Origin of the sequence: Gemmatirosa kalamazoonensis (genome assembly GCF_000522985.1) — a bacterium.
GTDB classification, from domain to species: Bacteria; Gemmatimonadota; Gemmatimonadetes; order Gemmatimonadales; family Gemmatimonadaceae; genus Gemmatirosa; species Gemmatirosa kalamazoonensis.
Genome location: NZ_CP007128.1, coordinates 4,016,885 through 4,132,227, shown reverse-complemented (window position 1 = coordinate 4,132,227; position 115,343 = coordinate 4,016,885). Strand labels below are relative to the sequence as shown.

98 protein-coding genes and 1 pseudogene (2 of these 99 running past the window's edge) are annotated in these 115,343 nt (G+C 72.1%); 91 read left to right on the top strand and 8 right to left on the bottom strand.

The window, feature by feature from the left end:
- From J421_RS18015 to J421_RS17855, 34 genes and pseudogenes are all read left to right on the top strand, one after another.
- Positions 1-659 carry the 3' portion of a DNA-directed RNA polymerase subunit alpha gene (locus tag J421_RS18015; protein WP_025412570.1) on the top strand. It extends 418 nt beyond the left edge of the window, so the window shows 659 of its 1,077 coding nt (coding positions 419-1,077); the start codon falls outside the window, past its left edge; the stop codon is at positions 657-659.
- 3 nt (positions 660-662) lie between these two features.
- Positions 663-1,019, top strand: a complete 357-nt coding sequence (rplQ, locus tag J421_RS18010; RefSeq protein ID WP_025412569.1) for a 50S ribosomal protein L17 — start codon at positions 663-665, stop codon at positions 1,017-1,019.
- Positions 1,020-1,030: 11 nt separating this feature from the next.
- The gene (gene rpmB, locus J421_RS18005) at positions 1,031-1,252 is read left to right on the top strand and encodes a 50S ribosomal protein L28 (protein WP_025412568.1); all 222 of its coding nucleotides are present in this window, start codon (positions 1,031-1,033) and stop codon (positions 1,250-1,252) included.
- An 88-nt stretch (positions 1,253-1,340) separates the two neighbouring features.
- Positions 1,341-2,330: a GDP-mannose 4,6-dehydratase gene (gene gmd, locus J421_RS18000; protein ID WP_025412567.1), complete on the top strand. Its 990-nt coding sequence runs from the start codon at positions 1,341-1,343 to the stop codon at positions 2,328-2,330.
- The gene (locus tag J421_RS17995) at positions 2,330-3,262 is read left to right on the top strand and encodes a GDP-mannose 4,6-dehydratase (RefSeq protein ID WP_025412566.1); all 933 of its coding nucleotides are present in this window, start codon (positions 2,330-2,332) and stop codon (positions 3,260-3,262) included. Before gmd ends, J421_RS17995 begins: the two co-directional genes overlap by 1 nt.
- Entirely contained in the window at positions 3,246-6,539 is a 3,294-nt protein-coding gene (carB, locus tag J421_RS17990; RefSeq protein ID WP_025412565.1) for a carbamoyl-phosphate synthase large subunit, read from the top strand. Before J421_RS17995 ends, carB begins: the two co-directional genes overlap by 17 nt.
- 31 nt (positions 6,540-6,570) lie before the next feature.
- On the top strand, positions 6,571-7,683 hold the full coding sequence (locus J421_RS17985) for a DegT/DnrJ/EryC1/StrS family aminotransferase (RefSeq protein WP_025412564.1): 1,113 nt from the start codon (positions 6,571-6,573) through the stop codon (positions 7,681-7,683).
- A 22-nt stretch (positions 7,684-7,705) separates the two neighbouring features.
- Positions 7,706-9,097 carry a nucleotide sugar dehydrogenase gene (locus J421_RS17980; protein ID WP_025412563.1) on the top strand — a complete coding sequence of 464 codons (1,392 nt, stop codon included), beginning with the start codon at positions 7,706-7,708 and terminating at the stop codon, positions 9,095-9,097.
- 128 nt (positions 9,098-9,225) lie between these two features.
- Positions 9,226-10,065 carry an outer membrane protein assembly factor BamD gene (locus J421_RS17975; protein ID WP_104022774.1) on the top strand — a complete coding sequence of 280 codons (840 nt, stop codon included), beginning with the start codon at positions 9,226-9,228 and terminating at the stop codon, positions 10,063-10,065.
- Positions 9,986-10,684, top strand: a complete 699-nt coding sequence (gene nadD / locus J421_RS17970) for a nicotinate-nucleotide adenylyltransferase (protein ID WP_104022773.1) — start codon at positions 9,986-9,988, stop codon at positions 10,682-10,684. The genes J421_RS17975 and nadD overlap by 80 nt, the downstream gene beginning before the upstream one ends.
- 8 nt (positions 10,685-10,692) lie before the next feature.
- Positions 10,693-13,593, top strand: a pseudogene (secA, locus tag J421_RS17965) (preprotein translocase subunit SecA); the annotation flags it as partial.
- The gene (locus J421_RS34785) at positions 13,591-14,121 is read left to right on the top strand and encodes an SEC-C metal-binding domain-containing protein (protein WP_425485841.1); all 531 of its coding nucleotides are present in this window, start codon (positions 13,591-13,593) and stop codon (positions 14,119-14,121) included. The pseudogene secA and the gene J421_RS34785, both read left to right, overlap by 3 nt.
- A 113-nt stretch (positions 14,122-14,234) precedes the next feature.
- On the top strand, positions 14,235-16,031 hold the full coding sequence (locus J421_RS17960; RefSeq protein ID WP_025412559.1) for an ABC transporter ATP-binding protein: 1,797 nt from the start codon (positions 14,235-14,237) through the stop codon (positions 16,029-16,031).
- Between the two features lie 174 nt (positions 16,032-16,205).
- Complete coding sequence (radC, locus tag J421_RS17955; protein ID WP_025412558.1) at positions 16,206-16,964, top strand: RadC family protein; 759 nt, start codon at positions 16,206-16,208, stop codon at positions 16,962-16,964.
- Between the two features lie 4 nt (positions 16,965-16,968).
- Positions 16,969-19,149: a RelA/SpoT family protein gene (locus tag J421_RS17950; RefSeq protein WP_025412557.1), complete on the top strand. Its 2,181-nt coding sequence runs from the start codon at positions 16,969-16,971 to the stop codon at positions 19,147-19,149.
- Between the two features lie 112 nt (positions 19,150-19,261).
- Positions 19,262-20,527 (top strand): MFS transporter, encoded by a 1,266-nt coding sequence (locus J421_RS17945; RefSeq protein ID WP_025412556.1) that lies wholly within the window; start codon positions 19,262-19,264, stop codon positions 20,525-20,527.
- 145 nt (positions 20,528-20,672) lie between these two features.
- Positions 20,673-22,784, top strand: coding sequence for an excinuclease ABC subunit UvrB (gene uvrB / locus J421_RS17940; RefSeq protein WP_025412555.1), 2,112 nt, complete (start codon positions 20,673-20,675; stop codon positions 22,782-22,784).
- Positions 22,785-22,791: 7 nt separating this feature from the next.
- Entirely contained in the window at positions 22,792-23,271 is a 480-nt protein-coding gene (gene tsaE, locus J421_RS17935) for a tRNA (adenosine(37)-N6)-threonylcarbamoyltransferase complex ATPase subunit type 1 TsaE (protein WP_025412554.1), read from the top strand.
- Positions 23,268-23,969, top strand: a complete 702-nt coding sequence (gene tsaB / locus J421_RS17930) for a tRNA (adenosine(37)-N6)-threonylcarbamoyltransferase complex dimerization subunit type 1 TsaB (protein WP_104022772.1) — start codon at positions 23,268-23,270, stop codon at positions 23,967-23,969. Before tsaE ends, tsaB begins: the two co-directional genes overlap by 4 nt.
- On the top strand, positions 23,969-24,511 hold the full coding sequence (rimI, locus tag J421_RS17925; protein ID WP_025412552.1) for a ribosomal protein S18-alanine N-acetyltransferase: 543 nt from the start codon (positions 23,969-23,971) through the stop codon (positions 24,509-24,511). The genes tsaB and rimI overlap by 1 nt, the downstream gene beginning before the upstream one ends.
- A 102-nt stretch (positions 24,512-24,613) precedes the next feature.
- The gene (locus J421_RS17920; protein ID WP_025412551.1) at positions 24,614-25,141 is read left to right on the top strand and encodes a single-stranded DNA-binding protein; all 528 of its coding nucleotides are present in this window, start codon (positions 24,614-24,616) and stop codon (positions 25,139-25,141) included.
- A gap of 160 nt (positions 25,142-25,301) precedes the next feature.
- Positions 25,302-26,108, top strand: a complete 807-nt coding sequence (locus tag J421_RS17915) for a hypothetical protein (RefSeq protein WP_025412550.1) — start codon at positions 25,302-25,304, stop codon at positions 26,106-26,108.
- Positions 26,109-26,331: 223 nt separating this feature from the next.
- The gene (locus tag J421_RS17910; RefSeq protein WP_025412549.1) at positions 26,332-27,300 is read left to right on the top strand and encodes an NAD-dependent epimerase/dehydratase family protein; all 969 of its coding nucleotides are present in this window, start codon (positions 26,332-26,334) and stop codon (positions 27,298-27,300) included.
- Positions 27,297-28,118 (top strand): MotA/TolQ/ExbB proton channel family protein, encoded by an 822-nt coding sequence (locus J421_RS17905; protein WP_104022771.1) that lies wholly within the window; start codon positions 27,297-27,299, stop codon positions 28,116-28,118. Before J421_RS17910 ends, J421_RS17905 begins: the two co-directional genes overlap by 4 nt.
- The gene (locus tag J421_RS17900; protein WP_104022770.1) at positions 28,118-28,525 is read left to right on the top strand and encodes an ExbD/TolR family protein; all 408 of its coding nucleotides are present in this window, start codon (positions 28,118-28,120) and stop codon (positions 28,523-28,525) included. Before J421_RS17905 ends, J421_RS17900 begins: the two co-directional genes overlap by 1 nt.
- Positions 28,522-29,400, top strand: coding sequence for a TonB C-terminal domain-containing protein (locus J421_RS17895; RefSeq protein WP_025412546.1), 879 nt, complete (start codon positions 28,522-28,524; stop codon positions 29,398-29,400). Before J421_RS17900 ends, J421_RS17895 begins: the two co-directional genes overlap by 4 nt.
- Positions 29,401-30,717: a PD40 domain-containing protein gene (locus J421_RS17890; RefSeq protein ID WP_025412545.1), complete on the top strand. Its 1,317-nt coding sequence runs from the start codon at positions 29,401-29,403 to the stop codon at positions 30,715-30,717.
- Positions 30,718-30,841: 124 nt separating this feature from the next.
- Entirely contained in the window at positions 30,842-31,420 is a 579-nt protein-coding gene (gene pal, locus J421_RS17885; RefSeq protein ID WP_025412544.1) for a peptidoglycan-associated lipoprotein Pal, read from the top strand.
- A gap of 2 nt (positions 31,421-31,422) precedes the next feature.
- A complete protein-coding gene (locus J421_RS17880; RefSeq protein ID WP_104022768.1) occupies positions 31,423-32,229 on the top strand; it encodes a tetratricopeptide repeat protein in 807 nt (268 codons plus the stop codon).
- Between the two features lie 16 nt (positions 32,230-32,245).
- On the top strand, positions 32,246-33,043 hold the full coding sequence (gene tatC, locus J421_RS17875; RefSeq protein ID WP_025412542.1) for a twin-arginine translocase subunit TatC: 798 nt from the start codon (positions 32,246-32,248) through the stop codon (positions 33,041-33,043).
- On the top strand, positions 33,040-36,081 hold the full coding sequence (locus J421_RS17870) for an LPS-assembly protein LptD (protein WP_025412541.1): 3,042 nt from the start codon (positions 33,040-33,042) through the stop codon (positions 36,079-36,081). Before tatC ends, J421_RS17870 begins: the two co-directional genes overlap by 4 nt.
- Before the next feature lie 219 nt (positions 36,082-36,300).
- Positions 36,301-37,836 carry a histidine ammonia-lyase gene (gene hutH, locus J421_RS17865; RefSeq protein ID WP_025412540.1) on the top strand — a complete coding sequence of 512 codons (1,536 nt, stop codon included), beginning with the start codon at positions 36,301-36,303 and terminating at the stop codon, positions 37,834-37,836.
- Positions 37,833-39,539 (top strand): urocanate hydratase, encoded by a 1,707-nt coding sequence (gene hutU / locus J421_RS17860; protein WP_025412539.1) that lies wholly within the window; start codon positions 37,833-37,835, stop codon positions 39,537-39,539. Before hutH ends, hutU begins: the two co-directional genes overlap by 4 nt.
- Positions 39,540-39,620: 81 nt before the next feature.
- Positions 39,621-40,607, top strand: a complete 987-nt coding sequence (locus tag J421_RS17855; protein WP_148306378.1) for a radical SAM protein — start codon at positions 39,621-39,623, stop codon at positions 40,605-40,607.
- A gap of 11 nt (positions 40,608-40,618) precedes the next feature.
- On the opposite strand, the gene J421_RS17850 is transcribed toward J421_RS17855, so the two are convergent.
- Complete coding sequence (locus tag J421_RS17850) at positions 40,619-40,924, bottom strand: hypothetical protein (RefSeq protein ID WP_104022767.1); 306 nt, start codon at positions 40,922-40,924, stop codon at positions 40,619-40,621.
- Here J421_RS17850 and hutI point away from each other — a divergent pair.
- The 5 genes from hutI to J421_RS17825 are packed head-to-tail and all read left to right on the top strand — an operon-like array spanning position 40,882 to position 45,534.
- Positions 40,882-42,021 carry an imidazolonepropionase gene (hutI, locus tag J421_RS17845; protein WP_104022766.1) on the top strand — a complete coding sequence of 380 codons (1,140 nt, stop codon included), beginning with the start codon at positions 40,882-40,884 and terminating at the stop codon, positions 42,019-42,021. The genes J421_RS17850 and hutI overlap by 43 nt on opposite strands.
- A complete protein-coding gene (locus J421_RS17840; protein WP_025412537.1) occupies positions 42,021-43,949 on the top strand; it encodes a tetratricopeptide repeat protein in 1,929 nt (642 codons plus the stop codon). The genes hutI and J421_RS17840 overlap by 1 nt, the downstream gene beginning before the upstream one ends.
- The gene (locus tag J421_RS17835; RefSeq protein ID WP_104022765.1) at positions 43,946-44,953 is read left to right on the top strand and encodes a polyprenyl synthetase family protein; all 1,008 of its coding nucleotides are present in this window, start codon (positions 43,946-43,948) and stop codon (positions 44,951-44,953) included. Before J421_RS17840 ends, J421_RS17835 begins: the two co-directional genes overlap by 4 nt.
- Positions 44,954-44,958: 5 nt before the next feature.
- On the top strand, positions 44,959-45,240 hold the full coding sequence (locus tag J421_RS17830) for a DUF4321 domain-containing protein (RefSeq protein ID WP_236646322.1): 282 nt from the start codon (positions 44,959-44,961) through the stop codon (positions 45,238-45,240).
- A gap of 9 nt (positions 45,241-45,249) precedes the next feature.
- Positions 45,250-45,534, top strand: a complete 285-nt coding sequence (locus J421_RS17825; RefSeq protein ID WP_025412534.1) for a Sec-independent protein translocase subunit TatA/TatB — start codon at positions 45,250-45,252, stop codon at positions 45,532-45,534.
- Positions 45,535-45,611: 77 nt separating this feature from the next.
- Here J421_RS17825 and J421_RS17820 read toward each other — a convergent pair whose 3' ends face one another.
- Positions 45,612-47,432: a SurA N-terminal domain-containing protein gene (locus J421_RS17820; RefSeq protein ID WP_148306377.1), complete on the bottom strand. Its 1,821-nt coding sequence runs from the start codon at positions 47,430-47,432 to the stop codon at positions 45,612-45,614.
- A gap of 240 nt (positions 47,433-47,672) precedes the next feature.
- Between J421_RS17820 and J421_RS17815 the strand changes: the two genes are divergently transcribed.
- The 21 genes from J421_RS17815 to J421_RS17715 all read left to right on the top strand — a co-directional run bounded on the left by J421_RS17815 (position 47,673) and on the right by J421_RS17715 (position 71,361).
- Positions 47,673-49,103 carry a tetratricopeptide repeat protein gene (locus J421_RS17815; protein WP_025412532.1) on the top strand — a complete coding sequence of 477 codons (1,431 nt, stop codon included), beginning with the start codon at positions 47,673-47,675 and terminating at the stop codon, positions 49,101-49,103.
- Positions 49,100-49,567, top strand: a complete 468-nt coding sequence (gene aroQ / locus J421_RS17810; RefSeq protein ID WP_025412531.1) for a type II 3-dehydroquinate dehydratase — start codon at positions 49,100-49,102, stop codon at positions 49,565-49,567. The genes J421_RS17815 and aroQ overlap by 4 nt, the downstream gene beginning before the upstream one ends.
- 5 nt (positions 49,568-49,572) lie before the next feature.
- A complete protein-coding gene (locus J421_RS17805; protein WP_158508829.1) occupies positions 49,573-50,664 on the top strand; it encodes a M24 family metallopeptidase in 1,092 nt (363 codons plus the stop codon).
- A 25-nt stretch (positions 50,665-50,689) separates the two neighbouring features.
- On the top strand, positions 50,690-51,205 hold the full coding sequence (gene accB / locus J421_RS17800; protein WP_201773038.1) for an acetyl-CoA carboxylase biotin carboxyl carrier protein: 516 nt from the start codon (positions 50,690-50,692) through the stop codon (positions 51,203-51,205).
- The gene (gene accC, locus J421_RS17795) at positions 51,205-52,599 is read left to right on the top strand and encodes an acetyl-CoA carboxylase biotin carboxylase subunit (protein WP_025412528.1); all 1,395 of its coding nucleotides are present in this window, start codon (positions 51,205-51,207) and stop codon (positions 52,597-52,599) included. Before accB ends, accC begins: the two co-directional genes overlap by 1 nt.
- Positions 52,600-53,346, top strand: coding sequence for a 2-phosphosulfolactate phosphatase (locus tag J421_RS17790; protein ID WP_025412527.1), 747 nt, complete (start codon positions 52,600-52,602; stop codon positions 53,344-53,346).
- Between the two features lie 3 nt (positions 53,347-53,349).
- Positions 53,350-55,824 carry an FtsK/SpoIIIE family DNA translocase gene (locus J421_RS17785; protein ID WP_025412526.1) on the top strand — a complete coding sequence of 825 codons (2,475 nt, stop codon included), beginning with the start codon at positions 53,350-53,352 and terminating at the stop codon, positions 55,822-55,824.
- 312 nt (positions 55,825-56,136) lie between these two features.
- Positions 56,137-58,884 carry a TonB-dependent receptor gene (locus J421_RS17780; protein WP_025412525.1) on the top strand — a complete coding sequence of 916 codons (2,748 nt, stop codon included), beginning with the start codon at positions 56,137-56,139 and terminating at the stop codon, positions 58,882-58,884.
- A gap of 119 nt (positions 58,885-59,003) precedes the next feature.
- Positions 59,004-59,801 (top strand): glycerophosphodiester phosphodiesterase family protein, encoded by a 798-nt coding sequence (locus J421_RS32845; RefSeq protein WP_158508828.1) that lies wholly within the window; start codon positions 59,004-59,006, stop codon positions 59,799-59,801.
- A 133-nt stretch (positions 59,802-59,934) separates the two neighbouring features.
- Complete coding sequence (locus tag J421_RS17770) at positions 59,935-60,309, top strand: YraN family protein (RefSeq protein WP_025412523.1); 375 nt, start codon at positions 59,935-59,937, stop codon at positions 60,307-60,309.
- A 124-nt stretch (positions 60,310-60,433) separates the two neighbouring features.
- On the top strand, positions 60,434-61,471 hold the full coding sequence (gene recA / locus J421_RS17765) for a recombinase RecA (protein ID WP_104022763.1): 1,038 nt from the start codon (positions 60,434-60,436) through the stop codon (positions 61,469-61,471).
- 163 nt (positions 61,472-61,634) lie between these two features.
- Positions 61,635-62,324 (top strand): regulatory protein RecX, encoded by a 690-nt coding sequence (locus J421_RS17760; RefSeq protein WP_025412521.1) that lies wholly within the window; start codon positions 61,635-61,637, stop codon positions 62,322-62,324.
- Between the two features lie 51 nt (positions 62,325-62,375).
- A complete protein-coding gene (locus J421_RS17755; RefSeq protein ID WP_104022762.1) occupies positions 62,376-63,398 on the top strand; it encodes a polysaccharide deacetylase family protein in 1,023 nt (340 codons plus the stop codon).
- The gene (locus J421_RS32840) at positions 63,376-64,176 is read left to right on the top strand and encodes a formyl transferase (RefSeq protein WP_025412520.1); all 801 of its coding nucleotides are present in this window, start codon (positions 63,376-63,378) and stop codon (positions 64,174-64,176) included. Before J421_RS17755 ends, J421_RS32840 begins: the two co-directional genes overlap by 23 nt.
- Before the next feature lie 169 nt (positions 64,177-64,345).
- The gene (locus J421_RS17745; protein ID WP_025412519.1) at positions 64,346-65,176 is read left to right on the top strand and encodes a hypothetical protein; all 831 of its coding nucleotides are present in this window, start codon (positions 64,346-64,348) and stop codon (positions 65,174-65,176) included.
- Between the two features lie 29 nt (positions 65,177-65,205).
- Positions 65,206-67,923 (top strand): alanine--tRNA ligase, encoded by a 2,718-nt coding sequence (gene alaS, locus J421_RS17740; RefSeq protein WP_025412518.1) that lies wholly within the window; start codon positions 65,206-65,208, stop codon positions 67,921-67,923.
- Entirely contained in the window at positions 67,920-68,261 is a 342-nt protein-coding gene (locus J421_RS17735) for a hypothetical protein (RefSeq protein WP_025412517.1), read from the top strand. Before alaS ends, J421_RS17735 begins: the two co-directional genes overlap by 4 nt.
- A complete protein-coding gene (locus J421_RS17730) occupies positions 68,258-69,025 on the top strand; it encodes a tyrosine-protein phosphatase (protein WP_025412516.1) in 768 nt (255 codons plus the stop codon). The genes J421_RS17735 and J421_RS17730 overlap by 4 nt, the downstream gene beginning before the upstream one ends.
- A gap of 19 nt (positions 69,026-69,044) precedes the next feature.
- Complete coding sequence (locus J421_RS17725; protein ID WP_025412515.1) at positions 69,045-69,641, top strand: D-sedoheptulose-7-phosphate isomerase; 597 nt, start codon at positions 69,045-69,047, stop codon at positions 69,639-69,641.
- The gene (locus J421_RS17720; RefSeq protein WP_025412514.1) at positions 69,638-70,393 is read left to right on the top strand and encodes an SDR family NAD(P)-dependent oxidoreductase; all 756 of its coding nucleotides are present in this window, start codon (positions 69,638-69,640) and stop codon (positions 70,391-70,393) included. The genes J421_RS17725 and J421_RS17720 overlap by 4 nt, the downstream gene beginning before the upstream one ends.
- Positions 70,384-71,361, top strand: a complete 978-nt coding sequence (locus tag J421_RS17715; protein WP_025412513.1) for an asparaginase — start codon at positions 70,384-70,386, stop codon at positions 71,359-71,361. Before J421_RS17720 ends, J421_RS17715 begins: the two co-directional genes overlap by 10 nt.
- A 13-nt stretch (positions 71,362-71,374) precedes the next feature.
- Here the strand turns inward: J421_RS17715 and J421_RS17710 are convergent, their stop codons facing one another.
- Positions 71,375-71,818, bottom strand: coding sequence for a hypothetical protein (locus J421_RS17710; protein WP_025412512.1), 444 nt, complete (start codon positions 71,816-71,818; stop codon positions 71,375-71,377).
- A 74-nt stretch (positions 71,819-71,892) separates the two neighbouring features.
- On the opposite strand from J421_RS17710, the gene lhgO reads away from it, so the two are divergent.
- The 20 genes from lhgO to J421_RS17610 all read left to right on the top strand — a co-directional run bounded on the left by lhgO (position 71,893) and on the right by J421_RS17610 (position 94,147).
- Positions 71,893-73,155 (top strand): L-2-hydroxyglutarate oxidase, encoded by a 1,263-nt coding sequence (gene lhgO / locus J421_RS17705; protein WP_104023159.1) that lies wholly within the window; start codon positions 71,893-71,895, stop codon positions 73,153-73,155.
- A complete protein-coding gene (locus J421_RS17700) occupies positions 73,152-74,003 on the top strand; it encodes a class I SAM-dependent methyltransferase (protein ID WP_104022761.1) in 852 nt (283 codons plus the stop codon). Before lhgO ends, J421_RS17700 begins: the two co-directional genes overlap by 4 nt.
- Positions 74,000-75,334, top strand: coding sequence for a CCA tRNA nucleotidyltransferase (locus tag J421_RS17695; RefSeq protein ID WP_158508827.1), 1,335 nt, complete (start codon positions 74,000-74,002; stop codon positions 75,332-75,334). The genes J421_RS17700 and J421_RS17695 overlap by 4 nt, the downstream gene beginning before the upstream one ends.
- 171 nt (positions 75,335-75,505) lie before the next feature.
- Positions 75,506-76,102 carry a dTDP-4-dehydrorhamnose 3,5-epimerase gene (gene rfbC / locus J421_RS17690; RefSeq protein WP_025412508.1) on the top strand — a complete coding sequence of 199 codons (597 nt, stop codon included), beginning with the start codon at positions 75,506-75,508 and terminating at the stop codon, positions 76,100-76,102.
- Entirely contained in the window at positions 76,099-77,040 is a 942-nt protein-coding gene (gene rfbD, locus J421_RS17685) for a dTDP-4-dehydrorhamnose reductase (RefSeq protein WP_201773037.1), read from the top strand. The genes rfbC and rfbD overlap by 4 nt, the downstream gene beginning before the upstream one ends.
- 5 nt (positions 77,041-77,045) lie before the next feature.
- A complete protein-coding gene (locus J421_RS17680; protein ID WP_025412506.1) occupies positions 77,046-77,579 on the top strand; it encodes a hypothetical protein in 534 nt (177 codons plus the stop codon).
- A gap of 12 nt (positions 77,580-77,591) precedes the next feature.
- Complete coding sequence (locus J421_RS17675; RefSeq protein ID WP_025412505.1) at positions 77,592-78,317, top strand: ZIP family metal transporter; 726 nt, start codon at positions 77,592-77,594, stop codon at positions 78,315-78,317.
- A gap of 115 nt (positions 78,318-78,432) precedes the next feature.
- Positions 78,433-79,743, top strand: coding sequence for a replication-associated recombination protein A (locus J421_RS17670; RefSeq protein ID WP_104023158.1), 1,311 nt, complete (start codon positions 78,433-78,435; stop codon positions 79,741-79,743).
- Positions 79,740-80,225 (top strand): LEA/WHy family protein, encoded by a 486-nt coding sequence (locus tag J421_RS17665; RefSeq protein ID WP_104022759.1) that lies wholly within the window; start codon positions 79,740-79,742, stop codon positions 80,223-80,225. The genes J421_RS17670 and J421_RS17665 overlap by 4 nt, the downstream gene beginning before the upstream one ends.
- Before the next feature lie 90 nt (positions 80,226-80,315).
- Positions 80,316-81,581, top strand: a complete 1,266-nt coding sequence (hflX, locus tag J421_RS17660; protein ID WP_236646268.1) for a GTPase HflX — start codon at positions 80,316-80,318, stop codon at positions 81,579-81,581.
- 20 nt (positions 81,582-81,601) lie between these two features.
- Positions 81,602-83,068, top strand: a complete 1,467-nt coding sequence (locus J421_RS17655) for an aryl-sulfate sulfotransferase (protein ID WP_025412501.1) — start codon at positions 81,602-81,604, stop codon at positions 83,066-83,068.
- Positions 83,069-83,256: 188 nt separating this feature from the next.
- Entirely contained in the window at positions 83,257-85,203 is a 1,947-nt protein-coding gene (asnB, locus tag J421_RS17650; RefSeq protein ID WP_025412500.1) for an asparagine synthase (glutamine-hydrolyzing), read from the top strand.
- A 20-nt stretch (positions 85,204-85,223) separates the two neighbouring features.
- Positions 85,224-86,066 (top strand): class I SAM-dependent methyltransferase, encoded by an 843-nt coding sequence (locus J421_RS17645; RefSeq protein ID WP_025412499.1) that lies wholly within the window; start codon positions 85,224-85,226, stop codon positions 86,064-86,066.
- A gap of 25 nt (positions 86,067-86,091) precedes the next feature.
- Positions 86,092-87,546 (top strand): lipopolysaccharide biosynthesis protein, encoded by a 1,455-nt coding sequence (locus J421_RS17640; protein ID WP_025412498.1) that lies wholly within the window; start codon positions 86,092-86,094, stop codon positions 87,544-87,546.
- Positions 87,543-88,979 (top strand): hypothetical protein, encoded by a 1,437-nt coding sequence (locus J421_RS17635; RefSeq protein ID WP_025412497.1) that lies wholly within the window; start codon positions 87,543-87,545, stop codon positions 88,977-88,979. The genes J421_RS17640 and J421_RS17635 overlap by 4 nt, the downstream gene beginning before the upstream one ends.
- Before the next feature lie 6 nt (positions 88,980-88,985).
- Positions 88,986-89,852, top strand: coding sequence for a class I SAM-dependent methyltransferase (locus tag J421_RS17630; RefSeq protein ID WP_025412496.1), 867 nt, complete (start codon positions 88,986-88,988; stop codon positions 89,850-89,852).
- Positions 89,849-90,703: a class I SAM-dependent methyltransferase gene (locus tag J421_RS17625; protein WP_025412495.1), complete on the top strand. Its 855-nt coding sequence runs from the start codon at positions 89,849-89,851 to the stop codon at positions 90,701-90,703. Before J421_RS17630 ends, J421_RS17625 begins: the two co-directional genes overlap by 4 nt.
- Positions 90,700-91,833, top strand: coding sequence for a glycosyltransferase (locus J421_RS17620; protein WP_025412494.1), 1,134 nt, complete (start codon positions 90,700-90,702; stop codon positions 91,831-91,833). The genes J421_RS17625 and J421_RS17620 overlap by 4 nt, the downstream gene beginning before the upstream one ends.
- Positions 91,830-92,987, top strand: a complete 1,158-nt coding sequence (locus J421_RS17615; protein WP_104022757.1) for a glycosyltransferase — start codon at positions 91,830-91,832, stop codon at positions 92,985-92,987. The genes J421_RS17620 and J421_RS17615 overlap by 4 nt, the downstream gene beginning before the upstream one ends.
- Positions 92,984-94,147: a glycosyltransferase family 4 protein gene (locus J421_RS17610; RefSeq protein ID WP_148306376.1), complete on the top strand. Its 1,164-nt coding sequence runs from the start codon at positions 92,984-92,986 to the stop codon at positions 94,145-94,147. The genes J421_RS17615 and J421_RS17610 overlap by 4 nt, the downstream gene beginning before the upstream one ends.
- 3 nt (positions 94,148-94,150) lie before the next feature.
- On the opposite strand, the gene J421_RS17605 is transcribed toward J421_RS17610, so the two are convergent.
- Genes J421_RS17605 through J421_RS17595 form a run of 3 tightly spaced genes read right to left on the bottom strand, consistent with a single transcriptional unit; the run spans position 94,151 to position 96,586 of the window.
- A complete protein-coding gene (locus tag J421_RS17605; RefSeq protein ID WP_201773035.1) occupies positions 94,151-94,822 on the bottom strand; it encodes an acetyltransferase in 672 nt (223 codons plus the stop codon).
- 10 nt (positions 94,823-94,832) lie between these two features.
- The gene (locus J421_RS17600; protein ID WP_312845221.1) at positions 94,833-95,474 is read right to left on the bottom strand and encodes a sugar transferase; all 642 of its coding nucleotides are present in this window, start codon (positions 95,472-95,474) and stop codon (positions 94,833-94,835) included.
- Complete coding sequence (locus tag J421_RS17595; RefSeq protein ID WP_025412489.1) at positions 95,471-96,586, bottom strand: DegT/DnrJ/EryC1/StrS family aminotransferase; 1,116 nt, start codon at positions 96,584-96,586, stop codon at positions 95,471-95,473. The genes J421_RS17600 and J421_RS17595 overlap by 4 nt, the downstream gene beginning before the upstream one ends.
- A gap of 309 nt (positions 96,587-96,895) precedes the next feature.
- On the opposite strand from J421_RS17595, the gene J421_RS17590 reads away from it, so the two are divergent.
- The 10 genes from J421_RS17590 (at position 96,896) to J421_RS17545 (ending at position 111,756) form a co-directional block, all read left to right on the top strand.
- On the top strand, positions 96,896-97,951 hold the full coding sequence (locus tag J421_RS17590; RefSeq protein ID WP_025412488.1) for a GumC domain-containing protein: 1,056 nt from the start codon (positions 96,896-96,898) through the stop codon (positions 97,949-97,951).
- A gap of 330 nt (positions 97,952-98,281) precedes the next feature.
- Positions 98,282-100,258, top strand: a complete 1,977-nt coding sequence (locus J421_RS17585; RefSeq protein ID WP_025412487.1) for a polysaccharide biosynthesis protein — start codon at positions 98,282-98,284, stop codon at positions 100,256-100,258.
- Entirely contained in the window at positions 100,255-101,814 is a 1,560-nt protein-coding gene (locus J421_RS17580; protein WP_025412486.1) for an exopolysaccharide biosynthesis polyprenyl glycosylphosphotransferase, read from the top strand. Before J421_RS17585 ends, J421_RS17580 begins: the two co-directional genes overlap by 4 nt.
- Before the next feature lie 6 nt (positions 101,815-101,820).
- Complete coding sequence (locus J421_RS17575; RefSeq protein WP_201773034.1) at positions 101,821-103,008, top strand: glycosyltransferase; 1,188 nt, start codon at positions 101,821-101,823, stop codon at positions 103,006-103,008.
- A 75-nt stretch (positions 103,009-103,083) separates the two neighbouring features.
- Positions 103,084-103,680: a polysaccharide biosynthesis/export family protein gene (locus J421_RS17570; RefSeq protein ID WP_158508826.1), complete on the top strand. Its 597-nt coding sequence runs from the start codon at positions 103,084-103,086 to the stop codon at positions 103,678-103,680.
- A complete protein-coding gene (locus J421_RS17565; RefSeq protein WP_025412483.1) occupies positions 103,677-105,791 on the top strand; it encodes a GNVR domain-containing protein in 2,115 nt (704 codons plus the stop codon). The genes J421_RS17570 and J421_RS17565 overlap by 4 nt, the downstream gene beginning before the upstream one ends.
- Positions 105,781-107,121 (top strand): O-antigen ligase family protein, encoded by a 1,341-nt coding sequence (locus J421_RS17560; protein WP_025412482.1) that lies wholly within the window; start codon positions 105,781-105,783, stop codon positions 107,119-107,121. The genes J421_RS17565 and J421_RS17560 overlap by 11 nt, the downstream gene beginning before the upstream one ends.
- On the top strand, positions 107,118-108,275 hold the full coding sequence (locus tag J421_RS17555; RefSeq protein ID WP_025412481.1) for a glycosyltransferase family 4 protein: 1,158 nt from the start codon (positions 107,118-107,120) through the stop codon (positions 108,273-108,275). Before J421_RS17560 ends, J421_RS17555 begins: the two co-directional genes overlap by 4 nt.
- On the top strand, positions 108,272-110,194 hold the full coding sequence (locus J421_RS17550) for a sedoheptulose 7-phosphate cyclase (RefSeq protein WP_148306375.1): 1,923 nt from the start codon (positions 108,272-108,274) through the stop codon (positions 110,192-110,194). Before J421_RS17555 ends, J421_RS17550 begins: the two co-directional genes overlap by 4 nt.
- Positions 110,191-111,756 (top strand): flippase, encoded by a 1,566-nt coding sequence (locus J421_RS17545; RefSeq protein WP_148306374.1) that lies wholly within the window; start codon positions 110,191-110,193, stop codon positions 111,754-111,756. Before J421_RS17550 ends, J421_RS17545 begins: the two co-directional genes overlap by 4 nt.
- Here the strand turns inward: J421_RS17545 and J421_RS32135 are convergent.
- Both J421_RS32135 and J421_RS17535 read right to left on the bottom strand, forming a co-directional pair.
- The gene (locus J421_RS32135; protein WP_025412478.1) at positions 111,655-112,869 is read right to left on the bottom strand and encodes a glycosyltransferase family 4 protein; all 1,215 of its coding nucleotides are present in this window, start codon (positions 112,867-112,869) and stop codon (positions 111,655-111,657) included. The two genes, J421_RS17545 and J421_RS32135, sit on opposite strands and share 102 nt — an antisense overlap.
- A complete protein-coding gene (locus J421_RS17535) occupies positions 112,866-114,470 on the bottom strand; it encodes a capsule assembly Wzi family protein (protein WP_025412477.1) in 1,605 nt (534 codons plus the stop codon). Before J421_RS17535 ends, J421_RS32135 begins: the two co-directional genes overlap by 4 nt.
- 119 nt (positions 114,471-114,589) lie before the next feature.
- Here J421_RS17535 and J421_RS17530 point away from each other — a divergent pair, with 119 nt between their 5' ends.
- On the top strand, positions 114,590-115,343 hold the beginning of the coding sequence (locus J421_RS17530; RefSeq protein WP_025412476.1) for a hypothetical protein. The gene runs 881 nt beyond the window's last position; 754 of the gene's 1,635 nt are visible here — the first part of the coding sequence; the start codon lies at positions 114,590-114,592; its stop codon lies beyond the right edge, outside the window.

Below are 115,343 nucleotides of genomic sequence, written 5' to 3'. Positions count from 1 at the left end.
AGGACCGCGAGCTCAACATCGAGCTCTACGTGAACAAGGGGCGCGGCTACGTCGAGAGCGACCAGCATCCGGTCGATCGCGGCCTGCCGGTCGATCTCGTCCGCGTGGACTCGATCTACAACCCGGTGCGCCGCGCGAACTTCGCGGTGGCCGAGACGCGCGTCGGGCAGCGCACGGACTACGATCGGCTCACGCTGACCGTGGAGACGAACGGCACGATCACGCCGGAAGAGGCGGTGAGCTACGCCGCGGCGCTCGCGCAGACGCACTTCCAGTACTTCGCCGGCTTCGGCTCGCACGCCGCGGCCAGCGTGGCGGCGGGCGGCGACGGCAACGGCGCCGACGCGCTGCGGATGGGTGACCTGCTCCGCACGTCGATCGACGATCTCGAGCTCTCGGTGCGCAGCGTCAACTCGCTCAAGAACTCGAACATCCGCACGCTCGGCGATCTGGTGCGTCAGACGGAGAACCAGATCCTGCAGGTCAAGAACTTCGGCAAGAAGTCCCTCCAGGAGATCGCCGATCTCCTCGAGCGCGAGGGGCTGAACTTTGGCATGCGCTACGAGGAAGCGGGCGACGGCGGAGTGCGGATCACCGATTGGGGCACCGCACCGAGCCGCGCCGCCGCGAACGCGCCAGAAGACGACGACGAGGAGTAAACCATGCGTCACCGCAAGGCCGGGCGGCAGCTGCGCCGCACGAGCGAGCAGCGTCTCGCGCTGCTCCGCAACCTGGCGTCCTCGCTCATCGAGCAGGGCGCGATCGAGACGACCGAGGCGAAGGCCAAGGAGCTGCGCCCGTTCGTCGAGAAGCTGATCACCAAGGCGAAGTCGGGCACGCTGCACGCGCGCCGGCTCGCCGGGCGTCACGTGCAGAAGCGCGAGACGGCCGACAAGCTGTTCCGCGAGGTCGGGCCGAAGTTCGCCACGCGCCCGGGCGGCTACACGCGCATCCTGAAGCTGGGGCACCGCCGGGGCGACGGCGCGGACATGGCCCGCATCGAGCTCGTCGAGCGCTGAGGAGAAGCATCATGGCCATCAACCGGAGCCGCTGCTACGTCTGCGAGAAGGGCGTTGCGTACGGCAACAACGTCTCGCACGCGAACAACCGCACCCGCCGCACCTGGAAGCCGAACCTCCAGGTCGCGCGCATCGAGGCGGACGGCAAGATCATCAAGGTCAAGGTCTGCACGGGCTGCCTGAGCGCGGGGAAGGTGAAGCGCGCCCCGCGCGGCGGCGCCGTCACGGTGTGAACCGTCGCGCGGTGACCGGACGACCCTCGTCGTTGTTGAGGAAGGGAGCCCCGACGGGCTCCCTTTTTCGCGTACCTTTACTGCGCCCATGAAGACTGCGTTCATCACCGGGATCACCGGCCAGGACGGCTCGTACCTCGCCGAACTGCTGTTAGGCAAGGGGTATCGCGTCGTCGGCGTCGTGCGGCGCAGCTCGACGTCGTACTTCGAGCGCATCGGCCATCTGCTCGATCGCGTGGAGCTCGTGTCCGCCGACCTGCTGGACCAGACGTCGCTCGTCGATGCGGTCGACGCGGCGAAGCCGGACGAGATCTACAACCTCGCCGCGCAGAGCTTCGTGCAGACGTCGTGGACGCAGCCGGTGCTCACCGGCGAGTTCACGGCGTTGGGCGTCACGCGCATGCTCGAGGCGATGAAGAAGGCCGCGCCGAAGGCCCGCTTCTACCAGGCCAGCTCCAGCGAGCAGTTCGGCAAGGTGGTCGAGACGCCGCAGCGCGAGACGACGCCGTTCTACCCGCGCAGCCCGTACGGCGTGGCGAAGGTCTACGGCCACTGGATCACGGTGAACTACCGCGAGAGCTTCGGGCTGTTCGCGGCGAGCGGCATCCTGTTCAACCACGAGAGCGAGCGGCGCGGGCTCGAGTTCGTGACGCGCAAGATCAGCGACGGCGTGGCGCGCATCGCGTTCGGCCTCGACGACCGGCTGCCGTTAGGCAACCTCGACGCGCGGCGCGACTGGGGCTTCGCGGGCGACTACGTCGACGCGATGTGGCGCATGCTGCAGCAGGACGAGCCGGACGACTTCGTCGTCGGCACGGGCACGACGTGCTCGGTGCGCGACTTCTGCCAGCGCGCGTTCGACGTCGTGGGACTCGACTACCGCGAGTTCGTGACGCGCGACGAGCGGTTCTTCCGGCCGGCGGAGGTGGACCTGCTCGTCGCCGACCCGTCGAAGGCGGCCGAGAAGCTCGGCTGGACGCCGACGGTCACGTTCGAGCAGCTCGTGCAGCGCATGGTGGAAGCGGACGTCGCCCGCTACCGGCGGATGGGCCACACGCCGACGCGCGGCCGCGTCTAGTGCGGGCGCTGATCACCGGCGCCGCCGGGTTCGTCGGCCGCTGGCTCGCCCGCGAGCTCGTGGAGCGCGGGTGGGACGTCACCGGCGCGGCGCTCGAGCCGGCGGCGATCGACGGCGTCCGCTGGGTCACCGGCGACGTGCGCGACGGGGCGCATCTCGCCGACGCCCTCGACGCCGCGCGCCCGGACGCGGTCTTTCACCTCGCCGGCGTGACGTTCGTGCCGGCGGCCGGCGACGACCCGGGCGCCACCGCGGAGGTGAACGTCGTCGCCGCGGCGCGGCTCCTCGGCCTGCTGCGCGAGCGGAAGCGCGCGGGCGTGCTCGACCCGGTGGTGGTCGTCACGGGGAGCGCAGAGCAGTACGGCCGGCACGAGGAGGGGGAGATGCCCGTCGCCGAGCGCGCCGAGCAGCGCCCGCACTCGGTGTACGCGGCGACGAAAGTGGCGCAGGAAGCGATCGCGCTCGAGGCGTGGCGCTCGGCGGGAGTGCGCGTGATCGCGACGCGCAGCTTCAATCACAGCGGCCCCGGGCAGGCGCCGCACTTCCTGCTGCCGGCGCTCGTCCGCCGCGCGCGGACGCTGCGCGGCGGCGCGCTCCGGATGGGCAACCAGCGACCCGTCCGCGACTTCCTGCATGTGAGCGACGTCGTGGCCGCCTATATTTCGCTCGCCGAGCGCGGCTCCCCGGGGGAGGCGTACAACGTCGCGAGCGGTGTCGGCACGTCGGTCGGCGAGCTCGCGCGCCGCGTGCTGCAGCGCTGCGGGGTCGACGCCCCGATCGCGAGCGACCCCGCGCTCGTCCGCCCCGCCGACGTGCCCTGGCTCGTCGGCGATCCCTCGAAGCTCCGGGCCGCGACCGGCTGGTCGCCGCGCCGAACGCTCGACGACCTTCTCGACGACCTGATCGCGCACCACGATGCCACGTCGGACTGACCTGCACCGCATCCTCGTCATCGGCTCCGGCCCGATCGTCATCGGCCAAGCCGCGGAGTTCGACTACTCGGGGACGCAGGCGACGAAGGCGCTGCGCGAGGAGGGCTACGAGGTCGTGCTCGTGAACTCGAATCCGGCGACGATCATGACGGATCCCGAGTTCGCCGATCGCACCTACATCGAGCCGGTGACGCCGGAGTACGTCGAGCTGGTGATCGCGAAGGAGCGCCCCGACGCGATCCTGCCGACGATGGGCGGCCAGACCGCGCTCAACGTCGCCATGGCGCTCGCCGAGCGCGGCGTGCTGGAGAAGTACGGCTGCGAGCTGATCGGCGCGAACGCGCGCGCGATCAAGATGGCCGAGGACCGGCAGGAGTTCGACAAGGCGATGAAGCGCATCGGCCTGGAGACGCCGGCCGGCAAGATCGCCACGACGTGGGACGAGGCGCTCGAGATCGCGGAGTGGACGGGGTTCCCGGCGATCATCCGTCCGAGCTTCACGTTAGGCGGGTCGGGCGGCGGCATCGCGTACAACCGCGAAGAGTACGAGGCGATCGTGCGGCGCGGCCTCGATCTCTCGCCGGTGACGCAGGTGCTGATCGAGCGCTCGCTGCTCGGCTGGAAGGAGTTCGAGCTCGAGGTGATGCGCGACTCGGAGGACAACGTCGTCATCGTCTGCTCGATCGAGAACTTCGACCCGATGGGCGTGCACACCGGCGACTCGATCACCGTCGCGCCGGCGATGACGCTCACGGATCGCGAGTACCAGACGATGCGCGACGCGGCCGTCGCCATCATCCGCGAGATCGGCGTCGACGCGGGCGGGTGCAACATCCAGTTCGCGGTGAACCCGACGAACGGCGAGATGGTCGTGATCGAGATGAACCCGCGCGTGTCGCGCTCCTCGGCGCTCGCGTCGAAGGCGACGGGGTTCCCCATCGCGCGCATCGGCGCGAAGCTCGCCGTCGGCTACCGCCTGGACGAGATCCCGAACGACATCACGAAGACGACCCCCGCGTCGTTCGAGCCGGTGCTCGACTACGTCGTGGTGAAGTGTCCGCGGTTCGCGTTCGAGAAGTTCGCCACGGCGGATCCGCGGCTCACGACGCAGATGAAGAGCGTCGGCGAGAGCATGGCGATCGGGCGCACGTTCAAGGAGGCGTTCCAGAAGGCGCTGCGCGCGCTCGAGACAGGGCGCGCGGGCTGGGACATCGGCGCCACGCCGTCCGACGACCGGCTGCCCGACGACTCGATGGACGGGCTGCGCGGCATGCTGCGCCAGGCGACGCCGGAGCGGGTGTTCCAGCTGAAGCGCGCGCTGCTCGCCGGCATGAGCGTCGACGAGCTGCACGACCTCACGGCGATCGATCCGTGGTTCCTCGCGCAGCTCGGCGAGCTGGTGGCCGCGGAGCGGGCGTACGCGTCGGGCGGAGAGCCCAACGCGCGCGGCCTCCGCCGCATGAAGCGACTCGGCTTCTCCGACCGGCAGCTCGCCGCGCTGCGCGGAGAGGACGAGAAATCGGTGCGCGAGCGGCGTCACGCGCTCGGCGTGCGGCCGGCGTACAAGATGGTCGACACGTGCGCGGGCGAGTTTCCGTCGGCGACGCCGTACCTGTACAGCTCCTACGACGAGGAGGACGAGGCGCCGCGCAGCGGACGCAAGTCGGTCGTCATCCTCGGCTCGGGACCGAACCGGATCGGGCAGGGGGTCGAGTTCGACTACTGCTGCGTGCGCGCCGTGATCGCGCTGCGCGAGCGTGGGTACGAGACGATCATGATCAACTCGAACCCCGAGACCGTCTCGACCGACTTCGACACGTCGGACAAGCTGTACTTCGAGCCGCTGACGCTCGAGGACGTGCTGGAGATCGTGCATCGCGAGCAGCCGCTCGGCGTGATCGTGCAGCTCGGCGGCCAGACGCCGCTGAAGCTGACGCGGCCGCTGGAGGCGGCGGGCGTAACGATCCTCGGCACGTCGCCCGACGCGATCGACGTCGCCGAGGACCGCCGGCGGTTCGAGAAGATCGCGCGCGAGCTCGGGCTCGCGCAGCCGCCCAACGGCACGGCGACGAGCGTCGACGAGGCGGTGGAGGTCGCGGCACGCGTCGGGTATCCCGCGCTCGTGCGCCCGTCGTACGTGCTCGGCGGGCGCGCGATGGAGATCGTGTACGACGAACCGTCGCTGCGCGACTACTTCGTGCGCGCCGCGCGCGTGAGCGAGGACCGGCCGGTGCTCATCGATCGCTTCCTCGAGGACGCGTTCGAGGCGGACGTCGACGCGATCTGCGACGGCGAGCGCGTGGTGATCGGCGCCGTGATGCAGCACATCGAGGACGCGGGGATCCACTCCGGCGACTCGGCGTGCGTGCTGCCGCCGTACCTGCTGCGCGAGGAGGACGCCGACGTGATGCGCGCCCAGACGGAGGCGCTGGCGAAGGCGTTAGGCGTCGTGGGCCTCATCAACGTGCAGTTCGCCGTGAAGGACGGCGTCGTGTACGTGCTCGAGGTGAACCCGCGCGCGAGCCGCACGGTGCCGTTCGTGAGCAAGGCGATCGGCGTACCGCTCGCGTCGATCGCCGCACGCGTGATGCTCGGCGAGACGCTCGAGTCGATCGGCTACACCGAGGAGATCGTGCCGCCGTACGTGTCGGCGAAGGAAGCGGTGTTCCCGTTCAACAAGTTCCGCGAGTTCGATCCGATCCTCGGCCCGGAGATGCGCTCCACCGGCGAGGTGATGGGGATCGCCGACTCGTTCGGCGCCGCGTTCCTGAAGGCGGAGGTGGCGGCGGACAACGCGCTGCCGAGCACCGGCGCGGTGTTCATCACGGTGAACGATCGCGACAAGGTCGGGGTGACGCCGATCGCGCGCCGGCTGCACGAGATGGGCTTCCGCGTGTACGCCACCGAGGGCACCGCGCGGTATCTGCGCAAGCACGGCGTGCCCTGCGATCGCGTGTTCAAGCTGAACGGCGGCCGGCCGAACGGCTTCGACCTGCTCGTGAACAGCGAGGTGGGGCTGCTCATCAACACGCCGCTCGGCAAGCACGCGCAGGTCGCCGACTACACGCTGCGCCAGGCCGCCATCGCGCGCCGGGTGCCGTACACCACGACGCTCTCGGCGGCGAACGCCGCGTGCGACGCGATCCTCTCGCTGCGCTCGCGCGCGCCGCTCGTGCGCTCGCTGCAGGAGTGGCACGCCCAGCTCGGCGCGGCCGGCGAGGGCACCGGAGTGACCGACGCGGCCGATCCGCGAGTTATCTCGACGACCGCTCGTTGACCCGTTTTCCCCAGACTCGCAGCTTTCCTCGATGCCCGTTCCTCTTCTCGACCTGCGCGCGCAGCACGCCACCATCCGCGACGACGTCGTCAAGGCGATGATGGAGGTGGTCGACGCGCAGGCGTTCATCCTCGGCGAGCCGGTCGCGGCGCTCGAGCGCGAGGTCGCCGCCCTGTCGCACACGCGGCACGCCATCGGCTGCGCGAGCGGCACCGACGCCCTGCTGCTCGCGCTCCGGGCGATCGACACCGGTCCCGGCGACGAGGTGATCACGACGCCGTTCACGTTCTTCGCCACGGCGGGGACGATCCACAACGCGGGCGCGCGGCCGGTGTTCGTCGACATCGATCCGGCGACGTTCAACATCGCGCCGGCCGCGGTGGAGGCGGCGATCGGACCGAAGACGAAGGCGGTGATCCCGGTCGATCTGTTCGGCCAGATGGCGCCCATCGAGGAGCTGCTGCGCGTGTCCAAGGGGCTCCCGGTGATCGAGGACGCGGCGCAGTCGATCGGCGCGCGGCGCCAGATCGACGGCGAGTGGCGCATGGCCGGCGAGGCCGCGACGATCGGGACGTTCTCGTTCTTCCCGTCGAAGAACCTCGGGGGTTACGGCGACGGCGGAATGATCGTCACCCAGGATGACCGTGTCGCGACGCGGCTCTCGCGGCTGCGCGTGCACGGAGGCCTCAAGACCTACTTCCACGACGAAGTCGGATACAACAGCCGGCTCGACGCGCTGCAGGCCGCGGTGCTGCGGGCGAAGCTGCCGCACCTCGCGGGATGGAGCGAGGCGCGCCGGCGCAACGCGTCGTTCTACGACGAGGCGTTCGCCGACGTGGCCGAGATCCGCACGCCGTACGTGGATCCCGCGAACGAGTCGATCTACAACCAGTACACCATCCGCACGGACCGCCGCGACGCGCTGCAGGCGCACCTGAAGGAGCGCGGCATCGGCACGTCGATCTACTACCCGCTGCCGCTGCATCAGCAGCCGTGCTTCGCGTACCTCGGCTATCAGGCGGGCGCGTGCCCGGAAGCCGAGCGCGCGGCGAGCGAGGTGATCTCCCTCCCGATCTACCCCGAGCTGACGCGCGATCAGCTCGAGGAAGTCGCCTCGACGGTCCGCGCGTTCTACGGCCGCTGAGCCACGTCCCTCCGAGTCTCCGATGAAAGATCAGCTTCTGCAGAAGATCCACGACCGGAGCGCCGTGGTGGGCGTGGTCGGTCTCGGCTACGTCGGGCTACCGCTGGCGGTGGAGTTCGCGAAGGCCGGGTTCACGGTCGTCGGCTACGACATCAGCACGCGCGTCGTCGAGCTCCTGAACCAGGGCGAGAGCCACATCCAGGACGTCGCCGCGGCCGACGTCGCCGAGGCGGTGCGGTCCGGCCGCTTCACCGCGACGACCGACGAGGGGCGGCTCCGCGAGTGCGACGCGATCTCGATCGCGGTCCCCACCCCGCTCTCCAAGACGCGCGACCCGGACATGGCGTACGTGCTGGCCGCGGGCGACGCGATCCAGCGTCAGGCGCATCCGGGCATGGTGATCGTGCTCGAGAGCACGACCTATCCGGGCACGACGCGCGAGCTGTTCCAGCCGCGCATGGAGGCTGCCGGGCTCACCGTGGGCGAGGACGTCTTCCTCGCCTTCAGCCCCGAGCGCGTCGACCCGGGCAACCCGACGTGGCACACGAAGAACACGCCGAAGGTCCTCGGCGGCGTGACGCCGGCGTGCGTGGAGACCGCGACCGCGCTCTACGAGGCGTGCATCGAGCGCGTGGTGCCGGTCTCGAGCCCCGAGGCGGCGGAGCTGGTGAAGCTGCTCGAGAACACGTTCCGGGCGGTGAACATCGGGCTGGTGAACGAGATCGCGATCATCTGCGACAAGCTCGGCGTGGACGTCTGGGAAGTGATCGAGGCGGCGGCGACGAAGCCGTTCGGGTACATGAAGTTCACGCCGGGCCCGGGGATCGGCGGCCACTGCATCCCGCTCGACCCGCACTATCTCGCGTGGAAGATGCGGACGCTGAACTACAAGACGCGCTTCATCGACCTCGCGAGCGAGATCAACGCGGCGATGCCGGACTTCGTGGTGGAGAAGGTGGCGCGCGCGCTGAACGACGACCGCAAGGCGGTGAACGGGAGCCGCGTCCTCGTCCTCGGCATCGCGTACAAGAAGGACATCGACGACATGCGCGAGAGCCCGGCGTTCGACGTGATCCGGCTGCTGGAGCAGCGCGGCGCCGAGGTCGTGTACCACGATCCGTTCGTGCCGCACTTCCGGGAGCACGAGCACGAGGCGGGGTCGCGGCTGCGCCACTCGGTGCCGCTGACGGCGGACGAGCTGCACTCGGCGGACGCGGTGGTGATCGTGACCGACCACAGCCCGGCGGCGGTGGACTACCAGCTCGTGGTGGACGAGGCGAAGATCGTCGTCGACACCCGCAACGTGACGGCGAAGACCCGGAAGTCGGGGGCCCGCGTGGTCGCGCTCGCGTCCCACGATCACCTGTTCAACGAGGTGTCCGCGGCCCCTGCATTGCAGACGGCGGGTCACTAAGTTCCGGGTCGGGTAACCCCGGCCCGTTCGGGCCGGGCGTGCGAGGCGGGGCCGTGCGCTCCGCCTCGCGTCATTATCCGGCCGCCCCGTGCGAACCTCGGGTTGGGCCGCCGGGTACCAGAGCCGCCATGCTTCGTCTCACGTCCCTCACGACTGCCGGTCCAACCAGCCGACGGCGCCTCGGCGCGGTGCTGCTCGGTGCGCTCGCCCTCGCTGGCGCCGCCTGCGCGCCGCAGTTCAAGCCGCGGAGCTTCCCGACGACCCTCGCGCTCTTCCACGCGTCCGTGCGCGAGTACGACCGCCACCACTGGGACAACGCGCTCGCCGGCCTCGACCTCCTGTCGCAGCAGCTTCCGGCGCGCGACACGCTCCTCGCCGACGTCTACTGGTACCAGGGGCAGACGCACGACCGGAAGGAGGAGCACCTCCTGGCGGCGCAGGCCTACTCGCGCATCATCGACGCGTTCCCGGACGACTCGCTGGCCGACGACGCGCTCATGCGCACCGGCCAGGATTACGAGGAGCTGTGGAAGAAGCCGCGGCTCGACCCGCAGTACGGGCAGACCGCGCTCGCGACCTACCGGCAGCTGCTGTCGCTCTACCCGGACTCGAAGCTCGTGCCGGTGGCCGGGGCGCGGATCGCCGACCTGAACGCCCGGTTCGCGCAGAAGGACTACGACGCCGGCGACTACTACATGCGCCGGAAGTACTACGACTCCGCGATCATCTACTTCCGCGACGTCACCCGACTGTACCCGGGCACGCCGGCGGCGAAGCAGTCGTACCTCCGCATGGTCGAGGCATTCCGCGCGATCAACTACAAGGAGGACATCGCCGAGATCTGCACCGAGGCGCGGAAGTTCTATCCCACCGATGCCGACGTGACGCATGCGTGCGCCTCGGTGCCGAGCGTGGTGGCCGACTCCGCGCGCGCCGCGGCCGACTCGACGCGTCCGCGGATCCCCTGACCCGGCGGCGGGGCGTATGCGGGTGGGGGTCTTCGGCGGGACCTTCGATCCGCCGCACGTGGGGCATCTGCTCGTCGCCTCGGACGCCTGCGAGGCGCTCGCCCTCGATCGGATGGTGCTCGTCCCGGCGGGCACCCAGCCGCTGAAGGCAGGAGCGATCTCGGCCCCGGCGGACGCGCGGCTGGCGATGACCCGGCTCCTCGCGGACGGCGATCCTCGATTCGAGGTCGACCCAATCGAAATCGACCGGGGCGGGTTATCATTCATGGTTGACACGCTCGGGGCCCTCACCGGCCGGTGGAACGGCGCCGAGCTCTTCCTGCTCGTCGGGGCGGACGTGCTGGCGTCATTCGACCGGTGGCGAGACCCGGAGCGTGTCCGGCGGCTGGCGACGCTGGTTGTACTGACGCGGGCCGCCGACCCCACCGCTGCCGAGGCGGCGCACGCGACGGACGTCGATCACGCGCTGATCGGCGGCCCGCCGCAGCGCCTCCGCACGCGGCGCGTCGACGTCTCGTCCACCGAGATCCGGTCGCGCGTCCGGGCAGGATTATCGATTCGCGGATTCGTCCCCGAGAGCGTCGCCGACTTCATCGAGTCGGCGGGGCTGTACCGTTAGAGGAACCGATGCTCAAGTCCATCGTCAATCGCGTGTTCGGCACCCGCCACGACCGGGAGCGGCGGCGCGTGCAGCCGATCGTCGACGCGATCAACGAACAGTACGAGCGGCTCCAGTCGATCTCCGACGACGAGCTGCGCGGGCAGACCGCGAAGTTCCGCGAGATCCTGCGCGAGCGCACCGCGGACCTGGAGGCGCGTGCCGCCGAGCTGCGCGCGGCGAAGCGCGGTGCCGCGGATGCGGCGGAGCGCGAGCGGCTGGACAACGAGCTGTCGGGCGCCGACGGCCGCGGCGGCGTCGACGCCGAGCTGCGCGAGGCGATCGCCGACACGCTCGACGAGATCCTGCCGGAGGCGTTCGCCACGGTGCGCGAGGCGGCGCGCCGGCTCGTCGGCACGCAGGTGACCGTGACGGGCAACGAGCTGACGTGGGACATGGTCCACTACGACGTCCAGCTCATCGGCGGCATCCAGCTGCACCTCGGCAAGATCGCCGAGATGGCGACGGGCGAGGGCAAGACGCTCGTCGCGACGCTGCCGCTGTACCTGAACGCCCTCGCCGGCCGCGGCGCGCACCTCGTGACGGTGAACAACTACCTGGCCCGCCGCGACTCGCAGTGGATGGGCCACCTGTTCAGCTACCTCGGCCTAACGGTCGGCTGCATCGACGACACGGAGCCGGGCACGCCGCAGCGCCGCGCGGCGTACGAGGCCGACATCACGTACGGCACGAACAACGAGTTCGGCTTCGACTACCTGCGCGACAACATGGTGGTCTCGGTCGACCAGAAGGTGCAGCGGCCGCACTGGTATGCGATCGTCGACGAGGTGGACTCGGTCCTCATCGACGAGGCGCGCACGCCGCTCATCATCTCCGGCCCGGTCGGCAACGAGGTGGACGAGGCGTACGCGCTGCACAACGACAAGGTCGCGCGGCTCGTCCGCAAGCAGAACGAGCTCGCGAACACGCTCGTCGCCGAAGGCGAGCGCGCGATGGAGGCGAACGACACGGCGACCGCGGCGCTCATGTTCTACAAGGCGCAGCTAGGCTCGCCGAAGAACAAGCGCCTGATGAAGCAGCTCCAGGAGCCGGGCGTGAAGCAGCTCGTGCAGAAGATGGAGCTGGATCACATCGCGGACCGCAAGCTGCCCGCCACGAAGCAGCAGTACCGCGACCTCGAGGACGACCTGCTGTTCGTGCTCGACGAGAAGGGGCACACGGTCCACCTCACCGACCGTGGCGTCGACTACCTCGCGCCGAACAACCACGACGAGTTCGTGCTGCCGGACATCTCGACCGAGGTGCACCGGATCGAGCACGACCACGACTTGTCCGCGCAGGACAAGCTCGACGCGCGGCGCGCGATCGAGGTGGAGTACGCGCGCAAGAGCGAGTCGCTGCACATCATCCATCAGCTCCTGCGCGCGCACGCGATGTACGAGAAGGACGTGAACTACGTCGTGCAGGAGGGCCAGGTCCTCATCGTCGACGAGTTCACGGGCCGCACGATGCCCGGGCGCCGGTGGAGCGAGGGGCTGCACCAGGCCGTGGAGGCGAAGGAAGGGGTGCAGGTGAAGGGCGAGACGCAGACGCTCGCCACGATCACCATCCAGAACTACTTCCGCCTGTACGAGAAGCTCGCCGGCATGACCGGCACCGCGGAGACCGAGGAGAACGAGTTCCACGAGATCTACGGCCTCGAGGTCGCCGTGATCCCGACGAACCGCCCGATCGTCCGCGACGACCGGCAGGATCTCATCTACAAGACGCGCCGCGAGAAGTACAACGCGATCGTCGAGGAGACGAAGCGCTTGCACGGCCTCGGCTTCCCGGTGCTCGTCGGCACGACGAGCGTGGAAGCGTCGGAGACGCTCGCGCGCATGTTCCAGCGCGCGGGGCTCAAGCACAACGTGCTGAACGCGAAGTACCACCAGCGCGAGGCCGAGATCGTCGCCGGCGCGGGTCAGCCGGGCGCGATCACGATCGCGACGAACATGGCCGGCCGCGGCACGGACATCAAACTGTTCGGCAACGTGCGCGACGCGAAGCCAAGCGTGGTGAAGGATCTCGACGGCAAGGACATCGAGATCGAGGAGATCGGCGGCCTGCACATCATCGGCTCCGAGCGGCACGAGAGCCGCCGCATCGATCGCCAGCTCCGCGGCCGCGCGGGTCGTCAGGGCGATCCCGGTGCGTCGCAGTTCTTCCTGTCGCTGGAAGACGATCTGATGCGGCTGTTCGGCTCCGAGCGCATCGCCCGGCTCATGGACCGCATGGGCGCGGAGGAGGGCGAGGTCCTCACGCACCCGATGATCACGCGGTCGATCGAGGGCGCGCAGAAGCGCGTGGAGCTGCAGAACTTCCAGTCGCGCAAGCGGCTCCTCGAGTACGACGACGTGATGAACCAGCAGCGCGAGGTGATCTACTCGCTGCGCACGTTCGCGCTCGAGGGCGGCGAGGAGCTGAAGGGCGAGGCGCTGAAGATGGTCGAGAAGGCCGTCGCGCGGCGCATCGAGACGACGTGGGAGACGTTCGACGCCGAGGAGTGGGATCCCGCGCTGCTGCGCCAGGATCTGCTCATGCACTACCTGCTCACCGTCCCCGAGTTCGACGCCGACGCCGACGGCAACGAGCCGCCGAAGCCGGAGGCGCTCGGCACGGCGCAGGAGACGGGGCGTGAGGCCGGCCGCGCGGCGTTCGCGGCGAAGATCGCGCAGCTCGACGAGGTGCGCGACGACACCGGCGCCGGCTACGGCGGCCGCCTGCTCGCGCTCGTGATGCTGAACGTGATCGACGAGAAGTGGAAGGACCACCTCTACGATCTCGACCAGCTGCGCGCCGCGATCCACTACCGCTCGTGGGGGCAGAAGGATCCGCTGGTCGAGTACAAGGGGGAGGCGTACACGATGTTCGTCGACCTCATGAACGACGTCGCGAACACGTTCACGGAGCGCTTCCTGAAGGCGCAGCTCGTGTTCGAGCCGGCGCCGGAGTTCCCGGGCGACTTCGGTCCGGGCGGGGGTGGCGCGCCGGCGGTCGACGACGGGCCGTCGCGGCGCCGCCGGTACAACGCGTTAGGCATCCTCGAGGACATCCCCGAGGAGGAGCACGACGGCGCGTTCGCCGGCGCGAACGGACACGGGAGCGACGGCCAGCACGGTGACGGCGCCGACGGCGTCGTGGACGCGACGTACGAGCACGGCGCGCCGGGCGACGGCAACCAGGGCCACGTGACCGACGTGGGCCCGTCGGAGCCGCCGAAGTCGCACCCGGTGGCGCGCAAGGACCCGACGGTCGTCGGGGCGGGGAGCGTGCGCTCCCTGGCGACGCCCGCGGCGCCGCTCGTGGGCGACCTCTCGAACGTCGGCCGCAACGACCCGTGCCCGTGCGGCTCCGGGAAGAAGTTCAAGAAGTGCCACGGAGCGCACCTGAGCTGACGCCGGACCGCCGGACGCCTAACGCGAGGGCCGTCGCCGAGTAACGGCGGCGGCCCTCGGGTCGTCCGTGGGAGGCGCACGCCGCGCCCCGCGCCACTCCCCTCCCACGGTTCGTGTTTCACCGCAAGCACCTGTCGTCCGCCCGGCGGGCGGTCGCCCTGTTCGTGCGCCCGAACGCGCCACGCGTGCAGCTCACGCTCGTCGTGGCGCTCGCCGTCGCGGTGCTGTCCGCCACCGAGCCGCTGCTCCTGAAGGCCGTCGTCGACCGACTGACGGCCGCGCAGGTTCGCGGCACGCTCGGCGGCCTGGTCGCGTCGGTCACGCTGTTCGGCGCGGTGCTCGCGTGCCGCATCGCCGGCAACGCGCTGCAGACCAGCCGCACGTGGGCCGTGCGGCTCAACATCGAGTTCCAGCTCCGCTCGCGCGTCGCGGCGAAGCTCAGCGTGCTCTCGCCGCGCACGCAGGCGCAGATCGGCACCGGCGGGCTGCGACACGCCGTCGACGTGAGCGCACCGCATCTCGCGACGGCGTTCACCGACATCGCGTACGGGCTGACGCCGATCGTCGTCTACGTCGCGCTGTCGGCGTGGGGGATGGCGCGGCTGAACGGCGCGCTGACGGCGATGGTGCTGTGCGTGGTGCCGCTGCCGGCGATCGTCGCGACGCTCGCGGCGCGCCGGCAGACGCGCCGCGACCGCATGCATCAGCGCTTCTGGATGCGGCTCTGGTCGTGGTACGGCGAGGTGCTGCACGGCATGGCGACGGTGCGCGCGTTCGCGAACGAGCGCGCCGAGGAGCGGCGGTTCGTGCGCCGCGTGAAGTGGGCGTTCGGCAGCATCCAGCGCGGCATTCACCTCGACGCGCTCGTCACGTCCACGGCGGCGCTGTGCGAGCTGCTCGCGCGTCTCGCGGTGCTCGGCTACGGCGGCTTCCTCGTCGTCGACGGGCAGCTCTCGGTCGGCGCGCTGCTCGCGTTCCTCGGCTACATCGGCGGCGTGTTCGCGCCGGTGCAGACGATCATCGGGCTCTATCCCACGATCCGGAAAGCGGTCGTCGCGCTCGACGCGGTGTTCGCCGTGCTCGACGCGGAGGACGAGGCGCCGGACGTGCCCGACGCGCGGACGGCCCCGTCGCTGCGCGGCGAGGTGCGCTTCGAGGGCGTGCGGTTCGAGTATCACCCGGGGCGGCCGGCCATCGACGCGCTCGACCTCGTCGTCGCGCCGGGGCAGACGGTGGCGCTCGTCGGCCCGTCGGGGAGCGGGAAGTCGACGATGCTCCGCCTGCTGCAGCGACAGCATCATCCCGACGCGGGCCGTGTGCTGCTCGACGGCGTCGACGTGCGCGGGCTGCAGATCGCCAGCGTGCGCCGACAGCTCGGCGTGGTGCCGCAGGAGGTCGTGCTGTTCAGCGACTCCGTGGCGGCGAACATCGCGTACGGCCGGCCGAGCGCGACGCGTGCCGAGGTGGAGGCGGCCGCCCGCGCGGCGAACGCGCACGAGTTCATCGTGCAGCTCCCCGGGGGCTACGACCACAGGCTCGGCGAGGGCGGGCGCGGGCTCTCGGGTGGACAGCGGCAGCGGATCGCGATCGCGCGCGCGTTCCTCGTCGACCCCGCGGTGCTGCTGCTGGACGAGGCGACGGCGGCGCTCGACACGGAGAGCGAGCACGCGGTGCAGGGTGCGCTGCGCTCGCTGCGGGCCGGGCGCACGACGTTCATCGTGGCGCACCGGCTGAACACCGTGCGCGACGCCGACCGCATCGTCGTGCTGCGCGACGGCCGCATCGTCGGCGACGGCGCGCACGACACGCTCGTGGAGAGCTGTCCGACGTACGCCGCGCTCGTGCGCCATCAGCTCGCCGCGCCGACGAGCGACGCGCCCGACGAGGTGTCGCTCGTGCGCGTGGCCTGAGCGGCCTGCGCGGCGGCCGGCAATCGCCGGGCCCCGTGCGCGTCCGGCCGAGTGGGTGGCGGTCCCGGACGACCCGTACGCTCGGCTCGGCACGTCGGACCCGGGCACCCGCCCGGCCGGCGCCGACCGCCGGCGGCCGCCGATCCGCCGGCCGAGGGAGGGGAGGATCGACCGATGGAGACTCCGGTCGCGGTCCTGCGCGAGCACGCGCGTCCCGCACGACCCCGCACGTCTGGCTCGCGCGCGGCCGGCGGCTGTAGTATACGAGAGCTACCCCGCTCCGAGCGGCCGCGCGAGCGGCTCAAGGGGCTGGGACCGCAGGCGCTGAACGCGGCCGAGCTGCTCGCGATCGTGCTCGGCAGCGGCACCGGCACCTCCTCGGCCATCGCGGTGGCGCAGGCGGTGCTGGGGCGCGCGGAGGGCTCCCTGCGGCGGCTGGCGTTGCTGCCGGTGGCCGCGCTCACGGGAGTCCCGGGGGTCGGACCGGCACGCGCGGTCGCGATCCACGCGGCGCTCGAGCTCGGCCGGCGGCTGGCGGACGAGGGGCGCGATGAAGGGGCTCCGATCCGCTCGCCGCGGGACGTGTATCATGCGTACGTGGGACGGTTGCAGGATCTGCCGGTCGAGGAGTTTCACGTCGCCGTGCTCGACGCGCAGCACCGGCTCGAGCGGGACATCCTGGTGACGCGCGGCATCCTGAACTCCTCGCTCGTGCATCCGCGCGAGGTGTTCCGGGAAGCGATCGCCGAGCGTGCGGCGGCGATCGTGCTGGTGCACAATCACCCGAGCGGCGACCCGACGCCGTCGCCGGACGACCGGGCGGTGACGGAGCAGCTGGTCGCGGCCGGCCGCTTGCTGGACATCCCCGTGCACGACCACGTGATCGTCGGGCGCGGCCGGTTCGTGAGCTTCGCGGAAGCTGGACTACTGTGAGGGTATGTCGACCACGGTTCTGAGCGATTCGATCCCGGGGTGGGATCTCGGTGCGGACGCGGTGCACGAGCGCCTCGACCCGGAGCTGCTCGTGCGCGCGTACCGCTTCAGCGAGCGCGCGCACGAGGGGCAGACGCGCTCGTCCGGCGACCCGTACGTCACGCACTGCGTGGAGGTGGCGAAGACGCTCGCCGACCTGCAGCTCGACACCGTCACGGTGGCCGCCGGCCTGCTGCACGACGTCGTGGAGGACACGACGATCACGATCGCCGACGTGGAGCGCGAGTTCGGGAGCGAGATCGCGCTCATCGTCGACGGCGTGACGAAGATCGGCACGCTGCCGATGCACTCCACGCAGGAGCGGCAGGTCGAGAACTACCGCAAGCTGCTGGTGTCGGTCGCGAAGGACGCGCGGGTGATCATCATCAAGCTCGCGGACCGGCTGCACAACATGCGGACGCTCGACTACCTGCCGCCGGAGAAGCGCCGCCGGATCGCGCAGGAGACGCGCGACCTGTACGCACCGCTCGCCCACCGCTTCGGCATGGCGAAGATCCGGTGGGAGCTGGAGGACCTCGCGTTCAAGCACCTCGAGCCCGACGAGTACCGCTCGCTCGCGAAGCTCGTGGCGACGAAGCGCGGCGAGCGCGAGGCGCTCATCAACCAGCTCCGGGAGCCGCTCGAGCGGCAGCTGAAGGCGGCCGGCATCGACGTGCTCGACGTCGCCGGACGGCCGAAGCACCTGTGGTCGATCTACAAGAAGATGAAGCAGCGCGAGCGCGGGTACGAGGACATCTACGACCTCCTCGCGATCCGCGTGCTCGTGAACACCGTGCCCGAGTGCTACCACGCGTTAGGCGTCATCCACGAGTGGTGGACGCCGGTGCAGGAGCGCATCAAGGACTACATCGCGCAGCCGAAGTCGAACGGCTACCAGTCGCTCCACACGACGGTGTTCGGGCCGGGTCGGCAGCTGTTCGAGATCCAGATCCGCACGCGCGAGATGCACCGCACCGCGGACTACGGCATCGCGGCGCACTGGCGCTACAAGGAGGCGAGCAGCGACAAGGGGGACGAGCTGGAGCGGCACCTCGCCTGGTTCCGGCAGGTGCTGGAGCTGCAGCTCGACGCGAAGGATCCGGACGAGTTCCTCGAGTTCCTGAAGCTCGACCTGTACCAGGACGAGATCTTCGTCTTCACGCCGACCGGGGACGTCATCCAGCTCCCGAAGGGCGCGACGCCGATCGACTTCGCGTTCGCCGTGCACACCGAGGTCGGGCTGCACTGCGGCGGCGCGAAGATCAACGGGCGCATCGCGCCGCTCGCGCGGCAGCTGAAGAACTCCGAGACGGTCGAGATCATCACCTCGAGCACCGCGCGGCCGAGCCGCGACTGGCTCGCGCACGTGCGCACGAGCCGCGCGCGGCACAAGATCCGGCAGTGGCTGCGCATCGAGGAGCAGAAGACCGCGGCGAAGATCGGCCGCGAGATGCTCGAGAAGGAGACGAAGAAGCGGAAGCTCGCGAAGCCCGACGACGGCCAGCTGCTCGCCGTCGCGAAGCAGCTCAAGCTCGCCGACGCGAACCACCTGATCGCGTCGATCGGGCAGGGCGACGTGCCGGTGCTCCAGGTGCTGAAGGCGATCTACCCGGAGCTCGACCCGGCGCCCGACGCCGCGAAGCCGCCGAGCGCGTTCGAGCGGATCGTCGACAAGGTGCGCGGCGTGTCGAAGGGTGTGCGCATCCAGGGGGCGGACGGCCTCATGGTGCGCTACGCGCAGTGCTGCCAGCCGGTGCCCGGCGACCAGGTGGTGGGCTACGTGACGCGCGGCCGCGGGGTGAGCATCCACCGCGCCGACTGCCCGAACCTGCTCATGCTCGTGCACGAGCCGGAGCGGCGGCTGGAGATCGACTGGCAGGAGATGGAGGGCGAGCGCTTCACGGTGCGGCTCACGCTCGAGGGCTACGACCGCCGCGGCCTGTACGCCGACGTCGCCGGCGCGGTCACGTCGACGGGCACCGACATCCGCCACATGGAGCTGAAGACGGCGGAGGGGCGCGCGACCGGCTCGATCGTCGTCGAGGTGGAGAACCTCGTCCACCTGCAGAAGATCGTGCGCGCCGCGCGGCGCGTGAAAGGCATCACCGAGGTGGCGCGGCGCGAGCGGCTCGACGTGGAGGAATGAGACCGCGCACTCCGTAGTCGGTACTGCGTAGCGGTGTCCGGTTTTGCGTGCGCAGGACGTAGCTACGCAATGCGCACTACGCACTAGGCTCTCGGGAGGCCGCGTGGGAACGATGCTCACCCTCATCGTCATCGCGTTCGTCGACATGCTCGGCGTCGTGATGATCGTCCCGCTGCTTCCGTTCTACGCCACGCGCATGGGCGCGAGCGGCACCGTCGTCGGCATGCTCGTGGCCGCGTTCTCCGTCGCGCAGCTCCTCAGCGCGCCGACGTGGGGGCGCCTCTCCGACCGGCGCGGCCGGCGGCCCGCACTGCTGGCGGGGCTCGGCGTCTCGGCGCTGGGCTACCTCATGTTCGCCGGCGCGGACTCGATCGTCGTGCTGCTCGTGTCGCGCATCGTGCAGGGGTTCGGCGGCGGCACCGTCGGCGTGATCAACGCGGCGATCGCCGACGCGAGCACGTCGGCGGAGCGCACGAAGAGCATCGGCTGGCTCACGGCGTCGACGAGCCTCGGCGCGGTCGTGGGGCCGGTCATCGGCTCGGTGACGGCGCAGGAGTTCGGGCGTGCCGCGCCGGGGATCGTCGCCGCGGCCCTGTGCCTCGCGAACCTCGTGTACGCGCTGTTCGCCCTGCGCGAGACGAAGATCACGACGGCCGAGCACGAGGCGCGTCGCAAGGGCAGCCGGTCGTCGCGCGAGGTGCTGCGCGAGGTGCTGCGGCATCCGGCCGCATCCGCGTCGCGGCTGATCTGGATCTACACCGTCGGCATCGGCGCCTTCTACGGCATGATCGCCGTGTTCCCGCTGTACCTCGCGCGCGTGTTCGGCGTGACCGAGGCGACGATCGGCTACTTCGTCATGTTCTTCGGCGGCGTCGGCGTCGTCGTGCGGCTCGGCATCCTGGGCCGGCTCGTGACCTGGCTCGGCGAGTCGCGGCTGTGCCGCGTGGGCCTCGTGCTGCTCACGGTGGGGCTGGCGACGTTCCCGCTGCCGCGGCACCTCGCGCCGCTCGCGGTCCCGATGCTCCTGATGCCGCTCGGCACGGCCCTCACGTTTCCCGCGGTGACCGCGCTCCTGTCGCGCGTCGCGTCGCCGGCGGAGCGCGGCGTGTACCTCGGCGTGCAGCAGGCGCTCGGCGGCGTGGCGCGGGTGGCGCTGCCGGTGTGGACGGGGTTCGCGATCGACCGGTTCGGCGTCGGAAGCCCGTTCTGGTCCGGCGCGCTGCTCGCCGCGATCGGGCTCGCGCTCGCGGCGCGGCTCCCGCTGCGCCTGGAGACGTCGACGCACCGCGTCGTGTCTGATCAGGCCATGGCGGCCGCGGTGAGCGCGAGCGAGGCGGCGCTGCCGAGCGCCGGCGAGCCGGCGCGATCTCGGCGATGAGGCGATCGGGACCAGGCGAGTACCAATGGGGATCCCGGGATGCTTCAGGATCTGGGGATCCCCATTCGTACTCGCCTCACAGCTCGTCCCTCCCTCCATCGCCCTTCCCCGAACAGAATCCGGCAGGATCGATTACATTGTCGGGATGACCGATCGCGCCCAGTTCGATCTCCAGGCCCCGTTCAAGCCCGCCGGCGACCAGCCCCGCGCCATCGCGGAGCTGAGCAGGGGGCTGGAGCGCGGCGATCGCTTCCAGACGCTCCTCGGCGTCACCGGCTCCGGCAAGACGATGACGGTCGCGAACGTCATCAAGAACCACGGCCGGCCCACGCTCGTCCTGTCGCACAACAAGACGCTCGCGGCGCAGCTGTACGGGGAGCTGAAGAGCTTCTTCCCGCACAACGCGGTCGAGTACTTCATCTCGTACTACGACTACTACCAGCCCGAGGCCTACGTCCCGTCGAGCGACACGTACATCGAGAAGGACGCGTCGATCAACGAGGACATCGACCGGCTGCGGCTGCGCGCGACGTCGAGCCTCATGGAGCGCGACGACGTCGTGATCGTGTCGACGGTGAGCGCGATCTACGGCCTCGGCGACCCGGTGGAGTACCGCGAGCGGATGGTCACGCTCGCGCGCGGGCAGCGCATCGCGCGCGACGACATCCTGCGGCAGCTCGTCGGCATCCAGTACAACCGGAACGACGTCGCGTTCGAGCGCGGCACGTTCCGCGTGCGCGGCGACACGGTCGAGATCTTCCCCGCGTACGAGGAGCAGGGCGTGCGCGTGGAGATGTGGGGCGACGAGATCGAGCGCATCTCGAAGATCAACGTCGTCACCGGCGAGACGATCGCGACGCTCGAGAAGACGGCCGTCTATCCGGCGAAGCACTTCATCACGAACCGTCCGACGATCGAGCGCGCGGTGAAGGCCATCCGCGCCGAGCTGGACGAGCGGCTCGGCATGCTGCGCGCCGAGGGGAAGCTGCTCGAGGCGCAGCGGCTGGAGAGCCGCACGAACTTCGACATCGAGATGATGCTCGAGATCGGGACGTGCGCGGGGATCGAGAACTACTCGCGCCACCTGAGCGGCCGCACCGCCGGCGAGCGCCCGGCGTGCCTGTTCGACTACTTCCCGGACGACTTCCTCGTCGTCGTGGACGAGAGCCACGTGACGCTGCCGCAGATCCGCGGCATGTACAACGGCGACCGCGCGCGCAAGCTGACGCTCGTCGACTACGGCTTCCGGCTGCCGAGCGCGCTCGACAACCGGCCGCTCGTGTTCGACGAGTTCCTCGCGCTCACCCCGCGCATGATCGCCGTGAGCGCGACGCCGGGTGAGCTGGAGCTGCAGCTCAGCGAGGGCGCGGTGGTCGAGCAGGTCATCCGGCCGACGGGGCTCGTCGATCCCGAGATCGAGGTGCGGTCGGTGCGCGGGCAGGTGGACGATCTGCTCGGCGAGATCCGCATCCGCGAGCGGAAGGGGGAGCGCGTGCTCGTCACGACGCTCACCAAGCGCATGGCGGAGGACCTCACCGACTACCTCCAGCAGGTCGGCGTGCGCGTGCGCTACATGCACTCCGACATCGACGCGATCGAGCGCATGGAGATCGTGCGCGGCCTGCGGCTCGGCGAGTTCGACGTGCTCGTGGGGATCAACCTGCTGCGCGAAGGGCTCGACATGCCCGAGGTGTCGCTCGTCGCGATCCTCGACGCGGACCAGGAGGGCTTCCTGCGCAGCGACCGCTCGCTCATCCAGACCGTGGGCCGCGCCGCGCGCAACGTGAACGGCCGCGCGATCTTCTACGCCGACCGCATCACGGGCTCGATGCAGCGCTGCATGGAGGAGACGGCACGCCGCCGCGAGCTGCAGACGAAGCACAACGAGGAGCACGGCATCACGCCGTTCACGGTGGAGAAGAGCGTCGCCGACGTGCGCTTCGTGACGCGCGTGGCCGACGCCCGCACGGAGCACGAGGAGGAGGAAGCGAAGGGCGCGCGTCGCCGCGACGGGAAGAAGAAGGTGGCCGAGGGACCGGCGCCGTACGACCTCTCGGATCCGGCGGCGCTCATCGCGCGCCTGGAGGGCGAGATGAAGCAGGCCGCCGCGGCGCTGGACTTCGAGCAGGCGGCGCGCCTGCGCGACGAGCTGTTCGAGCTGCGCGCGCGGTTCGGCGACGCGGTGCCTAACGGGTCCGGCGACGGCGCGAAGGCGCGCCGCCCGGGCACCGTCGCCGACCTCCGCGCCGCACGGTGAGCCCGCGATGACCGACGGCCATCTCACCTCCGACGGCCACTTCGCGAAGCCGCTGCCGCCCGAGGCGACGCGCAGCCGCATCGCCGTCACGCGCGACGAGCTCGAGGCGTGGGGCACGTCGTTCGGCCGCGCGGCGCGGCCGCCCCTCGTCGTGACGCTGGCCGGAGAGCTCGGCGCCGGCAAGACGACGCTCGCGCAGGCGATCTGCCGCGGCTTCGGCGTCACCGACGAGGTCACGAGCCCGACGTACGCGCTCGTGCACGAGTACCGCGCGCCCAACGGCCGCGTGTACCACCTCGACCTGTACCGCCTGAAGCACGAGGACGAGCTGACGAACCTCGGCTGGGACGACCTGCTCGCCGCGGAAGACGCGCTCGTGCTCGTGGAGTGGCCGGAGCGCGCGGGCTCGCGGCTGCCCCCGCACGTGCCGATCGACCTGGAATACGCGCCCGGCGACGACGGGCGACGCGTGCTGCTCGCCGGATGACGACGCCGTTCACCAGCGGCACGACGTGGCTGGCGATCGACGCGTCCACGTACGCCGGAACCGTCGCCGTGCTGCGCGGTCGCGACGTCGTCGCGGCGCGCGAGGTCGCGATGCGCGGCGAGCGCGAGGAGCGGCTGATGCCGACCGTCGTCGACGCGCTGCACGCGGCCGGCGCGAGCCCGCGCGATCTCACCGGCCTCGTGTGCGGCGCGGGGCCCGGCAGCTTCACGAGCCTGCGCATCGCGGCGTCGATCGCGAAGGGGCTGGCGCAGGTCGCGGAGCGCCCGCTGTTCGCGGCACCGTCGCTCGCGCTCATGACGGGAGGACGTCGGACGGCGGGCCGGCACCTCGCGTCGCTCGACGCTTTGCGCGGCGAAGCGTACGCGGCGGTCGTCGCGCTCGACGATGCCGGCGACGTGGTCGGCTACGAGTACCTCGGGGTGGTGCACGCCGACGCGCTCGACGACCTCGCGCGGGCGCACCACGCGACGCCGCTGCGGGCCGGGGAGTCGACGGCGCCTCGGGCGGCGGCGGTCGCCGCGCTCGGGCGCCTGCTCGCGGAGCGAGGGCCGGTCGATCTCGACGCGTGGGAGCCGGACTACGGACGCAAGGCGGAGGCGCAGGTGAAGTGGGAGGCGGCGCACGGGCGCGAGCTGCCGTCGGTCGCCGTGGCGCTCGACGGCGGGGCAGGGAGCTGATGCCGCTCGGCACCCTCACCGTACGCCCCGCGGTGGAGCAGGACGTCGAGGCGGTGTCGCGCATGGAGCTCGTGTCGTTCACCGATCCGTGGTCGCGCAGCTCGTTCGTGTCGCTCCTCGGCCACCGACACGTGCTGTTCCTCGTCGCCGACTGGCGCGCCGGGCCGCCGCATCACGAGTCGTGGGGCACGCCGACCGAGGTGGCGGGGTACGTCGTCGCGTGGCTCGCCGCCGACGAGGCGGAGATCGCGAACCTCGCCGTCGCGCCCACGCTGCGCGGCCTGCGCATCGGCGCGCGGCTGCTGGACACCGCGCTGGGCGAGCTGATGGCGCGCGGCGCGTCGGCGGTGTATCTGGAGGTCAGGGAGTCGAACGCCGCGGCGCGCCGCCTGTACGCGTCGCGCGGGTTCGCGGAGGTGGGGCGACGGCGGAAGTACTATCGTCGCCCGCAGGAGGACGCGCTCGTGCTGCGCCGCGACCTGGTCGCGAGGGCGTCGCACGGCGCGTCTGTGCAGGACACACCGGTCGTGCGTTCTGGATGACCGGTGTGCGTCGGATCGACCGCTGGGCTCCGCTCGAATCCCGTAGCTTCGACTGGAGAGGTTTGGACTGGACTGGACTACTTAGCCTGTGAGGAGGGCACCATGAGCCGGAGCTTGAACAAGGTCACGTTGATCGGGAACCTCGGAAGCGATCCCGAGGTGCGCGCCACGCCGGGCGGCAATCGCGTCGCGCAGTTCTCCCTCGCCACGAGCCGCACCTGGAACGACCAGGCGGGCGTGCGACAGGAGAAGACGGAGTGGCACCGCTGCGTCGTGTGGAACACGAAGGCGTCGCAGCTCGCCGACATCGTCGAGCGCTACGTGAAGAAGGGCGACAAGATCTACGTCGAGGGGCGCATCGAGTACCGTCAGTGGCAGGACAAGGACGGCCAGACGCGCTACAGCACCGAGATCAACGTGCGCGAGCTCCTGCTGCTCGGTGGCCGTCGCGAGGGGCACGAGGGGGACACCGACGGCGGCAGCCCGGGCTACCAGGCGCCCCGTCGCCAGGCGCCGGCGCCCGCCGCCGCGGCCCGGCCCAGCAAACCGGCCGCGCAGGGTGGGGGGGGCGACGACTTCGAGGACTTCCCGGGCGCGCTCGAGGACAGCGACGACGACCTGCCGTTCTGAGCGCCCCCCCCGAGGCGCGGGGAACTTCCTGTGACCTGAGACGCGCCCTGAACGGCCGCGGCCGTTACTCGGCGGCGCGCCGAGCCGTCCCACTGTGGGAGCCGACGCTCCCGGTGTCCCTCCGGATGCCGGGAGCGTCGGCCAAATGGAGCCTCGATCCATGGCGAAGCCGTCTTCCTCGCTGGCCCTCGCCGGCCTCTCGCTCGTTCTGCTCGCCCGTCCCGCCGCCGCGCAGTCGGCCGAGGGAGCGCCCGCGCCCGCGCCGAGCCCCCGGGCCGCGGTGCTGTCGGCCGCCGAAGCGCGGGCCGTCGCGTGGTACGGCACGCCGTACGTCGCGGAAGCCGAGGCGCCCCACGGTGCGGGCGCCGTCGTCGACGGCGTGGACCTGACGCCCGACGGCTCGCGCGGCGTCACGCGTCGCTTCCAGCTGTTCGATCGACTGATCGTGACCGCCCCCGCCGGCCGTCAGGGCGCGGTGGGCGACTCGCTCCTCCTCGTGCGACGCGGCCCGGTGCTCGGCACGGGCCAGGTGCTGCTGCCGACCGGGATCGCCGTCGTCGACGGCATCGCCGGCTCGCTGCGCACCGCGCGGCTCGTACGCGTCTACGACGTGGTCGCCGCCGAGCAGGCCGTGCTGCCGCTGCCGGCGCTGCCGCCGGTGGATTCGACCCTGCGGTCCTCGGGCGGTCGCGAGACGTCGATCGTCTGGATCGACGGCGGGGCGGAGCTGCCGTCGCTGCAGCGGACCGTGGTGCTCGCCGGCGGCGCGGGGACGAGCCTGCGCGAGGGCGACCGGCTCGAGGTGGTGGGTGACGGCCGCCGCATCGCCGGCGGTCCGATGCTGCCAGGTACGCGTGCCGCGGTGCTGCGTGTGGTGCGGGTCACGCCGCAGGGCGCGTCGGCCCGGCTCGAGTCGCAGGCGCAGCCGGTGGTGAGCATCGGCATGGCCGCGCGAACCCTGCCCTGAACGGCGACCGTGTGACGGCGTCCGCATGAGCGGCGACCGGAAAGACGGCGACCGTGTGCCTGCGATCCATCGCAGTGCGCGCGGTCGCCGTTTCGTGCTCGCCGTTACACCTTCGCCGCGAACAGGTCGCCGTCGAAAGGTCCAAGTGGACGCCGGGAGGGTTTAGATTGCCCGTCCCCGACCCGCACGAGGGTCGGTCCGGGGCGTCTCACTCATCAGAACCATGGCCAAGAAAGCGCTCGTCACCGGTGGCGCGGGGTTCATCGGCTCGCACGTGGCCGACCTGCTCGTCGCCGAGGGCTATGAGGTCACCGTCATCGACAACCTGTCGAGCGGCCGGCGGGAGAACCTGAACCCCGCCGCCACGTTCCACGAGCTCGACATCGGCTCGCCCGAGACGGCGGCGCTCGTGCGCGAGGGCGGCTTCGACGTCGTCGCGCATCTCGCGGCGCAGATCGACGTGCGGAAGAGCGTGAACGACCCGGCGTTCGATGCGCGCCAGAACATCCTCGGGTCGCTCAACGTCCTCGAGGCGGCGAAGCAGAGCGGTCGCCCGCCACGCGTGATCTTCGCGTCGACCGGCGGCGCGCTGTACGGCGACTTCGTGACGCCGCCGGCCACGGAGACCGATCCGAAGGATCCCGAGTCGCCGTACGGCATCGCGAAGCTGAGCGTCGAGTACTACATGGCGTACTACGCGCGGCAGCACGGCATGGAGTGCTGCGCGATGCGGTTCGCGAACGTGTACGGGCCGCGCCAGGATCCGCACGGCGAGGCGGGGGTGGTCGCGATCTTCTGCAACCGCATCCTCGACGGCCGCGCCATGACGACGTTCGGCACCGGTGAGCAGACGCGCGACTACGTGTTCGTGAAGGACGTCGCGCGCGCGGTGTTCGCCGCGGCGACGAAGAGCTTGCCGGCGGTCGGCCCGCTCGACGCGCGCGCGTTCAACGTCGGCACGGGGATCGAGACATCGGTGAACGAGCTGGCCGCGCAGCTGAAGGCGGCGGCCGGGTCGGACACGGCGATCGAGCGCGCGCCCGCTCGCACGGGTGAGCTGCAGCGCAGCGCGCTCGTCATCGACAAGGCACGCCGCGAGCTCGGGTGGGCACCGCAGGTGTCGCTCGCCGACGGGCTGCGCGAGACGTACGAGTTCTTCGCCGCCCGGCGGCGGGCGCCCGCGACGGCATGATGGCGCGCCCGCTCGTCTGGCGCGGCGCGGCGTCGTTAGGCACCCGGCTCGCCCCGCTCGCCTCCCTGGTCGCCCTGCCGCTCGTCGCGCCGTCGGTCGGCGCGCAGCAGCTCTCGCAGCCCGCGCGCGCCGGGGTCCCCAGCACGCCGATGGAGCTCATCGCCGAGGGCTCCACGGCGACGAAGATCGTGCTCGCGCTGCTCGTCGTGCTGTCGCTCATCAGCTGGGGTGTGATGCTCGCGAAGTGGTTCGAGCTGCGCCGCGTCACGCGCTCGGGGCACGCGTTCCTGCGCGAGTTCGAGCACGCGCCGTCGCTCGACGCGGCGGAGACGGCGGCGAACCGCGCGATGGCGAGCCCGTTCACCGACGTGTTCCGCCGCGCGATGCTGTTCCTCTCCGAGACGCGTCCCGCGTTAGGCGGCACCACCGATCGCACGGCGCGCCTCAGCGGCTCGCAGGTCGAGGCGCTGCGGCTCGTGCTCGACGCCGAGACCAACGCGGAGCGCGATCGCCTGTCGCGCTTCATCCCGTGGCTCGCGACGATCGGCTCGGTCAGCCCGCTCATCGGTCTGTTCGGCACGGTGCTCGGCGTCATCTCCGCGTTCACCGGCATCGCGCAGAAGGGATCCGGCAACCTCGGCGCGGTGGCGCCGGGCGTCGCGGAGGCGCTCATCGCGACCGCCGCGGCGCTCGCGGTCGCCATTCCGGCGGTGTTCGGGTACAACATCTTCGCGAGCCGGCTGAACCGCGTCGACAGCGAGCTCGAAGGGTTCGGCTCGGAGCTCATCGCGATGCTCGTGCGCGAGGGGAGGATCTGATGCGTCGCCGGCGGGGGGGCATGGCGCTGAACGCCGAGATCAACGTGGTCAGCCTCATCGACGTGATGATGCTGCTCATGGTGATCTTCATGATCACGGCGCCGATGATGACCGGCGGCGTGGACGTGGCGCTGCCCTCCGCCGAGACGAAGGCGCTCGAGCCGAAGAGCGGCCTAACGGTGAGCGTGACGAAGGCCGGCGAGATCTACGTCGACGACGCGCGGATGACGTACGAGGAGTTCCGCGGCGCGTTCAAGGCGCTCGCCGACAAGCGCGGCGAGGGCGGCGTCTACCTGCGCGCCGACGCGGGCGTGCCGTACGGGCTCGTGGTGCGCGTGCTCGCCGCGATGCGCGCCAGCGGCGTGTCCGACGTGGGGCTCGTCGCGGAGCCGGAGGGCGGCGCGTGAGCGCGGCACCGGCGGAGCTCGGGCCGTCGCCCGCGCGGCAGCGCGCGCGCCGCGCGGCGTCGTGGCGCACGCCCGGGCCGGATGCCGCCGTGTCGAAGCGGCTCGCCGGCGGTATCGGCGTCTCCGCGCTGCTGCACGTGGCGGCGCTCGCCGCGCTCCTGCTTCACCGCGCCCCGCCGCGGCCGGCCGAGCCGCCGGTCTACCGTGTAGACCTCGTGGCCGCGCCGCCGGGGCCGCGGTCGATCGGCACGGTGACGCCGGAGCCACCGGCCGCCGCCCCGGCGCCCGCGCCCACGCCGCCGAAGGCGACGCCCGCGCCGACGCCGCCTCCGCGCGCCGAGGCCCCGCCGCCGAAGGCGAAGCCGCTGCCGACGCCCGTGAAGGCGAAGCCCGCGCCGGCGAAGGCGACCCCCGTCCCGCCGACGAAGGCGAACACGGCGAAGGCGGCCCCGAAGACGACGACGCCCCCGAAGGCGACGACGCCCGAGAAGAGCACCGCGAAGGGGACGCCGGGCCCGCGCGCCGGCGGTGGGCCGGAAGGCGGCAAGGGCGCGGACGTCGCGAACGTCCACGTGAAGGGGCTCGATTTCCCGTTCCCCGGGTATCTCGCGAACATCGTCCGCCAGGTCGCGCTCGTCTTCTCACCGCCGCGCGGGGGCGCGTACACCGCGGACGTGTCGTTCCTCATTCACCGGGACGGGTCCGTGACCGACGTGCGCTTCGTGCGGCGCTCGGGCAGCTACTCGTTCGACCTCGAGGCGCAGGGCGCGATCGAGGCGGTGTCGTCGAAGCGCGCGTTCGGGCCGCTGCCCGACGAGTTCCGCGGCGACGTGCTCCCGGTGACGTTCAGCTTCGATCCTCGCGTCATCCGGTAGATGCAGCGTCTCTCCGTACCGTCGACCCTCGCGGTGTTCGCCGCGCTCGCGCTCTCCGCGCTCGCGCTTCCCACGGCGGCCCGCGCGCAGGTCGACACGAATCCCCGGCCGGGCGTCAGCGTCCGGCTGAACTACGATGCCGGCACGCGGCCGGGCGTCATCGTGCTCCCGGTGCGCGGCGCCGGCGGCGACTCCATCCGGGCGATCATCCAGCGCGACCTCGATTACGGCGACCGTGTGAACGTCGTCACGGGGAGCGCGGCCGATGCGCCGATGACCGACGGGCGCATCAACTATGCGCTCGCCGCGAAGCTCGGCGCCGCCGCGGTGGTGCAGGGCACGCTCACGAACGCCGGGGCGCTGCACGTCGCCGTGCACGACGTGGCGCGCCAGCAGGTGCTCACGGTGCGCGACTTCCCGCTCGGCGCGTTCGCGGCGTCGGCGGCGTGGCGGCTGTCGGTGCACGCGGTGTCGGACCAGATCGAGCAGTGGCTCACGGGGGTGCGCGGCATCGCGGCGACGCGGCTCGCGTTCGAGCGTGACGGGCGCGTGTGGATCGTGGACAGCGACGGCGAGTACGCGCGGCCGATCTCCGAGCGGGGCGCGCTGTCGCCCGCGTGGCACCCGAGCGGCACCGCGGTCGTCTACGGCACGCTCGACGATGCGGGGCGGCAGCGCATCGTGGCGCAGAGCCTCGACGGCGGCGCGCGCGTGCTCGCGTCGTCGCCGGTGACGAACCTCACCCCCACCGTGTCGCCCGACGGGCAGACCGTCGTGTACGCGCACGGCGAGGAGGCGGGTGTCGACCTCTACGCGGTGCCGTTCGGTGGCGGCTCCCCGCGTCGACTCACGGTCGGGCGCGGCTCGATCAACGTGTCGCCGACGTTCAGCCCGGACGGTCGGCGTGTCGCGTTCACGTCGGGGCGTTCCGGGCACCCGGAGGTTTATATTACCGACGCCGACGGCGCCGACGTCGATTTGCTCACCTCGTACGACTTCGGTGACCAGAACTACCGGTCGGATCCGGACTGGTCGCCCGACGGACGGTTGGTGGCGTTCCAGTCGATGATCGGCGGCGTGTTCCAGGTGTTCACGATCTCGCTGCGTGACCGGAGCGTGAAGCGGCTGACGACCGAGGCGCGCAACGAGGCGCCATCGTGGGCGCCGGACTCGCGCCACGTAGTCATCATGTCGACGCGCACGGGCAGCCGGCAGCTGTTCGTGCTCGACACCGAGACGGGGCGCGCACGGCAGCTCACGCGCGGGGCGAGCACGCGCATGCCGGCATGGTCGCCGCCGCTCGTGCGCGCGCCCTAGGCCCCCCGCCTAACCGAGAACCCCGCCGAGCACGCCCGGCTCGCGCGGACCCCCCAGGGAGATCTTCGCAATGGCCAGCCTCGTTCGTTCGTTCGCGTCCACTCGCTCCGCCGTGCTATTCGTCGTGGCGGCCGCGTCCCTCGCCGCCTGCCACAAGAAGAAGCCGGCCCCCGCGCCGACGCCGACCACCACGACGTTCAACGAGGACAGCGCGCGTCGCGCGCAGGCCTACGCCGACTCGGTGCGTCGGGCGCAGGAGCGCGCGCGCTTCGTCGCCGATTCGATCGACCGCGCGAATCGCGACCGCGCGTCGCGGCTCGCGGCGGCGCGGACGGCGCTCACGGCCCCGATCTTCTTCGACTACGACATGGCGGAGATCCGCGACGACGCGCGCGCGACGCTCGAGTCGAAGCTCCCGATCCTGACGGCGAACCCGGACATCCGCCTGCGCATCGCGGGCCACACCGACAGCCGCGGCTCCGACGAGTACAACCTCGCCCTCGGCTCGCGCCGCGCGGCGTCGGTGAAGGCGTTCCTCTCCGAGCGCGGCGTCGACGGCTCGCGCATGGAGATCGTGAGCTTCGGCAAGGAGCGGCCGACGTGCACGGAGGAGGAGGAGTCGTGCTGGTCCCGCAACCGTCGCGCGGAGTTCGAGCTCACCGCCGGCGGCCAGAATCTCACGCTGCCTAACAGCGACCGGTGACGATGAACACCCCGCCGTACGCGCGCGCGCTCCGTCGAGTTGCGTCGCTCGCCGCGCTCCTCGCGTGCGGCGGGTGCTTCGCCACGCGCAACGATGTTCGTCTGCTGCAGACGGACATCGCCACGCTCCGCGCCGAGCGCGCCTATGGCGACTCGGCGCGTGCCGCGCAGATCGACCGCATCATCCGCCAGCTCACCATCACGAGCGACACGCTGCGCTACATCGCGACGCAGTCGGGCCGCTTCGAGGGCGACGCGCGCGAGTCGCTGCGTGAGCTGCGCGAGGCGGTCACGCAGGTGCAGGAGGTCACGGGGCAGCTGCAGCGCCGCCTGCAGGAGGTGCGCGCGGCGGTGGAGGCGCGCGCCGAGCCGGCGATCCCGCCCGCCACGCCCGGCGACACCACCGCCGGGACGGCCGGCGCGGCCCCCGGGCCGAACCAGCTCTACCAGCTCGCCCTCGACCAGTACCAGCGCGGCAGCTACGCGACGGCGCGCGCCGGCTTCGAGGATCTGCTGCGCCGCTACCCGACCGCGGACGTCGCCGCCGACGCGCAGTACTACGACGCGGAGTCGTTCGCCGCGGAGAAGAACACCGGCGCGGCCGACTCCGCGTACGCGGCGCTGGTGACGCGCTACCCGTCGTCGCCGCGCGCGGCGCAGGCGCTGTACAAGCGCGCGCGCATCAAGCAGAGCGCGGGGCGGACCTCCGAGGCGCGCACGCTGTACCAGGAGCTCGTGCGCAAGTATCCGAAGTCCGACGAGGCCGTGCTCGCGTGCGGCGCGATGCCCAGCGTCTGTCCGAAGCGCTGAGCGCAGGCGGAGGCGGATGGCGAAGTTCATGAAGGGCAGCGCCGAGATGCCGTTCCTCGATCACCTCGAGGAGCTGCGCTGGCGCATCCTGTACTCGCTCATCGCGTTCTGCGTCGGATTGTTCGTCGCCTTCGTGCTGCTGCAGAAGGTCGACGTCATCCGCTTCCTCGAGCGTCCGGTGCTGCCGTACCTGCACGGGCGCAAGCTCGTGTTCACGCATCCCGGCGATCCGTTCGGCATCGTGCTGAACGCCGCGTTCGCGCTCGGGGTCATCCTCGCGCTGCCGGTCATCGGCTACCAGGCGTGGGCGTTCTTCGCGCCGGCGCTGTACGCGCACGAGAAGAAGCTCGTCGTCCCCGTGCTGCTCGGGGCGGTCGGGCTGTTCCTCGCCGGCGTCGCGCTCTCGTTCTACGTCGTCCTGCCGTTCACGCTCGGCTTCCTGCTGAACTTCCAGACGGAAGCGCTGGAGCCGATGATCACGGCGAGCGAGTACTTCGGGTTCGCGATCAGCATGTCGCTCGCGTTCGGCGCGGTGTTCGAGCTGCCGATCCTGATCCTCGCGCTCACCGCGCTCGGCATCGTGACGCCGGCGTTCCTCTCGAAGTACCGCCGGCACGCGATCGTGCTGTGCGTGGTGGGCGCCGCGTTCATCACGCCGGGTGCCGACCCGACGTCGCTGTTCGCGCTGTCCGTGCCACTGTATCTGCTGTTCGAGCTGAGCGTGGTGCTGTCGAAGGCGATCTACGCCCGTCGCCAGCGTCGCGCGCTGGCCGATAACACCATCGGTACGCTCGACCAGCCGGGCGCCGCGTGAGTCGCCGCGTCGCCCTGGGCGCGCTCGCCCTCGTGCTCGTCGGCGCGTCGCTCGTCGGCGCGTCGCGGCTGCGCGCGCAGAACCCGGTTCCGGGACTGCCGCCGAGCGCCGTCCCGACGCTGCCCCCCGCGCGCCCCGACACGACGCGCGCTCGAGCGCCCGGCGACACCACCGGCGGGCCTCCGGGCGCGCCGGTGGAGCTCGTGAAGTGGGCGGCGACGGACTCCGTGTTCGAGGAGCTGCTGAAGCGCGAGGGCTACCGCGCCGTGCGCTATCAGGGCGACACGGTGCGCTTCCGCGCATCGGACCGCGTGCTCGTGCTCGAAGGGAAACCGGCCGCGGTACAGCGCGAGGACGTCACGCTCGTCGGGCACTCGGTCATCTACAACGACTCCACGCAGATCGTCACCGCCACCGCGGACACCGCGCGGCGCGACAGCGTGGTGATGCGGCAGCCGGAGCAGGCGGACCTCATCGTCCAGACGAGCATCGTCTACGACATCGCCTCGCAGAAGGGCACGATCCGCAACTTCCGCACGGCCGCGACGCAGGGCGAGACGTGGTACGTGAGCGGCGCGCGCGGCACCATGGTGAGCGACACGACGGTGCAGGGCGGCCGCATCTTCTTCGCGCACAACGGGTCGATCACGAGCTGCAACGACAGCATCCCGCACTACCACTTCCAGGCGAAGGACATCAAGTACGTCCAGAAGAATCTGCTCGTGGTGCGCCCCGCGGTGCTGTACATCGGCGACGTGCCGGTGCTGTGGCTGCCGTTCGTCTTCCAGGACACGCGCAGCGGGCGACGCAGCGGGCTGCTCACGCCGCGCTTCGGCATCGCGGAGCTGCTGCGCAACAGCCCGAGCTACAAGCGCTCGCTCGAGAATCTCGGCTACTACGTGAACATGGGGAAGTACGCCGACGCGCAGGCGTGGTTCGATTGGCGCAGCGGCTCGCGCGGCGACACGTTCGACCCCGGCTACGTGCAGTTCAACGCCGAGTCGCGCTACAAGATCATCGACCGGTTCCTGCAGGGGCGGCTCTCCGCGTCGTACAATGCGCGCCGCGACGGCACGCGCAACACCGCCATCTCGTTCGCCCACGAGCAGTCGTTCAACCAGAACCGGCACATCTCGGCGAACCTGAACTGGGTCCAGAACACCACGGTCCAGCGGCAGAACACGTACAACCCGAGCGCGGTGCTCGGCACCATCAGCTCGCAGCTGAACTACTCGGACAAGTTCGGGCCCGTATCGTTCAGCGCCGGCGGCTCGCGCAAGCAGTATCCCGGGCGGCCGCAGGTCGATCAGGACTTCCCGAACATCAACCTGTCGACCGGGACGCTGAGCCTCGCGCCGTGGCTCGACTGGACGCCGACGCTGTCGTTCTCGAACACGCAGAACTTCCGCATCGACCAGGGCACGCAGTTCGACTCCGTGTTCACGCTGAGCCCGAGCGGCTCGCTCGTCGCCAAGCCGGTGCGCGCGTCGCGCCGCAACACGAACCTCGGCTTCGAGACGCCGCTGAAGATCTTCGACTTCCAGTGGCAGAACTCCTTCCGCTTCACGGAGGACGTGCAGGACTTCCCGCAGACGCGCGTCGTCTACCGCGACATCCGCGACACGTCGACGAAGGAGACGCGCGTCTTCAACCAGACGTACACGTCGAACCTGTTCTACCAGACCGGGTTCTCGCTGCCGCGCTTCTTCCAGGGCACGTGGAACGTCAGCCCGACGGTGTCGATCCAGAACGTCGACCCGCAGTTCGGCCTCTTCGTGCGCACGGAGCGGACGGGCGGGCAGTGGGTGAACCAGGGTTTCCGCCTGTCGTACGGCATCAGCTCCTCGCCGACGTTCTACGCGTTCCCGCCGGGCTTCGGGCCCGTGGAGCGGTTCCGTCATTCCATCTCGCCGTCGTTCTCGCTCACGTACTCGCCGGCGAAGAGCGTGAGCGACGAGTTCCTCTCGGCCGTCGGCGCGACGCGGCAGGGCTATCTCGGCTCGCTGAAGCAGGCGCGCTTCGCGATGCAGCTCACGTCGAACATCGAGGCGAAGCTGCGCGGACGGAAGGGCGACACGACGAACGTGACGGGCAACAAGGTGCGGCTGCTGTCGGCGAACTTCACGGGGCTCAACTACGATTTCGTGATCGCCGACTCGGTCGGCAAGAGCCTGTTCAACCGCCGCGGCATCACCGACCAGACGTGGGGCTACACGCTGCAGTCGGATCTGCTGCCGGGGATGAGCTTCCGCACGAACTACTCGCTGTTCCTGGGCAACCCGCAGAGCGACACCGCGGTCTTCAAGCCGTACCTCACGAACATCGACGTCACGTTCTCGCTCGACCGCAACTCGGCGCTGTTCCGCACCATCGGGAAGCTGTTCGGCATCACGCCGTCGACGCCGGCCGGGAACTCCCCGTCGTCGGCCACCACGCCGACGGGCAATCCGCGCGGCGGCGATCCGTTCTTCTCGCAGCAGGCGGTCGCGCAGCAGGTGGCGGGCAGCGCGGCGCGCAACGCGCAGTTCGACATCCCGTCGGGCCAGGGATGGCAGGCGAGCTTCACGTTCACCTCCAGCCGGCAGCGCCCCGACATCCGCGGCAACCTGGTGACGATCGATCCCACGGTGCAGTGCCAGTCGTACCAGCAGGCCGGTGACGTCATCGGCTACGAGCTGTGCGTCGCGCGCGCGCAGACCGCGCCGCAGGCGGGAACGTCGCAGTTCGGCACGAGCACCTACGGCGGCGCGATCTTCCGGCAGCCGCCGGTGAAGTCGCTCCAGACCCAGACGTCGTTCCACCTCACGCAGAAGTGGGCCGCGTCGTGGAACACGTCGTACGATCTGGTGCGCAACAGCTTCGCGAGCAACGTCGTGAGCCTGCAGCGCGAGCTGCACGACTGGCGCGCGGTGTTCGCGTTCACGCAGTCGCCGAACGGCAACTTCGCGTTCAACTTCTTCGTCGCGCTGAAGGCGGAGCCCGACCTGAAGTTCGACTACAGCCGCAACACGTTCCGGTCGCCGAGCAGTCCGTTCTGAGGTGCGCCGTTCACGGCTCCACGTACGTGTTTCTGGAGGACTGAAGAAGGACTGAAGGAGGACTGAAGAAGGACCAACCCTTCTCGTTGGTGTCTCCTTCTTCAGTCCCTCTTCAGTCCTCCTTCAGTCCCACCACACCACGTACGTGGAGTCCAGGACGGCGCGACGGAGAGCGGAGTGGCCTTGCTCCCCGCGCGCCCCCTGTCGATCATTGTCCCAATGACGGGTTCGCAGGTCGACATCGATGGGACGTCGCTCACGCTCGACGCGGTGCGCGCGGTGGCGGACGGCGCGGCGACGGTGCGGCTCGCGCCGGAGGCGGCGGAGCGGATGCGGCGGTCGCGCGCCGTCGTCGACGGCGTCGTCGCGCGCAACGAGGTCGTGTACGGCGTCACGACCGGCTTCGGCAAGCTGTCGGAGGTCGCGATCCCGCCTGCGCGGCTGCTCGAGCTGCAGCGCAACCTCGTGCGCAGCCACGCGGCCGGCGTCGGTGCGCGGCTGCCGGAGCGCGAGGTGCGCGCGATGATGCTGCTGCGCGCCAACGTGCTCGCGCGCGGTCTGTCCGGCGCGCGGCCGGCGCTCGCCGAGCTGCTGGCGGGCATGCTGAACGACTTCCTGTATCCGCCGGTGCCGGAGCAGGGAAGCGTCGGCGCGAGCGGCGACCTGGCACCGCTGGCGCACCTCGCTCTGTCGCTGATCGGCGAGGGCACGCTCGTCACGCCCGACGGCGAGCGGCCGGCGGCCGACGCGCTGCGCGCCGCGGGGCTCGAGCCCGCGGTGCTCCAGCCGAAGGAAGGGATCGCGCTCATCAACGGCACGCAGGCGCACACCGCGGTCGCTGCGCTCGCGCTGCACGACGCGCTGCAGCTGTGGACGACGGCGCACGTCGCCGGCGCGATGAGCCTCGAGGCGCTCATGGGCACGCCCGTCGCGTTCGACGCGCGCATCCACGACGTGCGTGGGCAGCGCGGTCAGTGCGAGAGCGCCGCGCTCCTGCGCGCGCTGCTCGAGGACAGCGAGATCCGCGAGGCGCACCGGCACGGCGATCCGCGCGTGCAGGACGCCTATGCGCTCCGCTGCATGCCGCAGGTGCACGGTCCCGTGCGCGACGCGCTGCGGTTCGCCGAGGATCTCGTCGCGCGCGAGCTGAACGCCGCCACCGACAATCCGCTCGTGTTCGACGACGGCGCGATGCTGAGCGGCGGCAACTTCCACGGCCAGGCGGTCGCGATGGCGTGCGACGTCATGTCGATCGCGCTCACGAACCTGGCGACGATGTCGGAGCGGCGCATCGACCGCGTCGTGCACCCCGACTTCAACTATGGGCTTCCCGCATTCCTCGCGTCGGATCCCGGCGTGCACTCGGGGTTCATGATCGCGCAGGTCACCGCCGCGGCGCTCGCCAGCGAGTGCAAGGTGCTGTCGCATCCGGCGAGCGTGGACACCATCCCGACCGACGGCAACAAGGAGGACGTGGTGCCCATGGCGATGGGTGCCGCGGTGAAGCTGCGGCGCATCGTCGCGAACGTCCGGCGCGTGCTCGCCGTGGAGCTCATGTGCGCGGCACAGGGCATCGACCTGCGCGCGCCGCTGCGCCCCGCCGCCGCGCTCCGTGCCGCGCACGCCGCCGTGCGCGCGCGCGTGCCGCGGCTCGCCGAGGACCGCGTGCTCTCTCCCGACATCGAGGCGCTCGCCGGCGGCATCGCGGCGGACGCGTTCACGCCGCGCATCGCTGCGCAGGAGGTGACCTCGTGACGACCGTCGCCCCGACCTCGACACCCGCGACCGACCGCGCGTCCGCGCCGGCGTCGGGCCCGCGCCTCGTCCGCGCGCCGCGCGGCACCACGCTCTCGTGCCGCGGTTGGGAGCAGGAGGCGGCGATGCGCATGCTCATGAACAACCTCGACCCCGACGTCGCCGAGCGGCCGGACGACCTCGTGGTCTACGGCGGCACCGGACGCGCGGCGCGGAGCTGGGCCGCGTTCGACGCGATCGTCGACGCGCTGAAGTCGTTGGGCGACGACGAGACGCTCGTCGTGCAGAGTGGCAAGCCGGTCGCGGTGTTCCGCACGCACGACCAGGCGCCGCGCGTCATCCTCGCGAACTCCAACCTCGTGCCGCGCTTCGCGACGTGGGACGAGTTCCGCCGCCTGGAGGCGTTAGGCCTCACGATGTACGGGCAGATGACCGCGGGCTCGTGGATCTACATCGGCTCGCAGGGCATCGTGCAGGGCACGTACGAGACGTTCGCCGCCGTCGCTCGACAGCACTTCGGCGGCTCGCTCGCCGGCCGCCTCGTGGTCACCGCGGGGCTCGGCGGCATGGGCGGCGCGCAGCCGCTCGCGGCGACGATGAACGGCGCCGCGATCCTCGCCGTCGAGGTGGACGAGGCACGCGCCGACAAGCGGCTCGCCACGCGCTACTGCGACCGCAAGACGCACGACCTCGACGAGGCGTTAGGCTGGCTCGGCGCCGCGCAGCGCGCGGGCGAGGCGCTGTCGGTGGCGCTCATCGGGAACGCGGCGACGGTGTTGCCCGAGCTCGTGCGCCGCGGCGTCACGCCCGACGTCGTCACCGACCAGACGAGCGCGCACGACATGCTGCAGGGCTACGTGCCCGATGGCATGTCGCTCGCCGACGCGGCCGTGCTGCGCGCCGAGGATCCGGCGGCGTACGTGCGGCGCTCCACCGCGGCCGCGGCGCGGCACGTCGAGGCGATGCTGGAGATGCAGCGGCGCGGCGCGGTCGCGTTCGACTACGGCAACAACATCCGCACCGTCGCGTTCGACGCCGGCGTCGCGCGCGCGTTCGACATCCCCGGCTTCGTGCCGGCGTACGTGCGTCCGCTGTTCTGCGAGGGGAAGGGGCCGTTCCGCTGGGTCGCGCTGTCGGGCGATGCGCGCGACATCGCGCGCACCGACGAGCTGGTGCTGGAGCTGTTCCCGCACGACGCGGCGCTGAAGCGGTGGATCACGCTCGCGCGCGAGCGCATCCAGTTCCAGGGCCTGCCGGCACGCATCTGCTGGCTGGGGCAGGGCGACCGCGCGAAGTTCGGCGTCGCGCTGAACGACCTCGTCGCGCGCGGGGAGATCGGCCCCATCGTCATCGGCCGCGACCACCTCGACACGGGGAGCGTCGCGTCGCCGTTCCGCGAGACCGAGGGGATGAAGGACGGCTCCGATGCGATCGCCGACTGGGCCGTGCTGAACGCGCTGCTGAACACCGCGAGCGGCGCGTCGTGGGTGTCGTTCCATCACGGCGGCGGCGTCGGCATCGGCAACTCGCTGCACGCGGGGCAGGTGATCGTCGCCGACGGGACGCCGCGCATGCGTGCGCGCCTGGAGCGCGTGCTCACGAACGACCCCGGCATCGGCGTCGCGCGCCACGCGGACGCGGGCTACGAGAGCGCCATCGAGACGGCTCGGCGAAACGGAATCACACTTCCCATGACGCGTTAGCTCCACGCTCCACGCTCCACGCTCCACGCTGACTCGACCCGAGCGTGGAGTGTGGAGCGGAGCGCGGAGCGTCGGAGTCCGATGCTCTCAGCGAAGTTCAAGCCGTACCACGTTCCGCTCTTCCTCGCGAAGTACGCGTGGCTCAAGGCGCGCAAGCGTCCCGTGCTCGTGCACTTCGAGGTCACGCTGCGCTGCAACGCGCGCTGCGGATTCTGCGACTACTGGAAGACCGACGCGTCCGCGAAGGCCGATGAGCTGAAGAGCTTCGCCGACGCGGCGCGCCACTTCGATCCGATGCTCGTCACGTTCACCGGGGGCGAGCCGCTGCTGCGGCGCGACCTCGAGGATCTCGTGGCCGCGGTCGACCGCGCGGTGCGGCTGAAGTACGTCACGCTCATCACGCACGGCGGGATGCTCACCCCCGAGCGGGCGACGTCGCTGTGGGACGCGGGCATCAATCAGTTCAACATCTCGCTCGACTACCTCGACGAGCGTCACGACCGCGCGCGCGGCATCCCGGGGCTCGTGGAGAAGATCTTCCGCACCGTGCCGGCCATGCGCGCGCGCGGCATCGACAACGTGCGCTTCAACACGGTCATCAAGGACGACAACCTCGATCAGATCCTGCCGATCGTGCGGCGCGCGGAGTCGGTGGGGTGCGGCGTGAACTTCAGCGTCTACACCGACAGCAAGAACGGCAACCGCGCGCATCTCGTGCGCGGCGAGCAGCTGGCCGAGGTACAGGCGGTCGTCGACGAGCTGCTCGCGTTCAAGCGGCGGCGGCGTGGCGTGATCACGAACTCGGACTACTACCTCGAGCAGATCCCGCGCTACCTGCGCGGCGAGATGACCGAGCCGTGCCGCAGCGGACGCGACACGATCCACATCAGCCCCACGGGCCACGTCCGGCGCTGCCCCGACTTCCCGACCGACTTCCACTGGTCGGACTACCGCACGTACGAGCCGATCGACTGCAACGCGTGCTACTACGCGTGCCGCGGCGAGGCGCAGGCCCCCATCCGCATCGCGTCGCGCGTCGCCGATGTCATGGGGACGGCGGCGAGATGAGCGATTCCGTCTCACGCGGAGACGCGGAGAACGCGGAGCAATCCCAAAGCGATGGGCAGTTCTCCGCGGTCTCCGCGTCTCCGCGTGAGACGCTGTTCCTGAACGTCGGACAGCTCGCGACCTGCGCGGGCCCCGCGCGCGCCCGCCGCGGCGTTGAGCTGTCCGACGCCGGCGTCAGGCAGGGCGTCGGCGTCGCCGTCGTCGGAGAGCGCATCGCCGCGGTCGCGCCCGACGGCGAGCTGCGTCGCCTGCATCCCGACGCCCACGTCATCGACTGCGGCGGCCGGCTGCTCACGCCCGGACTCGTCGACTCGCACACGCACGCCATCTTCGGACGCGCGCGCGCTACGAGGAGCAGGAGCTGCGCGCCACCGGCGTGCCGTACCAGGAGATCGCCCGGCGCGGCGGCGGCATCCACAGCTCCGTGCGCGACCTCCGCGGTCGCTCCGAGGACGACCTGTTCGCGCTCGCCCGGCCGCGGCTCGAGCGCCTCGCCTCGTACGGCACGACCACCGTGGAGGTGAAGTCCGGCTACGGCCTGTCGCTCGACGACGAGCTGAAGACGCTGCGGGTGATCCGCCGCCTGGCCGAGCGGCTGCCGATGCGCATCGTCCCGACGTTTCTGGGGGCGCACGAGATCCCGCTCGAGTACCGGTCCCGGGACGGGGGGCGGGCCGAGTATGTGAGGCTGGTCACCGAGGCGATGCTGCCCGCGGTCGCCGCCGAGGGGCTGGCGCGATTTGCTGACGTTTTCTGTGAGCCGGGCGTCTATACGCTGGAGGAGAGCCGCGTGCTGCTCGAGGCCGCCCGCGCCCGCGGGTTGGGGCTCAAGCTGCACGCCGACGAGCTGGAGCCGTCGGGAGGGGCCGAGCTGGCCGCTGCCCTCGGCGCCGTCTCCGCCGACCACCTGGCGGCGGTGAGCGAGGCGGGCGTCCAGGCGCTCGCCGCGTCGGGGACCGTGGCGACCCTCCTCCCGGGAACGATGCTGTTCCTGGGACGTGCCCGGCAGGCGCCGGCGCGCGCGCTGGTGGAGGCCGGCGTCGCCGTCGCGCTTGCGACCGACTTCAACCCCGGGACGAGTCCGACCGTCAACTTCCCCCTCGTGCTCACGCTCGCCGTCAGCCAGCTCCGCCTGAACGCGTCCGAGGCGCTCGTCGCCGCGACCGTCAACGGCGCGGCGGCGCTCGGTCTCGCCGACCAGGTCGGCCAGATCGCGCCCGGCTTCTCCGCCGATCTCGCGCTGTTCGACGCCGAGGACGTGCGCGAGATCCCGTACTGGTACGGCGATCGGTTGTGCAGGGGAACGTGGGCGCGCGGCGTCGCTTGTCACCCGTACGAGCCACGGGTAGCTTGCGCCGCGTTCGCGCCCGAGGACGAGCGGACTGGTCCCCCCTCGGAGCCTTCCCCCCGCTGATGTCCAACCTCGCGAAGCTCTCCAAGCAGGCGGTTCAGCTCGAGCACGATCGGCAGTTCGACAAGGCGCTCGCGCTCTACGCCCGGCTGTTCGATGAGGCGGCCGCCGACGGGGAAGAGGTCGACGTGGCGCTGTTCAATCGCGCCGGCGACGTCGCCATGCGGCTCGGCGACTCGGCTCGCGCGGTGGGGTACTTCGAGCGCGCGATCGACGCGTACGCGACCGGCGGGCTGCTGAACAACGCCATCGCCGTCTCCAACAAGCTGCTGCGGCAGGCGCCCGACCACGCGCCGACGCACTACACGCTGGCCGTCCTTCACGCGAAGCAGGGCTTCCGCGGCGACGCGAAGTACCACTTCGTCGAGTACGCCGAGCGGATGCACCGCGCCGGCCGCGACGACGAGGCGCTGAAGGCGCTCACCGAGTTCGCCGCGCTGTGTCCCGCGGACGACGACGCGCGCACCGCGCTCGCGCGGCACCTCGCGAAGGGGAACCGCGGCACGGAGATCGGCGCCAAGCTGGAGGCGATGCTCCCCGTCGCGCCGGAGCCGGCCGAGGAAGCCGCTGCGAAGAGCCCGACGCCGCTGGGCGGCGTCGTCGTCGCGGCGGCGCCGTCCGACGACAACGGGCGCGACCTGGTCTTCCTCGACGTCTCGATGGACTCCATCGCGGCCCCGGTCGCCGCCGTGGCCGGCCTGGAGCTGACCGCCGTGTCGGCGGAGCTGCCGCCGTTCGAGCCGGAGCCGGCGCCGTCGGGCACCACCGAGGTCGAGCCGGGGCTGCTCGTGGAGACCGCGGGGCACGTGGACCTCGACGACGAGCCCTCGTGGGGCGTCGACCCGCTACCGCTGGTCGACGTCGAGGACGACGTGGACGTCCCGTCGTTCGGTGCGCTGCCGCTCCTCGACGACGAGGCGCCGCAGCCCATGGCGCTCGTCGCCGACGCGGCGCCCTCGTTCGACACGCTGGACGGCCTCGACACGCTCGAGAGCCTGGACACCTTCGACGGTCTCGAGACGCTGGACACGCCGGCGCCGACCGTCGCGCTGCCGTCGATCGAGACGCTCGACGAGGATCCGCTCGCGGATGAGCCGCCCGGCCACGCGCCGCTCGGCCACGAGCCGCTCGAGCTCGACGGGATCGCGATTCCCGAGATCGACGTGACGTCGCTGGAGATCGACACGATGGAGCTCGACGCGCCGGCGGACGAGCCGCTCGCGTTCGAGCCGATGCCTGCCGAGACGCTGGCGTTCGATGCGGTCGACGCGTTCGAGGCGGTCGACGCGTGCGAGGAGGAGCCCGTCACGCTGCAGGTCGAGCCCGAGCAGCCGGAGCCCGAGCCGTTCGTCGAGCCGCAGCCCGCGGCGACGCCGGTGCCGCGCGCCGAGTCGTTCATCGACCTCGGCGACTGGATCCGCGACGCGGAGCCGGCGCGCTCGACGCGCATCACCACCGAGGACGTCAAGCCGACCGGTGACGAGGCCGCGGACTTCGAGCGCATGCTCGGCGTCTTCAAGGCGGGCCTCGCCCGCAACGTCGACGCGAGCGACCACGCCAGCCACTACGACCTCGGCGTCGCGTTCCGGGAGATGGGGCTCATTGAGGAGGCGATCGGCGAGTTCCAGCGCGCGGCGCGGTCGCCGCAGGGTGCGCTCCGGGCGCGCGAGGCGCTCGGCCAGTGCTTCCTCGATCGCGGGTCGCCGGAGCTGGCCATCGGCGTGCTCGAGCGTGCGCTCGACGAGGCGACGGCCGGCGGCGACGGGAATGAGCTGGCGCTGCTCGGGGTCGTTTATCTTCTCGGGGAGGCGCACACGCGGCTGGGGCAGCACAAGCCGGCGCGCGCCTGCTTCCAGCGCGTCGTCACGGCGGACATCGAGTTCCGCGACGCCGCCCGACGCCTAACGCAACTGCCAGCCCCGACTCCATGACGCTGTCCGCGCGCTCCCGCGCCGACGTTGCCGCTGCGCTGAACGACATCCAGGCGCCCGTGCGCGACCGCCTCGGGGCGGTGTCGGCCGAGATCTGGCGCATCGTCGCCGCCGACCTGCCGCTCGCCGAGGAGGTCGGCGCTCACCTGATGGGCATGAAGGGGAAGATGTTCCGTCCCACGCTCCTTCTGCTCGCCAGCGCGGTCGACGACACGCCGGACGATGTGCGCGCGATTCCGCTCGCCGCGACGGTCGAGGTGCTGCACCTCGCCACGCTCGTGCACGACGACGCGGTGGACCACTCGGTGCTCCGCCGCGGGATGCCGACCGTGAACGCGCTCTACAGCCACCAGATCTCGGTCATCATGGGCGACTATCTGTACGCCCGCACGATGGCCGAGCTGGTGCGCGTCGGGGACTTCGAGGTCATGCGCGTCTTCGCGCGCTCGTCGACGGAGATGACGATCGGTGAGCTGCGACAGCTCTCCGCGTTCGACGCGCTGCGCTTCGACGAAGACGACTACTTCCGCCTGATTCGCGCGAAGACGGCGGCCCTGTTCCGCACCGCGACCGAGGTCGGCGCCCTCTGCGGCGCCGCGAGCCACCGTTCCGCGCTCGCGACGTTCGGCGAGCGGCTCGGCATGGCGTTCCAGATCGCCGACGACCTGCTCGACTACACCGAGGCGCAGGAGATGACCGGCAAGCCCACGGGGCTCGACCTGCGCGAGCACAAGGTCACGCTGCCCCTCATCGCGGCGCTGCGCGACATGCCCGCCGCCCCGCGCCAGCGGGTCGAGCAGCTGTTCTCCGAGCCCGCGCCGAACGATGCGCTCGTCGCCGATGTCGTGAGCATCGTGACCGAGCACGGGGGCCTCGAGTACGCGCGGCGCCGCGGCGAGCAGGTCACGCGCGAGGCCGAGGAGGCGCTCGCCTCACTCCCCGAGTCGGCGGCGCGGACCGCGCTGTTCGACGCGATCGGCTATGTCCTCGACCGGCGCTGGTGACGACGATGGCCTCTCGCGGAGCGTCTCGGCGTCGCCCTGGCTTCCACGCCATCGTGCTGGCGGCAGGGTTCGTGGTGGGCGGCCTGCTCACCCAGGCAGCGCGCATCTTTCTCCCCGCCGGTGGGGTTAAGCAATTCTTAACGACCGGCGTCACCCCGTCGATCGGACCGCTACAGCTGGACCTCATTATATTGAAGTTCGGAATCGGCCCGGTGGCGCTGGACGTGTCGCTGCTCAGCCTCTTGGGCGTCCTGATCGCCTACCTGATCGCCCGCTCGCTCTTCTAGGAGTCTGCCATGTTCAGCAACCTGGGCCTTCCCGAGATCCTCATCATCCTGCTCATCGTCCTGCTGCTGTTCGGGGCGAAGCGCATCCCGGAAGTCGCCGGTTCCCTCGGGAAAGGCATCAACGAGTTCAAGCGGAACATGACCGACGCGCAGCGCGCGATCACCGATCCGATCCGCGACGAGATGAACCGCTCCGTGCCGCCGGCAGATCAGGACCCCTCGCTCCGCCCGCCCGCGCCGAAGACGACGGCCGAGGAAGACCAGGCCCGGGCGCCGAAGCGACTCATCGGCTGACTCCCGCAGTCGCCGGGTAGCATGAGAAAGGCCCCCGCTTTCGCGGGGGCCTTTTCGATTCGCCGCGCTACCGGGGGTCAGGTCGCCGACTGGCGGCGCGCCGCGGCCTGCACGTCCTTGCGGTTGTCGACGATCTTCGCCGACTCGCGCAGCCCCGCCAGATACTCGCGAATCCGCTGCTGACGCAGCGCGTTGGTCACCTGGTCGCGCTGCTGCGCCTTCTGCGCCTGCCACGCGCCCTTGTCGGCGTCGACGCGGCGGTCGATGCGGAGCACGTAGACGCCGTCGCGCGACGGCACCGGGCCGCTCAGCGCGCCCTTCGGCAGCGCGAACGCGGCGCCGATCGCCTGGGTGAACTGGCCGAGCCCCGGCACGAGCGACGTGCGCGAGAAGACGGGTGTCTGCTCGGCCTTCGTGCCGTTCGCCGCGGCCGCCTGCTCGAGCGACGACGACGCGGCCTGCTGCGCGATCTTCTCGGCGCGCGGCACGAGCTGCTCCACCTTCTTGTCCTGCGCGATGCGGTGGCGGATCTCCTCCTTCACCTCGGAGAGCGGCTGCTGCCCGCCCTGCGTGAGCGAGTCGAGGCGCGCGAGGTAGTACGCATCGGGCGCGTCGTACAGGTCGCTCGTCTCGCCGACCTTCGCCCCGCCGAACGCCCACGCGCTCACGCTCGGCACCGGCTTGCCGAGCCAGCTCACCGGCTCACCCTCGAGCGCGACGACCGAGGCACGCGACAGCTTGTACTGCGCCACGGCCTGGTCGAACTTCTTCGGGTCTTCCTGCGACGCCGCGAGCTTCGCCACCGCGTCGGCCTCGCGATCCGTGCGCGCGGCGCTCGAGTCGCTCTGCCCGATCGGCACGAGGATGTGACGCACCGAGAGCGTGTCGCCCTTCTTCTCGTCGACGCGGATGAGGTGGTAGCCGAACGGCGAGAGCACCGGCTGCGAGACCTCGCCCGGCGTGAGCGCGTAGGCCGCCTTCTCGAACTCCGGGACGAAGCGACCCTTGCCGCCGCGGCCCAGGTCACCGCCCTGGCGCGCGGAGCCGGAATCCGACGACTCACGCTTCGCGACGTCCTCGAACTTCTGCCCCCCGACGATCTCCGCGCGCAGCTGCTCGGCGCGTGCGCGCGCGGCGGCGGTGTCGGCCGCGGTGACCGCGCGCGGGATGGTGAGCAGCGACAGCACGGCGCGGCCGGGCCGCTCGTACTGCTTCTTGTGGGCGTCGTAGTACGACGAGATCTCGTCGTCCGAGACCTTCACCGACGAGTCGGAGATGAGGTCCGTGCGGAGCGCGGCGTAGGTCACCTGCGCCGAGTCGTGCGAGTCGCGCCACATCGACCAGAGGCGCGCGTCCGACGGATAGACGTCGGACGTCACTTGCATGAACAGCTTCTGGCGCGGGATCTCCTGGCGGTAGTACGCCTCGAGATACTGCAGCAGGCCCCCCTCGCGCGCCGCCGGGTTGGCGAGGTAGCGACGGTACTTCGCCGGGTCGAACTGCCCCTCCGTCTGCAGCTCCGGGCTGCGCAGCAGCTCCGGCGGCGGCGACGTCTGCGCGAACTTGATGATCTCCTCGTCGGTGACCGTGATGCCGCGCTTCTTGTACTCCTGCTGCAGGAGCGCGTCGTTCACCATGTCGTCGAAGACTTCCTGGCGCAGACGGGCGTCCTCGTCCAGCGTGAGCGCGCGACCGAGCTGCTGGCTCGCCTGCTGGCTGCGGTTCTGCACCGCGCGCTCGTAGTCCGTGTAGAGGATCTCGGCGCCGTTCACCTTCGCGACGGCGGTCGTGGTGGTCACCGGGGCGCGACCGAGCAGACCGGACGCCTGCGCGAAGAGGAAGCCGCCGACGAACGTGATCGCGATGATGATCCAGACGTACTTGGCGGCGCTCCGCATCGATTGCAGCACGGCGCGTAACTCCTGGCGTGAGGCGGTGAAGCGAGGGGGGACGAACGAGGGACGCGCGGGAGCGCGTAGCCAAAAAACCTAGCCCGGAAACGCAGCTAAAATCAAGGGAGCAACCGACTTCTGCGCGGTGGCGCGGTTGACCTGTCCGCGGCGGCCCGAGTATTATCCCGGCTTCCACCCCGTCGGAGTCTGCGCCTGACTCTGCCGTCCGCCCGCCGAGGGACCTGAATGGCCGCTTCCGCTCGGATCGACGAGCTCCGGTCGAAGTTCGACGAGAATCCCCGGCGGTACTTCGCTCCGCTGGCCAACGAGTACCGGAAGGCCGGCGATCTCGGCACCGCGATCGCGCTCTGCCGCACCCAGCTGCGGTTGTTCCCGACGCACATGAGCGGTCACGTTGTGCTCGGCCAGGCGCTGTTCGAGGCCGGCGAGCTGGCCGAGGCGCGACAGGTCTTCGAGCGCGCGGTGGAGCTCGATCCCGAGAACCTCATCGCGCTCCGGCACCTCGGCGACATCGCCCACGTCACCGGCGACGCGGACGCGGCGCGGCGGTGGTACGGCCGGGTGCTCGACACGGACCCCTACAACGACCAGATCGCCGAGCTGCTCCAGTCGCTGAACCCGAGCAACCAGCCCGCCGTCACTCCGGCCCCGGTCGGGCAGGTCGCCGAGCTGACCGACGACGCGGGTTGGGAGCCGCCACAGGCGCTCGCGACGGAGCCGCCGGTGGAGCACGTCGTGCCGCCCGACGCGCCGGGTGAGCCGGAGCCGACCGATGGCCGGTTCATCGACCTGCTCGACGACGACTTCCAGTGGGCGCCGCCGGTCGCCGAGGACGAGCGCGACGAGGTGCGCGAGGAGTCGCGCGAGGAGGCTTCGGAGCGGCCGCCGTCGGAGCTCGTCGACGCCGGCGCGTTCGACCCGGTCGTCGGCCTCGACCTCGTTCCGACCCACGACGAGGCGCTCGACCGGCTCGAGCCCACCGTCGACCTGGAGGAGCCGCCCGCCGCGGACACGTCGATCGTCGCCGAGCGGCCGCCGGCACCACCGGCACCGGATCCGTGGATCCCCGAGGAGGGCGATGCCCACGACCTCGTGACGTCGGACGCGTTCGCGACCGAGACGATGGCCGAGCTGTGCCTGGAGCAGGGACACGACGAGGAGGCGCTCGCGATCTTCGAGCGGCTCGTCGCGCAGCGCCCGGACGACGCCGGGCTCGCGCGGCGCACGCGCGAGCTGCGTGACCGGCTGCACCCGTCGACGCCGGCCGGGGAGACCGCCGGTGCGTTTCTCCGCGGGCTCGCCGAGCGTGGCGGCCCGGAACCCGCGGCGGAGGCCGCGCCGGAGCCAGCGCGCGAACCCGAGCCCGAAGCGATGCCGGAGCCGATGCCCGAACCGATCCCCCAGCCGACCCCGCAGCCGAGTCCCGAGCCCGTCGCCGAGCGGGACGCGTGGGCCGCCAGTGCGTGGGCCGGCGCGCTGAGCGCGGACGCGTCGGCCGCGGAGCCGCTGCTTCCGGCTCGTGCTGCGGACCGGCCCGAGCCCGCCGCCGAGCCGGCGCCGCCGGCGCCTCCCGCGCCGGCGCCCGCGGCGCCCGAGTCCGAGGAGCACGACCTCGCCGAGTTCAACGCGTGGCTGCGGGGGCTTCGGGACTCGTGAACATCGTCGTCGTGAATGGCCCGAACCTGAACCTGCTGGGGCGGCGCGAGCCGCACCTCTACGGCCATACGACGCTCGCCGACGTCGAGGCGCGCCTGCTCGAGGTGGGCAGGGAGCTGGGCGCCTCGGTGCGGTGCGTGCAGCACAACGGCGAGGGCCAGCTGGTCGACGCGATCCAGGCGCTCGCCGGCGCCGCCGACGGCGCGGTAGTCAACGCGGGCGCGTACACGCACACCAGCATCGCGCTGCGCGACGCGCTCGTCGGCGTCGGCGTGCCGTTCGTCGAGGTGCACGTGACGAACGTTCACGCGCGCGAGGACTTCCGTCATCGCTCCATGCTCGCGTCGGCGGCGCTCGGCGTGTTGTGCGGGTTCGGCACCTACGGCTACGAGCTCGCGCTGCGCGGGCTGGTCGCGACGCTGCGCGCGCGAGCGCAGAGCGGTTCTCCTTCTACAGCGGGTTGACCAGCGTGACCGACCGACGATCCGAACGGCTCGCTGCGCTCGTCGACGATCTCGCGCGGCTGCACCTCGACGGCATCCTCGTCACGGGACTCTCCAACATCCGGTACCTCACCGGGTTCGCGGGCACGAGCGCGCTGCTGTTCGTCACCGGCCGCGGCGAGGTGCTGTTCGTCTCCGACTTCCGTTATCAGACGCAGGCGTCGGAGCAGGTGGGCGAGCTCGCGCACGTGGTCATCGAGCCGCAGAGCCTCTGGACGGGGCTGTGGCGCGAGCTCGCCCAGCTCACGCACGTACAGGTCGCCGGCTTCGAGAGCGGGCACCTGCTGCACCGCGACTTCCAGCGCCTGCTCGAGGGCGGCGCTCGATGGACGTGGCGGCCGACGATCGACGTGCTCGAGCGGCTGCGCGAGCGGAAGGCGGCGGAGGAGGTGTCGCTCATCCGCGACGCGGCCGCCGTGGCCGAGCGCGCGTTGCAGCAGACGCTCGCGCAGGTGCGACCGGGGATGACGGAGCTCGCCGTCGCCGGTGCGCTCGAGCGTGCGCTGCGCGACGAGGGGAGCGAGGGCTTCCCGTTCGAGACGATCGTCGCGAGTGGGCCGCGCGCCGCGCTGCCGCACGCGCGAGCGGCCGACCGCCTGCTCGCGCGCGGCGACTTCCTGCTCATCGACTTCGGCGCGATCGTCGGCGGCTACTGCTCGGACATCACGCGAACCGTGGTGCTCGGCGCGGCGGACGCGCGGCAGCGCGAGGTCTACGAGGTGGTGCGCGAGGCCAACGCGGTGGCCTGCACGCACGTCCGGGCGGGCATGCGCGGTCGGGATGCCGACGCGCTAGCGCGCGACTACATTGACGAGCGCGGGTTGGGCGAGGCGTTCGGGCACAGTCTGGGGCACGGTGTGGGCCTGGACGTGCACGAGGCGCCTCGCTTGGCACGTGGCGCGGAGTCGGCGCTGCCCGCGGGTGCCGTGGTGACGATCGAGCCCGGTGTCTACCTCCCCGGATGGGGCGGCGTGCGCATCGAGGACGACGTGCACCTCGCGCCCACCGGACCGGAGATCCTCACACGCTTTCCGCGGGACCTCATCGAGCTGTCGTGATCCACGCGCCCCTTCTTCCGCTCCCATGATCGATCTGCGCTACGTCAAGAAGCTCATCGAGATGCTCGACGGGTCGTCCGTCGATTCGATCGAGATCTCCTCGGACAAGGGGATGAAGCTCCGCATCTCGAAGACGCCGCAGCAGCGCGGCACGATGCAGGTCGCCGCGCCGGTGGCGATGCCGGCGATGCCGGCCATGCTCCCCGCGCCGGTCGCGCCGTCGATGCCGACGCCGGCCGATGGGATGAGCGCGATCGCGGAGAGCGCCGGCGCGCGCGGCGAGGCGCCGGCCTCGAAGCTCCTCGAGATCAAGTCGCCGATGGTCGGCACGTTCTACTCGGCGCCCGATCCGAACTCGCCGTCCTACGCGAGCGTCGGGCAGCGCGTCTCGAAGGGGCAGATCGTCTGCATCATCGAGGCGATGAAGATCATGAACGAGATCGAGAGCGAGTACGACGGCGTCGTGAAGGAGATCGTGGCCGACAACGCGCACCCGGTCGAATACGGGCAGGTGCTGTTCCGCATCGACCCGAACGGGTGATGTTCAAGAAAGTCCTGATCGCCAACCGCGGCGAGATCGCACTGCGCGTCATCCGCGCCTGCCGCGAGCTCGGCGTCCAGACCGTCGCCGTCTACTCGGAGGCGGACCGCGAGTCGCTGCACGTGCGCTTCGCCGACGACGACGTCTGCATCGGACCGCCCCCGTCGCGCGAGTCGTATCTCAACATCCCGCGCATCATCGCCGCGGCGGAGATCACCGGCGCCGACGCGATCCATCCCGGCTACGGCTTCCTCGCGGAGAACGCGGAGTTCGCGGAGACGTGCGCCGCGTCCGGCATCGCGTTCATCGGTCCGACGGCGGAGCAGATCCGCGTCATGGGCGACAAGGCCGCCGCGCGCAAGGCGATGGCCGCGGTGGGCGTCCCGGTCGTTCCCGGCACGCCGGGTCCCGTGGAGGAGGCCGAGGAAGCGTTAGGCTTCGCGCAGGAGATCGGTTTCCCGGTCATCATCAAGGCGGCGGCGGGCGGCGGCGGGAAGGGCATGCGCGTCGCGACGGAGCCCGACGACTTCGCGCGGTCGTTCCAGCTCGCGCGCTCCGAGGCGCTCTCCGCGTTCGGCAACGGCGACGTGTACGTCGAGAAGTACCTCACGCGTCCGCGGCACGTCGAGTTCCAGGTACTCGGCGACACGTTCGGCAACGTGATCCACCTCGGGGAGCGCGACTGCTCGGTGCAGCGTCGCCACCAGAAGCTCGTCGAGGAAGCGCCGTGCCCGGTGATGACGCCGGATCTGCGCGCGCGCATGGGCGAGGCGGCGGTGCGCGGCGCGAAGGCGATCGACTACGTCGGCGCGGGCACGATCGAGATGCTGCTGAACGCCGACGGGTCGTTCTACTTCATGGAGATGAACACGCGCATCCAGGTCGAGCATCCGGTGACGGAGATGCTGACCGGCGTCGATCTCGTGAAGGAGCAGATCCGCGTCGCGGCGGGACAGCCGCTGTCGGTCGACGGCATGCCGCCGCTGCGCGGCCACGTGATCGAGTGCCGCGTGAACGCCGAGGATCCGGTGCGCAACTTCCAGCCGTCGCCGGGGCGCATCGACGTGTTCCATCCGCCGGGCGGCCCGGGCGTCAGGCTCGACACGCACGTGTACGCCGGCTACACGGTGCCGCCGTTCTACGACTCGCTCATCGCGAAGCTCATCGTCCAGGGACGCGACCGCGAGGAGGCGCTCAAGCGCATGCAGATCGCGCTCGAGAGCCTCATCATCGAGGGCGTCACCACGACGTCGCCGTTCCTCGCGCGCGTGATGCAGCACCCGCAGTTCCAGGCCGGCGACGTCGACACGAAGTGGCTCGAGCGCGAGTTCGATCGCATCCGGTCCGAGCTGCAGCGCGGGGACGCCGCGCCGTCGGCGCGGGAGCCGAGCTAGGTGCGCCTCGACGTCGTGTTCGGGGCGGCATCGGTCACCCCGGCCGACGTCGCCGGTCGGGTCGTTGCCGTCATCGACGTGCTCCGCGCCTCGACGTCGATCGCCACCGCCCTCGACCACGGCGCCCGCTCGGTCGTTCCGCTGGAGAGCGCCGAGGAGGTCATCCGCCGCTCGAAGAGCTTCGAGCGGCGCGACGTGCGGCTCGCCGGGGAGCGGCGGATGCTCCCCGTGCCGGGCTTCGACCTCGGCAACTCGCCGCGCGAGTTCACCGCCGACGCGGTGGAGGGGCGGACGATCCTGATGTCGACGACGAACGGCACCCCCGCGCTCGTCGCCGCGCAGGGGGCGCGTGACATCGTGGTGGCCTCGTACGTCAATGTGTCGCCGGTGCTCGCATACCTGCGCTCTGCGGCGCGGGGCGGCGTGGACATCACGATCGTCTGCGCCGGGCGGGAGCGGTACTTCTCGCGCGAGGACGCGGCCTGCGCGGGGCGCTACGTCCGCGGCGTGATGCGCCGGCTGGCCGGGGTGCTGCTGAACGACGCGGCGCAGGTGTGCGCGCTGCTCGACCGGCACCACGGCGACCGGGTGGAGGACATGCTCGCCGAGTCGGAGCACGGCCGCGCGCTCGTGGCGGCCGGCTTCGGCGGCGACCTCCCGCTCTGTGCCGCGATCGACGCGCACCCCGTTGTGCCGGTCTACGTGGACCGTCAGATTGTGAAGCTCGGACCCGACTGGGAGCGTTAGCTCATGGGCGCACCCGCCCTCCCGGGAGTCCCGCCGGGGGGGCGTCACGACGCCCCTCCTCCCACCCGCGGCACCCTCCCTCCCGAACTGCCCCGCGAGACGGCGCTCAAGCGCGAGCTCTCCGCGGTTTCCCTCCTGATCGCCGCCTGCTTCCTGGCAGGGGCCGTCGTCGCACGACTGCTCCCGCCGTCGATCGCGCACGGCGCGTTCGGGTCGTTCGGCGACGTCGTCGGCGGCCCGCTGCTCGCCGGCTTCGGCTGGGCGGGCTCGCTGTTCGTGCCGATCGCCCCGGCCGTGCACGCGCTGCGGCTGTTCGGGCGTCTCGACAAGCGCTCCGACCGCGACTGGCTGCTGTTCCTCGGCGGCATGGTGCTGCTCGCGCCGATCGTCACCGCGCTCGCCACGCACGTGGGCCGCGAGGAGAGCCTCGCCGCCGGGCTGTGGGGCGGGTTCGTGGCGTTCTACGCGACGGAGCTGTTCGGCGCCGTCGGCGCGTGGCTCGTCGTGCTGCTCGCGCTCAGCGTGCTCACGGTGACGACGCTCGCCTGGAGCCCGCTACGCGCGCTCATCGCCGGCCCGCCGCCGCCGCCGCTCACGTACGAGGAGGTGCTCGGCCCGTCGCTCGTCGACGGCGCCGACGCCGCGGCGCTGCCTAACGGGAAGAAGCGCCGTCGCCGGAAGGACGCGTCGGAGGATCTCGCCGTCGTGCTGGAGCCGTCGCCGGAGGAGATGCCGGCGGTGGACCCGGTGCTCGCCATGGAGGCCGTCGCGGCGGCCGCGCCGGCGGCGCACCCTGCGCTCGACGCGGACGCGAAGGGCGACCGCAAGAAGAAGCGCGCGAAGGGCGACGAGTCGCTCGGCGCCGCCGATCGCGTGCAGGCCGAGATCACCGCGACCGAGCATCCGCCGGAAGGGACGATGCTCGAGCGGCCGCCGAAGCAGCTTCTCAGCGCGCCGCCGCCGAAGAACCCCGAGGTGAATCGCCGCGAGCTCGACGCCGCCGGCGTGAAGCTCATGGAGGCGCTGCGCACGTTCAAGATCGAGGGACAGCTCGTCGGCCGCACCGTGGGGCCGACCGTGACGCAGTTCGAGATCGAGCCGGCGCCCGGCGTGAAGGTGCGCCAGATCGCGTCGCTCGCCGACGACCTCGCGCTCGCCATGCGCGCGCCGAGCATCCGCATCGTCGCGCCGATCCCGGGGAAGGGCGCCGTCGGCATCGAGGTGCCCAACGCGTCGCGCGAGATGGTGGCGTTCCGCGAGATCGTCGACAGCAACGAGTTCGAGCACGCGAAGGCGGCGCTGCCGATCGCGCTCGGCAAGGATCTCGAGGGCAAGCCGGTCATCGCCGACCTCGCGAAGATGCCGCACCTGCTGATCGCCGGCGCGACGGGCGCCGGTAAATCGGTGTGCGTGAACACGATCATCACGAGTCTCATCTACCGGCACACGCCGCGCACGCTGCGCTTCCTGATGGTCGACCCGAAGATGGTCGAGCTGTCGGTGTACAACGACCTGCCGCACATGCGGCACAAGGTCATCACCGACAGCAAGGACGCGGCGGCGCTGCTGAAGTGGGCGCTCATCGAGATGGAGGAGCGCTACGCCCTGCTCGCGGCGAACGGCTGCCGCAACGTGCAGGACTTCAACCACCGCGTGCGCGACAAGGTCCCGCTGCTCAAGCCGAAGAACCCCGACGTCGCGTTCGAGGACCGCACGTACACGAAGGGCGAGCTGCCGTACATCGTCGTCGTCATCGACGAGATGGCGGACCTGATGATGACGGTGCAGGGCGAGGTGGAGACGCCGATCGCGCGGCTCGCGCAGAAGGCGCGCGCCATCGGCATCCACCTCATCATCGCCACGCAGCGCCCGAGCGTGAACGTCATCACGGGCCTCATCAAGGCGAACTTCCCGAGCCGCATCGCGTTCCGCGTCGCGTCGGGCGTCGACTCGAAGACGATCCTCGACGGCGTCGGCGCCGAGTCGCTGCTCGGCAACGGCGACATGCTGTTCATCCCGCCCGGCAAGAGCGAGCCGGCCCGTCTCCAGGGCGCGTTCCTCTCCAGCGAGGACACGGAGGCGCTCATGCACTGGTACCGCGACCAGAAGGCCGGCACGTCGGCCGAGGCGCGCGACCTCGCCGCGGCGGTCGACGCGGTGCTCGAGGAGGAGGACATCCTCGAGACGGTGAAGAAGCGCGAGGCGCTGCTGAACGGGAAGGACGGCGACGACTTCGACGACGAGAGCGACGAGAAGCGCGACGCGCTGTTCCGCGAGGCCGCGGAGCTGTTCGTGCACCAGCGCGAGGCGTCGACGTCGCTGCTGCAGCGCAGGTTCGAGGTCGGCTACGGCCGCGCCGCGCGCATCATCGACCAGCTCGAGGCGGCCGGTGTGTTAGGCGGCAAGAACGGCTCGAAGCCGCGCGAGGTCCTCATGGGCCTCGACGAGCTGGAGATGAAGTTCGGCCCCAAGGCGTGACGTGGGATTCCCGGCGTGGGAGTGCCCGTACGTCGCGCCACCCGCACGAGTTGACGGCGGCCGCCCGCGTGATAACGTAGGGCGGCCGACCTGTGCCGTATCCTCCCGCCACGCAGCGGAAAGTCACGTTCTCGCCACATCGCGCGACGGCGCCATCCCACGGGCCGGCCGTCCGCTCCCATCGCCTGGAGGTGCCTCGATGCCGTTCGTTCCATCCGTCGCCGAACGACGTTTCGCCCTGCTTCTCGCCACGGCGCTCGCCGCGACGCTCGGTACGCCGTCGCGCGCGCGCGCGCGCAGGACGCGCCGGGCGTGATCTCGGGCCGGGTGACCGAGGCGAGCGGCACGCCGATCTCCGCCGCGACCGTCACGGCGCTGGTGCTGCCGTCGCGCGGCGTCACCGGCACGACGATCACCGACTCGACCGGTCGGTATCGCATCGGCGGGCTGCGCGCGGGTGCGTACCGCGTACGCGTGGCGCGCATCGGGTACGCGCCGAAGGACGTCGACACGGTGCACGTGACAAGCGGCGGCACGCAGACGGTGAATGCGGTGCTGCAGCCCTCCGCGTCGCAGCTCGACCAGATCGTGACGACCGCGACGCGCGGCGCCGAGCCGGAGAAGATCCTCGAGTCGCCGAACCAGATCAGCGTCGTGACGACGGAGCGGATCGCCGAGCGGCCGTCGGCCACGGTGGTCGATCACCTGAAGGCGACGCCGGGCCTGTCGATCAGCACGGGCGGCATCGCGCAGGCGAACATCGTGTCGCGCGGCTTCAACAACGCGTTCTCGACGTCGATGCTCATGCTGCAGGACTACCGGTTCGCCGGCGTGCCCTCGCTGCGCGTCAACGTGCCGTTCCTGTTCACGGGCACGAACGAGGACATCGAGCGCATCGAGGTGCTGCAGGGCCCCGCCGCGGCGCTCTACGGGCCGAACTCCGGCAACGGGGTGCTGCACGTCATCACGAAGTCGCCGTTCCAGTCGCAGGGCACGACGCTCACCATCGATGGCGGCGAGCGGTCGCTCCTGCGCGGCTCCGGCCGGTATGCCGGCGTCGTGCCCGGCGACAAGGTCGCGTTCAAGCTGTCGGGCGAGTACTTCACGGCGCACGACTGGGAGTACCACGATCCGAACGAGCCGGCGCGGTTCAGCACGACCGACACCCGTGTGCCGACGTCGCGCCGCGGGCAGCCGGTGACGCGCGACTTCGATCTGCGGAAGTACAGCGGCGAGGCGCGCGTCGACATCCGGCCGGGCGAGAACACGGAGCTCATCACGACGGCCGGCTTGTCGAAGATCGGCCGCGGCATGGAGATCACGACGACGTTCGGCGCGGCGCAGGTGCGCGACTGGTCGTACTCGAACCTGCAGGAGCGCTTCCGCCACAAGAAGTTCTTCGCACAGGTCTTCTACAACAAGTCGAACAGCGGCAACGACAACGCGCTCGACGACAAGGGCACGTACTACCTTCGCACCGGCATCCCGGTCGTCGACAAGTCGAGCGTCCTCGTCGGCCAGCTGCAGCAGGGGCTCCAGCTCGGCCCCACGCGCATCGTGCTGGGCGGCGACTACATCGCCACGCGCCCGCAGACCGCCGGGTCGATCAACGGCCGCAACGAGAACGACGACGACATCAACGAGACGGGCGGCTACGTGCAGACGACGACCGCGCTCGGCTCGATGGTGGACTTCCTCGCGGCGGCGCGCGTCGACAACAACTCGCGCATCGAGGGCACGCAGGTCTCGCCGCGCGCGGCGCTCGTGTTCAAGCCGGCGCCGAACCAGAACTTCCGCGTGACGTTCAACCGCGCGTTCAACTCGCCCGCGGCGTTCTCGTTCTTCCTCGATCAGTACTCGGGTTCCACGCCCGCGCCGGGCATGCCGGTGCAGATCATCGGCAATCCCCCCAAGCAAGGATGGCAGTTCGCCCGTACCTGCGGCGGAGGCCTCGGTGGGCTGTGCATGCGGTCCCCGTACGTCAGCGGGTTGGTGCCCGCCTCGGCGGCGTCGACGTATGCCGGAATCGCGTCGCAGCTTGTCGCGATCGTCAACAGCATCCCGGCGAGCAGCTTCGGCGGCGACGCGCAGAAGGCCGCGCTGGTCGGCGCGCTGAGCGGGCCGGTCGGCGGGATCGTGCGCGCGCTGCGCCCGACCGACGCGCAGGTCGGGACGGTGCTCGTCGATCTCAATACGAGCACGCCGCTCAGCGGCCCGCCGCAGGACTACGCCCCGCTAGGCGCGAACTTCTCGAACACGTTCGAGATCGGCTACAAGGGGCTGCTCGGTCAGCGCGTGCACCTCGACGGCGCGTTCTGGATCCAGCGCCGCCCGGTGGACCCGACGACGCAGATCATCAATCCCGGCGTGCTGTTGAACGGACAGCAGCTCGGCACGTTCCTTGGCGCCGGCATCGCGCAGGGGCTCATCGCCGCCGGCCAGCCGGCCGCGGTCGCGCAGGGCACCGCCGCGCAGCTCGCACCGGCCATCGCGACGGTCCTCGGGCGCGTACCGGTGGGAGCCGCCGCGTTCACGAACTCACTCTACGACCAGCCGTACCTCGTCTTCTCGTACCAGAACGCGTCGGGCTACGTGAACGTGCACGGCGTGGACTTCGCCGGCGACGTGCTGCTCACCGACAAGCTCACGCTCGAGGGCACGTACTCCTGGCTGAACAAGAACGTGATCCCCGACGCGCCGGGCGCGACGGCCCAGAACCCGTTCACCGCGAACACGCCGAACCACCGCGCGACGGCCACGGTGCGCTACGCCGACGAGCCGAAGGGCTTCAGCGCCGAGGTGCGCGGGCGCTACATGAACGCGTTCCCGGTGAACTCGGGCGTGTTCAACTCGTACGGCATCAACACGCCGGTGCGCTATCCGTCGGTGCCGGTGAACGCGTTCCTCGACGCCGGCGTGTCATGGCGCGTGCCGAGCCCGCGCGGGCAGCTGCGCTGGTCGATCAACGCGCAGAACATCCTGGACAACAAGGTGCCCACGTTCGTCGGCGTGCCGGACATCGGTCGTCTGATCCTGACCAGAATTCAATACGCATTCTGAGCGCCGCCTCGCGGTGGCTGCTCACGCGGAGACGCGGAGGCCGCGGAGACCTGTCCATTCGAGGGCAGATCTCCGCGGCCTCCGCGTCTCCGCGTGAGGCGTCTCGAGCCGAGAGAACCGTGCATCCCTTGCTGACGCTCGACCGCCGCCCCGTCGTCGGGCATCGCGGCAACTCCGCGCACGCGCCGGAGAACACGCTGGAGTCTTTCGATCAGGCGGTCGCGTTGGGCGTCGACGCGCTGGAGTTCGACGTGCGGCTCACTGCGGACGGGCACGTGGTGGTGCACCACGACCCGACGGTGGAACGCACGACGGGCGGCGTCGGGGCGATCGCGTCGCTGACACTCGGCGCGGTCCGCGCGCTCGACGCCGGAGCGCGGTTCACGCCCGACGGGGGAGCGAGCTTCCCGTACCGCGAGCGCGACGTCCGCGTCCCGACGCTCGACGAGCTGCTCGGCCGCCATCCCGACACGCCGCTCCTCATCGAGATCAAGACGCCCGCCGCCTCCGAGCCCACGCGGCGGCTGGTGGAGCGGCACGGAGCCGAGGACCGGGTCGTCGTCGACGCGTTCGACGCGGCGTGCCTGACGCCGTTCGCCGGCTCGCGCATCGCCGTCGGCTCGTCGCGCAACGATGTGGCGCGCCTCATGGCCTGTGCGCTGAGCGGCTTCCCGGTGCGAGCGGTCCCGTACCGCGTGGTCTGTGTGCCGACCAGCTACTCCGGGCTCCGGCTGCCGATCGGACGGTTCACGCGGATCCTCGAGCGGCTCGGCGTGCCGGTCCACATCTGGACGGTGAACGATCCGGTCGAGGCGCGACGGCTGTGGTCGCTCGGCGTGCGAGGGATCATCTCCGACGATCCGGGGACGATGCTGCGGCTCCGGGCCGCGACCGGCGCGTCGGGGCCAACCTCCTGAGCTGAGCACCTCCCTCGACCTCTGGTCGCGAGGTGCTCTCTCCGGGGGAGCGTAGGACGGTACGCCGCGATTCGGATCCGCGCCGCAACGATTCGGCCCGCTGACGCGCCCGCCATGTCCCTATCCTCTGCCCATGACGGACGTGCGGCAGGGCACGGGGGCACTCGGCGAGCGGGTCGCGGCGCGGTGGCTGCTGCGCCACGGGTGGACGATCGTGGCGCACCGCTTCCGGAGCGGACACCGCGACCTCGACCTCGTCGCTCGGCGCGGCGCCGACGTCGCGTTCGTCGAGGTCAAAGCGCGCCGCGGACTCGGCTTCGGCGATCCGGTCGAGGCGGTCGGCTGGCGGAAGCGGCGAGAGCTCGTGCGGAGCGCCTGGGTGTGGATCGATCGATGCGGACGTCCCGGCGAGGCGTATCGGTTCGACGTGATCGGGGTATTGCTGACCCGGTCGGGCGCCCGGATCCGGCACGTCGAGCATGCCTTCGACGTCCCCGCGCGGTGCTGATTCCGGCTTGATTCCGGCACTCGATTTTCGTATTTTATTCGGGTTCCGGCGACCGACTGCCGCACTAGGTTGGCCGCGAGGTCCGGAGCGCTTTCACGACATTCAACGGGTGGACGAGAGAACCATGGCAACGTCGATCATCACAGACGACAAGAAGAAGGCGCTGAACCTCGCGATCTCGCAGATCGAGAAGAACTGCGGGAAGGGCTCCATCATGCGGATGGGGACCGACACGAAGGTGAAGGTCGAGGCGATCCCCACGGGCGCGATCAACCTCGACGCGGCGATCGGCGTGGGCGGCATCCCGCGCGGCCGGATCACCGAGATCTACGGCCCGGAGTCGTCGGGTAAGACGACGCTGTGTCTGCACGTCGTCGCGAACGCCCAGAAGGCGGGCGGCGTCGCGGCCTTCATCGACGCGGAGCACGCGCTCGACGTCGAGTACGCGCGCAAGCTCGGCGTGGACGTGGAGAACCTCCTCGTCTCGCAGCCGGACACCGGTGAGCAGGCGCTCGAGATCTGCGAGATCCTCGTGCGCTCGGGCGCCGTGGACGTCGTCGTCGTCGACTCCGTCGCCGCGCTCGTGCCGAAGGCCGAGATCGAGGGCGACATGGGCGACAGCCACGTCGGCCTCCAGGCGCGCCTCATGAGCCAGGCGCTGCGCAAGCTGACGGGCGCCATCGCGCGCTCGAAGACGTCGGTCGTCTTCATCAACCAGCTGCGCGAGAAGATCGGCGTCATGTTCGGCAACCCGGAGACGACGACGGGCGGCAAGGCGCTCAAGTTCTACGCGTCGCTGCGCCTCGACATCCGCCGCATCGGCCCGGTGAAGGACAAGGAGGACGTGGTGGGCTCGCACGTCCGCGTGAAGGTCGTGAAGAACAAGGTCGCGCCGCCGTTCAAGCAGGCCGAGTTCGACATCATGTACGCGGAGGGCATCAGCCACGCGTCGCTCGTCCTCGACATCGCGTCGGAGGCGGCGATCATCGACAAGTCGGGCGCCTGGTACAGCTACAATGGCCAGAAGATCGGCCAGGGTCGCGAGAACGCGAAGATGTACCTCAAGGACAACCCGACGCTGATGGCCGAGGTCGAGGAGAAGGTGAAGGGCGTGCTCGGCATCGGCGCCGGCGTCACCGAGATCGAGCCGACCGAGGACTGATCGGTCGCGGGCGTCGCCCGCTCAGCATGATCCGGTGGGACAGGGCCGAGGGGTGGTCGGCCGAGGAACGACGGGGCCCGGACTCCTCGTCGAACCCGGCAGGCCCCCCTCGGCTCTTGTCGTCACCGGGCGCCTGCCTAACGATGGAACGCAGGAGCAGCACATGGCGGTAGTCACGGCGATCGTGCCAAGCCCGCGCAAGGAAGGACGCTTCGACCTCGCGCTCGACGGCGCGGCCGCGGGGCGGATCTCGCTCGACATCGTCGAGCGCTTCGGCCTGCGCGTCGGCGTGGTGGTCGACGACGCGAAGCGCGCCGCGCTCGACGAGGCGATGGGCGAGCTCGTGACGTACGACCGCGCGCTCAATCTGCTCGCCGCACAGGCACGCTCGCGCCGTGACCTGCGGCGCCGGCTGTTGCAGAAAGGCGAGCCCGAGCCGCGCATCGACGCGGCGCTCGATCGCCTCGCCGCGGCGGGGCTGCTGAACGACGACGCGTTCGCGCGCCAGTTCACCCGCTCGCGCGTGCTCGGACGCGGCGCATCGAAGCGGCGCGTGCGCGACGAGCTGTTTCGGCGCGGCGTCGCCGGCGCGGCGGCCGACGAGGCGATCGCCGAAGTGTTCGAGGACGAGCAGGTGGACGAGAGCACGCTCGTCGAGACCGCCGCGCGCAAGAAGCTCCGCACGCTCGGTGGCCTCGACGCGCCGACTCGCCGGCGACGGCTCTACGCGTTCCTCGCGCGCAAGGGCTACGACGGAGAGCTGATCCGGAACGCGATGACGCGCGTGCTCGCGCCGGCGGACGCCGCGGAGCTGCGGGACGATCTCGCCGGCGTCGACGAGGGCACGGACTAGCGCGCCGCCGCGGCTTGCGAGCGGGGGGGAGGCACGCTCAGCATTCGGCGGATGCCGACGACCATGCCCGGCGCGCTCGTGCTCTCGCTCGACCTCGAGCTGCACTGGGGGGTGCGCGACCACGTGACGCTCGACGCGCCCTACGCGGCCAACCTGCGTGGGGCGCGCGACGCGATTCCCGCGATGCTCGACACGTTCGCCGCCTACGAGGCGGCGTGCACGTGGGCCACCGTGGGGATGCTGTTCGCCCGCTCGCGCGCGGAGCTCGAGGCCATGCACCCCGCGCGGCGCCCCAGATACGCGGACGCTCGGCTCGACCCGTATGGCGAGCCGGTGGGCGACGACGAGGCGCGCGACCCGATGCACTTCGCGCCGAGCCTCGTCGCGCGCATTGCCGGGACGCCGCGACAGGAGATCGCGACGCACACGTACTCGCACTACTACTGCCTGGAGCCCGGGCAGGACGAGGCCGCGTTCGCCGCGGACCTCGATGCGGCGGTCGCGAGCGCCGCGCTGCACGGCGTTCACCTGCGCTCGATCGTGTACCCGCGCAACCAGCGAAACGCGGCGTACGACCGGCTGCTGCGCGCCGCGGGAATCGTCGCCTATCGCGGGCAGCCGCGCGGGTGGGTGCACACGCCGCGGGGCGGGGGAGCGACGACGCTCCCGGTCCGCGCGCTGCGACTCGCCGAGGCGTACGCGCCGGCGGGTCCGTCGTACCTCGTGCGGTGGGACGAGGTGGCGCAGCCGTCGGGGCTGTGCGACGTGCGCGCGAGCTTCTTCGTGCGGCCGGTGCGCGAGGGAACCGCGATGCACGCGATCGAGCGCGCGCGCGCGTGTCTCGGCTGCGGCGCGCGATCGTGCGCGCGGCGCGCAAGCGGCGGATCGTGCACCTGTGGTGGCACCCGCACAACTTCGGCGTGCGGACCGAAGCGAACATCGCGATGCTGCGAGCGCTGCTCGACACGTTCGCCGAGTGCCGCGAGCGATACGGGATGGAGTCGCTGTCGATGGCCGAGGTGGCCGACCGGGCGATGGCGGCACACGTCGCGTGAGCGAGTCGTCGACCGTTAGGCAGGCCGGCGGGCGCGTGCTCGTGCTCGGGACGGCGTGCATGGCGACGAACGTCGTGTATCACGCGCTCAGCGCGCGCGTATCCGACGTCGTGGTCGCGATCGAGCCGCCGGTGCCGCGCCTCGATCTCGTGCGCCGGCGTGTGCGGCGACTCGGCCCGCTTCGCGTGATCGGCCAGCTCGCGTTCCAGCTCGGCGTGAGCCCGTGGCTCACGCGCCGCGGGGCGGGGCGGGTCGCGGAGATCCTGCGCGCGTCGGGGCTGCGCGACCAGCCGATTCCCCGCGACCGGGTGCGCGCGATCGCCTCGGTCAACTCGGACGCCGCGCGTGCGCTCATCGCGGAGACGGCGCCCGACGTGATCGTGTTGAGCGGGACGCGGATCGTGGGACGCGAGACCCTCCGGAGCACGCGCGCGCCGTTCGTGAACCTGCACGCCGGGATCACGCCGACGTATCGCGGCGTGCACGGCGCGTACTGGGCGCTCGCGGACGGCCGCCCGGACCTCGCGGGCGCGACGGTGCACTTCGTCGACGAGGGCATCGACACCGGGTCGGTGATCGCGCACGTGCCGGTGACGCCGGGGCCGGAGGACAGCTTCGCGACGTATCCGGCGCTGCAGCTCGCGGCCGGTGTGCCGCCACTCGTCGCCGCGGTGGAGGCGCTGCTCGCCGGGACGCGCCCCGAGGGCCCGACGGTCGAGGCGCCGCATGCGGCGCTTCGCTACCACCCGACGATCTGGGAATACCTCGGCGCTCGATTCGGGAGGCGTGCGCGGTAGCGAGCGGGGTAGGCAGGGAATGTTACCCAAATGTGGAAAACATCCCCTGCCGACCACCCGAGACCAGCGCACCGCGGCCAGCAGGCACCTCGGCCAGCGATTGCGGACGACGGTACCACGGGGCAGTCTGTCGATCACCGGCACAGGCCCTGCGGCCCCGAGCGTCCTGATGGGCTACACCTCTCCCTCACCCTACGCGCAGCTCCCGACCGCCACACGGCGGGAGCGGAACGGCCAGAACGCCGTCGAGCGGCTGGCGGTGGAAGTGGTGCGTCGCGAGATCGCCGCGATGCCCGCGTCGCTCGTCGTGCAGCTGGCGATGTGGCCGGACGAGATCGCCGCGTGGGCGCGGGAGCTCCACGCGTCCGAGTCGCTCGTCTACAACATGCTCGCCGCGCGGAAGCCGTACGCGCGCACGCGGCAGCAGCTCGCCGAGCGGCTCGACGTCGGCCTGGCGGTCGTCGACCACCTGATCGAGGCGCGGCGCGCGACCCCGTCGACGCGCCGCGGCCCCGCCGACGTCGAGCCCGCGCCGACCGATGACCCGACGCCCATCGACTGGACGCGCCCGCCGTACGCGCGGCGCCGCGACGGCACGAACCCGATCGAGCGCCGAGCCGTGCGCATCGTGGAGCTCGACGCGGCGTCGATGCCCGCGGCGACGGTCGTCGGCCTCGCGATCTGGCCCGAGTCCCTCTCCGCGTGGTCGCGCGCCGAGCGACTGAAGTCGTCGGTGGTGTGGGCGACGCTCGCCGGCTCGCCGAGCGTGCCCGTGCGCGATGCGCTCGCGCGTCGACTCGGTGTGTCGCTGCGCGAGCTCGACGCGCTCGTGACCGATGCACGCGCGGTGTCGGTCGCGCGGCGTCCGCCCGACGTGCGCGCTGCGGTCGCCGACGCGCTCCAGCCCGACCGCGCGGCCGACGACGCACCGCGCCGCGACCGACGGCGCACCGCGCGCCCGCCCGAGCGCGACGACGACCAGCTGGGGCTCGGCTTCTAGCCACCCGGGGTCGCTATATTCCGCGGATCATGCGTGCCTCAGAGATCCGCTCCCGCTTCCTCGCGTACTTCCAGCGCCACGATCACGTCGCGCGTCCGAGCGCGTCGCTCGTACCGGCCGACGACCCGACGCTGCTGTTCACGAACGCCGGGATGGTGCCGTTCAAGAAGATCTTCCTCGGCCTCGAGGACCCGCCCGACGGCAAGCGGCGCGCGACCACGGCGCAGAAGTGCGTGCGTGCCGGCGGCAAGCACAACGACCTGGAGCAGGTCGGCCACACCGCGCGGCACCACACGTTCTTCGAGATGCTCGGGAACTTCTCCTTCGGCGACTATTTCAAGCGCGACGCGATCGCGTTCGCCTGGGAGTTCGTGACGAAGGACCTCGGCATCGATCCGAAGGAGCTGCGCGTCTCCGTGTTCCATGAGGACGACGAGGCGCGCGCGCTGTGGCGCGAGATCGCGGGCCTGCCGGACACGCGCATCTACGGGCTGGGCGCGAAGGACAACTTCTGGCAGATGGCCGACACGGGGCCGTGCGGCCCGTGCACGGAGATCTACGTCGACCTCGCGCACCTCGCGAAGGATTGGAAGTTCCCCGAGGGCGCGACCGGCGAGTGGACCGATCTCTCGCGCGACGAGGTGTCGGTCGACGCGTTCGTGGAGGGCGCGGAGGCGGGACGGTTCCTCGAGATCTGGAACCTCGTCTTCATGCAGTTCGACCGGCAGCCGGACGGCACGCTCGTGCCGCTGCCGAAGCCGTCGGTCGACACGGGGGCGGGGCTCGAGCGCATCGCGGCCGTGCTGCAGGGCGTGACGAACAACTACCACACCGACGGCTTCGCGCCGCTCATCGCGAAGGTCGAGGAAGTCGTCGGGCGACCGTACACCGGTCGCGAGGCGGTGGACGCCGGGGAGGCGCCGTCGTACCGCGTCCTCGCCGACCACGCGCGCGCGGTCGCGTTCCTGCTCGCCGACGGGGTGTTCCCGTCGAACGAGGGTCGCGGCTACGTGCTGCGCCGCATCCTTCGCCGCGCCGTCCGGCACGCGTACCTGCTGGGCCGCACGTCGCAGCCCACGCTGTACCACGTCGTGCAGGCGGTGATCGACACGATGGGCGACGCGTACCCGGAGCTCCGGCAGCGCGCGCAGCACATCGTGACGACGACGCGCGCCGAGGAGGAGCGGTTCCTCGCGACGATCGAGGGCGGGCTCGCGCGATTCGAGGAGCTCGCCCCGGCGCGCACGACGCAGGAGCGCAACATCTCCGGCGAGGACGCGTTCCGCCTGTACGACACGTTCGGCTTCCCGATCGACCTCACGGAGCTGATGGCGCGCGAGCGCGACTACACGGTCGACATCCCCGGCTTCGAGGCGGCGCTCGAGCGTCAGCGCACGCAATCTCAGGAGGAGCGGAAGTCGCGCCACCTCGGCGTCGCCGCCGACGAGCTGTCGGACGTGAGCGCGTGGGACCGCGCACCGGAGGCCGCGGACGTCGGCGGCGCGTTCGTCGGCTACGACGGCGTCGAGATCGAGACGCTCGTCACCGCGGTGCGCCACCTGCCTAACGGACGCGTGGCGGTGATGCTGCGCGAGACGCCGTTCTATGCGGAGTCGGGCGGCCAGGTGTCGGACCGCGGCGAGATCGTCGGCGACGGCTGGCGCGTGGACGTGGACGAGGTGCGCAAGATCGATGGGCGGATCGCCGCGGTGGGCACGCTCACCGGCGCGCTGCAGTTCGGCCGCGTGACGGCTCGCGTGCCCTCGGATCGTCGACGCGACACGGAGCGCAACCACACGGCGACCCACCTGCTGCACGCCGCGCTGCGCCACCAGCTCGGCGAGCACGTGCACCAGGCGGGCTCGGTGGTGGAGCCGGACCGTCTGCGGTTCGACTTCACGCATCACGGCCCGGTGAAGCCGGAGCAGCTCGACGCGATCGAGATCGAGGTGAACCGCGGCGTGTGGGCGGCGGTGCCGCTGTCGATCGCGCAGAAGCCGTATCAGGAGGCGGTCGCCGGCGGCGCGATGGCGCTGTTCGGCGAGAAGTACGGCGACGTCGTGCGCGTCGTCGACATCCCGGGGCTGTCGACGGAGCTGTGCGGCGGCACGCACGTTCGCAACACGGCGGAGATCGGGCTGTTCCGCATCGTGTCCGAGACGGGCGTCGCGGCGGGCGTCCGGCGCATCACCGCGCTCACCGGCCCGAAGGCATACGAGCTGCTGCGGGAGCGCGAGCGAGAGCTCGCGCACGTGGCGGAGCTGGTGAAGGCGCCGCTCGACCAGGCGCCGCGCCGCGTCGCCGCGCTCGTCGAGGAGCGTCGGCAGCTCGAGCGGCGGCTCGAGGAGGCGATGAAGGGCGGGGGCGCGTCGCAGGTGCAAGCGCTCGTGAGCGGCGCGCAGACGATGGGCAACGCGCGGCTCGTGACCGCGGAGGTGTCGGTCGCCGACGTGAAGGCGCTGCAGGCGCTCGGCGACGCACTGCGCGAGGTGCTCGCCGACGGCGTCGCGGTGCTCGGCGCGCGGCTCGACGACGGCAAGGCGACGGTGCTCGCGGTGGTCGGCGACGGCCTGCGCGACCGCGGCGTGCGCGCCGACGACGTCGTGCGCCGCGTGGCGGCGGCGGCGGGTGGGCGCGGCGGCGGCAAGCCGCACATGGCGCAGGCGGGGATTCCCGACGCCGGCCGGCTCGGCGACGCGCTGCGCGAGGCCCCGGAGCTCGTTCGACCGCTGCTCGAGGCGGCGTGACGCAGGCGGTCGTACGCTGGGTCGCGGGGCGCACCCCCGCGGCGCCGCCCGCGCTGGCCGAGCACGTGGCGCGCGCGCTGGCCGCGGAGCGCGATTCGATGCCCGACGATCCGAGCGCGATCCCGCGGGCGTGCCTGCGCGCGGCCGAGCGCACGCTCGCGCGGGTGCTCGACGAGAACGAGAGCGCATCGGGCGCCGCACGCAACGTCGCCCTCGACCTGCTGACCGCCGACGCGCTGGTGACCTACGCGTTCGAAGCGGCGAGCGACGCGCCGGAGGGCCTCGCGGAGATCGCGCGCGAAGCGATGGCGACGCTGTCTCGCGTCGGCGCGACGTGATCGACCTGCACACGCATCTCCTCCCGGGCGTCGACGACGGTGCGGCCACGGAGGAGGCGTCGCTGCGCGTGCTGCGCCGATTCGCCGCCGACGGCGTGAGGCTGGTGGCGTGCACCCCGCACCTCCGCGCGTCGCGCGCCCACGCGGTGACGGCGGACGCGCTCGACGAGAAGCACGACGCGCTGCGCGCGGTCGCACCGCCGGAAGTGACGCTCGTGCGCGGCTGGGAGATCATGCTCGACGAGCCGGGCGTCGATCTCGCGCGTCCGCACCTCTCGTTAGGCGGCTCGAGCGCCGTGCTCGTCGAGTTTCCCGGCGCCGTTCCCGTGCACGCGGACCGCGAGCTGTTCCGCATCAGCATGAGCGGCGTGGTGCCGGTGCTGGCCCACCCGGAGCGCTACGTGGGGTGCACGCCGCAGAGCGCGCGTGCGTGGCGCGCCGCCGGTGCGGCGCTGCAGGTGGACGCCGTGATGCTGCTCGGTACCGGCACCCGCGCGCGGCTGGCGCGCGCGCTGCTCGCCGACGGGCTCGTGGACCTCGTGGCGAGCGACAACCACGGCGACGGGCGCTCGATGGCGCTCGCTCGCGACTGGCTCACGGCGCACGGCGGAGCGGAGCAGTCCGATCTGCTGCTGCGCGTGAACCCCGAGCGTCTGCTGCGCAACGAGCGCCCGGTGCCCGTGCCGCCGCTCCCGATCCCGACCGGCGCGCTGCGGCTGCTGCGCTTGTGGATCGCCGGCCGCGCCGACCGACCGAGCGCCTAACGACCCGAACGGAGACGAGATGGACGACCGCATCACCGGCGCGCTGCGCGAGCTGGCCGACACCGCCGCGCGCACCGCCGACCTGCTCGCCGACGACATCGCGCGCGCTGCGGACATGGTGCGCGACACCGTGCGCGGCGGCGGCACCCTGTTCTTCTGCGGCAACGGCGGCAGCGCCGCGGACGCGCAGCACATGGCCACCGAGTACGTCGTGCGCTACCGGCGCGATCGCGCGGCGTATCCGGCCGTCGCGCTCACGACCGACACCTCGCTGTTGACCGCCGCGGGGAACGACTTCGGCTTCGACCACGTGTTCTCGCGGCAGGTGGAGGCGCTGTGCCGCAGCGGCGACCTGCTCGTGATCCACTCGACGAGCGGCAACTCGCCGAACGTGCTGCTCGCCGCGCGCGCCGCGCGCGCGAAGGGCGTGCGCGTGCTCGCGTTCTCGGCGCGCGACGGCGGCGCGCTGCGGCCCCTGGCGGACCACAACGTGATCATCCCGACCGACCGCACCGACCGCGCGCAGGAGCTGCACCTGTGCATCGAGCACCTCATCTGCGACATGATCGAGGCGGACGAGCTGGCGTCGCGCCCGGTGGCGGGAGGCGTCGCGTGATCGATCTCCGGGGAAGGCGCGCCGTCGTGACGGGCGGCTCGCGCGGGATCGGCGCGGCGGTCGTGCGCGCGCTCGCGGCGTGCGGCGCGGACGTGCTGGTGGGCTACCGGGCACGCGGCGAGGACGCCGACGCGGTGGCGGCCGACGCGCGGTCGGTGGGCGTGCGGGCCGAGTCGTGCAGCGCGGATCTGTCGACGCGCGACGGCGTGCGAGGGCTGTTCGCGCGCGCGCGCGAGGCGTTAGGCGGCGTCGACATCCTCGTCGCGAACGCGGGCGTGTGGCCGAGCGAGGACGTGCCGGTGGAGCGGCTCGACGACGAGCGGTGGCTGCGCACGATGCGCGAGAACGTCGACTCGATGTTCTACTGCGCGCGCGAGGCGGCGCGGGTGATGGGCGACGGCGGCCGCATCGTCATGATCTCGAGCACCGCCGGCCAGCGCGGCGAGGCGTTCCACGCCGACTACGCGGCGTCGAAGGGCGCGATGATCTCGTTCGTGAAGTCGCTCGCCGTGGAGCTCGGGCCGCGCGGCATCACCGTGAACAGCGTCGCGCCCGGGTGGGTGGACACCGAGATGACCGCCGACGCGATGGCATCCGGTGGTCGCGAGCGCATCGCCGCGACGATTCCGGTCGGCCGCGTGGCATCGCCGGACGACATCGCGTTCCCCGTCGTGTGCCTGTGCGCGCCGCAGGCGCGGCACGTCACCGGCGAGATCCTCAACGTGAACGGCGGGAGCGTCCTGTGCGGGTGATCGCGGCGCTGTTCACCGGCGGCACCATCTCCATGCGCGTGGACGAGAGCGCGGGCGGCGCCGTGCCGTCGCTGTCGGCCGAGGAGATCCTCGAGGCGGCGCGCGGCATCGAGCGCGTGGCGCGGGTGCGACCGGAGCAGTGGGGGCGCTATCCGGGGCCGCACATGACGGTCGACCGGCAGTGGGCGCTCCGGAACCGTATCGCGGAGCTGCTCGCCGACCCGGAGATCCACGGCGTGGTCGCGACGCACGGCACCGACACGCTCGAGGAGACGGCGTACCTCGTCGCGCGGTCGGTCGCGTCGCGGAAGCCGATCGTGTTCACCGGCGCGATGCGCTCGGCGAGCGACCTCGGATGGGACGGGCCCGCGAACCTGCTCGACGCGGTGACGGTGGCCGCGGCGCCGGAGGCGGAAGGGATCGGGACGGTGGTCGTGATGGGCGGCCGGGTGTTCGCCGGGCTGGAGGACGCGAAGACGCACACGCACGACCTCTCGGCGTTCGAGTCGCCCGGGCTCGGGCCGCTCGGCGTGATCGACGAGGGGCGGGTGATCGTGCGGCGGCGGCTCGCCGGCACGGCGCCCGTGCTGTGCCCCGAGGCTCCCGCGGAGCCGGTCGACATCGTGACCGCGTGGGCCGGGTGCGACGCTCGGCTGCTCGACGCGTCGCGGGAGAGCGGAGCGCGGGGCGTGGTGCTCGCGGCGATGGGCCGCGGCAACGTGCCGCCGGCGATGGTGCCGGGCATCGAGCGCTGGATCGCGGACGGCAAGCCGGTCGTGATCGCGTCGCGCGCCGGCGAAGGGCGGGTCGGCCAGACCTACGCGTATCCGGGCGGCGGGCGGCGGCTCCACGAGCTGGGCGCCGTGTTCGCGGGCGCGCGCCGGCCGCAGCAGGCACGGATCGATCTCATGCTCGCTCTCGGCGCCGGGCTCGGCGCGCACGAGCTACGGGCGGTGTTCGAGGGGTGAGCCGAAGCCGCCGTCAGGCGTCGGCGAGCACGCCTGAGGCGATCGGCTGCTCCTGCCAGTGCGAGAAGCAGCGCCACCCGTACTCGCGCGCGGCCCACGCCTGGTCGGGGTAGCCGCCGGGGTCGAGCAGGCCGGCCTCACGGGCGCGCCAGCGGCAGTCCCAGACGAACTCCCAGCTCCGGGTCGCGTCGCCAGCCGTGGCGGTGACGACGCCGCGGAAGTCGCAGCACCCGGCGAATCCGTTCACGCGCACGGAGTCGACGCGCAGCGACGGCTCGTGGTGCAGCAGCTGGGCGACCACGCGGAGCACCTTCACCCGCGGCGCGTGCCCCTGCGCGACGACGCGCTCGGCCCGCTGGAACTCGGCGTACGCCAGGACGTCGGCCTTGAACTCCGGGTGCGCGTCGCACGCCGCGAGCAGCGTGTCGAGCGGGAGCGCGGGGGTGAACGGCGGCATGGATCGAATGTAGTGTATCTTCGGTCGCCCGGCATCGGTTGGGCGAACATCTGTTCCCGCATCCCGTCCCGCCCGTGACGACGTCCGCCGCCCGCACCACTCCGCTCCGTCCCGGCGCCTCGGTCGCCGTGATCGGGGCCGGGCTGGTGGGGCTCGCGACGGCGCTGAAGCTCGCGCGCGCACGCCCCGATCTGCGGATCGCGGTGCTGGAGAAGGAGCCGCGCGTGGCGAGCCACCAGAGCACGCACAACAGCGGCGTGCTGCACGCGGGGCTGTACTACACGCCCGGGTCGCGGAAGGCGCGGCTCGCCGTGGACGGCATCCGCCAGATGACCGCGTTCTGCCGCGAGCACGGCGTCCGCCACCAGATCTGCGGCAAGGTCGTGGTCGCAGTGGACGATGCGGAAATCCCGCGGCTGCGCGCGCTGCTCGACCGCGGCACGGCGAACGGGCTGCGGGGCCTGCGCTGGCTCTCGGCGGCGGAGCTGCGCGAGATCGAGCCGCACGCGGCGGGGGTCGCCGCCGTGCGCGTGCCGGAGGAGGGGATCGTCGACTACCGCGGCGTCGCGGATGCGATGCTCGGTGAGCTGCAAGCGCTCGGCGCGGAGGTCGTCACCGGCGCGGGCGTGCGGGCGCTCGCGCGGCGCGAGGGCGCGTGGCAGGTCGAGACCGCGCGGGGCGACCGACGCGCCGAGTTCCTCGTGAACTGCGCGGGGCTGCAGAGCGACCGCGTGGCGCGCATGGCCGGAGCGCGCACGGACGCGCGGGTGGTGCCGTTCCGCGGCGAGTACTTCGTGCTGCGTCCCGAGCGCGCGTCGCTCGTGAAGCACCTCATCTACCCGGTGCCCGATCCGAGCTTCCCGTTCCTCGGCGTGCACTTCACGCGCATGATCGACGGCCGGGTGGAGTGCGGGCCCAACGCGGTGCTCGCGCTCGCGCGCGAGGGCTACCGCAAGCGCGACGTGCGCGTGGGCGACGTCGCGGACGCGCTGACGTTTCCCGGGCTGTGGCGCTTCGTCGCGCGGTACCCGCGCGTGACGTGGTCGGAGCTGCGTCGCTCGGCGAGCAAACCGCTGTTCGCCGCGTCGCTCCGCCGGCTGCTGCCGGAGCTGCGCGAGGACGATCTGCTGCCCGGCGGGTCGGGCGTACGCGCGATGGCGATGTCGCGCGACGGCGCGCTGCTGCAGGATTTCGAGTTCGCGGCGACGGAGGGCGCGCTGCACGTGATCAACGCGCCGAGTCCCGCGGCGACCGCGTCGCTCGCCATCGGCGACGAGATCGTGCGCGAGCTGGGCTGCGCGCCCGCCGCGCTGCACACCACCCAGATGACCGGATGATCGTGTCGAACGTAGACGAACGCACGGTGGAAGGTTTCGGCGCGGAGTGGTCGGCGTTCACGTACGAGGAGGCCGACCGTGCCGAGCTGCAGGAGATGTTCGACGCGTACTTCCGGCTGTTCCCGTGGGACGAGCTGCCGCCTAACGCCGTGGGCGCCGACATCGGCTGCGGCACCGGGCGGTGGGCGCGGCTCGCCGCGCCGCGCGTGGGGAAGCTGCACTGCGTGGACGCGAGCGACGATGCGCTCGCCGTGGCGCGGCGCAATCTCGCCGGAGCGCCGAACGTCGAGTTCCACCACGCCTCGGTCGACGCGCTGCCGTTCGCGCCCGGATCGCTCGACTTCCTGTACTCGTTAGGCGTGCTGCATCACGTGCCCGACACGGCCGGGGCGATCCGCGCCTGCGCGCGCACGCTGAAGCCCGGTGCGCCGATGCTGCTGTACCTCTACTACCGCTTCGACAACCGGCCGGCGTGGTTCCGTGCGCTGTGGGGCGCGAGCGACGCGCTGCGGCGCGGCATCGCGCGCATGCCGTTCCGGCTGCGGCTCCTGACGTCGCAGGCGATCGCGTTCGGCGTGTACTGGCCGCTCGCGCGCACCGCGAAGCTGATCGAACGCACGACGGGCCGCGTGCCGGGGTCGTTCCCGCTCGCCGCGTATCGCGACCGCAGCATGTACGTGATGCGCACGGATGCGCTGGACCGCTTCGGGACGCGCCTGGAGCAGCGGTTCACGCGCGCCGAGATCCGCGACATGATGGCGCGCGCGGGGCTGGAGCGTGTGCGCATCGACGAGGACGGGCCGGTCTGCTGGTGCGCGGTCGGCTACCGTTCGGCCGACGCGGCGTGAGCGACCGCACGGCCCTGGACGCGGACGTTCCCGCGCGCCTCGCGCCGCCGCGCGGCGTGCTGGAGATCGCGCGCCGGCTGGAGAAGGCGGGGTTCGAGACGTGGTGCGTGGGCGGTGCGGTGCGGGACGCGCTGCTCGACCATCCCCAGCTCGACTGGGACCTCGCCACCGCGGCGACGCCGGACGAGATGCGGCGGCTGTTCCGCCGCACCGTCCCGAAGGGGGTCGAGTTCGGCACGTTAGGCATCTTCGACTCCGACGGCGAGATGCACGAGGTGACGACGTTCCGGCGCGACGTGCGCACGGACGGACGGCATGCCGTCGTGGAGTTCGGCGCGTCGCTCGACGACGATCTCGCGCGGCGCGACTTCACGATCAATGCGATCGCGTACTCGCCCGAGCGTCACGTGGTGCACGACCCGTTCGGCGGGCGGCACGACCTCGTGCGCGGCGTCGTGCGCGCGGTGGGCGACCCGGCGACGCGCATGCGCGAGGACCGGCTGCGCGCGCTGCGCGCGATCCGCTTCGCCGGCCGCTTCGGCTTCGCGATCGACGACGCGACGTGGGGCGCGATCGTCGACAGCGCACCGCACCTCGTGCGATTGTCGGCCGAGCGGGTGCGCGAGGAGCTGGAGAAGACGATGAAGCAGGTCGCGCGGCCGTCGCTCGCCCTCGAGCGATGGCGGGCGAGCGGCGCGCTCGGGGTGCTCGTGCCCGAGCTGGCCGACGCGCAGCCCGAGCGGTTCGCGACCGCCGACTGCCTGCCGATGCCGACGCTCGCCGCGCGCCCGCAGCGGCTCGATCTCCGGCTCGCGTCGTTGTGGCTCGACGCCGAGCCCCGCGCGGTGGACGAGGCGCTGCGGCGGCTGCGCGCATCGAACGCGAAGGTGCGCGCGACGACCGAGCTGGCCGACCGCTGGCGGCGGATCGGCGGCGCGGTGCGCGACGCGCTGCTCGCGGACACACCGCCGCGCGACGCCGACATCCGTCGATGGGCGGCGGCCACGGGCCGCACGCGCCTTCCCATGCTGCTGCGGCTCGCCGCCGCGCGCTTCGCGGCGGAGCGCCTGCTCGGCGAGGTCGCGCCGGAGCCGTCGTCGCTGCGGGCGCTGTACCGGCGCGCGGTGCGCATCGCGTACCGCGATCCCGTGGACGTCGCCGACCTCGCGGTGAGCGGCGGCGACCTGCTGTCCATTCCGGGGGTGCGCGGGCCGCTCGTGGGCGAGCTGCTGCGGCGCCTGCTGGAGCGCGTGGTGGAGGATCCGCGACTCAACACGCGCGACGCGCTGCTCGCGATCGCGCGCGAGTTGCTGTCGGAGCTCGGCGGCTAGGCGCAGAGCTTGCCCGGGACGCGCGCTCCGAGCTTTCGCGCCCGGCATCCCCGCCGATTACGTTATGCTCGACGGTCGACTCCGTCACCCGACGCGCGCGTCGGTTCGTCCGCCCGTGAAACCCCGGCCCGTGCCATCGATCGCCGTCCGCTTCGTCTCTCGGTCTCCGCGGTGCGAGTGACTCCGCTCGACCTGCCGGACGTCCTGCTCATCGAGCCGCGCGTGGCGCGTGACGCCCGCGGTTGGTTCTACGAGAGCTGGAGCGGCGGACGTTTCGCGCAGCTCGGGCTGGGCCACCGGTTCGTGCAGGACAACGTCTCGTGCTCGCGCCGCGGCGTGCTGCGCGGGCTGCACCTGCAGCATCCGCACGGCCAGGGGAAGCTGCTCTCGGTGCTGCACGGCGAGATCCACGACGTCGCCGTCGACGTGCGACGCGGGAGCCCGACGTTCGGCCGGTGGTGCGCGGTGCGGCTCGAGGCGGAGACGGGGCGGCAGATCTTCATTCCCGCGGGCTACGCGCACGGCTTTCTCGTGCGCAGCGATTCCGCGGTCGTCGGCTACAAAGTGACCGAAGGCTACCATCCCGAGGACGAGATCACCGTCGCGTGGAACGACGCGGCGATCGGGATCACGTGGCCGCTGGACGGTGCGCCGATCCTCTCCGATCGCGATGCGGCCGCACCGACGCTCGCCGAGCTGACCGATCGACTGCCGACGTACGACGCGGCGACGGCGCTGCTCGTGGGGCTGACGGAGGCGCGCGCGTGACGCCGATCGCTGTCCTCGTCACCGGAGCCGACGGACAGCTCGGCCGCGCGCTCTGTCGTGCGCTCCACGGTACGACGCGCGTGATCGCCGCGCCGCGCGCCGCGCTCGACGTGACCGACGCCGACGCGGTGCGCCGGACGCTCCGCACGCTGCGCCCGGACGCGATCGTGAACGCCGCCGCGTTCACCGCCGTCGACGCAGCCGAGGACCGGCGCGACGAGGCGTGGGCGGTGAACGCGATCGCGCCGGGCATCCTCGCCGAGGAAGCGGCGCGGCTCGACGCGGTGATGGTGCACTACTCGACGGACTACGTGTTCGACGGCGAGGCGCGCACGCCGTACACGGAGGACGCGCCGACGAATCCGCTCGGCGTGTACGGCGCGTCGAAGCTCGCGGGCGAGCGCGCGGTGCGCGACGCGGCGCCGCGCTCGCTCGTGATCCGTACGGGCTGGCTGTTCGCCGCGCACGGCCATGGGTTCCTGCAGTCGATGCTGCGCCGCGCGGCCGACGCCGAGATGCGCGACACGCCCGTGCGTGTCGTCGACGACCGGCGCGGCACGCCGACGTCGGCGCGATGGGTGGCGCAGGCGACGACGCACATGGTGACGCACGTGTGCCGGAGCGCGACCTTCGGCGCGTGGGGCACGTATCACGTCGCCGCGTCGGGCGAGGCGACCTGGCACGCGTTCGCGGGGGCGATCTTCGCCAACCTGGCCGCGCGCGGCGGCGTGGTGCCGCCGCTGCAGGCGATCCCGTCGTCGGCGTATCCGACGCGCGCGACGCGCCCCGCGTACTCGGTGCTCGACACCAGCCGGGCCGCGCGCACGTTCCGCGTGGCGCCGGCGTCGTGGCAGTCGCAGCTGGCCGAGACCCTGGACGAGCAGCTCGGGGGCGCGGGCGCGCCCGACACGGAGCCGCTGCTCGCTCACCGCGATTAGGAGCGATGCCGGTGCTCTTTCGAGGGAAGCAGCCCGAGTCGTCGGTGTGGCGACGATTCCGATCGGGCGCCGACGACTTCACGTTCGTGCAGGAGGCCGAGTACTTCGAGGCGCGCGTGGTGGCGAACGCGGAGCGCATCGTCGACCTGCTGCACGCGCTGGCCGAGAGCCTCCCGCCGGCCGTCGACGTCGCGATCGAGGACGTGCGCGAGCGGCGCGCATGGGTCGGCTCCGGCATCGCGCTGCCCGACGTGCGTGAGGCGATCGCGCGGCTGAAGGCGCCGCTCGCCGCGTACGGCGGCGTGGAGTTCGCCGTGTACACCGCGGAGGACCAGCTCACGCTCACGGCGGATCTGGAGCTCTACGTCTACGCGCGCACCGACCGGTGGCTGTACATCCTGCAGGGGAAGGGGCTGCACGAGGTGATGTCGTTCGAGCCGCAGGGATGGGAGTTCGACGCCGACGCGCTGGGCGCGGCGCCCGAGCTGAGCGACGCGGTGGCCGCCGCGGCGGAGCGGCTCGGGCTCGAGGCGCGCTGACGCGCCGTGGCGATGGGCGCGGCGCTCCCGTTCGCGCTGCTCGCCGCGCTCGCGAACGTGCTCGGCGCGCTCGCCGTGACGGCGCGCTCGCGATGGAGCGTGCGGTCGCTCGAGACCATGATCGCGCTCTCGGCGGGATTCATGATCTCCGTGTCGCTCGCCGACGTGCTGCCGGAGGCCATCGAGCGGGGCGGGCACGAGGCGGCGGTGATCGCGACGCTGGGCTTCCTGCTCGTGCACCTCACGCAGCACACGTTCGCGCGGCACTTCCACTTCGGCGAGGAGACGCACCACGTCACGCGCGCGGTGAGCGTGTCCGCGTTAGGCGGGCTGCTGCTGCACACGTTCGTCGACGGCGTGGCGATCGCGAGCGGCTTCGCCGCCGACGAGCGCATCGGACTGCTCCTCGCGAGCGCGATCCTGCTGCACAAGCTGCCCGAGGGGCTCGCGATCTCGAGCCTGTTCCTCGCCTCGGGCGAGGGGCGCGCGAAGGCGCTCGGCGCGGCGACGCTGCTCGGCGCCGCGACGCTGCTCGGCCTCGGCGTGGCGCTCGCGACGCAGCTCCGGGGGACGACCGGGCTCGCGCTCGCGGCGGGCGTCACGCTCTACGTGGCGGCGGCCAACCTGGTGCCGGAGGTGCAGCGCAAGCCGGGATGGCGGCTGTCGATCGCGTTCTTCTTCGGGAGTGGACTGTATTTCGCCGCGCGCGCCGCCCTCGAGCGGGGGCTGAGCCGGTGACGCGGCGGGAGGGACTCGCGTGACGCCCAAGCGCCGAGACCCGCCGGTGGGGCGGGGACCCGATTCGTTGTTCGCCGCGGCGCGCCGCGCCTCGGCCACGCCGCTCGCCGCGCGCATGCGCCCGCGCACGCTCGACGAGTTCGTGGGACAGCTGCACCTGTTAGGCACCGGCAAGCCGCTGCGCGACGCGATCGAGCAGGGGCGCGTGCTGTCGATGATCTTCTGGGGCCCGCCGGGCACCGGCAAGACGACGCTCGCCCGGCTCGTCGCGCAGTACACCGACCGCTACTTCGCGCCGTTCTCCGCGGTGACGGAGGGCGTGCCGCGCGTCCGCGAGATCGTCGCCGAGGCGGAAGGGCGGCTGCAGCGCGAGGGGCGCGGGACGATCCTGTTCGTCGACGAGATCCATCGCTTCAACCGCGCGCAGCAGGACGCCTTCCTGCCGCACGTGGAGGCCGGCACGATCACGCTGATCGGCGCGACGACGGAGAACCCGAGCTTCGCGCTCACGGGCGCGCTGCTGTCGCGCACACGCGTGTTCGTGCTTGAGCCGCTGTCGGCGGAGGACCTCAACGGCCTGCTGCGCCGCGCGCTCGCCGACCCGGAGCGCGGCCTCGGCACGCGCGCGCTGCGCGCGACCGACGAGGCGCTCGCGTTCCTCGCCGAGCACGCGGACGGCGACGCGCGGCGCGCGCTGACGGCGCTGGAGGCGGCGGCCGACGCGGTCGGCGACGGCGGTGAGATCGACCGCGCCGCGGCGCAGGACGCGCTGCAGCGGCGCGTCGCGCACTACGACAACGCGGGCGAGGAGCACTTCAACATGCTCTCCGCCTACCACAAGTCGCTGCGCGGGAGCGATCCGAACGGCGCGCTGTACTGGATGGCGCGCATGATCGAGGGGGGCGAGGATCCGCTCGTGATGTTCCGCCGCGCGATCGCGATGGCGTCGGAGGACGTGGGCCTCGCGGATCCGGAGGCGCTGAAGCTGGCGATCGCGGCGCGCGAGGCGTACCGCATGCTCGGGCCGCCGGAGGGGTATCTCGCGCTGTCGCAGATGACGATCTACCTGGCGACCGCGCCGAAGTCGAACCGGTCGTACATGGCGCTGGAGGCGGCGCTCGACGCCGCGCGCGAGACGCCCGCCGAGCCGGTGCCACTGCACATCCGGAACGCCCCGACGAAGCTCATGAAGGAACTGGGCTACCACGAAGGGTACCAGTATGCGCACGCCGTCCCCGAGGCATACATCCCGCAAGAGTACCTGCCCGAGCGGCTGCGTGGGCAGACGTTCTACGAACCCGGTTCGTTCGGCTTCGAGCGTGAGATCGCGAAGCGACTGGCGTGGTGGGCGGAGCTGAAGGCGCGGACGACCGCGCCGCCGTCCTCTCCCGGCGACGCCGAGCGTTCACCAGAGGAGGCACCATGATTCGCAGATTCGTCGGAGTGCTGGGAGTCGGGCTGGCCGTCGCGACGGCCGGCACGGTGGGGTGCGCGGCGCTCGGCATGGGGGGCTTCAAGGACCCCATCGTCACGTTCCGCGACGTGCGCATCAACGGCCTGGGGGTCGCGGGCGGCAGCGCGGACGTCGTGCTGAGCGTGTACAACCCGAACGGCTTCAAGCTCGAGGGCGTGCGGCTGACGTACAACCTGATGGTCGACTCGACGCCGGTGGGCAACGGCGCGCTCGACGACCGGTTCACGGTGCAGAAGGGCGAGTCGACCGAGGTGCGGCTGCCGGTCTCGTTCACGTACGCGGGCCTCGGGGCCGCGGGGCGGCAGCTCATGCAGTCGGGCTCCGTGCGCTACCGGGTGCTCGGCGATGTGACGGTCGCCACACCGCTCGGCAACTTCACGCGGCCGTACGACCGCACGGGCAGCTTCTCGTCGTTCGGGCGGACGTCGCGTTAGAATGCGGGGTCGGGCGGTCGCCCGGCCCCGTTTCACCCCGTTCGACGGAGTCGAGCCATCGCACGCGATCTGATCGACCTCGCGCCGCCCGTGGAGCGCGCCCTGCTCGTCGGCGCGCCGCTGAAGCGGTCGAACGACCGGCACCAGGTCGGGGAGCACCTCGAGGAGCTGGCGCGCCTCGCCGACACGGCGGGGGCCGAGGTGGTGGACACGCTGACCCAGCAGATCGACCGCCCGCATCCGGCCACGTATCTCGGTACCGGAAAGCTCGACGAGCTGCGGCAGCGGGCCGGCGACCGCGGCGCGTCGCTCGTCATCTTCGACGACGAGCTGAGTCCCGCGCAGGGACGCAACATCGAGCAGACCGTCGGCGTGCGCGTGATGGACCGCGCGGAGCTGATCCTCGACATCTTCGCGACGCGCGCGCGCACGAACGAGGCGAAGATGCAGGTGGAGCTCGCGCAGCTCGAGTACATGCTCCCGCGCCTAACGCGCATGTGGACCCACCTCGAGAAGACGCGCGGCGGCATCGGCATGCGCGGCCCCGGCGAGACGCAGCTCGAGACCGACCGTCGGCTCATCAACCACCGCATCAAGGTGTTGAAGGAGCGGCTGCAGGACGTGCTGCGGTCGCGCGAGGTGCAGCGCGCGTCGCGGCGGCGGGAGTTCCGCGCCGCGCTCGTCGGCTACACGAACGCCGGCAAGTCGTCGATCCTCCGCGCGCTCTCCGGCGCTCGTGACGTTTTCGTGGAGAATCGACTGTTCGCGACGCTCGACCCGCTCACGCGCGAGGCGCGGGTCGGCGAGCACACGAGCGTGCTCGTGACCGACACGGTCGGGTTCATCCGCAAGCTGCCCCACCATCTGGTGGCCTCGTTCCGCGCCACGCTCGAGGAGACGCGCGAGGCCGACCTGCTGCTCCACGTGATCGACGTGAGCCACCCGGCGTGGGAGGAGCAGCGGCAGGTCGTGGAGGAGGTGCTCGCCGACATCGGCGTGCAGGACACGCCGGTGCTCTACGTGTTCAACAAGATCGACGCGGTGGATCCGGCGATGCTCGACGCGCTGCGGGAGCGCGCGCGCAACGAGAAGCTGCCCGCCGTTTTCGTGTCGGCCGTCACATCCGACGGGCTGGAGCCGCTCGCGCGCGCGCTCGCCGACCGGGCGCGCCGCGAGCGGCCGATCGTGGAACTGCGCATCCCGGCGAGCGACGGCAAGATGCTTGCGACCATCCACCGCGACGGCGAGGTCCTGGAGCAGCGGGTGGATGGGGATGCGCTGGTGGTGCGGGCACGTGTTACGGATGCGCTGGCTCGTCGTCTCACGCGTGACAGCGAGACCGTGCCCCCTGATTAGGCCCCATGTTCACGAGAGTGATGCCTTCCAGCCCGAGCCGCGGACTTCTCTCCGCGGCTCTCGTCGTTTGTGCCACCGCCGTCGCGTGCAGCGACGACGGCCCGCTCGCGTCGAACGCGCAGCTCGTCGCCGGCGCGCGCGCGAACGGCATCGCCGCGGCGCGGCTGCCTAACAACGCGCTCGGCGCCGCGGTCACGTTCACCGTGGCGCGCGCCGACTCCGCCCGCCTGCGCTACTGGACCGAAGCGACGCCGACCGACGCGCGCACGTCGCCCTTCACGCGGCTCGCCACGGGCGGCGCGCAGCGGCTGCCGCTGCTCGGCCTCGCACCATCGACCGTGTACCGCGGCGTCGTGGAGACGATGGTCGGTGCGCAGCTCGTCGCGTCGGACAGCTTCAGCGTGACGACGGGCGCGCTCCCCGCGGCGCTCGCGTCGCTGCACGTGGACTATCAGGGAACGCCGACGGCCGGCTACGCGGTCAGCGGCTACCGGGGCGGCGACTCGGTGTGGGTGGTCGCGTTCGACTCCACGGGACGGCTCGCGTGGTACCGCGGCGTGGAGGACCGGGGCGGCGTCGGCGCCGCGGCGCTCCAGCCTAACGGCGACTTCACCGTGTACACCGGCGGCACCAGCGGCTGGAACCCGGCCGAGGGCTACTACGTCGAGCTGCGTCCCGACGGGTCGTTCGTCCGCAACATCGCCGCGCCGGCGCCGTACACGACCGACAACCACGAGCTGGTGTTCAGCCAGTACGACACGACGGGATCGCACGCGTACTTCACCGGCTTCACCGCATCGCCGACCGATCTGTCGTCGATCGGCGGGCCGCGCGACACGCTGTTCGCGTCGCACCGCATCTTCGCGTGGACGCCCGCCGGCGCGAGCGCCATCGCGCTCGACGACACGAAGCTGTTCACGCTCGCCGACCGCATCGACCCGCCGGCGCTGCCGCCGTACGACCTCGCGCACCCGAACGCGATCGACGTCGCGCCGGACGGTGACATCGTCGTCTCGTGGCGCAACATGGGCGAGGTCACGAAGCTCGATCCCGCGACGGGCGCGATCCGCTGGCGGCTCGGCGGCACGCACAGCACGCTGACGATCGTGAACGACCCGCTCGGCTTCTTCAGCGGCCAGCACTCGGTGCGTATGATCGCGCCGAACCGACTGCTCATGTTCGACAACGGCCAGCGGCACGCCCCGCAGGTCTCGCGGCTCGTCGAGTACGAGATCGACGCGACGCGGCGCACGGCGACGCTCGTGTGGTCGTTCACGCACCCGAAGGGGTACTTCTCGGGGTTCACGAGCGTCGCCCAGCGGCTCCCGAACGGGAACACGTTCGGGTACTTCTCGACCCAGTCGGCGCTCGTCGAGGTCACGCCCAACGGCGCGATCGTGTCCGAGGGGATCCTGCGCGACCAGCGGGGGCTCGTGAGCCCGTACCGCGTGACGCGCATCGCGTCGCTGTACGGCCGGGCGCGGTAAGCCACGCCGACGAGGGGAAGGGAACGTGCCGTCCGTCACAGCCCGTGACGGGCGGCACGACCGGGAACCGACGGACCAGTCCGTGCGGTTGTACGCGCATCGGGCCCGGCTTAACCTTGGTACGCGGCCGCCATCCCGTACGGATGGCTGCGCTCAGGCGCTCCGCCGCGATTTCCACCCCGAGACTCATGTGCGGCATCGCCGGCTTCTGGACCACAATGCGCCCCCCCGTCCCGGCCGCCGAGCTGCTCGCGGGGATGACCGGCGCGATCCGGCACCGGGGTCCGGACGACGAGGGCGCCTGGTGGGATGACGCGAGCGGCGTGGGGCTCGGCCACCGCCGGCTGTCGATCATCGATCTCTCGGCCGCGGGGCACCAGCCGATGGCGTCCCGGAGCGGTCGCTACGAGCTGATCTTCAACGGCGAGATCTACAACTTCCGGGAGCTGCGCGCAGAGCTCGAGCGCGCCGGCGACGCGTTCCGCGGGCACTCGGACACCGAGGTCATGCTCGCCGGGTTCGAGCGCTGGGGGCTCGTCCCGACGCTGAAGCGGCTGGCCGGGATGTTCGCCATGGCGCTCTGGGACCGGGAGGAGCGGACGCTCCACCTCATCCGGGACCGCATCGGCGAGAAGCCGCTCTACTACGGGACGGCGGGGGGCACGCTGCTGTTCGGCTCGGAGCTGAAGGCGCTGCGCGCCTATCCCGGCTGGAGCGGCGACATCGACCGGAGCGCGATCGCGCTGCTCATGCGGCACGGCTACATCCCGGCGCCGTACACCGTCTTCTCGAACGTGCGGAAGGCCGTGCCCGGCACGGTGCTGTCGTTCCGCTCGGCACTCGGCGAGCCGACGACCACCCGCTACTGGAACGCGCGCGAGGTGGCCGAGTCGGGCACGCGCGACCCGCTCCGGCTCGGCGAGGAGGAGCTGATCGAGGCGTGCGAGCGCCGGCTCTCCGAGACGATCGGCGAGGAGATGGTCTCCGACGTCCCGCTCGGCGCGTTCCTCTCCGGCGGGTTCGACTCGTCGCTCATCGTGGCGCTCATGCAGAAGCAGAGCGCGCGACCCGTGCGCACGTTCACGATCGGCTTCGAGGAGAAGGAGTACGACGAGGCCGAGCACGCGCGGGCGGTCGCGCGGCATCTCGGCACGGACCACACGGAGCTCCGGGTGGGACCGTCGGACACGCTCGCGGTGATCCCGAAGCTGCCGGCGCTCTACGACGAGCCGTTCGCCGACCCGTCGCAGATCCCGACGTTCCTCGTGGCGCAGCTCGCGCGCCGGCACGTCACGGTGAGCCTGTCCGGCGACGGCGGCGACGAGTTCTTCGGCGGCTACAACCGCTATTTCTGGAGCATGCGCCTGTGGCGGCGGCTGAAGCACCTGCCGGTGCCGCTGCGCCGCGGCGTGGCGAAGGGGATCCAGGCCGTGTCGCCGGGCGGCTGGGACCGCGCGTTCGACGCGATCAACGCCACGCTCCCCGCGTCGCGCCGGATGAAGATCGCTGGCGATCGCGTCCACAAGCTGGCGGGCGTGCTCGACGTCGGAACGAACGAGCAGATGTACCGGGAGTTCCTCACGACGTGGCGCGACCCGTCCGGCCTCGCGTTAGGCGCGCCCGAGCACCCGACGGTGCTGTCGGACCGCGATCGGTGGCCGAGCTTCGACGACTTCGTGTCGCGGATGATGTACGTCGATTCCGTGAGCTATCTCCCGGACGACATCATGGTGAAGGTGGACCGCGCGACGATGGGCGTGTCGCTCGAGTCGCGCGCGCCGTTCCTCGATCACCGCGTGGTGGAGTTCGCGTGGCGGGTGCCGATCGAGTACAAGGTGCGCGACGGGCAGGGGAAGTGGCTGCTGCGGCAGGTGCTCTACCGGCACGTGCCCCGCGCGCTGGTGGACCGCCCGAAGATGGGCTTCGGCATCCCGATCTCGCACTGGCTGCGCGACGAGCTGCACGACTGGGCGGCGGACCTGCTGTCGCCGGAGCGGCTGCGCGCGCAGGGGTACCTCGACCCCGACGCGGTCCAGACGAAGTGGAACGAGCACCAGAGCGGCCGACGCAACTGGCAGTACCAGCTCTGGGTGGTGCTGATGTTCGAGGCGTGGCTCGACTCGGCCCGGGCCTGACTGCAACGACGCCTCAACGCATGGCAGAATCGATCACGACGCCTAACGACCGCCGCCTCACCGAGCTGTATCCGGGCCTCGACCGGCTCGCCGCCGACTACTACGCGCAGCATCAGGAAGTCGGCAGCGAGGCGCTCGCCGTCATCCGGTGGATCGACCGCCTCGTCGACCTGTCGACGGGGAGCCGGCGCGTCGTCGTCGTCGGCTGCGGCCCGAAGCCGATCGCCATGCAACAGCTCCTCGAGGCGGGCTACGACGCGGTCGGCGTGGAGCCCGTGCCGCTCATGGCGGAGGACGCGCGCCGGTTTCTCGGCGATCCGTCGCGTGTCGCCACGGCCGCGGCCGAGGCGCTGCCGTACCCGGACGGGTCGTGCCGGGTGGTGCTGCTGGAGAACGTGCTGGAGCACGTGGACTCGCCGCTCGCGACGATCAACGAGGCGTACCGCGTCCTGGAGCCCGGCGGCGTCTGCTACATCTACACGACGAACCGGTACCGGCTCTCGCTCACCGGCAAGAACTTCGAGTACCGGGTGCCGTTCTACAACTGGTTCCCCGAGACGCTGAAGGAAGCGTACGTGCACCACCACCTGCACTTCGATCCGCGCCTGGCGAACTACTCCGTGCGGCCTGCGGTGCACTGGTGGTCCTACGCGGACCTGTGCCGTCTCGGGCGGCTGGCCGGCTTCGCGTACTTCTACTCGCGGCTGGACGTGCTGGAGCCGCCGCCCCCGAACGGCATGCGCTCGCGTGTGCGCCACGCGGTGCTGGAGCGCGTGCGGAAGTCGCCGTGGCTCCGCGCCATGGCGCTGCTGCAGTTCGGGAACTCGATCTTCATGGTCAAGCGCCGAGACGCGGCACCGTGACCATGTGCGCGACGGGCGAGCGCGCATGCTGATCCGCAACACGCTGCTCTATCTCGTGGCCCGCGGGGGCCCGGGGCTGCTGAACTTCGCGGCGCTGGTGCTGTTCGCGCGGCTGGTGACGCCGGACCAGTACGGCCGCTACGCGCTCGTCGTGGCGGTCGCCGCGCTCGTCAACTCGCTCGGGTTCTACTGGCTGCGTCTCGGGCTGCTGCGCATGAACGCGGTGCACGGCGAGGATCCGGTGCGGTGGCGCTCGAGCGTGCTGCTCGGCTTCGTCGGCGCGGTGGTGCCGAGCGCGGTCGCGGTGGGCATCGTGCTCGCGCGCAACGGCATGGTCGTGGGGCCGTGGCTCGTCGTCGCCGGCGTCGCGATGCTCGTCGCGCAGGGATGGTTCGAGCTGAACCTCGAGTTCGCGACCGCGTCGGCGCATCCGGTCACGTACGGGATGATGTCGCTCGCGAAGGCTGCGCTGCTGATCTCCGGCGGCGTGCTGCTGACGCGGCTCGGCCTCGGCGCCGAGGGGCTCGTGATCGCGCTCGCCGCGAGCTTCGTGCTCCCCGGCGCGTGGGCCGCGCTGCGGCAGTGGAGCGGCGTGTCGGTGCGGCGCGCCGACCGGCACATCGTGCGTGAGCTGCTCGTGTTCGGGCTGCCGTTCACGCTCACGTTCGCGTTCGAGTACATCGTCAGCACGTCGGACCGGCTGTTCCTCGGCGCGTATCACGGCGCGTCGACGGTCGGCGTGTACGCGGTGAGCTACGACCTCGCGCAGCAGTCGCTCGGCATGCTGATGATCGTGGTGAACCTCGCCGCGTATCCGATCACGGTGCGCGCGTTCGAGCGCGGCGGCATGCACGGCGCGCGCGGGCAGCTCGAGCGGCACTGCACGCTGCTCGCCGCCCTCGCGATGCCCGCCGCCATGGGGCTCGCGCTGTGCGCGCCGGCGCTCACGACGACGCTGCTCGCGACGGCGTACCGCGAGACGGGGCGGGAGATCCTCCCGTGGATCGCGTTCGCCGCGCTCGTGCTGGGACTCAAGAGCTACTACTTCGACATCGCGTTCCAGCTCTCGCGCAAGACGCGGCTCCAGGTCGCGGCGGTGGCCTGCGGTGCGGTGGTGAACCTCGCGCTCAATCTCCTCTGGATCCCGACGCGCGGCGTGCTCGGCGCCGCGTACTCCACGCTCGCCGGCTATCTGGTCGGGCTCACCGTGAGCTGGTGGCTCGGTCGGCGCGAGTGCCGGCTGCCGGTGCCGTGGAGTCAGCTCGGGCGCATCGTGCTCGCCACGGCGGCGATGGCGGCCGCGATCCTTCCGCTGCGGTCGATCGACGGCGTCGTCGGACTGCTGTTGCAGGCCGCGGTGGGCACGGCGGTCTACGGCGCCGCGCTCGTTGCCCTCGACGTCATGGGCGTGCGCGCGCGCGTACGCGCGATGGTGCTCGGCGCGACGGGACAGAAGGTCGTGTCCGCCGACACGCGATGAGCGACGCGCTGTCGATGGTGATGCCGATCGTGCTCGGCATCGTGATCCTCGTGGCCGAGCGGTGGCGGCAGCCGCGGTGGCTCGCGCTCGACTTCATGCGCTTCACGAGCGCCGTGTACTTCATGGCGTTCGTCGTCGTGCCGCTCTACCTGTCCACGGTGGACCTGCGCTCGTTCCCGGAGCGCAGCTTCGACTGGGTGTTCACGAACCCGTTCGGCTCGGAGCCGTTCGCGCTCGCGTCGACGACGTCGCTCGTCGCGTACCTGTGCATCGTCGCCGGCTACCACCGCGGCATGCGGCGTCCGCGGCGCGCGCCGGCCGCGCCCGTGTCGAACGGCCGGCCGAAGGGCGCAGGGCTCGCGTCGTTGTCGCCCGGCTACGTCATGTTCGCCGGCGTGGTGCTCGCGATCGTCGGCGGCGGCGCGCTGCTGCTGTACGTCAGTCAGATCGGCGGCTGGCTCGTGTTCCTCATCTCCGGCGTCGCGGCGCGCGGCGGCGAGCCGCCGACGGAATCCGCGTTCGCGTTCCTGAAGAACGTCGCGCTGTTCTCGCTCAGCGCATCGTTCTGCTTCTACGCCGTCACGATCGACGAGCGTCGGCGTGCTCGGCGCGCGGCGGCGATGGTGATGCTTGCCGTCACCGTGGTGATGTCGCTCGCGATCCTGTTCCACCACGCCGGGCGACTGCAGCTCGTCGCGTACCTCGTCTCGTTCCCGACGGCGGGCGCGGTGCGGCGTGGCGGCATCCGCGCGCGCACGGTCGTGCTGGGGCTTCTCGGGTTCGCGGCCCTCGTGCTGTTCGGCCGTCAGCTCTTCCTCGTCGTGTCCGATCCGGGGCTGCTCGCGCGGCAGTGGGCGTCGCTGCGCACCGACAGCTTCTACGCGCTGAACCTGTTCCTGCTGGAGTTCGCGTTCCCGGACGTGACGCTGGCGAACGTGATCGTGTCGGTGCCGACGCGCGAGGCCTATCGCTGGTTCCTCGACTTCCCGCTCGCCGTGGTGTACCTGATCCCGCAGCGGCTGTTCAACATCCGCCACACGCCGTCGGTGTCGACGGTGAACACGTCGCTGTTCGGCGACCTGCTCGGCGGCATCCCGGTGGACGTCGTGAGCCTCGGCTACTTCAGCGCGGGGATCGTGGGCGTGGTGATCGTCGCGTTCGGGTTCGGCCGGCTCGTCGCGGTGTGCGAGCGACGGCTGCCGGCGACGCGCTCGGGGCTCGGGTCGATCGTGCGTGCGTCGTCGCTGTTCTTCGTCGCGTTCCGCGTGATGTACGCCGACCCGGTGCAGGTGATGATGGCGGGGATCTACCTCGTCGCCCTCGCCGCGCTGCTCGTGGCGCCGTTCGTGTGGGATGTGCTGCGCCCCGATCGCGTGCTGCGTGCGGGCCAGGTAGATTCTTCGGGCATCAGTCCGGGTACCAGCGCTGTCTGAGAACGAATGACGGGAGCACACGCAGCAGAGATCGAGCGCGGAGAGCGCTTCGAGTTCGGGAAGAACTGGAGCCGGTTCCTTCACGTCCTCGACGAGGATCGGATCGCGGAGGCCGAGCGCTCGCTGCGCGAGATGCTCGATCTCGGAGCCGACGGCCGGCTGGACGGCGTCCGCTTCCTGGACATCGGCTCGGGAAGTGGTCTGTTCAGCCTCGCCGCGCGCCGGCTCGGCGCGCGCGTCCACTCGTTCGACTACGACCCGCACTCGGTGGCGTGCACGCGCGAGCTACGTCGCCGCTACTTCGCGGACGACGCCGCGTGGACGGTGGAGGAAGGCTCCGTGCTCGACGCCGACTACGTGCGCTCGCTCGGCACGTTCGACGTCGTCTACTCGTGGGGCGTGCTGCATCACACGGGGCAGATGTGGACCGCGCTCGCGAACGCGGAGAGCGCCGTGGCGCCCGGCGGCCGGCTGTTCGTCGCGATCTACAACCACCAGATCTACTGGTCGTCGTTCTACAAGCGGCTGAAGCGCGCGTACGTGAGCGCGCCGCGTCCCGGCAAGTGGCTCATCGCGGGCGGCTTCATCGCCGGGCAGGTGGTGAAGGGCGGCGTGAAGGACGTGCTCACGCTCACGAACCCCGCGCGCCGCTATCGCCTGAAGCGGCGCGAGCGCGGCATGTCGATGCTGCACGACTGGATCGACTGGGTCGGCGGCTACCCGTTCGAAGTTGCGAAGCCCGAGGAGATCTTCGCGTTCTTCCGCGGCCGCGGCTACGAGCTGCGGCGACTCAAGACGTGCGGCAACGGCGTCGGATGCAACGAGTTCGTGTTCGAGCGTGCGTCGCCGGCCGCGCCGCGAGGTGATCGATGAACGGCGCGGTCGCGACGCAGGCACACGCCGAGGAGGTCGCGCGCGGCGAGCGGTTCGAGTTCGGCAAGAACTGGAGCCGGTTCCTCGCCGTGCTGAACGACGAGCGCATCGCCGAAGCCGAGCAGTCGCTCCGGCAGATGCTGGAGCTGGGACCGGACGGTCGCCTCGACGGCAAGCGGTTCCTCGACATCGGATCGGGCAGCGGTCTGTTCAGCCTCGCCGCGCGCCGGCTCGGCGCGCGGGTCCACTCGTTCGACTACGACCCGCACTCGGTGGCGTGCACGCGTGAGCTGCGTCGCCGCTACTTCGCGGACGACGCCGCGTGGACGGTGGAGGAAGGCTCCGTGCTCGACGCCGACTACGTGCGCTCGCTCGGCACGTTCGACGTCGTCTACTCGTGGGGCGTGCTGCATCACACGGGGCAGATGTGGACGGCGATCGAGCACGCGACGCTGCCCGTCGCGCCCGGCGGTCGGCTGTTCATCGCCATCTACAACAAGCAGCCGTTCCTGTCCGGCTACTGGACGGGTGTGAAGCGCGTGTACAACCACGCGCCGGCGCCGGCGAAGGCGCTGCTGCACTGGGGCTTCTTCGCGTTCTTCGCGACGGAGCTGCTCGTGGCGGACGTGCTGCGCGGCCGGTCGCCGCTGGCGCGCTACCGCGGGCAGGAGCGGCGCGGCATGAGCATCTACCGCGACGTGGCCGACTGGGTGGGCGGCTATCCGTTCGAGGTCGCGTCGCCGGAGGAGATCTTCCGCTTCCTGAAGCCGCGCGGCTTCTCCCTGCAGACGCTCGTCACCGTGGCCGGCAAGCACGGGTGCAACGAGTTCGTGTTCCGACGCGACGCATGAGCGGTGGCCGGATCGCGTTCCTCATCCGGTCGCTCGGCGTCGGTGGTGCACAGCGTCAGTTGGTGGAGCTCGCGCGCGGCATGCACGCCGCGGGTCGCGACGTGGTGGTCGTGACGTTCTACGGCGGCCACGCGCTCGACGCGGAGCTGGAGCGCGCCGGCGTGCGCCACGTGGTGGTCGGGAAGCGGGACCGGTGGGACGTCGTCGGCTTCGGCCGGCGGCTGCTCGCCGTGCTGCGCGCGGAGCGGCCCGCGATCGTGCACGGCTATCTGCCCGACGCGAACCTGCTGCTCGCCGTGCTGCGACCGCTGCTGCGCGGCGCGCGCGTGGTGTGGGGCGTGCGGGCGTCGTCGGTGGACTTCTCGGTGTACGACCGCGCCGCGCGCTCGCTGTTCGCGGCCACGCGGGTCGCGGCGCGCGCGGCGGACCTCATCATCTGCAACTCGTGGGTCGGGGCCGAGTTCCATGCGGCGCAGGGGTATCCGGCCGAGCGCATGACCGTGGTGCCTAACGGCATCGACGTCTGCCGCTTCCGCCCCGATCCCGCGGCGGGCGTGCGTGCGCGAGCGGAGTGGGGGATCGACGTCGACGCGCCGGTCATCGGCCTCGTCGGCCGGTGGGACGCGATGAAGGATCACGCGACGTTCGTGCGCGCCGCGGCGCGGCTCGTCTCCTCGTGTCCCGCCACGCGGTTCGTGTTCGTCGGCGAGGGCCCTGCCGCGTACGTCGACGGCGTGACGGCGCTCGCCACGGAGCTGGGCGTGGCCGATCGCATCAAGTGGTCCCCGCCACGGCGCGACGTCGAGGCCGTGTACAACGCGCTCGACCTGCTCACGCTCTGCTCCCGCTTCGGCGAGGGCTTCCCGAACGTCGTCGGCGAGGCGATGGCGTGCGGTACGGCGTGCGTGGTGACCGACGTCGGCGACGCGGCGCGCGTGGTGGGCGACACGGGCGAGTCGGTGCCGATCGGCGACCACGCCGCGCTCGCCGATGCGTGGGCGCGGAGCCTCCGCGTCGCCCGCGACGCCGACGTGCGCGAGCGCTGTCGCGAGCGGATCACGGCGAACTTCGACCTCGCGTCGCTCCTGCGGAACACCGAGGCGGCGCTCGCCCGGCTCGACGCCTCGTGAGCGCGCGCACGACCCCGCTGCGCGTCTGCCACGTGATCACCGGCCTGGAGACCGGCGGCGCCGAGCGGATGCTGCACAAGCTCGCGACGCGGCTCGACCCCGAGCGCTTCCATACCGTCGTGGTCTCGCTGCGCGAGCGCGCCGCGATGGCCGAGCCGCTGGAGCGCGCCGGGGCGGAGGTGCACGCCGCGGGGCTGTCGCTCGCGCGCCCGTCGCCGCGCGCGCTCGCGCGCGTGGGCGCCATGGTGCGCCAGGCGCGGCCACACGTGGTGCACGGCTGGATGTATCATGGCAACATCGCGGCATCGCTCGCGCGCATGGCGCGCTTCACACGCGCGCCCGTGCTGTGGAACGTGCGCGCGTCGATCGACGGCTTCGCCACGATGAAGCCGGCCACCGTCGCCGCGGTGAAGCTCGGCGCGCGGTTGTCCCGGCATCCGCGGCGCATCGTGTACAACTCGCGCGAGGGCGCGCGACAGCACGAGGCCATCGGCTACGCGAGCGGCCGCGCGACGGTGATCCCGAACGGCTTCGACTGCGATGCCTACGCGCCGCAGCCCGCGGTCGGCGCGCGCGTGCGCGCGGAGCTCGGCATCCCGCACGACGCGATCGTGCTCGGCCAGGTGGCGCGCTACGATCCGATGAAGAACCAGGAAGGCCTCGTTCACGCGGCCGCCGCGCTGCGTGCGGGGCGCGACGTGCACCTGCTGATGGCCGGCCGCGGCGTCGACGCGCGGAACGAGCGCCTCGCCGCGCTCGTGCGCGAGCTGGGACTCTCCGACCGCGTGCACCTCGTCGGCGAGCGGGGCGACGTGCCCGCGCTGATGGCCGCGCTCGACGTCCTCGTCTCGCCGTCGAACTGCCTCGAGGGGTTCCCGAACGCGGTGGGCGAGGCGATGGCGAGCGCGGTGCCGTGCGTCGTCACCGACGTCGGCGACGCGGCGTGGATCGTCGACGACACCGGCATGGTGGTGCCGCCGTGGCAGCCGGAGGCGCTCGCCGACGCCTTGCGCGTGATGGTGGCGCTGCCCGCCGAGCGCCGCGCGGCGTTAGGCGCCGCCGCCCGCGAGCGGGTGCGCGCGCACTTCTCCCTCGAGACGGTGACGGCGGCGTACGAGGAGCTGTACCTCGCCTCGGCGGACGCGTGCACGTGAGCGAGAGCCGCCGGCCGCGCGTCGCGCACGTCACCGTGGCGCCGGAGTTCGTGGACCGCATCATGGTGCACGACCTGCGACGGCTGCGCGACCGCGAGGACGTGACCGTCATCTGCGCGCCCGGCCCCGCGGTGGACCTGGTGCGCGCCCAGGGCTTCCGGGTGCTCACGATCCCCGCGCACCGCAAGCTGAGCCCCGCGCAGGACCTCGTGTCGGTGTGGCGCCTGTGGCGCCTGCTGCGCGCGGGACGCTACGACATCGTGCACAGCTACGCGCCGAAGGGGGGCCTGCTCGCGCAGATCGCGGGCGCGCTCGCCGGCGTGCGTCGGCGCGTCCACTCGTGCCGCGGGCTGCTCTACACGCCGGACATGGCGGCGTGGAAGCGTCGCCTCTTCCGCGCGACGGACCGGCTGACGAACGGCCTCGCGGACCGCACGATCTACATCAGCCGCGCCGACATGGCGCACTCGGTGGACGACGGGCTCTGCGACGCGCGGTCGGCACGCTTCACGGGGAGCGGCGTGGACCTCTCGCACTTCTCGCGCGACGCGCTCGCGCCGGACACGCGCGAGACGGTGCGTCGCCGCTTCGGCGTCGGCGCGGACGAAGTGCTCGTGCTGACGGTGGGCCGCTTCGTCGGCGACAAGGGATACCGCGAGGTGGCCGCGGCCGCGGCGGCGCTCCGCGACGAGTGGCCGAACGTGCGCTACCTGTGGGCGGCGCCGGAGCTCGCGGGGGAGGAAGGCGTGCTGCCGGCGACGCTCGCCGCCGACCATGGCGTCGCCGATCGCGTCACGCGCCTCGACTACATGGCGGACGTCGCGGAGCTGTACGCGGCCGCGGACCTGCTCGTGCATCCGAGCTATCGCGAGGGCGTGCCGCGTGCCCTCATGGAGGCGGCGGCGATGGGCCTGCCGATCCTCGCGAGCGACATCCCCGGCTGCCGCGAGGTGGTGCGCCACGGCGAGACGGCGCTCCTGTTCCCGCCGCGCGACGCCGCGGCGCTCGGCGACGCGCTGCGCGCGGCGCTGCGCGACCCGCAGGCCGCCCGCGCGCGAGCCGATGCGGCCCTGCGCGACGTGCGCGCGCGCTTCGACCAGGACGCGCTCACGGAGCGCGTGTGGGCGATCCACGCCGAGCTGCTCGGCGTGGATCGTTAGGCGCTACGGCGTGCGGAGCTGCCAGCCCGGCGGCCGCGTACGCGTGACGCGCGCGGGCACGCCGACGGCCGTCACGTTCGCCGGCAGCGATGCCGTCAGCACCGCGCCGCCGCCGACGATGGACCACTCGCCGACCTCGACGCCCGGGATGGCGGACGCGGCGACGCCGACGTCGCAGCCGTCGCCGAGGCGCACGTTGCCGGCGAGGCGCACACCCGGCGCGAGCGACACGAACCGTCCGAGCACGCAGTCGTGGCTCACGCTCGCCCCGACGTTCACGTGCGCGTGCGCGCCGAGCGTCACGTCGGTGGTGACGACGGCGCCGTCGCACACGGTCACGCCCTCGTCCATCCGGACGTGCCGGCCGACGGAGGCGCGGGGATGCACGAGCGTGGGAAAGCGCACGCCGAGCGGTGCGAGCGCCGCCACGACGCGCGCCCGCGCTGCCGACACGCCGACGCCGAGCGCCACGAGCGGCGCCGGCGAGCGAGCGGCGAGCCACGCGCGGGTGCCGAGCACCGGGTAGCCGTGCACCTCCTCCGGCGCCCCCGTGGCCGCGTCGTCGACGAAGCCGAGCAGCTCGTAGCGCGGCACCTCCGCGTTCAGCGCGAGGACGAGCTCCAGCAGCTCGCGCCCATGGCCGCCGCGGCCGAGTATGACGAGCGGCTCCATCATTCGGCCTCGATCATTCGCCGGTGAACTCCGTCCCGGTGAACTCCGTCATCGTCGCCTGTCCGGGCTGCGACACCCCGTGCGGCCGCACGACCTGATAGGCGGTGCGCGCGAGGATCCGCAGGTCGAGCGCGAGCGAGCGGTGGTCGACGTACCACACGTCGTGCTGCAGCCGCCGCGACCAGTCGGTGTCGTTGCGGCCGTTCACCTGCGCCCAGCCGGTCACGCCGGGGAGCACCGCGTGCCGCCGGATCTGCGCGCTGGAGTAGCGCGGCAGGTACTCCACCGGCAGCGGCCGCGGGCCGACGAGCGACATGTCGCCGCGCAGCACGTTCACGAGCTGCGGCAGCTCGTCCAGGCTCCACCGCCGCAGCGCCTTGCCCAACGGCGTTAGGCGGTCGGCGTCCGTCGCCGCCGTCCAGGGGCCCGGCGGGGCGGGGCGCATGGTGCGAAACTTCAGCAGCTCGAACGGCTCGCCGCCCCGACCCGCGCGGCGCTGACGGAACAGCACCGGGCTCCCGAGCTTCACGCGCACCGCGAGCGCGACGGCCGCGATCACGGGCGACGCGACGACGAGCAGGCCCGCCGCGGCAACGACGTCGACGGCTCGCTTCAGTGGATCGTCCCAGCGCCGGGGCGCGGGGGGCACGATCACCGCGCGGCGGCGAGCGAGCCGGTGAGCGCTCGGCGGAGCGCGTCGATCACGCGGTCCTGCGCCGCCGCGCTCAGGCTCGACGACGACGGCAGGCAGAGGCCCGAGGCGAACAACGACTCGGCCACCTCGCCGCCGACCCGTCGCGCGTGGCGGAACAGCGGCTGCGTGTGCATCGGGCGCCAGACGGGACGCGTCTCGATGTCGTCGACCTCCAGCGCCAGCACGAGCGTCGCCGGATCCACCGGCCGCTCCTCGGGGTCGAACAGCAGCACGCTGAGCCAGCGGCTGTGCGTACCCCATTCGGCTTCCGGCTGCAGCGCCACGCCGGGGATGTCGGCGAGCGCGTCGCGATACCGGGCCGCGACGGCACGCCGCGCGGCGACGCGCTCGTCGAGCACCGTGAGCTGCCCGCGGCCGATGCCGGCGAGCACGTTGCTCATGCGGTAGTTGTACCCGAGCTCCTCGTGCACGTACTCCACGGCGGGCTCGCGCGACTGGTGCGCCCACTTGCGCATGGCGCGGATCGCATCCGCGCTGCGTGCGACGATCATCCCGCCGCCGGTCGTCGTGATGATCTTGTTGCCGTTGAAGCTGAGGATCGCGAAGTCGGCCGTGCAGCCCGTCTCGCGGCCCTTGTACGTTGCGCCCAACGACTCCGCCGCGTCCTCCACCAGCGCGACCTCGAATTCGTCGCAAAGCGCGCGGATCCGATCGACATCGGCGTGCTGGCCGTAGAGGTGCACGAGGACGAGCGCCTTCGGCAGCTCGTCGCGGCGGGCGGCGTCGCGCAGATAGCTCTCGAGCACGTCCGGATCGAGGTTCCACGACTGCCGCTCGCTGTCCACGAACACCGGCTCGGCACCGAGGTACAGGATCGGGAACACGGAGCCCGCGAACGTGAGCGTCGAGACGGCCACGCGATCGCCGGGCCCGACGCCCAGGTACCGCAGCACGAGATGGAGCGCAGCGGTGCCGCTGGAGACGGCGAGGGTGTGCCGTCCGGCGAGCCGGGCCGACATCTCACGCTCGAAGCCGTCGAGGTTCGCGCCGGCCGTCGTGAGCCAGTTCGCGCGGAAGGCCTCCGCGATGTACGACTGCTCGTGCCCGCTCATGTGGGGCACGGACAAGTAGATGCGCTCCGAAGTCACGTGGTAGGGGCGGGAAGACGTGCGCCTGCGCCCGTAACCGGGCGGATCTGTCGAGGAAGTTAGTCGGCATGGTGGCCGACGTCACTTGCTCGGCTGTTCGTTGCATCACGTACTCGGTTAGGTTTCGCGACGCGAACGGCTGAGTACCTGTACGGACCCGTCTCCGACCCCCGGAGGCGTGTCCGTTCATTGCGGATTCTCGTTGACATGTCCTCGTCCCCCCGACCCACTGCCGGCGGCTCATCGATCGGTGGCGATACCCCGTCCGTCGGGATGGCGTATACCGACCGTATCGGCCGTCCGTGGCCGACGGAGGAGCGGGAGCCGGGCGGGCTGGCGTGGATCGGCGTGCTCGTGCGGCACCCGTGGCTGGCGGTCGTGACGCCGCTCGTCGTCGCCGCCGTCGTGGGCACCTACGCCCTGCTGCGGCCGCGGGACTACACGGCGAGCGCGTCGTTCACGCCGCGTACGACGGACGTCATGAAGGGGGCGCTGAGCGGCCTCGCGGCCCAGCTCGGCGTGACGGCGACGGGCGATCCGTCGCAGTCGCCGGACTTCTACGCCGACCTGCTGACCTCACGGCCGATACTCGCCGCGGTGGCCGAGTCCACGTACACGCTGCCGCCGGGCGACCCGCTCGGCCGCGCCGGCACCGGGGTGGCGCTGCTCGAGGCCGAGGGGCAGACGCCGGCGCTGCGGCTCGACGACGCCGTGAAGCGTCTCGCAAAACGCGTCACCGTGACGAAGAACGCAAAGACCGGCGTCGTGACCTTCTCGGTCACGACCCGTTCCCCCGCGCTGTCCACGGCGATGACGGGCCACGTCCTGTCGCTGGTCGACCAGTTCAACCAGGAGCGTCGCAAGCAGAAGGCGGCCGACGAGGAGCGGTTCGCCGAGCAGCGGATGCAGCAGCTCCGATCCGAGCTCAACCGGGCCGAGGACGCGCTGGCGTACTTCAAGGCCCGCAACCGCGACGCGCAGGCGCCCGACCTCGAGAAGGAGCAAGAGCGGCTCGAGCGCGAGGTCGGCATGCGCCAGACGGTGTTCACGAACATCGCGCAGGTCTACGAGCAGGCGCGCGTGGACGCGCTGCGCGACGTGCCGGTGATCACCGTGATCGAGGCCCCGACGCCGCCGGTGCGCCCCGACTCGCGGCGCGTCGCGCTGAAGGTCCTGCTCGCTCTCATGCTCGCGGTGCCGGCGGGGTTCGGCATCGCACTGCTGCGCGATGCCGTGCAGCGCGACGTGATGCCCACGATCTCCGCGGCCGGTGGTTGGCGGCGTGCATTTCGTGACAAGCACGCCGGCCGCGAGGGTACTACGACGTGATGCGCGTGACCGGCTCTCGTCGCGACGGGTACGGCGGAAGGGGATCCGGGCCGCGGAGTCCCTCGCGGACGGTCGCACCTGGCACCGGACCTGCTGGTGGGTTGCGACTCAGGCTCGGTGCGCAGCTGGAGGCCACGTGAACTGCAAGTCAGTACAGCACGTCGTTATGTTGCGCGCGCGCGCACCGCGCGAGCAGTCGACGCAAAAGTGCACGGGACGCGACCGGAGGGCGGCCTCTCACCGGATCGACGAGCGGCCCACTCCGGAGGCACGACGAGACATGGCAACAGGGCCACTGCTGATGTGCGGCCTCGGTTCGCGGATGCCGGGATGAGCCATCCCGTCAGCCTGCAGGGCGACTGGCGCTACTCGCGCCTGCGGAACCGGTATCTCGCCCTCATCGACGCCGCGCTGCTGCCGCTGGTCGCCGTCCTCGCGTTCACGATCCGCTTCGAAGGGACGGCCTGGTACGAGGACTACGGCCGCGTCCTGTCGATGTACGTCGGCATCGCGGTGCCGCTGAAGCTCCTCGTCATGTGGCGCCTGGGGCTGTACGCGCGGCTGTGGCGGTACGCCAGCGTGCACGACGTCGAGATCGTCTCCGTCGCGGTGTTAGGCTCGGCCATCGTCACGTCGACGGTCGGCATCTTCCTGCTTCCGCTGCTGAGCGTCGTGCCGCTGCGCGTGCCGCTCTCGGTCGTGGTGCTCGACGCGCTGCTCGGCGCGATGGCGGTGGCGCTGCCGCGACTGCTCGTCCGCATCGGGCTGCGCCGCGTGCGCCGCCGCTTCGTGGCCGAGCCGGGGCAGCGCCGCGCGCTCGTCGCCGGTGCCGGCGCGGCCGGCGCGATGATCGTGCGCGAGCTGCTCGACAACCCGCAGCTCCGTCTCCTGCCGGTCGCCATGCTCGACGACGACGCGTCGAAGCACGGACGGCGTCTCCATGGCGTGCCCGTGGCCGGGACGCTCGATCGCCTCGACTCGGTGGCCGCCTCGCTGCACATCGACGAGGTGATCATCGCCATGCCGAGCGCGCCGGGCCGCCGTGTACGCGACGTGGTGAGCCGCGCGCATCGCGCCGGCGTGCCGACGCGCACCGTCCCCGGCATGTTCGAGCTGCTCGACGGCCGCAAGTCGGTGAGCGCGCTACGCTCGGTGCAGATCGAGGACCTGCTGCGCCGCGAGCCGGTGCGCACGGATCTCGTGCGGGTGCGCGAGCTCGCGGCCGGCAAGACGGTGCTCGTCACCGGCGCCGGCGGCTCCATCGGCGGTGAGCTGTGTCGGCAGATCGTGCGGCTGGACCCGCAGCGCATCATCGCGGTGGGCCGCGGCGAGAACTCCATCTTCGAGCTGCTCGAGGAGCTGCGCCGCCTCGCGCCCGACGCGCGCGTGCAGCCCGTGATCGCCGACGTGCGTGACGAGAACCGCATGGAGGCGCTGTTCCGCGCCGCGCGGCCGAGCACCGTGTTCCATGCCGCGGCGCACAAGCACGTGCCGCTCATGGAGGCGAACGTCGCCGAGGCGATCCTGAACAACGTGCACGGTACGGCCGTCGTCGCCGACGCGGCGTGGCGGCACGGCGCCGAGCGTTTCGTGCTGATCTCGAGCGACAAGGCCGTGCGCCCGTCGAGCGTGATGGGCGCGACGAAGCGGCTGGCCGAGGGCGTGGTGCAGCGCTACACCGGCGATCCCGGTCGGCACTTCGTGTCGGTGCGCTTCGGCAACGTGCTCGGAAGCCGCGGCAGCGTGATCCCGACGTTCCTGAAGCAGATCCAGGCGGGCGGACCGGTGACGATCACGCATCGCGAGATGCGCCGGTACTTCATGACGATCCCCGAGGCGGTGCAGCTCGTCCTGCAGGCCGGCGTGCTGGCGGAGGACGGCGAGGTGTTCGTGCTCGACATGGGCGACCCGGTGCGGATCTACGATCTCGCGCGCGACGTGATCCGTCTGTCGGGCCTCGAGGAAGGGAACGACATCGAGATCCTCGAGGTCGGGATGCGGCCGGGCGAGAAGCTCTACGAGGAGCTGTTCTTCGACGCCGAGAACGCCTCGCCGACGGCGCACCCGAAGGTGCTGCGCGCGCGCAGCGCGACGCTGGCGCTCGACGGCCCGGTGGGCCTCGACCAGCTCGTCGCGATGGCGCGCCGCGGCGTGCCGGTGGACGATCTGCGCGCCGCCATCAAGCTGCTCGTCCCCGAGTACACGGGCGTGCCGGACCGTCCGATGCACGCGACGGCGCGTCTGTCGGTGCCGGAGCCGGAGCCGGGGCGCCGCCCCGCGAGAGCCCTCGCGCAGACGGGGCCGTGACCGAGCCTTCGCACGTGTCGGCCTTCCAGGCCGAGAACGGTACGATCGAGCACGGACGCCGGAGTGCGACGACCCGGCATGTCGGCTTCGTTCCGATCCCGACGTTCGTCGAGCCTAACGGCGCGGTGCACGTCACGGTGCCGGGTCTGCGGTCGCACGACGTGCGCCTGCTCGGCGAGCTGTCGGCGCGCCGGCTGCTCGCGTTCCGGTGCCGCGCCGCGCTCGGCGCCCTCACGCGGCTGCTCGTGGACGCGTCGCTGCTCGCCGGCGTCGCGGCGCTCGTTCGCCACGGGTTCTCCGGGCCCGGTGCGGAGGCCGCGGGCGCGCCGTCGGTGGTGAGCGCGCTGCTCATCGCGCTGCTCGCGTTAGGCGCGGCCGGGGAGTACGAGATCCTCGGCCGGCGGCATCACAGCCTGGCGACGCCGATCGTCGCGTGCAGCCTGCTCGCGGTGGTGCTGCCGATGCTCGCGGCCGACATCCGTACCGGGTGGCGCGGCGAGTCGCTCGTCGCGCTCGCGCTGGGGATGACGACCGCGCTCACGGCGCTCGTGTGGCTCCGCCGTCGGTTCAGCCGCGGCGCGTCGTCGGCACGCGTGCCGCTGCGCGGCGCGGTGCTCGTCGGCCGCGAGCGCGACATGGCCGCGGCCGTCGCGGCGCTCGGCGGCGACGGCGCGCGCATCGTCGACCGCGTGGCGATGAGCCGCGGCGCGGTGCGGGGCGGGGTGCAGTCGCGCCTCGCCCGACGGCTCGCGGCCGGCGACGTGTCGGAGGTCGTGGTCGTGTCCGCGACGCGCTCGCTCGTGCTGCAGGGGATCGCCGCGGCGTGCCAGGACGCCGGCGCGCGCTGCATCGTCGCGCTCGACGCCCGTTCGGCATGCACCGAGCCGGGGATCCCCTGCACGGTCGGTGGCCATCCCGCGACGGAACTCACGCCGGCGGAGGTACAGGTGCCGCGCTTCCTGCTCAAGCGCGTCGTGGACGTGGTGCTCACGCTGCTGCTCCTCCCGGTCGCACTGCCGTTAGGCATCGTGATCGCCATCGCGATCCGGCTCGAGACGCCGGGGGCGGTGCTGTTCCGGCAGCGGCGCGTGGGGCTCGGCGGCCGCGAGTTCGTGATCTGGAAGTTCCGCAGCATGCGCGCGGAGGCGCCCGGCGTGCGCGCGCGACTCGCCCACCTGAACCACTACGGCGAGGCGCCGCTGTTCAAGCTGAAGCGCGACCCGCGGACGACGCGCGTCGGCCGGCTGCTGCGCCGCACGAGCCTCGACGAGCTGCCGCAGCTCGTGAACGTGCTGCGCGGCGAGATGTCGCTCGTCGGCCCGCGGCCGCCGCTTCCCGAAGAGGTGGCGTGCTACGCGCCGCACCACTTCGCCCGCCTCACCGTCATCCCCGGCATGACGGGCCCGTGGCAGGTCGGCGGGCGCAACCTCATCACGGACTTCGAGCAGATCGTGCGCATGGAGCGCGACTACATCGAGAGCTGGTCGCTCGGACTGGACTTCAACATCATGCTGCGCACGATCGGCGTGGTCGTGACCGGCACGGGGGCGTACTGACCGATGGTGACCAACGTCCTCCCCGGCCCGGGCCTCGCCGTCCACGGCGGGCCGCGCATCGCGCTCACCACCGAGTGGCTCACCGCGTTCGGCGGGGCCGAGCGGTGCCTGGTGGAGTTCCAGCGCGTGTTCCCCGACGCGCCGATCTACACGAGCGTGTACGAGCCGCGCGGGCTTCCCGCGGAGCATCGCGGCTGGACGGTGCGGCCGTCGTTCCTGCAGCGCATGCCGCTCGCGCGCCGGAACCATCGGCCGTTCTTCCCGCTGATGCCGCTCGCGTTCGAGTCGTTCGACCTCTCGGAGTACGATCTCGTGCTCACGACGTCGAGCGCGGCGGCGAAGGGCGTGATCACGCCGCCCGACGTGCCTAACCTCTGCTACTGCTACACGCCGCCGCGCTATCTCTGGGATCAGTACCACCAGCAGACGAAGGGGCTGCGCGGCAAGGCGTTCATCGGCGTCGCGGCGCACTGGCTGCGCGTGTGGGACCGGGCCGCGGCGGACCGCGTCGACCACTTCCTCGCGATCTCGGAGACGGTGGCGAGCCGCATCCGGCGCTACTACCGCCGCGAGGCGGCGGTCGTGCACCCGCCGGTGGACACCCAGCGCTTCCGGCCGAACGGGCTGCCGTCGGAGGACTTCCTGCTCGTGGTGTCGCGGCTGGTGCCCTACAAGCGGGTGGACCAGGCGGTGATCGCCGCCACCCGGCTGGGCGTGCCGCTGAAGGTGGTCGGGGTGGGGCCGGAGATGCAGCGGCTTCGTGCACTGGCAGGCCGGAACGTTACATTCCTGGGGTGGCGCGACGACGCGGAGGTTGCGGATCTCTATGCCCGCTGCCGCGCGTTCGTCTTCCCAGGGCTGGACGACTTCGGCATCGCGCCGGTCGAGGCGATGGCCTCGGGGCGGCCGGTGGTGGCGTACGGTCGGGGAGGTGCCACGGAAACGGTGATCGACGGCGTCACGGGGATCCTGTACGACGAGCAGACGGACGCGGCACTCGCGGGCGCCATCGAGGAGCTCATGAGTCGCTCGTTCGACGCGGCGGCCTGCCGGGCGCAGGCCGAGCGCTTCGACTCGTCGATCTTCCGGACGCGGATCGCCGGCGCAGTCGCCGACGCGTTGGGCGCACGCCCGCGCGACGCGGAGCTGCCGCCGGCCGTCGTCGCCTCGTCCGGTGTGCTGTCCTTCGGCTGAATGCGATTCGCGACACGCTCGCTCCTCCTCCTCCTCGCTCTCTCCCTCGCGTTGCAGACCACGGCCGCTCAGGCCGTGGCGTCGACCGCGGCCGTCACCGACGACAGCGTGGCCGTCGCGGCGCGCCGGGCCGCGCAGGTGGCGATCGCGGTCGGTGACCGCGTCACGGTCCGTGTCTGGCGCGAGCCCGGCTACAGCGACTCGCTGACGGTCGACGATCGGGGCGAGGTCGTGCTGCCGCGCCTCGGACCGATGCGCGTCGCCGGCCGCACGATCTCGTCGCTCCAGGACACGCTGCGGTCGCGCTACGCGGAGTATCTGCGGAACCCCTCGGTCGCCGTCACCGTGTACCGCCGCGTCGGCGTGCAGGGCGAGGTGAAGAAGCCGAACCTCTACTTCGTCGACGCGACGATGACGCTGCGCGAGGTGATCGCGCTGGCCGGCGGCATCACCGAGAACGGCAACCCCGACCACGTGACGATCGTGCGCGGCGGACAGCCGATCCCGCTCGGCAAGTGGACCGAGGGCGGGCCCGCGTCGGTCGACCTGCGCTCCGGTGATCAGGTCGTCGTCGGTCGACGGAGCTGGCTGTCGCGCAACGTGCTGGCGGTGGTGAGCACGGCGGGGCTCGTGATGTCGGTGCTGCTCCCCGTGCTGCGAAACAACAAATGACGGCGTTCGCTCCCGTCGTCTCCACGCGCCCGGGCGCCGTCGCGGAGACGATCGACCTGTTCGACGTCGGTCGGTCGCTGCGCCGGCAGTGGCTCGCGATCGCGCTCGGCCTCGCGCTCGGTCTCGCCGCCGCGGCCGCGGTGCTGCTGCTCGCGCCGCGCCGCTTCGTGGGCGAGTCGACGGTGCTGCTGCGGAGCGCGACCGACCCGAGCGCGTCGCTCCTCTCGCGCGTCGGGCTGCCGACGGACCTCGGCGGCGGTGCGCTCGGCAACGCGATCAAGTCGCCGATGGAGACCGAGCTCGCGCTCCTCGCGAGCCGCGACGTCATCGGGTCGGTGGTCGATTCGTTAGGCCTGCAGGCGCGCGTGCTCGGGCGCGCGGGTGTGCCGAGCCGCTGGCTGATCCAGCCGGCGCCGTACGCCGGCGCGTTCCGCAAGCAGCGCTTCGCGTTCGACCGGCAGCCGGACGGCCGCTACCGCGTCACCGGCGACAGCGTGTCGCTGCTCGCCGCGCCCGGAACGCCGTTCCGCCTGCCGGTGGTCGGCACCGTCACGCTCGTGCCGCGGCCGGCGCTAGCGAGCTTCCGCGTACAGTTCGACGACCGCGAGGACGCCGTGCAGCGCCTCGGCGAGCGGCTCGGCGTCGACAAGCGCGGCGGCGAGGTGGCCGCCGTCGGCTACACGGCGAGCGATTCCGTGACCGCGGCCGAGGTGCCTAACGCGATCGTCGAGACCTACCTCGCGCGGCGCCGCACCGTGGACCGCGGCGTGAACACGCGCCGTTACGAGTTCCTCGTGCTGCAGGCGGACAGCGTGTCGCGGCAGCTCGCGGTGGCGGAGAACGCGCTGCGCCGCGAGCAGGAGGCGAGCGGCGTGTTCGACCCCGAGCTGAGCGGGCGCACGGGCGTCGAGGCGGCGCGCGCGCTGCGCGAGCAGGCGGGCGCGCTGGAGGTGGAGCGCCGCGCCATCGGGCAGCTGCTGGCCGACGTGCAGGCGGGGCGCCTGTCGCCGCGCCAGCTCGCGGCGTACCCGAGCTTCCTGAAGAGCGACGCCGTCAACGCGCTGCTCACGCAGATGTCCGGGCTCGAGACGCAGCGCACGATGACCCTCGAGCGCCGCACGGAGAAGGACCCCGAGATCGTCGCGATGAGCGGGAGCATCGCGCAGCTCGAGCGACAGCTCGTGCCGCTCGCGCGCGCGTATCAGCAGTCGCTCGACCAGCAGGTGGGCGAGGTGGACCGGCAGCTCGCGGTCGTCGAGTCGCGCCTCACGGTGCTGCCGGGGCAGGCCGAGGCGAGCGTGCAGCGGCAGCGCGACGTGAAGCGGCTGTCGCAGACGCTGCTCGCGCTCCAGTCGCAGATCGTCGACACGCGCCTCGCCGCGATCGGCGAGGGCGGCCAGGTGCGGCAGATCGACGTCGCGGAGTCGCCGAAGCGGCCCGCGTTCCCGCGGCCGGTGCCGACGCTGCTCGTCGGTGCGCTCGGCGGGCTGCTGTTAGGCACCGTGTGGGCGCTGTTCCGCGGCGCGCGGCGCATGGTGGTGCCGTGGGACGTGGAGCGCGCGACGGGGCTGCCGGGCGTGGTGGTGCGGCCGGGCGAGCCGGTGCTGCTCGGCGCCGGCGTGCGCTCGGGGACGATCCTCGTCCTCGGCGCCGAGGCGGGACACGACGCGGCGTGCGCCGCGGTGGCGCGCGCGGTCGGCGCGTCATTGGAGCAGCGCGGGCTCGGCGTGATCGTCGTCGACGGGCAGGACGGCCAGGATCACGCGGCGCTGCGCGCGGCGGTCGCCGTCGCGGAGGTCGAGCGCGACGTCGTCGTGGTCGCGGCGCGCACGCTGCGCGATCCGGCCACGGTCGCGCTGCTGGAGCCGCCGCGCCGCGTGCTGCTCGCCGCGCGCGCCGGGGCGACGCCCCGCCGCGCGATCGTCGACGCGCTCGACGCGCTGTCGCGTCTCGCCGTTCCTTGCCTCGGCGTCGCGCTGCTGGAGCCCGACGCGTGGCGCGTGGACGCGCCGCGCCCGGCGCGCCCGACCACCGATCTCCGGCTCGCGCCGCGCGCGACCTCCGCCCCCCGCGACGAGCTGCCGGCTGCCGTCACGGGCGATGGGCGCTGACGCGCTGATCCCGGCCGCGGGCGGCACGCTCGCCGCGCCGCGCCCTCGTGCTCTCGCGCCGCACGGGCTGCGTCCCGTCACGGCGCTGCGCGTCGCCGTCGCGGCGATGGTGCTCGGCAACCTCGGTCGCGTGCCGGTGTTCAGCACGGCGGTGAAGGACGCGCCGCTGCTCATGAACGACGTCGCGCTCGTCGTGGTGCTGGTGCTCGGCGCCGCGGCCTGTCTCCGCGCGCAGTCGCTGCGGCTCGACCGCGTCGCGCTCGCGGCGCTCGCGTTCGCGGCGGTCGGCGTGTTCTCCGCGGTGGTCGGCGCGCGGCGGTTCGCGCTCACGGGCACGCAGCTCGTGTTCAGCCTCGCGTACCTCGCCCGGTGGCTGGCGTACTTCGGCGTGTACGTGGTGGTGGTGAACGGCGCGTCGCGCGACGACGTCCCGGCGCTGTGGCGCACCTACGAGCGCATGGCGCTCGCGTTCGCCGGCTTCGGGATCGTGCAGTCGCTGTTCCTGCCGGGCTTCGCACAGCTCGTCTTCCCCGAGGAGACGACGACGGTGCGCTGGGACCACCAGGGACACCGCATGGTGTCGACGCTGCTCGACCCGAACTTCGCCGGCGCGTTCGTGCTGCTGCCGCTGCTCGTGCTGCTCGCGCGGCTGACTTACGGCGAGCGCGTGCCGCGGTGGAAGCTCGTCGTGCTGTTCGGCGCGCTGCTCATGACGGTGTCGCGCAGCACGGTGCTCGCGCTCGTCGCCGGCGGCATCGTGCTCGTCGCCGTGCGGGGGCTCAACCGCCGGCTCGCGGCGATCGGCGGCGGCGCGGCGCTCGCCATCCTGCCGTTCGTGCCGGTGCTCGTGCGCGTCGCCGCGTCGTTCAACAAGCTCACCGTCGACGACTCGGCGCTGAAGCGCGTCGTGTCCTGGGTGCAGGCGCTCACCGTGTGGGGCGACAACCTGTGGCTGGGCGTCGGCTTCAACACGTACGGCTTCGTGCTGCCGCGCTACGGCTTCGAGGCCACGGCGATGAACAGCAGCTTCAGCGTCGACGGCGGGCTGCTGTTCATCGCGGTGATGACGGGGATCGTCGGCCTGCTGTTCTACGGCCGCATGCTCGTCGTCATCGGGCGGCGCTGCCGGGCGGTGTGGCGCGACGCGGCGCGCGACGGCTTCGAGCGGGGCACGGCGCTCGGCGTCGCCGCGGGCACCGTGGCGATCGTCGTGCACAGCGCGTTCGTGAACAGCCTGCTGCTGCCGTTCATCATGGAAGCGCAGTGGCTGCTGTGGGGGCTGGTGTTCGTGATCGCCGCCTCGCGGCCGCGCGCCGAGGCGGCGCCGTGACGACGGCCGCGTCCACGCTGCTCGTCGACGCGCGCGTGCTGCATGCGTCGGGGCTCGGGCGCTACCTGCGCGAGCTGCTCGCGGAGTGGCTGCGCGATCCGCCGTTCCGGTCGATCGAGCTGCTCGGCGATCCCGATGCGTTGGGCGCGTTCCTCGACGCGCATCCCACCGGCGCCTCCGTGCGCGTGGTGCCGCACGCGGGGCGCGTGTACTCGGCGCGCAGCCAGTGGTCGTGGCTCGCCGCCCGTCTCGCCCGCGGGGCGCGCGAGCGCGTGACGTTCTTCCCGCACTGGGACGTGCCGCTCGCGCTCTTCCCTCGGCGGTCCGTCGTCACGGTGCACGACATCACGCCGTTCCGCGTGCCCGACGCGTTCACGCCCGGGAAGCGCGCGCTCGGTCGGCCGATGCTGCGGCACGCGGTGCGGCGCGCGACGCGCGTGGTGTGCGTCGGGCAGGCGACGGCGAGCGATCTCGGCGAGTGGTTCCCCTCGGTCGCGCGCAAGCTCGTCGCGGTGCCTAACGGCGTGTCGCAGCGGTTCTTCGGCCGGCCGCCGGGCCCTCCGCCGCTCGACGAGTCGTACGTGCTCTGCGTCGGCAACCAGAAGCCGCACAAGAACCTCGGGGCGGCGGTCGACGTGCTCGCGGCGCTGCGGCCGCAGTTCCCGTCGCTGCGCCTCGTCGTCGCCGGCGGGCGCGACACGCCGACGCCGATCGCGCGCGCGCGTGCCGCGGAGCTCGGGCTCGGCGACGCGGTCGTCGAGCTCGGCGCGGTGGACGACGATCTGCTCCACCGGTGCTACGCCGGCGCGGCGGCGCTGCTGTTCCCGTCGCGCTACGAGGGCTTCGGGCTCCCGGTCGTCGAGGCGATGGCCGCCGGCGCGCCGGTGGTCGCGTCGTCGACGCCTGCGGTACGCGAGGTGGTCGGCGGCGCCGCACCGGTCTACGACCCCGACGACGTGCGCGGCATGGCCGCCGAGGTCCGCACGCTGCTCACCGATCCGACGCTGCGCGCGACGCGCATCGCCGACGGGCGCGAGCGGGCGTCCCAGTTCTCGTGGGCGCGCGCGGCGCGCGAGACGGCCCGCGTGCTGCACGACGCGGCGGGCGAGGCACGCGCGCCGGCTCGACGCCCACTCACCGCGGAGCGCGCGTGATCGCGGCGCTGCGTGCCGGCGCGCGCGCGAGCGCGCTCCTCGCGCTGCTCGCGCTGGTGCTGTCGGCGGTGGCGTGCGATCCGTGCTCCGGTCTCGCGTCCTGCAACGGCGACCCGACACTCGCGCTCACCGGGCAGTTCGTGGTGCGCGGCACCGGCCGGCCGGTGTCCGGCGTACGCGTCGACGTCGTGCCGGTCGCCGGCGCGACGGGCGGGTCCGCGACGACCGGGAGCGACGGCTTCTGGCAGCTCGAGCTGCCGGCCACCGCGACCGGCGACGTGACGGTCGACGTGCAGGTCACGCCGCCGTCGCCGTACCCGAGCTACCGCGTGCCGGCCGTGCACGCGAGCGCGTCGACGCGGCGCGGCGAGGGGAACGTGCTCGGACGATGGGTGGTCGACCCGTACGTGAACTACCTCGCGGAGATCCGCTCGCGCTTCGGCGGCTTCGGCGTGTACGGCGCGACCGTGCACTTCATGCGTACCGGCGGCGTGGCGGCGACGCCGAACAGCGTCGACCGCATCACCGACGAGGCGGGCCGGTTCGGCTTCGAGCTCGCGCCTAACGGTGGCACGCTCGGCGACGTCATCGGCGACCTGTACGTCGTGAAGCCGGGGCTCACCAGCGGCACGTGGATCCGCGGCGCGCGCATCCCGGTCGTGTACCGCGACGATCCGCTGGCCGTGCAGGGCGTGTTCCCGATCGGCTTCTTCCTCACGTACGTCGCGGAGATCTACGACCGCGGCACCGGGCGCCCGCTCGCGAACGCCGACATCCAGTTCGTGCGCACGAGTGGCATCGCCATCTCGCCGTCCACCGTCGTCCGACACACCGACGCGAGCGGTCGCACGCTGCTCGACCTCACGCCCTCCGCGGAGGGCGAGGTGGTCGGCGACATCAGCTTCGTGCGGCCGGGGAGCACCACGCCCGTGGTGCTGCGTGGCGTGCGGCTCACGACGTACGACTCGCTCGAGACGCGGCTGCTGCGACTCGGCTTCGGCGATCGGCTCGCGTACGCCGGCGAGCTGCAGTTCCGGGGCACGCACGCGCGCGCGGCGAACGTGCCGGTCGAGTTCCGGCGCACGGGCGGCATCCAGGTCGAGACGCCGGTGCTGCGCTCGACGACCGACGTGAACGGCCGCTTCCCGATCATCACGGCGACGAGCGAGAGCGGGGAGCTGGTGGGCGACCTCGTCGTGGATCCGGCCGGGCCGCTGCAGCAGACGTACACCGGCATCCGGCTCGCGACGTTCCCGAGCGACGAGGTGCGCTTCGCGGGCGTGTGGGGCGTCGGCGACCAGATCCTGTACGCGGGCGAGTTCTTCAACCGCGCGACGGGACAGCGCCAGGCGGGCATCGACGTCGAGTTCCGCCGCACCGGCGGCGTGAACGTGACGCAGCCGGTGTTCACGAGCCGCACCGACGCGAACGGCCGCTTCCTCATCGCGCCGCCGACGCAGGAGAGCGGGGAAGTGGTCGGCGAGCTGCGCGCGCGGACGCCGTCGGGCTTCGTGACCGTGGTGCCTAACGTGCACCTGAAGACGCAGCGCGACGACTCGCTGCGCCTCGCGGGAGTGTGGGGGTTCGGCCCGAGCCTGCTGTATGCGGGCGAGATCCTGAACGCGGCGAACGATCGTCCGGTCGCTGGTGCGCACGTCACGTTCGAGCGCACGGGCGGCATCGCCGTCTCGCCGGCGCGCATCGACGCGACGACGGACGCGAACGGCCGGTTCCCGCTCATCATGACGACGGCGGACTCCGGCAGCGTGATCGGCACGCTCACCGTGCGGCCGCCCGCGCCGTGGGCCGACGCGCCGATCGTGTACCCGAACGTGAGCATCACGACGTTCGACAGCGACGAGCTGCGGCTGTTCGGCGTGTGGCGCATCCCGCCGCCGCCCGCGGTGCGCGCGCCATGACGACCCCCACGCAGCCGACCGCGCCGTCCGCGACGTCCGCGTCGCTCACGGCGACGCGGCTGCTCGCGCGCAACGTCGTGCTGAACCTGATCGGCTGGGCGCTGCCCGCGCTGCTCGCCGTCGTCGCGGTGCCGCCACTCGTGCGCGCGCTCGGCGTGGAACGGTTCGGCGTGCTGAGTCTCGCGTGGACGCTGATCGGCCAGTTCAGCCTCCTCGACCTCGGGTTGAGCCGCGCGCTCACCCAGGTCGTCTCCGAGCGAATCGCGCACGCCGAGGACGCCGAGGTGCCGGGGCTCGTGCACGCGGCGCTGCTCGTGATGCTCGGCGCCGGCTGCGCGGCGGGCGTCGCGGTCGCCGCCGCGGCGCCGTGGCTCGTGACCCATGCCATGCACGCGTCGCCCTCTCTGTGGCCCGACGCCCTTGCCGCGGTGCGCTGGCTCGCGGTCGCGGTGCCGATCGTCGTGGTGAGCGCGGGATGCCGCGCGGTGCTCGAGGCGCTGCAGCGGTTCGACTGGATCAACGCGCTGCGGCTGCCGTTGGGCATGGCGACGGTGCTCGCGCCGCTCGTCAGCGTGCGCTTCTCGCACGCCGTCGCGCCCGCGATCGCGCTGCTCGTGGCCGCGCGCGCGCTGCTCGCGCTCGCGCACGCGTGGGCGCTGGCGCGCGCATATCCGCCGGTGCGGCGCTCGCACGCGCTGCCGTGGCGCGCCGTGCGCGCGCTGCTCGGCTACGGTGGCTGGATGACCGTGAGCAACGTGCTCAACCCGCTCCTCGTCACCGGCGACCGGTTCGTCATCAGCGGGCTGATCTCGGTCGCCGCGCTCACGTACTACGCGACGCCGCAGGAGCTGGTCACGAAGCTCTGGCTGTTCACGTCCGCGCTGCTGCCGGTGCTGTTCCCGGCCGTCGCGGCGACGTATCGCTCGGCGCCGGAGCGCGCCGCGCTGCTCTACGAGCGCGCGGCGCGCGTCACGCTGCTCTGTCTCTTCCCGCCGGTGCTCGCGGGGCTGCTGTTCGCGCCCGAGGGGCTGCGGCTGTGGCTCGGCCAGGACTTCGCGACGCGCAGCGCGGCGCTCACGCGCGTGCTGCTGCTCGCGGTGTTCGTGAACACGGTCGGGCAGTCGGCGTACACCGTCGTCCAGGCCGCGCGACGACCCGACGTGACCGGCAAGCTGCACCTCGCGCAGATCGTGCCCTACGGCCTCGCGCTCGCGTGGGCGGTGCCGCGCCACGGGCTGCTCGGCGCCGCGGTCGTGTGGGGCGCGCGCGTCGTCGTGGATTCGGCGCTGTCGTTCGTCGCGGCGGGCTGGCTGCTGCCGGCCGCTCGACGCGTCACGGTGCGGTGCGCGAGCTACCTCGCGGCGCTCTGCGTCACGGCCGCAGTGCTCACGTGGATCGCGCCGCCGTCGGTGGCCGGCCGCGCGTTGTTGCTCGGCGGCACGCTGCTGTGCTTCGCGTGGCTAGCGTGGCGCTGGCTGCTCGCCGCGCACGAGCGCGCGCTCGTCGTCGCGCGCGTGTCGCGCGTCGCCGACCGTGCCCCCGTGCTCGACACGCCGCGCTGACCCGCCGGCCGCCGCGCGCCGCAGCACGTCCGCGAGCACGCGCGCCGAGTCCAGCCAGCTCCACGGCGGTCCGCGGTCGCGGCTCCGCGGCAGCTCCCCGCCGGCCGCCGCCGCGAGCGCCGCGCGCAGCTCCGTTAGGCGCGGCGGGACGTACGTCGCCTCCTCGCCGCCGGCCTCGCGGATCTCCGGCACGTCGGCCGCCACGATCGTCGCGCCGCACGCGCGGGCCTCGAGCACGGGGATGCCGAATCCCTCGTAGCGCGACGGGAACACGAACGCCGTCGCCGCCGAGTACAGGGCGGGGAGGTCCGCGTCGGGAACGAAGCCGAGCGGCACGACGGCGCCGTCGCCCGCCGCCGCGGCGACGCGCCGCGCGAGGTCGGCGTCCTTCCAGCCGCGCGCGCCGACGAGCGCGAGCCGCTGCCCGTGCAGCGTCCCGTCGCGCAGCCCGTGCACGAACGCGTCGACGAGCAGCGCGAGGTTCTTGCGCGGCTCCCACGTGCCGACGGCGAGCAGGAACGGGCCGCGCAGACCGTATCGATCACGCACGCGCTTCCGCTCCGCGTCCGACGCGGGCGTGAACGCCTCGCCCACCGCGGGCGGCACGACGGCCGACACGCGCGCGCCGAACGTCGCGGCGAGCCGCGATGCGGTGCCGTGGGAGATCGCCGTGACGACGTCGGCACGCGTGACGTCGCGCGGCAGCAGCGCACGCATCGCGATGCGGTGCGATGCCGGCATCGTCTCCGGCACCACCCACGCGTTGAGGTCGAACACGGTGCTCACCGTCGGCACGCGCAGGCGGCGCGCGGGAAGCAGCGCGGCCGTCGCCCAGAACACCGACAGCGCATCGTCGCGCGCGAGCCTGGCGACCCGCATCTTCAGCCACCCGATGTTCCGCAGCCGCCGGGCCGCCGGCGTGCGCTCCGTGCGCAGCGTCCAGCGTGGGGACTTCACCGGCAGCTCCACCGGCTCGCGCGCGTACACGACGAACTCGGCCTGCGGCAGGCACGCGTCGAGCGCGCGACACAGCTCGAACACGTAGCGTCCGACGCCGGTGCGCGGTGCCTCCAGCGTGCGTCCGTCGATGCCGACCCGCAGCGTGTCGGTCACCGCGCCGTCACCGTGATGCGCGCCGTCGTCATCGGCACGTCGATCGTGCGGAATCCACCCGGGTTGTTGAAGCCGTTCTGGAACAGGTAGTTGTCGCGGCGCCCCGCCTCGAACGATGCGAGCACCGTCGCGTGCGGCAGCAGCAGCCCGCCGCGCACGCCGAACAGCAGGCTCACGTCGTGGCGGAAGAAGTTGGGCGCGGCCTGTCGGTACATCGCGTCGTTCTCCCAGCGCACGCGCGTCGCGGTGAGCCCCGCCTGCCAGCCCGTCGCGAGCCAGTCCGCGCCGACGAACTGCGACGAGCTCCCCGGCCCCGTGGCCGCGCCGAGCACGCGCCCGCGCTGGGTGAATCCCTGCGGCGTCGCGGCGCCGGTGTACAGATCGGCGAGCGCGCGTCCCGCGAAGTCGGCCGTCTGCTCCACGCTCGACACCTCCGCCTGCCAGCGCAGCCGACCGCGCGCGCGCGCGGCACCCGCCCACTGCAGGCCGATGGTGTAGCCGAAGCCGGCCTGCGGTACGAGCAGCCACTCGCGCAGCTGCCGCGGCACGCCGGCGCGCACGGTCTCGCCGTAGATCTCGAGCCCGTCGTTCGGGAACACCCACCGCGCCCACAGCGCCACGAGATCGTCCGCGTCGCGCGTCGTGTCCGACTGGGCGGAGAATGGCCGCGCCGCGGTGTCGAGCTGCGCGCCCGCGCGCCACCGTGTGAGCGGATCGAACAGCGCGCTCGCCGGCACGCGTCCGCGCGGCGCCGCGCGCACGACGCTGTGCGCGACGCCGAGCGTCACGTTAGGCGCGATCGATGGGCGCAGCGTGACGGCGAGCGCGCCGAGCGAGCGCGTGTCGTTCGATGGGATGGAATCGAAGAACGTCGACTCGGTGAGCGCGCCGACGATCCATCGCGCCTCCACCGCGCCGAGTGGCGTGCGCAGCGGCCGCGACGTGCGCAGGAACGCGTGCGGCACCGAGCCGGCGTTGTTGCTGAGGAGCAGCGCGTTGCGGATGCCCGGCCCCCACCACTGCTCCTCGCTCGACACGCCGACCGCGACGGCGCCCGCGCGCACGGTGAGCGACGATTGCCCAGGCGACACGAGCGTGATCGGCGCCGTACCGAAGCGGAGCGGCAGATCGGCCGACGCGACGCCCGCGTGCCACGGCGACGAGAACGTGCTCCGCCCGCGCACGAGCCCCGGCAGCACCTCGAACACCCGGTTGTCCGAGTGCGCGACCTCGGGCGCGACGACTACCCGCACGTAGCGGCCGTCGTACGCCGCGCCCGCCGACGCGAGCACGTTCGTGCCGCGTCCCGCCCACAGGTTGCCGAGGTTCGGCCCGTACGCGATGGCGTCGTTGTACACGAGCGTCGCCGACGGCAGCAGCACGTGGAGGCCCGCCGCGGCGCGCGTGCCCAACGCGGTCGACGGGGTGCGCAGCAACGTGCCATCGGTCGTCGCGTGGGACGTGAGCTGCATCACGCGCGCGCGGTCCTCCACCACGCCGCCGAGCGGGGCGAGCACCGGCGACGGCGTGGAGCGCGACGGATGCGCACACGCCGACGCCCAACACGCGACCGCGAGGGCCGCGCCCGACCTGCGCGCCACGGCTGCAATCGTGCGAGCGCGCAGCGATATTCCGCGTGGCCGGTCCGTCATGCCTTCGTCATGCGTTCGTGCGTGCCGTCATGCGTGGCGCCGCATGCGTCGCGTCTCACGTCGGAATCATGCATCTCGCGTCTCCCCGTCTGCGCCGGCTCGGCGCGCTCCTCACGCTCGCGGCGCCGGTCGCGCTGCGGTCGCAGAGCGTCACCGCGCTCACCCCGTCGTGGCAGGAGGCGATCGCGGCGCGCGACGTGGAAATGTATCTGCGCGTCGCGCAGGTCGCCGGGCAGGCGCCGCTCGCCCCGTGGACGATCCGCGCCCTGTCGCCCGAGGCGCTCGACGGGCTCGCGCGCGACGCCGGTCACCCGTGGAGCGCGCGCTTTCGCCGCGACACGACGCGCGCGCTGCGCGTGCACGTCTTCTCCCCGGAGCTGGACCTCATCGGCACCACGGGCTATCCGGTGCTCGGCGTGATCGACGGCGCGGTGTGGGCGGGGCGCGGCCTCACGACGGTGCTCACGGGCGGCGCGCAGCTCCGCACGCGGCATCTCTCGCTCACCGTGCGGCCGACGCTGTTCCGCGCCGAGAACGTGCACTTCAGCGAGGCGCCGGTCGATCCCACGGTGCCGTCGCCGCACGGCGACGCGATCTGGGGATGCTGCATCGACGCGCCGCAGCGGTTCGGAACGGGCGCGTACATGCGCATCGATCCCGGCGAGTCGACGCTGCGCTTCTGGACCGGGCCCGTCGCCGTCGGCGTGTCGTCGGCGACGCAGGCGTGGGGGCCGAGCGACGAGAACCCGCTCGTGCTCGGCGCCGGTGCGGCCGGGATCCCGCACGTGTTCGTCGAGACGTCGCATCCGCTGTCCGTCGGCA

What these genes read in the sequence shown, in the direction of transcription:
- J421_RS17770 (WP_025412523.1), top strand. Translation starts at nt 59,935, where the DNA reads ATGACGGACGTGCGGCAGGGCACGGGGGCACTCGGCGAGCGGGTCGCG.
- J421_RS17565 (WP_025412483.1), top strand. Translation starts at nt 103,677, where the DNA reads ATGACGGCGTTCGCTCCCGTCGTCTCCACGCGCCCGGGCGCCGTCGCG.
- J421_RS17585 (WP_025412487.1), top strand. Translation starts at nt 98,282, where the DNA reads ATGAGCCATCCCGTCAGCCTGCAGGGCGACTGGCGCTACTCGCGCCTG.
- J421_RS17820 (WP_148306377.1), bottom strand. Translation starts at nt 47,432, where the DNA reads ATGCGGAGCGCCGCCAAGTACGTCTGGATCATCATCGCGATCACGTTC.
- J421_RS17745 (WP_025412519.1), top strand. Translation starts at nt 64,346, where the DNA reads ATGGGCTACACCTCTCCCTCACCCTACGCGCAGCTCCCGACCGCCACA.
- rpmB (WP_025412568.1), top strand. Translation starts at nt 1,031, where the DNA reads ATGGCCATCAACCGGAGCCGCTGCTACGTCTGCGAGAAGGGCGTTGCG.
- J421_RS17680 (WP_025412506.1), top strand. Translation starts at nt 77,046, where the DNA reads ATGCCGGTGCTCTTTCGAGGGAAGCAGCCCGAGTCGTCGGTGTGGCGA.
- J421_RS17915 (WP_025412550.1), top strand. Translation starts at nt 25,302, where the DNA reads ATGGCGAAGCCGTCTTCCTCGCTGGCCCTCGCCGGCCTCTCGCTCGTT.
- uvrB (WP_025412555.1), top strand. Translation starts at nt 20,673, where the DNA reads ATGACCGATCGCGCCCAGTTCGATCTCCAGGCCCCGTTCAAGCCCGCC.
- J421_RS17890 (WP_025412545.1), top strand. Translation starts at nt 29,401, where the DNA reads ATGCAGCGTCTCTCCGTACCGTCGACCCTCGCGGTGTTCGCCGCGCTC.
- J421_RS17590 (WP_025412488.1), top strand. Translation starts at nt 96,896, where the DNA reads ATGGCGTATACCGACCGTATCGGCCGTCCGTGGCCGACGGAGGAGCGG.
- accC (WP_025412528.1), top strand. Translation starts at nt 51,205, where the DNA reads ATGTTCAAGAAAGTCCTGATCGCCAACCGCGGCGAGATCGCACTGCGC.
- J421_RS17725 (WP_025412515.1), top strand. Translation starts at nt 69,045, where the DNA reads ATGGACGACCGCATCACCGGCGCGCTGCGCGAGCTGGCCGACACCGCC.
- asnB (WP_025412500.1), top strand. Translation starts at nt 83,257, where the DNA reads ATGTGCGGCATCGCCGGCTTCTGGACCACAATGCGCCCCCCCGTCCCG.
- J421_RS17905 (WP_104022771.1), top strand. Translation starts at nt 27,297, where the DNA reads ATGATGGCGCGCCCGCTCGTCTGGCGCGGCGCGGCGTCGTTAGGCACC.
- J421_RS17595 (WP_025412489.1), bottom strand. Translation starts at nt 96,586, where the DNA reads ATGAGCGGGCACGAGCAGTCGTACATCGCGGAGGCCTTCCGCGCGAAC.
- J421_RS17840 (WP_025412537.1), top strand. Translation starts at nt 42,021, where the DNA reads ATGTCCAACCTCGCGAAGCTCTCCAAGCAGGCGGTTCAGCTCGAGCAC.
- J421_RS17710 (WP_025412512.1), bottom strand. Translation starts at nt 71,818, where the DNA reads ATGCCGCCGTTCACCCCCGCGCTCCCGCTCGACACGCTGCTCGCGGCG.
- J421_RS17980 (WP_025412563.1), top strand. Translation starts at nt 7,706, where the DNA reads ATGAAAGATCAGCTTCTGCAGAAGATCCACGACCGGAGCGCCGTGGTG.
- J421_RS17975 (WP_104022774.1), top strand. Translation starts at nt 9,226, where the DNA reads ATGCTTCGTCTCACGTCCCTCACGACTGCCGGTCCAACCAGCCGACGG.
- tatC (WP_025412542.1), top strand. Translation starts at nt 32,246, where the DNA reads ATGGCGAAGTTCATGAAGGGCAGCGCCGAGATGCCGTTCCTCGATCAC.
- J421_RS17855 (WP_148306378.1), top strand. Translation starts at nt 39,621, where the DNA reads ATGCTCTCAGCGAAGTTCAAGCCGTACCACGTTCCGCTCTTCCTCGCG.
- J421_RS17655 (WP_025412501.1), top strand. Translation starts at nt 81,602, where the DNA reads ATGCCTTCCAGCCCGAGCCGCGGACTTCTCTCCGCGGCTCTCGTCGTT.
- J421_RS17825 (WP_025412534.1), top strand. Translation starts at nt 45,250, where the DNA reads ATGTTCAGCAACCTGGGCCTTCCCGAGATCCTCATCATCCTGCTCATC.
- J421_RS17620 (WP_025412494.1), top strand. Translation starts at nt 90,700, where the DNA reads ATGAGCGGTGGCCGGATCGCGTTCCTCATCCGGTCGCTCGGCGTCGGT.
- J421_RS17835 (WP_104022765.1), top strand. Translation starts at nt 43,946, where the DNA reads ATGACGCTGTCCGCGCGCTCCCGCGCCGACGTTGCCGCTGCGCTGAAC.
- carB (WP_025412565.1), top strand. Translation starts at nt 3,246, where the DNA reads ATGCCACGTCGGACTGACCTGCACCGCATCCTCGTCATCGGCTCCGGC.
- J421_RS17675 (WP_025412505.1), top strand. Translation starts at nt 77,592, where the DNA reads ATGGGCGCGGCGCTCCCGTTCGCGCTGCTCGCCGCGCTCGCGAACGTG.
- J421_RS17920 (WP_025412551.1), top strand. Translation starts at nt 24,614, where the DNA reads ATGAGCCGGAGCTTGAACAAGGTCACGTTGATCGGGAACCTCGGAAGC.
- rimI (WP_025412552.1), top strand. Translation starts at nt 23,969, where the DNA reads ATGCCGCTCGGCACCCTCACCGTACGCCCCGCGGTGGAGCAGGACGTC.
- J421_RS17830 (WP_236646322.1), top strand. Translation starts at nt 44,959, where the DNA reads ATGGCCTCTCGCGGAGCGTCTCGGCGTCGCCCTGGCTTCCACGCCATC.
- J421_RS17605 (WP_201773035.1), bottom strand. Translation starts at nt 94,822, where the DNA reads ATGATGGAGCCGCTCGTCATACTCGGCCGCGGCGGCCATGGGCGCGAG.
- accB (WP_201773038.1), top strand. Translation starts at nt 50,690, where the DNA reads ATGATCGATCTGCGCTACGTCAAGAAGCTCATCGAGATGCTCGACGGG.
- tsaE (WP_025412554.1), top strand. Translation starts at nt 22,792, where the DNA reads ATGACCGACGGCCATCTCACCTCCGACGGCCACTTCGCGAAGCCGCTG.
- J421_RS17700 (WP_104022761.1), top strand. Translation starts at nt 73,152, where the DNA reads ATGATCGTGTCGAACGTAGACGAACGCACGGTGGAAGGTTTCGGCGCG.
- J421_RS17910 (WP_025412549.1), top strand. Translation starts at nt 26,332, where the DNA reads ATGGCCAAGAAAGCGCTCGTCACCGGTGGCGCGGGGTTCATCGGCTCG.
- J421_RS17665 (WP_104022759.1), top strand. Translation starts at nt 79,740, where the DNA reads ATGATTCGCAGATTCGTCGGAGTGCTGGGAGTCGGGCTGGCCGTCGCG.
- rplQ (WP_025412569.1), top strand. Translation starts at nt 663, where the DNA reads ATGCGTCACCGCAAGGCCGGGCGGCAGCTGCGCCGCACGAGCGAGCAG.
- J421_RS17900 (WP_104022770.1), top strand. Translation starts at nt 28,118, where the DNA reads ATGCGTCGCCGGCGGGGGGGCATGGCGCTGAACGCCGAGATCAACGTG.
- J421_RS17635 (WP_025412497.1), top strand. Translation starts at nt 87,543, where the DNA reads ATGAGCGACGCGCTGTCGATGGTGATGCCGATCGTGCTCGGCATCGTG.
- J421_RS17670 (WP_104023158.1), top strand. Translation starts at nt 78,433, where the DNA reads ATGCGCCCGCGCACGCTCGACGAGTTCGTGGGACAGCTGCACCTGTTA.
- J421_RS17945 (WP_025412556.1), top strand. Translation starts at nt 19,262, where the DNA reads ATGCTCACCCTCATCGTCATCGCGTTCGTCGACATGCTCGGCGTCGTG.
- J421_RS17760 (WP_025412521.1), top strand. Translation starts at nt 61,635, where the DNA reads ATGGCGGTAGTCACGGCGATCGTGCCAAGCCCGCGCAAGGAAGGACGC.
- J421_RS17640 (WP_025412498.1), top strand. Translation starts at nt 86,092, where the DNA reads ATGCTGATCCGCAACACGCTGCTCTATCTCGTGGCCCGCGGGGGCCCG.
- recA (WP_104022763.1), top strand. Translation starts at nt 60,434, where the DNA reads ATGGCAACGTCGATCATCACAGACGACAAGAAGAAGGCGCTGAACCTC.
- J421_RS17625 (WP_025412495.1), top strand. Translation starts at nt 89,849, where the DNA reads ATGAACGGCGCGGTCGCGACGCAGGCACACGCCGAGGAGGTCGCGCGC.
- J421_RS17645 (WP_025412499.1), top strand. Translation starts at nt 85,224, where the DNA reads ATGGCAGAATCGATCACGACGCCTAACGACCGCCGCCTCACCGAGCTG.
- J421_RS17755 (WP_104022762.1), top strand. Translation starts at nt 62,376, where the DNA reads ATGCCGACGACCATGCCCGGCGCGCTCGTGCTCTCGCTCGACCTCGAG.
- gmd (WP_025412567.1), top strand. Translation starts at nt 1,341, where the DNA reads ATGAAGACTGCGTTCATCACCGGGATCACCGGCCAGGACGGCTCGTAC.
- alaS (WP_025412518.1), top strand. Translation starts at nt 65,206, where the DNA reads ATGCGTGCCTCAGAGATCCGCTCCCGCTTCCTCGCGTACTTCCAGCGC.
- J421_RS17880 (WP_104022768.1), top strand. Translation starts at nt 31,423, where the DNA reads ATGAACACCCCGCCGTACGCGCGCGCGCTCCGTCGAGTTGCGTCGCTC.
- radC (WP_025412558.1), top strand. Translation starts at nt 16,206, where the DNA reads ATGGAGACTCCGGTCGCGGTCCTGCGCGAGCACGCGCGTCCCGCACGA.
- J421_RS17815 (WP_025412532.1), top strand. Translation starts at nt 47,673, where the DNA reads ATGGCCGCTTCCGCTCGGATCGACGAGCTCCGGTCGAAGTTCGACGAG.
- J421_RS17985 (WP_025412564.1), top strand. Translation starts at nt 6,571, where the DNA reads ATGCCCGTTCCTCTTCTCGACCTGCGCGCGCAGCACGCCACCATCCGC.
- J421_RS17560 (WP_025412482.1), top strand. Translation starts at nt 105,781, where the DNA reads ATGGGCGCTGACGCGCTGATCCCGGCCGCGGGCGGCACGCTCGCCGCG.
- nadD (WP_104022773.1), top strand. Translation starts at nt 9,986, where the DNA reads ATGCGTGCGCCTCGGTGCCGAGCGTGGTGGCCGACTCCGCGCGCGCCG.
- J421_RS17785 (WP_025412526.1), top strand. Translation starts at nt 53,350, where the DNA reads ATGGGCGCACCCGCCCTCCCGGGAGTCCCGCCGGGGGGGCGTCACGAC.
- J421_RS34785 (WP_425485841.1), top strand. Translation starts at nt 13,591, where the DNA reads ATGTTCGTCGACCTCATGAACGACGTCGCGAACACGTTCACGGAGCGC.
- J421_RS17950 (WP_025412557.1), top strand. Translation starts at nt 16,969, where the DNA reads ATGTCGACCACGGTTCTGAGCGATTCGATCCCGGGGTGGGATCTCGGT.
- hutH (WP_025412540.1), top strand. Translation starts at nt 36,301, where the DNA reads ATGACGGGTTCGCAGGTCGACATCGATGGGACGTCGCTCACGCTCGAC.
- J421_RS17630 (WP_025412496.1), top strand. Translation starts at nt 88,986, where the DNA reads ATGACGGGAGCACACGCAGCAGAGATCGAGCGCGGAGAGCGCTTCGAG.
- tsaB (WP_104022772.1), top strand. Translation starts at nt 23,268, where the DNA reads ATGACGACGCCGTTCACCAGCGGCACGACGTGGCTGGCGATCGACGCG.
- J421_RS17545 (WP_148306374.1), top strand. Translation starts at nt 110,191, where the DNA reads ATGACGACCCCCACGCAGCCGACCGCGCCGTCCGCGACGTCCGCGTCG.